Origin of the sequence: Rossellomorea oryzaecorticis (assembly GCF_045897515.1) — a bacterium.
In the GTDB taxonomy this organism is placed as follows: Bacteria; Bacillota; Bacilli; order Bacillales; family Bacillaceae_B; genus Rossellomorea; species Rossellomorea enclensis.
This window is the reverse complement of the sequence record NZ_JBJOSA010000011.1, coordinates 1-115,343: the sequence shown is the minus strand read 5'-3', so window position 1 is coordinate 115,343 and position 115,343 is coordinate 1. Positions and strand designations below refer to the sequence as shown.

Sequence of the window (115,343 nt, the reverse complement as noted above, 5' to 3'; positions counted from 1 at the left end):
CATATACTTTTTCAGCGGGCCGAAGTTTGAATATCGTACTCCGTTTATATATCCGTGTGCACCGGCGCCTAAACCATAATATTCATTGTTGTCCCAATAAACCAGATTGTGTTTGCTTTCATAGCCTGCTTTCGCGAAGTTGCTGATTTCATATTGATTGACCCCGTATTTCTCCATCGTTTCAATCAACACTTCATACATAGCTGCTTCCTGTTCCTGTGATGGGAGCGATAGTTTGCCTTTGCGCATCAGGTTATAAAAGACGGTCTTCGGCTCTACGATGAGCGAGTATGCTGAATAATGAGGGAGCTCAAGTTCAAGGGCCTTTTTAAGTGTGTCCCTGAAATCTTCCTCTGTCTGCTTCGGCAGGCTGTAGATCAAATCAATGCTGATGTTTGTAAAACCGACTTTCTGGGCGGATTCCACAGAGGAATACACGTCCTTACTCTTATGGCTTCTGCCGATTCCCTTCAGCAGTTCATCATTGAATGACTGGACCCCGAAGCTTAACCGGTTAACCCCATGTTCTTTTAAGACCCTGAGTTTGTCTTCCGTTAAATCTCCAGGGTTTGCCTCAAAGGTGAACTCCCCTTGTGAAAACGGAAGATTTTCGTTGATTTCCCTGCACAGCTTTTCCAATTGTTTGGCACTCAGTGCAGTAGGGGTACCGCCGCCAACGAAAATCGTGTCTAGTTCATTATTTTTATTTACCCGCTGCCTCATTTCCTGTCCAAGCATTTCAAGATATTCATCAACCGGCTGTCCCTGCATGAATACTTTATTGAAATCGCAATAGTGGCAAATATGTTCGCAGAACGGTATATGGATGTAAGCTGATTTCGCCAACTTCAATCCCTCCTTTTCCAACACTCATAGAGAAAAGGGGGTAAGCAGAACTTGTAAAACAAGCCTCTTCCCCCCTTTATCCATAAAAAATCTATTTCTTTTCAGAATCGTCCATCTTCAGGACCGCCATGAATGCTTCCTGAGGAACTTCAACGGATCCTACTGATTTCATACGTTTTTTACCTTCTTTTTGTTTCTCAAGAAGTTTACGTTTTCGTGAGATGTCACCGCCGTAACACTTAGCAAGTACGTTCTTGCGCATGGCTTTAATCGTAGATCTCGCTACAATCTTTTGACCGATTGCTGCTTGAATAGGTACTTCGAAATGTTGTCTCGGAATGAGATCCTTCAGTTTTTCAACAATTAGCTTCCCGCGTTCATAAGCAAAATCTCTGTGAACGATAAAGCTCAATGCATCTACATTTTCAGCGTTCAGCAATATGTCCATCTTCACAAGCTTCGATTCCTTATAGCCGATCAGTTCGTAATCAAAAGAGGCATACCCTTTTGTGCTTGATTTAAGTTGATCGAAGAAATCGTACACGATCTCCGCGAGCGGAAGTTCATACACAATATTAACACGGGTATCATCCATGTATTGCATGTCAATGAAGTTGCCCCGCTTGCCTTGGCAAAGCTCCATTACGGCTCCTACGTAGTCGTTCGGAACCATCACCGTTGCTTTAACGTAAGGTTCTTCTACAAAATCGACTTTTTGTGGATCGGGCATCATGGATGGATTATCAACCTTCACTTCTTCACCGTCTGTAAGCTGAACATGATAGATTACGCTCGGTGCAGTCGTGATTAGATCGATTTTGAATTCACGTTCGATACGCTCCTGGATGATCTCCATATGAAGCAGCCCCAGGAATCCGCAGCGGAATCCAAAGCCCAGCGCTTGGGAAGTTTCCGGCTCATATTGAAGAGCAGAGTCGTTCAATTCAAGTTTCTCCAGTGCTTCCCTAAGATCGTTGTAACGGTTTGAATCGATCGGATAGAGACCGCAATAAACCATTGGATTTAAGCGGCGGTAACCCGGCAGCGCTTCCTGTGCAGGATTTTTAGCAAGTGTGATTGTATCCCCCACCCGGGTATCTCCTACATTTTTGATCGCTGCAGTCAAGTACCCTACATCACCGACAGTCAGTTCTTGAAGACCCGTTGCTTTGGGTGTGAATACACCGACTTCCGTCACTTCAAACTCTTTGCCAGTCGCCATCATGCGGACCTTGTCTCCGACTTTGACGCTGCCTTCCATGACACGGATATAAGCAACGACCCCTCTATATGCGTCATACAGGGAATCAAAGATCAACGCTTTTAACGGGGCATCGGGATCTCCCTGTGGTGCTGGCACCTTTTCTACGACCTGTTCAAGAATTTCCTCGATTCCAATCCCTGCTTTGGCTGAAGCAAGGACTGCTTCCGACGCATCCAGTCCGATTACATCTTCCACTTCCTGACGCACCCGCTCAGGATCTGCTGCAGGAAGGTCGATTTTATTGATGACCGGAAGTATTTCCAGATCATTATCAAGTGCCAGATATACATTGGCAAGCGTCTGGGCTTCTATGCCCTGGGCAGCATCCACTACGAGCACCGCACCTTCACATGCGGCAAGGCTCCGGGATACTTCGTATGTAAAATCGACATGCCCCGGTGTATCAATCAGATGAAAGATATACTCTTCGCCATCTTTTGCCTGATATTTTAATTGTACGGAATTCAATTTGATGGTGATTCCGCGCTCTCTTTCCAAATCCATTGAATCCAGTAATTGCTCTTTCATCTCACGCGCCGTCAATGCTTTTGTTTTCTCCAGAATACGGTCGGCAAGCGTTGATTTACCATGATCTATATGGGCAATGATAGAGAAGTTTCTAATTTTCGATTGTCTTTTCAATTTTTCTTCACGGTTCATTATTCGTTCAACTCCTGTAATATCCACACATGTACACTATGTTGAATTATAGCAGTACGGTATATATTATTCAATCTAAACCGGAAGGGCAGGGCTAAAAAGGAATCAACATATAAAAATAGGCACACCACAAAGGGAACACCTCCCTGTGATGCGCCAATAATTGAACCCTGAGTATTCATATCAATGAGGCAATGAATTCTACTATTTTTGTGGTTATGCCTTCTATGAAGCCGGCCAGGGCTTTCCCTATAGATGAAAAGGCGTTGAAGGCTTTCATTTCTTCCAGCTTCTCTTTTTTCTCGGTCAGGGTCTGGCTTTCGACCTCTTTACCGAGAAACGTCGCTTCTACATTGCCTTCTCCATCCTGGGTCATTCCTACAGGTGAGGAAAATGATTCTTTTTCATGGCCCTTCATTTCGACAATCCCTTTATTTGCATACTGCATGCCGATGAGAACTCCTACAAACAAACAACATATCAGAACGATGCACTTCATGATAAATTTACTCATTCCAGTTTCACCCTTTGTTTACTGCTTTACCGGTTCAGGGGAAAGATGGTGATCCACCTTTTCAGCCTGCCAATAATAGTCAGAGAATATTTCAGCAAATGCTCCGGCTGTCCGTTGCAGCTCTTCGAATGTATTATCAACACCGCCAAATTCGAGAAGCAGTGCATTACCCGAAAGGTCCTGATTGAATTTACCGTTCGTGCCGCTTCCTTTTTTTGCAATGACTCCTCTTGAAAGACCCTGGAATTTCGAATCCAGGAGTTCGTGCAGTTCCTTTGCCACCTTTAGGTTCTGCTCGTAATTCGGATGCTCTTCTCCGACCACAAAAGCAAGTTTCGCGTATTTTTTCCCGCCTATCTCGGCAGTGGTCACTTTTTTCCTTTGAGAATCCCGGTGAATATCAATCAAATATAGTAAATTTTCATTTTTCGCCATCGCCGTCTGTACCAAAGGACGTGATTCCTGGTAGGCATTGAAGTAAGCGAGGTCTTTGTCGTTCAGCTTTTGGATGATATCCGTCTTATCTATACTGGTCCCGATACCCGTCTGTTCAAGCTCCGCCTTCAGCATTTCGCCGACTTTTGTTACATTGATTTTCGAATACATCGCAGAGTCCGGATCTGATACTCCGTCCAGATATGGCAGATACGATTCACGTGTATGGGTAAAGTAAAGCAGTACGGTTTTCTTATCCTCCGCCGTCACTGCCGATGTACCCGCATCCCTGCCGTCTTTATGAATATCATCCATATTTTTAAGTTCAGCTTCTTTTTCAAGATCCAGTGCTTCCTCGGGCGGGACTGATTCAATGGGCATATTCGTAAAATCAGTACCTTCCCCGGCCACCAGGATATTCCCATCAAAGATTGAGAAGCCCGGAAGTTCCCTCCCCAGTAAACTCCGCAGGTCATTGAAACGGATATTGGTCGCTGTCTTGAATAGTAGAGATGATAGATTCGGAAGACCTTCTTCCCCGTCCAGGATCGAATTAAATGACCTGTTCTCCAGTGCAAGCAATTTATAGAGTACTTCACCATTCAAACCGGAAGCCGCTTCATTAATTGAGTCGGATGTGATTCTGGACCCCGGCTTCATTGAAGTCAGGAGGCCTGTCAAGGAAAAAATTGAAAGCAGCACGATGAGAAGGATGATGACTCCTTTGAAAATATCCTTCATATTAACCGCTGCTGCATAAGGAGTGGCTTTGTATGATTTCATAACCTCACCCTTCCTAAAAGTTCTTCTCTAGTACAAGCTATGCATTTGATAGATGTAGTAGAACTGCTTTTACTAGTCATTATGAGGATTTTTGTTACTGTATAAACAGTGATATCGAAAGTTTTCATCAGATCGAAAACTTCTTAATATCACGAAATGGAAGAAAGCTGCGGCATATATCCCTCCGCAGCTTTCTTGTGTTCATCTTTATCTTGTCTTAAACCCGGTATTTTCCTGATTAACTGCATCATGCAATGCTGCATTCAAGCCGTTCGCAACCAGGTTTGCCATGTCTTCAATAAAGACATCCACCTCTTTAGGGGTAACCATGAGATTGTGTCCGATCGGTGCCAGCACCTCATGTATAAGCTTCCTCTTTTCCTGATCTTCAAGCGTCCCGACGATCCCCATGAAAGTCTGACGATGTTTTTCTCCAGGCATATCCTCCTCGGTGAGCTTCTTCTTCTCTCCGAACGTAAGGCCTGCAGGTGCAAGTGAGCGGGACGGACGTCCGCCCTCTTTCATTTCTTTTCCGAAATGCTTTAAAAGAAAGTCGACTGTATCACTTACGATCGTCACTGCATCAAGCACCGTTGGGACCCCGATGGCAATGACCGGGACACCAAGTGTTTCCTGGTCGAGTCCTTTCCTCTTATTCCCCACCCCGGAACCGGGATGAATCCCGGTATCGGATATCTGGATGGTAGAGTTGACACGTTCAATGGAGCGGGAAGCAAGGGCATCGATTGCGATGATAAAGTCAGGTTTTGATTTTTCAACTACCCCGAAAATGATGTCACTGGTCTCTATGCCTGTCAGCCCCATTACACCCGGCACAAGGGCACTGACCGGACGGTACCCTTTCTCGACTGATTCCGGCTGAAGTTCGAACAGATGCCTTGTCACAAGGACATTTTCGCAAACCTGCGGACCCAGAGCATCGGGGGTGACATTCCAGTTTCCAAGCCCGACAATTAAACAGCTTGCATTTTTTCCAATCTTGTTGTTTTCAAGGAACTGACTGAATTCCCTCGCAAAAACCGACTCTACGCGCTGCTGCAGTTCAGTATTCTGCTCCCTTATTCCGTGCGCCTCGATCGTGAGGTAGTTTCCCGCTTTTTTCCCGATGTTCTCTTCACCCTCCGGTGTAATGGTGACGAGGGAAATTTTCACCCCCTCTTCCTCTCTTTCTTTTATGACCACTCCTTTTATTTCAGAATTGACATCACTCTTATCAACTGAATCTTTCTGATCTTTTTGGGAGATCACCATCTCCCTTGCTTCAACGGCGAGATCTGTGCGTACTGAATAAACACTCAAATCTATTTCATCTTGTTTCGTTTTCTTTTCTTTACTCATTTACCCGTTACCTCCAATCAAAGAATCTCATGATTATTTTTTATGTTTGCCTTTTATCGATGGCTTCATTCACTTGTTTATTTTCACTCCTTAGTATTGCAATCTCGCCATTCGTTTGATAAAATATCATTTGTTCTAATAGATTAGGAATTAAAATCGAGTCACATAGAATCTCGATCCTTTTTTAGGAGGTGACAGGAATGCCAAACATTAAATCTGCTATCAAGCGTGTTAAAACTAGCAACGAGCGCAACGCTCAAAATGCTACTGTAAAATCTTCTATGCGTACTGCTGTGAAGAAAGCAGAAGCTGCTGCATCTAACGGTGCTGAAAACGCTAAAGAATTAACAAACGACGCTATTCGTCAATTAGACAAAGCAGCTCAAAAAGGTCTTATCCACAAAAACGCTGCAAGTCGTCAAAAATCACGTCTAATGAAAAAAGCAAACTAATTTGAAAAGCGCAAGTGCCTTGATCAGCCCCGAAAAGCGTTGGAGGCCCGAGGGGTGAAGTCGTTCTTTGACTTCATTCGTCGGGCTGAAACGTCTCGAGGGGCTAGGCGCTGGAGCTAGACAATTAAGAAAACCACTGGAGCTCCCTCCAGTGGTTTTTTTAATTAGTTTGCTTTCGGACTGTATCAGTTTCTGAAGATTTTTCGACATCAAAGGCGCAATTGTTGGTTTGAAGGGTACAATGATTCCAAACAACGGTGCAATTATGTAAGTGAAAGGTAGAATTCATTTAAGGTAAGGTACAATTCGTTAAAGTAAAGGCTCAATCCTTCCATTCCACTTCTGAATAGGTTCCAAGCTCCTAAAAATAGCTGCCTTATGACCCGGAAAATCCACGTTTATCCTGTAAATGCCTTATAAATCATTCAATTTCAATAAAAACATCTCGATCATGAGTTCTTTTTTGACTCTACCGGTTTTGATTTCGTAATCCCCTTCCGAGAGCATTTCGATGATCGCAGCCAATTGACTGTCATTGAAATGCTTCGCCTGGCCGGCTGCAAGCTTCACCCTGAAAGGATGCACTTTCAGATAAGAAGCAATCTTTTGCTGTCCGTATCCTTTTCTAGATAACTCTTTAGCCCCGTAGATCAGCCTGAATTGTCCGGCCAGTATCGAGAGTATTTTCAACGGCTCTTCATTCTGCTTAAGGAGATCATAATAGATGCGGAGGGCTTCATCGATCCTCCTCTGTACTACTTTATCTACAAGCGCAAAAATATTCTGTTCCAGTGAGCGGGCGGTCAATTTTTCCACCGCAGCTGAATCGATGTGATTGGTATCACCTGCATAGAGGGCCAGCTTGTCCAGCTCCTGGGTGAGCATCATCAGGTTCGTTCCTGCCAATGTCAAAAGAAGCTCGATTGCATCCTCATCAATCTGGACGGCATTGGCAGCAGCCCTTTCCCGGACCCATACTTTCAGCTCATTTTCGTTGAGTTTTTTGGCCTCGACCACTTCAGCTTCTTTCTTGAGGGCTTTCGTGATTTTTTTCCTTTCATCCAGCTTTTCATACCGTGCCGTCAGAACAAGGATAGTATACGGAGCAGGGGACTGTATGTATTGTTCAAGCTTTTTGATATTGTGCTCTACCTTTTCCTTCGTCTTTTCGGCTGTCAGAAAAACAGGGTTGTCCAGGATGACGACCCGTCTTTCCCCCATGAACGGGAATGTTTCGGCATCTTCTATAGCCACCTCTACAGGCGTCTCTTCCAAATCATACCGTGAAAAGTTGAAATCCATTTCTTCTTCCGTTAAAGCAGCAGATATGATTCGCTGCTTTGTTTCGTTGATTAAAAAGGATTCATTTCCATATACTAAATATATTGACGCAAACTGAGATCTCTCAATTTTCTTCCAAGTATCTATAACCAAGTCAGCACTCTCCAATATCTCTTTTATCTACTCTATGTTAAAAAAGGTTTGGGGATTTGACAAGTGGTAAGGGGACGCCCAGACTGAGAGGGACACCCCCTATATCTATATTAACGTCATGCATGAAAGACCTAGGACACTTTCATGCCGACGGTATTCCTTTGTTGTGATTAGTGTCACCCCTCTGAGGGCAACTTATAGGTGACAACTCTTGTCAGTAAAGGAAAATGTCAAGTGAAGTATAGATTTTTTAAATCCGATGTTCTATACTAGAATAGAAATAGGAGGGGTAGTTGTGAACCAATTCGAAAAAAATGTTCAATCAAAGAGAAATGATGCTGTAGATTCTGGCGTCGGCTTTATCGTTTCTTTTGGATTCTTTGCAACAATGTTTATTATTGGGACTGTCATTAAGCTGATTGGATCTTAATGAAAAGAAAGAAGATAAGGGGAAGACCCAAAAAGAACCGGTTTCTTCAATTTCCATATATGGTACTGAACATAAGTATCATAAATTGGGTTGAAGGCCCGACACTTTCTGAGGTCTGCCCCTTTTTCTTTAGCGCTTAATGTGTGTTGGTACTACATACTATGGGAGCTGGGCAGAAAATGTTCCTCGTTTTCCCAAAAAACGATAAGTCAATGCCCCATGCTCTGCTGTGGAGTGAATCACCACTCCCTGATCCTTCAGCCGGGTTACCACATCCGGATGAGGATGACCGAAACGATTATCCCTCCCTGCGGAGATCACCCCTATCCGCGGTTTCAGCTCTTCCAGAAAGATCCCGCTAGATGAAGTTCCGCTGCCATGATGACCGATTTTCAACACATCTGTCTTAACCTCATATGTATCCACCAACTCTTTTTCTCCCTCCTTCTCTAAATCCCCGGAGAACAGCCATTTCAGGCCTCCCATTTCAGAATATACAACAAGTGAGTCATTGTTTCCTTCATAAATATCATCCATCGGCATGAGAATATGAAAGATGTTATCCTTTGCTTTCCAGGTGTACGGTGCGAGCACTTGTTTGACCGGAACATCCTTTTTTTCTGCAAGTGAGAGGATTTCCCTCATCTCATTTTTATTACCACTCCCAGGGGTGATAAGAATTTCCTTTATTTTTATTTTATCTACCAGACCTGCCGCTCCACCGACATGATCCAAATCACCATGTGTAAGCAGAAGTTTATCAATCGTTGTGATTCCTTTACTTTTCAGGAACGGCAGGATCACATCTTCATCAATGGAAAATGGTTTTGTTTTTCTTTCCCAGTCTTCCTTTGGAAACTGAACCGTGCCTCCGGTATCAATTAGGTACGTCCCCAGATTATATGGCAGATCGATCAGAGTGGCATCACCCTGGCCCACGTCAATGAAAACCACATCACCAAAGGGACTGAATTGAGTCCAGACGATGTGCAAAAGAATAAAGGCGGACAGAAATAATGACGGAAGTCCCCATTCCCCTTTTTCCATGCCTTTAAAAACAGCCAGCACCAAACAAATGTAACAAATCATGATGTAATCCTGTGGTTTCCCGAGAATCAATGTAGTAAATGGAAAAGCTGCCAATAATGATGAAAGCGCCTCTATCCCACTGACAATAAGACCATATATCATATTGAGCCACTCCAAGCCGGAGGGCAAAAAAAGCTCTTTAAGAAACGTGAGCAAAGCCATGGGAAGAACAATCAGCGAAAAAAGAGGGACAAATAGTAAGTTGGATGCAAATCCAATAATGGAAAACTCATAAAAGTTGAAAATCATGATGGGCAGCGAAGATAATTGTGCGACAGCTGTGACTTTGAATAGTTGAAGTAAGTATGGGGATTCAGCGGTTAAAATGGATGAAGAAGATAGTAAGAGGCTGTAACTGACAGTGAAAGAGAGCTGAAAACCGATGTCGAAGATTGAATAAGGATCCATAAAGAGAAGGCTCATGAAAACAATCGATAAACTATCCAATGTGCTTATAGTAAAAGGTGACTTTCTGAAGAGGAGCAGTATGATGAGCATGCTGGAAGCCCTCACCACCGGCGGGGCACCGCCTGTAATCACCATATAAAAAATCAAAAACACTATCGACAGCCAAAGTGTTGATTCCCTCGTGACACCTGCCCTGATAAGGATGAAGTAAAACATACCGAAAACAAGCCCGACGTGCAGCCCCGAAATCGCCAGTAAATGGACGATGCCCAGGGACCGGTAGTCGTCCATCATCTCAGGCGATATCTTGCCCGTCTCCCCAAAAACCAGTGCTTGAGTCATTCCAACGGTCCCGGGAGGAAACTTGTCTTCGATATAATTTAAGCCTGACGCCCTCCAGCGGATCAATGAAAATTCCCATCCATCCTCGGACTCCCTGCATTCTTCAAAAGAATCCACCTTTAAGATCCAATGGATATCACGCTCGTATAAATATCTTCTATAATTGAACATATTTGGGTTTGTGTTTTGAGAAGGCACAGTAAGTTCCCCTTTCACACGGCAGGTGTGGCCCGGTTTGAGTGCTTTTGTACGCTTGAGCTCCTCCTCGGAAGGGATTTTATAACGGAATACAATCCGCTCACCATCAAGCTTGCCAAAACCGCGCAGGGAGCTGCCATCAATCTCAGGGAGGGAGTCGATCGTCAGAAATGGAAGGGGATTTTTTATTGATAAACGGGTGTGCTGAGTACTTTCATGGAAATTAGACATGAATGCTGCAGAAATGAATACGAAGAAGCTGATAAGCCACGCATATAAAGGAGATTTCCTTAGATAAAGCACGGCAAGGAGTGCGAAAAAGAAGAAGGCACCCCAATAATAGGATTGAAGTGCCAGGAGGGTTCCGGATAATGTTGCTGCCGCCGCAAAAAAAAGCAGGAAGGCTGGCAGGGATTTATTCATTGAAAAGATCTATGTACTGCTTTTCATATTTCTCAATGGCTTCAGGGTCTACGCCTTTATGACGAAGTTCTTCAATCAGCTGCAATACAAAGCCGGACTTTTCTTTATTTTTGGGATCAAGGCTTTTTTCGTGAAAAGGTACTTTCTCCACCCGCACCTCTGCCTGTTGAAACAACTCGGCAGCATATGGATGATTTTTATAATCCTCTGCATAATAGACCGTTTTGATACCTGCTTGAACAATGGCTTTGCAGCACTGCAGACAAGGAAAATGGGTTACATAGATTTCCGCTCCGTCGGTACCGACTCCGAATTTCGCACACTGAAGGAGTGCATTCATTTCCGCGTGGATGGTCCTGACGCAATGATTATCAATGACATAGCAGCCTTCATCGATACAGTGGTCACCGCCTGCGATTGAACCGTTATATCCGCCGGCGATGATCCGTTTATCACGTACGATGGTCGCCCCGACAGTCAGCCGGGTGCAGGTGCTTCTAAGGGCAAGCAGATGGCTTTGAGCCATGAAATATTGATGCCAAGCAATTCTTTTCATTCTCTTTCTCCCTTCGTGATGAATGCATCTTTCTTTAAGTGTATAGATTGTCTGGATGATTCGTCAATTCATTGTACAAAAATTAATTCTTTTAATTTTTCAAAGGTTTTATCCCCGATCCCTGAGATGTTTTTGATGTCTTCGATACTGGCGAATGGTCCGTTTTCCTCCCTGTACTGCACGAAAGCGGCGGCTTTCGCCGGACCGATTCCCGGCAATGTCTCGAAATCTACTTGAGAAGCTTCGTTAAGATCGATTTTGCCGTCTCCCCCCGATGAAGCCGAAGTTTCTTGAATGAGCGGAACTTGTGCGGCTGCCTCCCCTTCCCCCGGCACATAAATCAGCATTTCATCCGTTACCCTGATGGCAAGATTGATGAGCTTGCTGTCTGCCTTCGCGGTGAACCCCCCGGCTCTGTCGATGACAAATTTCAACCGTTCCCCCTTCTTGACTTCGTATAGACCCGGTTTATTCACCTCGCCCTTCACATCAACATATACACTTTCCTCTACTGGTGGTGCAGCTATTTCAGAGGGTGCTTCCCCGCCCTCTCCTTCAGGCTCCTTTGCCTCTATAGTCATGGAAGCAAGTTCGTTTTCGTCGGGCTGCCCGTCAGAAGTATTAAGAAAATAAAACAATACTATCGCCGTACCCAGTGCGGCTATCATTAAAAGTGCCTTGTGTTTTTCAATGAGGGGGTGCATGATTCTAAATCACCTCGTTTGGAATATTCGCTTGGAGCAATTCATAAGTTGTAGGAGAACCGTATCCTATAGTAGATTGTGTAAAGCTTCAGGAAAAAGCACCTGAGAGAAAAAATGCGGAAGAAGGAGGGCTGCACATGAAAGTAGGTATCATCGGAACGGGGAATATGGGGAAAGTGATCATTGAAGCCTTTATCGAGTCTAAGGCAATTTCCCCTTCAAGACTATACATGACGAACAGGACATTGAAGAAAGCGAAGCTCATTCAAGAGACTACCGGCGGCCATGTTTTGAATTCCAGTGAAGAAGTCATCAAATCTTCTGATATAGTATTCATTTGTGTCAAACCTCATGATGTTTATCGTGTGATAGAGGAAAATAAAGACTGCTTCACCGAGGACAAATGTGCAGTGTCCATTACCAGTCCCGTCAGTGTAGACCAGCTGCAATCGATCCTCCCATGTTCCTGCGCACGTTTCATACCGAGTATCACGAACAGGGCGCTCAGCGGGGTTTCCCTGCTGACATTCGGAAGTGATTGTACTGAACATTGGAAGGGGACTCTGACCACACTCGCTGAACATATATCGACTCCGGTATTGATAAGGGAAGAAGTGACAAGGGTTGCGTCCGACATTGTCAGCTGCGGGCCAGCATTCTTCAGTTATCTGACACAGCGTTTTATCAATGCGGCAGTCGAAGTCACAGAAATCGATGCTGAAACGGCTACGGTACTGGCATCTGAGATGCTGGTCGGGTTGGGGGATCTGTTGAAAAAAGAAATCTACACATTACCTGCACTGCAGGAGAAGGTCTGTGTGAAAGGCGGCGTCACAGGCAAGGGCATCGATGTAATGGAAAGAGAACTGGGAGAGGTGTTCGAGAAGTTATTTCAAGCGACTCAGGAGAAATTTACAGATGACATTGCGGAGACAAAATCTCAATTCGGAGTCTGAATGGACTCTTTATTTTTATTTCGACACAAATCGTCGAATTCCTGCTTCAACTTCAAAAAACCGGGGAGATCTATAAATCTCACCCGGTTTTATTTTTTTCTGCATGTGAAAAATAACCGCTCACTATCGTCGGAAGGCGGCTGTTCCGTGAAATCCGCAGAAATATCAAGGACCTCAAATCCCTCTTTAGCGAGCCATTCCGTAAGCTGCAAAACAGGATATGTCCGTTGCTTGTGAAGTTCCTCCACCCTTTCATACAGCCCGGTCTTTTCGTCGGCAACAAAGAAAGTAAGTTCATGTTCGACACTGTTTGGAACTTCTCCCGGGAAGCAATCCCATATATAGGATACAGCATCATCTGTATGGGTAAATGTTTGATTCATGAAGATTTGCGACACTTTATAAAGGGAATGGACATCAAACATAAAAAGTCCGTCCTTTTTTAAATGGTTATAAACTCCTCTGAATGTATGGATTACATCTTCCTCTTTTTCAAGGTAGTTGAGTGAATCGCAAAATATTGTGATCAGCCCATATTCCCGTTGCAGTTCCAAACGGGACATATCCTGTTGGAAAAGAGAAAGCATGATATTTCTTTCCTGTGCTTTCTGCTGAGCCATGACCAGCATATCTTCAGACAAGTCGATGCCGGTGACAGAATAACCGTTCCCTGCAAGGCGCAGGGATAATTCCCCCGTGCCGCAGGCAATATCCAGGATGTCTTTCCCTTCTGCAGCATATGTTTCCGACTGTCGGTTTACAAAATCAAGCCATCCGTCATAATCCACATCCTGCATGAGATGATCATAGATATAGGCAAATCGTTCGTAACTCATTAAAGACTTTCGCTGACCTCGACATGCGAGGCATCTCCCCATAGACGTTCCAGGTTGTAGTAACCTCTCTCATCTCTATGGAACACATGCGCCACGACATCCCCGAGGTCCACCAGGATCCATCGTGCCTGGTCGAAACCTTCAAGGCGTTTCACAGAATATCCGTTTTCTTCGGCCTTGTCCTTCAATTCACGGGCGATTGCCTGAACCTGCTTATCTGAGTTTCCGTGGCAGATCAGGAAGTAATCCGCAATCATAGAAATGCCTTTCATATCAAGGACAACGATATCCTCTGCACGCTTGTCATCCGCTGCTTTATATGCTAATTCCACTAAAGGTTGTTCCATCATTTCATCTCCTCTGTTCAAATACCAGTTTATTATAAAATCGGAATGTATCCGGATAGACGGCCTGGTTTTTCTTCATCAAAAACATGATTGTATTCTGCAAGGCTTTCATCAATGCTTTATCCAGGGATTCCTCAGCCAAATCCCGGACTTCTTCCACTCCTGGGAACTGGCGGCCGGGTTCTATATAGTCCGCTAGATAGATCACTTTATCCAAGGTGGACATATGATCGCATCCCGAAGTGTGCCAGCGTATCGCATTCAGCACTTCTTCATCCGTTATGCCAGTCTCTTTCTTTACAAGTATGGCGCCTGCAGGAGCATGCCAAAGTTCGCTGTTATATTCCAATAGATCGGCAGGCAGCCCTTCCGACTCAATCAGCTGCCTCATTTCATTTTTATCGCGGAATTTTGCATAATCATGAAAGATGGCGGCTGTTTCAGCTTTTTTTATATCAGCCCCGTATTGACGGGCAAGTGTGACCGCCGTTTCCATCACACCGCAAGTATGGATATAGCGGTGCTCTGTCAATTGCCCCTTCACTATATCCAGCCCTTTCTGTCTATCCATACAGGTTCTCCTCCTCTATGATTCGATACACCTCATCGGTCACAAGATACCGGATCGATTGTTTTTTTTTCACGGAATCCCGGATGAAGGAGGAAGAAACTGCCATGTCCGGCACTTCCACATAGTGCAGTTTATATGGGGTTTCATGACGATAAGAAGGCCTGTTCACGCCGATGAATTCCACCATCTCAATCAATTCTTCCACCTTGTGCCACTTAGGGAGATATTCAATCATATCCCCGCCGATGATGAAAGAATAATCGTTTTCGGGATCTCTCTCGGTCAGAGCTTTGATTGTATCATATGTGTAGGATGTGCCTTCCCTTTCAAGTTCGATTTGTTCGACCCCGAACTTCGGGTTTCCTTTAATCGCACCCTCGAGCATCCTCAGCCTCTGATCAGCCGATACCGTTTCATCCTTCTCTTTATGCGGAGGAACACGGTTCGGCAGGAAACGGATTTCATCCAGCCCAACTTTTTCAAGGACCTGCTCGGCAATGATAAGATGGCCAATATGGGGAGGATTGAATGTACCTCCCAAGAGCCCTATTTTTTTCTTCATAGTCCTTCCACCTTTATCTTGGAAGAGTGATTTGCTTATTTTCCTTTGATTCTTTGTAAAGAACGATGGTGTTCCCGATGACCTGGACAAGTTCTGCACCTGTGCCTTCGACCAGCGCTTCCGCAACTTCAGTTTTATCCCAATCACAGTTTTGAAGGATGCTGATTTTCATCAACTCTCGTTTTTCCAGTGCTTCCTCAATCTGTTTGATCATATTCTCATTGACGCCGCCTTTTCCGACTTGGAAAATCGGCGATAAATGATGTGCTTCCGAACGTAAATATCTCTTTTGTTTCCCTTTTAACATTGTGTACCTCCCAGTTGTTTTAACACTACTTTTTTCATTAGATCCGTATCCGGGGTGACCCCCGTCCATTTATTGAATGCAAGCGCCCCCTGATGGACAAACATGTCGATGCCGTTTTGTATGATGGCTCCTTTTTCTTCAGCCTGCTTCAAAAAAGTTGTCTTGAGGGGATTATAAATGATATCGCTGAACACCGCTCCGGCCTTGACCCTCTCAATGCTGACGGGTGATTCACCGACTAGGGGATACATCCCGATTGAAGTCGTCTGAATGACAATATCATAGAGATGCAATACCTGTTCGGCTTCATCCAGCCCGTGGTAATGTGATTCCACCCCCGCCGGGCAGGTGCCGATCATGGCAGCGGCTTTTTCTTCCGAGCGGTTGGCCAGGTCGATCTTCTTTACCCCCAAAGCGGCCAGGGTATGATAGATCGCCTTGGAAGCACCGCCGGCTCCGATGATCAATACTGACTTATTTGATAAACCGCCGCTGATTTCCTTCTTCAGACCTTCCACAAACCCCAAACCATCGGTATTGAAGCCGATCAGCTTTCCTTCACGGTTCACGATAGTATTTACGGCCCCGATGGACTGTGCCAGGGGATCCACCTCATCCAATAGTGATATGACGGCTGTCTTATGGGGAACCGTTACGTTGATCCCCCGCAGGCCCAGCGCCCTGATTCCATTAATGGCTTGAGGCAATGCATCCGTTGTCACATGAAATTTGCCGTATGAAGCATCTATTGCAGCCTTCTTGAACGCTGCATTATGCATGACAGGGGACATGGAGTGGACAATCGGATCTCCAATCACACCGTATAGTTCATCCACTTTACCACTCCTATATCAAAGATTTTCTCAGGAACACACTGACACCCTTCGGTACGTGTGCGGCGATCGAAGCTCCCGGCTCATTGACCGTGATCCATCCCAATCCTGAGAAAACGATATCCGTCTTCGCTTCTTTTACTTTGAATTCATGCTTTACGAGCTCAGGGAATGTATCCATGTCATCTTTACGAGGCGGTTGGAGCAGTTCCCCGGCATGATTCTCATACAAATCATCGGCCTTCTCCAATTTCGTACGGTGGATCGTCAACTCATTGGAGAAATATGCAGTGAACGGCTGGCGCTCCCCCCTCAAAAAGTCAAACCTTGACAACCCTCCGAAGAACAAGGTCTGCTCCGGATTCAGCTGGAACGTCCTCGGCTTTATCTCTTTTTTGGGTGTGATGATCTTCAGATCCTGTTTATCAACATAGTGGGCCATTTGATGATGATTGATGATCCCCGGTGTGTCGATGAGGGATTCCCCTTCATCAAGTGGAATCTGGATCATATCCAATGTAGTCCCCGGGAAATGGGAAGTGGTGATGACATCCTGTTCACCTGAAACATGCTTGATGATCCGATTGATGAATGTGGACTTCCCAACATTCGTACAACCTACGACATACACATCTTTCCCGTCCCGGTACTTTTCGATTGCCGTGATTGCTTCTTCGATACCGATGCCTTTAGCCGCACTAACCAACTGAACATCGACCGGTTTCAATCCCAGTTGGCTCGCTTCATGCTTCATCCAGTGGATCATCTTGGAAGGCTTCACTGACTTAGGCAGTAAATCCACTTTGTTACCAATCAGCAGTATCGGATTTGACCCGACAAAACGGTGAAGACCAGGAAGCCAGCTTCCGTTAAAGTCGAAAATGTCGACTATTTTAACGATCAGCCCTTCTGAATTCCCTATTTCATTCAGGATCTTTAAGAAATCGTCATCCGTCAAAGGCACGTCCTGAACTTCATTATAGTGCTTCAATCTGAAACATCTCTGGCAGATGATCTCCTCTTTCTGCAACGCGGAAGGAGGGGCGTACCCGATGCCTTCTTTATCTTCTGTCTGAATCGCCACTCCACAACCTACACAAACTACTTCGCTCACTTCTTTTCCTCCCACTCAAGCAACCCTTTCCGCTTGAAAAACTTCATGATCCTTCTTTCGACTCTTCTGTTGAATTTCGTAAAGAAACCGTCAGACTGTGCCACCGGTACAACAAGAATGGTATGGAATCCGTTCCTGTTCCCGCCAAGAACGTCCGTCAACAGCTGGTCACCGATTACAACCGTTTCTTCCTTTTTTACTTCCATTTGCTTAATGGCGCGTCTGAAAGCACGCCCCATAGGTTTTCTTGCCTGGAAAATGAAAGGTACCCCAAGGGGATCTGAGAATGCGCCAACTCGTTTTTCATTATTATTCGAAACGATCGTCACAAGAATTCCATTTTCCTGCATTTCTTTAAACCACTGGATCAACTTTGGCGTGGCATTGGGCCTGTCCCATTCCACAAGGGTATTATCCAAATCCGTAATAATGGCTTTGATACCTTTTTCCTTTAAATAGCCAGGACGTATGCTGAATATGTCCTGAACCTGTTCATCAGGTAGAAAATGCTTTAACACCGTCTATACACCTCAAATTTCTATGTCATTTAGTACGTACTTTATCCTTAATTAAATTAATGATAACCAATTTTACTTGCAGATTCAAAATAAACCATATTATATGGGCATGGTCAATGAATATGACAACTATTCATAAATATTTTTCGACAAATTTCAAGGCGCCTCGATGCTGTGGATAACCTTATTCACACTATTCACTCAATCCAGGCAGGCGCAGTTTCCAGTTGTATACAGTTTAACCACAACTTATCCACCGGAAACTGTGGATAACGGAACGCTTGTTCTAAAAAAAGTTATTTGGTAAAGTTTAATTACTACTTCAAAACATACAAACAATATGTATCTGATTAAAAATAAATGCCGCTCCCGGAGGTGAAATTAATGAGGAAATTATCGGACGAACTACTGTTGGACTCTTATTACAAAGCACGCCAATTAAAACTGAGCTCTGAATTTATCCGCCTCATCGAAATGGAAATTCACCGTCGATCACTATCACATCGCATAAAAGCAACTTCATAATAAACGGCTTTACTGAGCCGGCTACAAGAAAACGGGACGGATTATCATATCCGTCCTTTTTCTTATTCAATAAAGTTACCAATCTTTTCCCCCATCTTCACTTCACGGGGGACGGATTTGCTGCCCAAAAATTGAAACTTGTCTTTTTCAAATAATAGAATGACTGTGGATCCGAAGGTGAAATAAGCGACCTCTTCCCCCTGTCTCCATATGTCACTTTCGTTTACATACTCGACGCTGTTTACAAACATGGCACCTACCTTGACGACGGCTACTTTGCCCTGCCTGTGCTGCAGCTCGGTGATTTCACGGTAATTTTTAGCGAGAACGGCATTTCCGTATAGAAGCCCCGAATCATTGACCGGATAGGAATGTCTCCCGAGTGACCATCTGTTCAGCACAGTTCCGTCAACCGGACTGTGAATGCGGTGATAATTCGAGGGGCTTAAATAAAAGACGCCGAACCGTCCCCCTATATAGGATGAAGCTTTGTCGTCCGCACCTAACATCTCAAGAACAGAATAGGCCTTGCCTTTTACCATGATCTCAAGCTCATCAGATATCGGACCGGTTTCTGCCAGGAGTCCGTCAACCGGGCTCACAGCATCATTTTCACCAAATTGGATGATCCTTGCATCCTCTTTAAGCTGTCGGATAAAGAAATCATGAAGTGTTGGATACTCCCCGATTTCATCCTGAAGTTCGTCAGTATCGATTTTGTATGTACGTATGAACCCGGGAATAAAAGGCTTGCTCAGACGGGACTGCACGAACTTTCTCAAAACAAAAGACGACCACTTTTTATTAGTCAATTCAATACATAATCGATAGATTGATTGTTTCACGATGGCTCCTTTCAGTTTACAAAACGATACGTATAGCAATTTACTAAGTATATAATAAATTATCATTATATACTATATGGTGAGGAATATTCTTTAATGGATATCATTTTCTTACATGCAAATGCATATGGATTTTTAATAACATAATAAAAAGGGGTGACTGCCTGTTGCTGCTCTCCGATGTCGTTGACCAGACCGTAAGAAAACTGAAATCACAAACTGCAAATCTAGTAACATTAACCAACCTGTCCCTCGGAGGATTCAGTATCATCGCGACTTTTCACCACCAACTGAATTTAAGTCTGATGCTCATTTTCATTGCTGCGTTAACCGACCGTCTTGACGGGATGACCGCAAGAAGACTGAATATCGAATCCGAGCTTGGAAAGCAGCTTGATTCGATGAGTGACATCATTTCATTTGGCGCAGCTCCTGCATTGCTGATTTATACTGCTGTATTGAATGAATTTTCGTTTCCAGGCATGTTTTTCACGATTTTCTATATCGGATGCGGCGCTTTCCGGCTTGCCCGTTTCAATATCACGGAAAATACCGGATATTTCACCGGACTGCCGATCACTGCTGCAGGATGCCTGTTAACACTCAGTTATTTAGCCATACCAGTCATACCTGATGTATTGGTCTTATTCATTACGATTATTCTATCTTTGCTGATGATCAGTTCGTTTACGCTTAAAAAAGTGTAAAAAAAGGCCCCGCGAATCGCGGGGCCTTCTTTATTGGTTTGATTCTACTAACATTGTGTGTAGTACCACCAGCCGCCAAAGAGGAAGAGCAGTACGAGCAGGATGACTGCGAGTGCCAGGAAGAACCCCCCACCGCCGTAATACGGAGGGCAATAATAAGGATAACCGGGATAACCATATGGCATGAGATTACCTCCTTACATACTTACTGTGATTATTATATGAGTCCAAGACCACTCCGGTATGGGCAAATACCCTCATAATTTGGCCGACAGCCTGTATACTTTTCAGGGACGTGCAAGGTGGCGCTTTCTGTTTCATATGCTTCTATATAAGTCCTTCATGGAGGTGTAAATATGTCTGGCGTTCTAACAGCACTGGGGTATTTTTTCAAGGAACTGATATTTCTCGTTTCTTATGTAAAAAACAATGCATTTCCTCAGCCCTTATCTTCAGCGGATGAAAAGAAGTATTTGCGCAAGATGGCTGAAGGAGATGACCACGCACGAAACATGCTGATCGAGCATAATTTACGTTTGGTCGCACATATCGTCAAAAAATTTGAAAATACAGGCGAAGACCCAGAAGATTTAATTTCCATTGGGACCATTGGTTTGATTAAGGCAATCGAAAGTTACTCTGAAGGGAAAGGTACAAAGCTCGCAACCTATGCGGCGAGGTGTATCGAAAATGAAATCCTCATGCATCTTCGGGCGCTTAAGAAAACAAAAAAAGACGTTTCCTTGCATGATCCGATAGGACAGGATAAAGAAGGAAACGAAATAAGCCTGATCGATATTTTAAAATCAGAGACAGATGATGTGATTGATACCATTCAATTAAGCATGGAACTTGAGAAAGTGCGTAAATATATCTGTGTGCTGGATGAACGGGAGAAGGAAGTCATCGTCGGCCGCTTCGGTTTGGACTTGAAAGAAGAAAAGACCCAAAGGGAAATTGCAAAGGAATTGGGCATTTCGAGAAGCTATGTTTCAAGGATTGAGAAGCGTGCACTAATGAAAATGTTCCACGAATTTTACAGGGAAGAGAAAGAAAAGAGGGGAAAATGAAAAATCGCACGGAGGTATCCGTGCGATTTTTCTATTCAGATTTTCCGACTGATCTACTTATGGACCAGCCGGATATCCATTTAATTTTGTTTATGGCTTAATGGTCACTAGCAGCCTGGATTATTTTCTGTGGGACAGCAGCTTTCTTCGTTGTGGTCAGTTTCCACTTCTTTGATTTCTATGCTGCAGCAGTGCTTGGATTCTTTACCTTTTTCCCCTAAAAAGATTTTAACAAAATTCATTTTCACCCAACTCCTTTATTCGATTTAAATCAAATATTTTTGATTTATTGTTTATATCAAATTTATTTGATATATAACAATAGTATATTATCGATTTTTTAAATGCAACTATTAAATCAAAAAAAATTGTTTTAGTCACTTTTGTAATTCGTCCAACATAAAGTAATGTGAATAAATCAAAAAATGTTGATTAATTCCTTGACACATGAAAATATTGGATATAAGATGAGTATATCAAGAAGAATTGATTAGAAATGAGGTTCCGGCAATGAAGAAGGAAATACCATTACAAGACATATCCAAGCTAAAGATGTTTGAAACGTACGAAGCAAAATTTAAAGCGATCGCGGATCAAAAAAGACTTCAGATCATGAACATCTTGACCGAAAAAGGAGAAATGTGTGTTTGTGACCTGGCTCCGCTTATGGACATGGCCCAGTCGAAACTTTCCTATCATCTTAAAATTCTACTCGATGCAAATATCCTCACCAAAGAAACCAGAGGTACATGGAGTTACTACTCTTTGAACCAAAGCGAGATTAATCATCTCTTATCCGCCGAGCTATGTTGTCTGTTCAGGCCGACATGCTAATTTTTCTGATTTATATCAATTTTTTTTGATTAATACATCAACTTATTTTGATTAATTTAATTGGAAGGGGAAAATTAAGATGTGGGGAGAAACACTAAGAAGCTTTTTTGAGATTGCGCTTGAATTAACGGTTTTGTTTGTATTCATTTCATTTGCCATCAGTGCATTGCAAGGATTCATCCCTTATGAAAAAATCGAGAAGCTGATATCTGGCAGGAATAAAGCATGGGGCGCAGCTGCTGCCATCGTTTTTGCTTTCATTACTCCATTTTGCTCCTGTTCCACCATTCCTGTGGTTGTGAATATGCTGAAAAAGAAAATGCCTTTTGGAATTGTCATGATCTTTTTATTCGCTTCCCCCGTATTGGATCCAACCATCCTCACCATCATGGGAGTGGTTCTCGGATGGAAAGTGACACTGATTTATACACTGGTCACTGTCTTCTTCTCTATCACCGTTGGACTTATTTTAGAAGCATTAGGATTTGAGAAATACGTCAAAAATGTCATGATGTCAGGCTACAGTGAGGAGGAAAAGAAATTTTCCTTGAAGGGAGCAATGAAAGAAACCCTTCAATTAATAAGAAGTGTATATCCTTATCTTATCATCGGGGCTGCAGTTGGTGCAGTCATCCATGGCCTGGTCCCTACTGAATGGATATCTGGTTTCTTTGGAAGAGATCATTGGTGGTTGATTCCGATTGCAGCCATTATCGGAGTTCCATTGTATATACGGCTATCCAGCATGATTCCCATATCACAGATTTTGATCTTGAAAGGAATGGCCCTGGGGCCGGTGATGGCAATGATGATCAGTTCAGCAGGAGCAAGCCTTCCTGAAGTGGTCCTGCTCAAATCCATATTTAAGAAGGAGCTGGTTTTCATCTTTGTGCTATCGGTAATCTCGATGTCAACCGTCTCCGGATTCATCTTTTATTTAGTCTAATGAACAGTAAAGGCAGCTGCGCAAAAAAAGCAGCTGCCTTTTAATTTACTTAGATTAGTGTTTCGCAGTTTTGATAACGCAAGGCTTTTATTCGCCCGTTTCAGCAAAACGGCTGATTCTTTCACCGATTTCATCACGTACACGCTGGAAGAATGCCCATTTCTCTTCTTCGGTTCCTTCTGCTTTCGCCGGATCATCAAATCCCCAGTGTTCCCTTTTAACATGCGGCGGTGTCATTGGACACTTGTCTGCTGCGTCCCCGCATAGAGTAACAACTAAATCTGCATTATTTAAAATTTCCGGGTCGATGATATCGGATGTTTGATCTGTGATATCGATATCCGCCTCTTTCATCGCCTTTACTGCATTTGGATTCAATCCGTGCGCCTCGATGCCGGCACTGTATACGTTCCACTCTTCACCTAAGTGCTTTTTTGCCCAGCCTTCAGCCATTTGGCTTCTGCAAGAATTACCTGTGCATAGGAAATAGATGGTTTTCTTTGACATGTTGAATCTCTCCTTTAATGTTTGTTAAATAATTAATAACCATATATAGAGCCCGACCAATGTAATGAACAGGGTTGGGATGGTCAAGATGATTCCGGTTTTAAAATACGTCCCCCAGGAGATCTTCACTCCTTTTAATGAAAGAACGTGGAGCCATAATAATGTAGCGAGTGACCCGATTGGCGTTATCTTCGGTCCGAGATCGGATCCGATGACATTCGCATAGATGAGCGCTTCACGGACAACCCCGGTAGTATCAGTATCCGCAATCGCAAGGGCATCAATCATGACGGTCGGCATATTGTTCATAATGGACGACAGAATCGCCGCGATGAATCCCATTCCGACTGTAGCCGCGAATAAACCTTGGTCAGCAGTCATCTGGATGACATCTGCCAGCACATTGGTAAGCCCTACATTACGAAGGCCATACACGACGACGTACATTCCAATCGAGAAAAACACGATAGCCCACGGAGCGCCTTTGATGACGGTCTTCGTATTGACAGCTGCACTCCTTCTCGCCATTGCCAAGAAGAAAATAGCGACAATCCCTGCAATGATGGACACCGGAAGACCGATAAATTCACTTGCAAAGTAGCCAATCAATAAAACGCCCAGAACAACCCAGGAAAGGCGGAACATTTTCTTGTCACGGATCGCTTCAACCGGTTTTTTCAGCTGGGAAACATCGTAGTTTTTTGGAATGCTTTTTCGGAAAAATAGATAAAGAACCAGGATACTTGCCCCTAAGGAAAAGAAGTTCGGAACAATCATCCGGGAAGCAAACTCTACAAAACCGATGCCGAAAAAGTCAGCGGAAACGATGTTCACCAGATTACTGACGACCAGCGGAAGGGATGTCGTATCAGCAATGAAGCCGCTGGCAATGATGAACGGAAATACGAGTTTCTCACTGAAGTTCAGGTTACGTACCATGGCTAATACGATTGGTGTCAGGATAAGAGCTGCTCCATCGTTTGCAAAGAGAGCTGCCACAACCGCTCCCAACAGTGAAACGTAGACGAACATTCGCACGCCGTTCCCTTTCGCTGCCTTTGCCATATGCAGGGCAGCCCATTCAAAAAATCCAATTTCATCAAGTATGAGTGAAATGATAATGATTGCAATAAATGCCAGTGTCGCATTCCAAACGATTGATGTGACGTCCACCACATCATTGAAATCGACGACCCCTGCAATCAGCGCCAATACAGCTCCGCCGCAAGCGGACCATCCGATGGAAAGCCCTTTTGGCTGCCAGATGACGAGGACGAGGGTGATGAAAAAAATCACTGATGCTAAAATGATCATAATTATATTTTACCTCCTATTATTCACAAGAAATGCGTAAGCCCTGCTCTTCCAATTCCTTCAATTTGAAGTCTTGGTTTGGAAGGTGATTGAGAAGGCTTTGGATCAAGGGGAAGAATTCGCTCTCCCGATTCAGGGAGTAGATAATCCACTGACCCCTGCGTTTTTCTTTTACAATCCCCACGTCCTTTAGTTTCCGTACGTGTTGACTTATGGCAGGTTGACTGGCCTTAAATATCTCCACGAATTCACATACGCAGCAGTCATTGGTATCGAGTATCTTCACCATCGTCAATCGGGTTTTATCTCCTAATAATTTTAGTACTCCTGCGGTTTTATCGATTTCAACAGAGGATTCTTTCATCAGCTTACCTCCAGACTATCTTAAGTATCAGTATATTATTCTATGCTTATATAATATTTCACTTATATATGGATTACAAGTATTTTTTAGTTGAATTTTCATTTTAAATTTTAGTAAAATTTATGAAAACTTCTAATAGAGAGTGTGGATATCTAATGAAAAGATTATTCATTGAGGAAATGATACCTGAAGACTGGGCAGTCGTAAGAGAGATTTATTTAGAAGGTATAGCTACTGGGAATGCAACATTTCAAAAAGAAGCCCCCTCTTGGGAACAATGGCACAAGGGTCACGCCAATGAGGGCAGGATTGTGGCACGTACAGCCGATTGTTTACTGGGCTGGGCTGCATTGAGCCCGGTTTCCGGCAGATGTGTTTATAACGGGGTGGCTGAAGTAAGTGTCTATGTTTCGACTCAACATCAGGGTAAAGGAACAGGCAGCCTCCTACTTGATGCTCTGATAAAAGTCAGTGAATCTAATGGGTATTGGACCCTGCAAGCTGGAATATTCCCTGAAAATGTATCAAGTATCAAATTGCATGAAAAGCATGGATTCCGCGTTGTAGGCCGACGTGAAAAAATTGGTAAGATGGGCGGTATTTGGAGGGATACTCTTTTGTTAGAAAGGAGAAGCAAAACGGTAGGTATCAGTTAGCTATGAGTTTAAAAAAGCGATCCGTGTAAGAATCGCTTTTTTAACTATCTATTCAATGCTGTCATCTAATCTACGCTTACCTCAGCAGCAATGATCATCCCGATCACAGACGTCAAGACAAGACCCATTATCATGGAAAACATTATAATCACTCCTTTTTTTGAGTCAGGAATCAACGTTCCTTCTTACTATTAATGTATCACTTTCAACCACCGTTTCACCGGTCAAACGTGAACAACTTTTAACTAATGCATGACAGAATTGTGACCGGCTCCAGTCGCCTTGAACAATCGGTGTTACCATTCAATAAGAGGTTAGGACAAAACTTAAAATTCAATGTCTAAAGACAAACATTTTAGAGTGAATTATAAACAACGCTATTGATTTCCGTGCAAGACTTCGCTTTCCGCGGGTAGCCCGTGAGCCTCCTCGGCAAGCCTGCGGAAAGAAAAGCGGAGGGGCTTTGAAGAGAGGCGGTTGGCATAAGGCGAATTGTCCACGAAGGGGCTCTTTGCCTTCTTGGACGATTTGACTTATGACATGTGCCTCTAAGCCCCGCAGCTGGACAAGTCTCACATAGGCTACTCTCCCCGCAGGAGTCTTCGTCTTGCACTCTAATCATCCGCTGAATGAGCTAAACCCTAAGTGTACAATGAATAAATTACAAAACCCGAACTAATCTGCCTCATCTAATGCAGATTAATTCGGGTTACTTAGATTATATCACTATTGTCCCAGCCCATTTTGATCATCTGTCGTTTCTTTTTATTTTTTTATGAAAGACAGCTGTCCAGACTAAAATATTCAGAAACAATTCTTCCACCCTCTTTCGTATATCTAGGCAGAATCCTTCTCTACCCATAGCGCATTTCTTCTCTTCTCCTGAATGTTCATCATATTTCATTCTCCTCTCCTTATTTGCTTTCAATCCCGAGCATTAATAGATGTGTGTTGTAAATTGCTGCTTTGTTTTTGTTTGTTCGTAATGCTTCATCACGTTGCAGTTATGTTCTGCTTCCTCGAACGATTCTTGTTTCTTTTTAAACGTAACCGTCATGAATAAAAGATTCAGTGTCATACTTATCACCCCTTTCAAAGCCTTTTTCAGGCAGTAAAAAACCGCACAGAGCTTCCTTTCCCCGCACGGCACAAAAAAGCCGCAGGAAAGTGCATTCTCCCCGCGGCTTCATTTAAATTATAATCCAGAATTAAATGAAATTCATCCCACAAGCGGTCGAATGGTTTAAACGATATTCTGTTGTTTTAAATTTCTTTGCAGCAATGATCATTTCCTTCGACCTCCTTTAGTGTTTTTTTCTTACATTGGTTAGTATATCCAATTCTCCATGAATTGTAAACATTTTCTTTTCAACAAATTTCGATTGATGCAGCATGCTCTATCATACTATTCCCTTGCTTCATATGCGAGGCGGCAGATGCTCTATTTTTAATAAGAATGGGTGATACAAAAAAATGAACCCTTAGAAGGGTCCATTTTTTTGTCCAGCACCATCGCTTAGCCAATCGAGACGTTCAGTCCGCCCAATGAAGTCAAAGAACGACTTCACAGGACGGCCCTCCAACGCTTGTCGGTGCTAAACAAAGCGCTTCCGCTTTTCTTATTCATCCACAGACTGCAGATCTTTTTTATATTTTATCGCTTTGGCAAAGAAGATAAGTGACAGTCCAAGTAATACGATGGTGCCTGACATCAGGATCATCGTTTTGATTTCCGTCACGGTTTCTGAGGGAATCACCACACCGAGATACATGAATACACTCAGTGCGAGCAGTGTGAATCCATACCGCTTGAAGTCATTCATTTTATCTTGCAGTTTCTTCTTATTTAGTGTGTGCTTCATTTCGCAATCACCTACTTTTGAACTAGTAATCTCTCATTCTATGGTAACATATGCAGACAGACAGCCTGCCATGTAATTGATACCAGTTCTTCCAATGGGGATTTAGCGCGATAAAGCTCTTTCAAGATCTTCAATCAGGTCTTCTGCATCCTCTAACCCAACCGAGATCCTTACAAGCCCGTCGGTAATTCCCAGCTCGCTGCGGCGCTCCTTAGGGATGGAGGCATGTGTCATGCGGGCCGGAACGGAAATCAAGCTTTCCACCGCTCCCAGGCTTTCAGCCAAGGTGAAATATTTAGTATTGGTCAATAGACGGTCGGCATTTTCTTCACTTCCCACATCGAAAGATACCATTCCGCCAAAGCCTGAAGCCTGCTTTTTCGCGATATCATGATGCGGATGGGTTTCAAGACCAGGATAATAAACCTTTGAAACCTTCGGATGCTGTGTAAGGTACTCAACGATTTTCTTCGTATTTTCTTCATGTTCTTCCATTCTGAGTCCGAGCGTTTTGATCCCTCTGATGAGGAGCCATGAATCCTGCGGCCCCAATACGCCGCCTGTGGAGTTCTGGACAAAGAACAGGTCTTCTGCGAGTTCTTCAGAATTTACGACGACAAGCCCTGCGACTACATCACTGTGACCCCCGATGTATTTGGTCGCACTGTGGAGTACAATATCAGCTCCGAGGCTTAACGGGTTCTGCCAATATGGTGTACTGAACGTATTATCAACAATCGTCAATAGGTTATGTTCCTTCGCAAGGTTGGCAGCCGCTTCAATGTCGGTTATTTTCAATAGAGGGTTTGTAGGAGTTTCAATATAAACCGCCTTTGTATTGTGCTGGATTGCCTTCTCGATATTTTTGAGATCACTTGAATCGACGAATGTTGACTCGATGCCAAGGCGGTTCAGCACTTTCGTCATGACCCTATATGTTCCGCCGTACACATCATCTGTCAGCACGACATGATCTCCGCTGTCAAACATCATCATCACGGCCGTTATGGCAGCCATACCAGAACCGAATGCAAACCCTCTCTTCCCGCCTTCGAGATCCTTGATGAGTTCTTCGAGGGCATGCCTTGTCGGGTTACCGGAACGGGAGTATTCAAAACCTTTATGTTTACCCACTTCATCCTGCTTGTAGGTGCTTACTTGATAAATCGGTGTGGAAACGGCCCCTGTCTGCGGATCGAGTCCAACTCCACCATGAATCAGCTGTGTTTTCTTTTTCATGATCAGATTCCTCCTTCATATATTTTCTTGCTTAAGTAGCGTTCACTTGAGTCCGGGAAGATCGTTAAGATATGGCTTCCTGGCTTTGCACTTTCTGCTTCAATCAGGGCCGCGTGAAGTGCTGCACCCGAGGAACTTCCTGCCAGAAGGCCTTCCCGTTCTGCCAATTCCTTCACCCTTCTGAATGCGTCCTCATCTGTGACGGTATGGATCCCGTCAAAGTATGAAGCATCCATATAAGCCGGAAGGAATTCCATTCCGATCCCTTCGGTTTTATGCGGTCCGGAGGTTCCACCATTCAGAATCGATCCTTCGGGTTCCACAATGACCGTCCTGATTTCCGGGTTCATTTCCTTTAAGTACCGTGAAGTCCCCATGAATGTCCCGCCCGTGCCGGCACCGGCAACAAAATGATCGATCTTGCCGTCCATCTGTTTCCAGACTTCCGGCCCCAATGTTTTATAATAGGTGGCAGGGTTGGCTTCATTTTCAAATTGACCTGGATAGTAGGAGTTCTCGATTTCTTTCGTAAGTTCCTTCGCTTTATGAATGGCACCTTTCATACCCAGTTCAGTCGGTGTATGGATGATTTTCGCTCCCAGTGCTTTCATCAGCTCCTGCTTTTCGATGCTGAATTTTTCAGGGATGCAAAAAACCGCTTTGTATCCGGAATTCACAGCCGCAAGCGCCAGCCCGATTCCTGTATTCCCTGCTGTCGGCTCAATGAAGGTGCCTCCAGGCTTGATTTTCCCTGATTGCTCCGCTTCCCTTAGTAATTCCAGCCCCAGACGGTCCTTGATACTGCCGCCCGGATTGAAGAATTCCAATTTGGCAAATAGACGGACACCGTCCTTTAAAGAAAAATGTGTAAGCTCCATAATAGGGGTATTTCCTATCAGCTCGTGAACACCATTGTACACATCCATACCTATCCCCCCTTTATTCGAAAATGAAAAAAGCCGACCTGTGCAGCCGCTGCTTCCAATTCTTCCATAGCACACAGCAGTATTACGGCTGCTGTCTGAAGAAGAAAGAGAAAGTGGGGTGCCCGGGTCAGCTTTTTTCTCTATGTTTATATGGATTCCACTATGTTCATTACCATCTTGGCAGAGTGCAGGGCTGCTTTCTCCAGGTACTGCTCGAAGGAGACGTCTGATTCCTTCCCTGCAATGTCTGATAAAGACCTGATGATCACGAACGGGACCCCGAATTGATGGGCTACCTGTGCGATCGCAGCTGCTTCCATTTCAACGGCCTGAAGGCCTGTGAATTTATCACGGATCGCTTCAACGCGTGCAGGATCATTCATGAATGAGTCACCTGTTGCGATCAAGCCCGATACGACCTGGGCATCGCCCAGTTCACGCACACTTTCCACTGCGGCTTTCTTCAGCTTTTCATCAGCAGTGAATGCAGCCGGCAGCTGTGGAACCTGCCCGTATTCGTATCCGAACGCAGTAACATCTACATCGTGATGGCGAACTTCTGTGGAAATGACGACATCACCTACATTCAGTGAAGGATCGAATCCTCCAGCTGACCCGGTATTGATGATGGCGTCCGGTTTAAAGTGTTGCAGCAATACAGCCGTGGACATTGCGGCGTTTACCTTTCCGATTCCTGAACGGAGAAGGATTACTTCTTTCCCTTTCATGGTTCCGCTTGTATATTCACACCCGGCAATCGTTTCGGTTTGCGGATTTGTAATGTTTTCTCTAAGTAAAGCTACTTCTTCTTCCATTGCTCCAATGATGGCGATTCTCACATTAAAACCTCTTTCTATTGTTTAGTCGCCTCCATGATCCAGACAAAGTTGTTAATCTGCCGGAAATGAACGGAAAACCCCTTTGAAGTCAATAAACTTTCCAGGACATCGAGCGTTGTATAATATTCCCGTTTCAAATCTTCTGCAAGATTCAGAAAGCCTTTATCCAAAGCTTGATCTATGGCGGCCTGATAGTGCTGCTTCGTTTCAAACATCGTATCAGCAAATACTATTTTACCACCTTGTGCAAGCAAGTTTCCATAAATGCTAAAGGCTTTTCCTTTTTCTTCGTCGGTCAAATGATGAAAAGCATATGTGCTGACAATCGTGTCCGCCCCTTCATCCAGTTTGAATTCCAGGAAATCCCCGTCTAAAAACGGGACTCTCTCCCCGAGCTTCTGCTGCCCGATCAGTCTCATCTCAGGGGAAGGTTCAAACGGAATCACGTTCAAGCCCGCTTCAGCCAGCTTTTCTGTCAGATTACCTGTACCAGGCCCGAATTCGACTACCGTGCCTTGTGATAGAGATACGACTTCCTCGAGAATTTCCTCATATTTTTCAAAGACTGCCTTGTACTCGGCATCTTTCCCTGCGACCGCATCATCGTATGAATCCGCCCAGTCTCCGAACAGATCCAAGAACTCTCTTCCCATCCTAAGCACCCCAGTTTTAAATAAAGTTTATAATTCCTATCAATATACTATGAATTATTTTTAAAACTGTTATTAAATTATCATATACCTATGACAAATTCAACAATTATAAATTGTAAAAATAGCGATTGCACTCTAAAATGGGAGTGGAACAGTTTGAAAATGACGTGATACAGGAGGAATACCCATGAATATTTCATTCGATTTAATTCAAGATAAAGTGGAGTTCTTCGAAGCCGATCGATTACAGATCCTCGAGAAAAAAATAGAAGAACAAATCGAACACAACAAAGCGATCATGCTCGGCGTACATTCCGTTCAGCATCAAGTCGCGATTGATGAAAATGGAAGAAGATACTACACAGCCGCCGTCCATTTCAAGGTGAATAAATAAGAAAAGCGGAGGGGCTTTGCTCAGAGGCGGGTATCATAAGACAAACCGGACGGGAAGGCGTTCTTTGCCTTCTTGGCCGGTTTGGCTTATGACATGTGCCTCTAAGCCTCGCAACTGGACAATCGAAAAGCGGAGGCGGCTTGATCAGGAGCGACAAGCATAAGATGAACTTACCGGAAAGGCGCACTTTGCCTTTTTGGTAAGGTTAGCTTATGACCTCGAGGCTCTAGCCGCCGCAGCTGGACAATTAGAAAAGCGGAAGCGGCTCGCTCAGGAGCGACAAGCATAAGATGAACTTACCGGAAAGGCGTTCTTTGCCTTTTTGGTAAGTTTAGCTTATGACCTCGAGCTCCTAGCCGCTGCAGCTGGACAATAAAAAGCTCCGGGCATTACTCCCCGGAGCTTTCTTCTGCTTAATCTTTATCGTTTTCTTTCAGTTCTTCAACTTTTGTCGGCTGCCATCCTTGTCCGTCTACCCACTGCAGGTATACGCGATAAGCCGTGGCACCGCCCTTTTCAGTCACGGTACCGATGGATTTTTGCGGTCCGCCGTTACCTTCGATGAACCATACCGTCATGTTGTCCTGAGGAATGCCGGTTGCATAGGATAGAGCTTTCTCTTTTTCCTGCCAATCGACACTGCCCGTCTCGTATGAAGACACATGATCCCCTGACTGCTCAGTTCCGACAGGCTCCCAATCAGGATGCACAATCGTTTTTGACACATTTGGTTCGGTGCCTTCTTCTACCTGAGCATTACTGTCGTCAAGGGCAACAGATTTCTTCTCCCCTGATGCCTGTTCTTTCTCTTCTTCTTCTTTGTTTTTATCTTCTTCTTTATTTTTATCTTTTTCTTTATCATCTTCTGTTTCGGTTGATTCCTCATTCATGGAAACTGAGTCGTCATCATTTTTTTGACCCGTTTTTTTCTCTTTATTATCTTTGTCTGCACTGTTTTCAGTGGTGTTTTCGCCGCTGTTTTCAACACTTGTCGATGCCTTATCTTTATCTGAATCGTTACCTGTCAGAATCGTCGCGCCTACAACGACGATCAAGAGGACAACAACAGCGATTGATATGTTTAAGACTGTATTGGTTTTATTTTTAGAGCGTCGGTCTAACCGAGAATTATATTTCGCCATAAGACTCCCTCCTATTATCCTAAACATTTTAACATGATAGAGTCTGAAGAATAAAGCGAAACATATACCATCTTAAGTACCATTTTCTAAGTTCCGGCGATAAATGACCTCTTAGGAACGGGAAGTTTTACTCATTCACGGAGTTTATGGACAGCATCCACACTATCTTTGAAAATCGGGTAGATGCCGCCTTCATCGATGTGAACATCCATATTGACAGCGACGAGCGCATATTTTGGATTTTCAAATGGAAAGTAACCTGCAAACCATTTATTATACAATTCCCTGCCTTCACTCTCTTTCCCTGTCTGGGCCGTTCCGGTTTTGCCGGCAATCGGGTAAAGGGCGGTGTCCAGGTAAGGGGCGGTGCCTTCCGGCGAATTGACGACCCCACGCAAATACTGCTGAAGCTTCATGGCCGTAAATGGAGTGATCTTCTCTCCTTCCATCTTCTTTCGTGGAAAAGAAAACATGCTTGTCCCGTTTTGATAATCGATGGACGTCGCTGCATTGACCATATACTTTTCTCCTCCCCTTGCGATGGTTGCCATCATATTGGCGAGTCCGAGCGGAGTCACCCTTACTTCCCGCTGCCCGATTCCGGTTTGAGCGATGTAATTCAGATCTTTGCGCTCATCATCTGAGACAAAGACCCTTCCTTTGCTTACCGGCAGCTGTGAGAATTCCTCATAATGGAACACATTCCCTTTCCAAGCGATGTCCCCCAATAGACCGAGCTTTCCTGCGTATTCTTCAAGGGAGTACGGGTCTTTTACCACAAGTTCTTTGGCAAGGTCGGCGAAAGTCCTGTTGCAACTGACAGCGATGCTCGACTTAATATTAATCATGCCGTGCGGCTTTTCAGCAGGGGCTCCATAGATACCTTCATCACAGTTGAACATCCGGGATTCATCGACAATCCCTTCATCCATCGCAGCCGCAGCCACGACAGTCTTAAAAACGGAACCCGGCGCCAGTGCTTTCAGCATGTAATTATCCGCTCCCCCGCTGAAGGGGTCACTGCTTTTCATAGTCGGACGTGAAACATCCGCAAGTATCTGACTATTTTCTATATCCAGCAGGAGCAGGCCGCCTTTTTCAATTTTGTACCGATCTGCCACCTCTTCCAATGCTTGCTGAATGTCCATGTCGATGGTCGTTTTGACATTGAGGGGATAAAACGGATTGGCAGGAGCCAGATACTTCACATCTGCCCCGAATAAAGGTCCCCCGTTTGCATCAACGTGATAGATCAATTTTGACTGTTCTTCTGAAATCAGCCATTCATCAAAGATTTCCTGCATGCCTGTCACACCTATCTTCTGGTGTATCCCTTTCACTCTATCAGGATAACGTTCATGAAACTCCTCAGTGTTTTCACCCGTTATGCCAATCAGCTGAGATGCAGGAATCGTTCCGTTCTTGAATTTCCTCGTAACGGCAAATACACCTTGTATCTTCAGCCCGTTGATTTCATTCATCTGTTCTTCAGAAAGCTGAAACGCCTCTTTCCCACCGAATACAATCGGTCCTTTAGCTTGTTCAATTTTGGTTTCAATGATTTCAGGAGTCACGTGGATGATACGCGCCACTTCCTCAACCGGCCAATCCATCCTTTTCAAAAATGGAAATAAGACCAGCACGTTTTTCTCCTGGAACGTAAGCGGCTTCCCATTGCGGTCAAGAAACTGCCCTCTGCCTTCATCTATGACGAGCTGCTGCGTGCGCTGGGCCACACTCTCTTCAATCAGATTGATTTTGTGCTTGGAGAACGACTCTGTCTGGAATAACTGGAGCTGCATCAATCTGGCAGACAGCAGTATAATCCCCAGAAGCAGCATGATGCTGAGCCATCTGATCCGTTTTCGTATCATCCGTCTTCACCTCGTCTACATTGTTGACGAGATTTTAAAGTTCTAACCGTTGCGGATAAGTATGGGACCTACTAGAATCCGGGAGTCCGATAGGAAGGATTGGGGGTGGTGTGGGGACCTAAGTGTAGGAACCTAAATTAGAATAATTATTATAAGATCATAAATCAGGATTTGGGATCGTATTTTCTGATTTAGGATTGTATTTTTTGATGTAGGACTGTATTTTGTGAATCAGGATCGTATTCTCCGAATTAGGATCATATTTGCTCTTCCTAATAGATTTATCACCTTGCAAAGGATGGATAAAGAGACGAAAAACTTACAAACCCTGAAAATATGCACCAACTTGTATAGATTCCTTTAATATTGCTTCTATTTCCAGCATTTTTCGAATGATGCAGCTGATTTATCCACTAAGAGTTTCATTACAACAAACATTAGATAACTCTGCAAAAAAAAGAAAGAAACCCTGTAAGAGTTTCTTCCTCATTCAAAATCAATCAGCTTACTTCCACAATCTTGACGCTCATTTCCCCGCCAGGAGTCTGAACGGACACTTTTTCGCCTACTTTGTGGCCAAGAAGGCTTTTCGCGATAGGGGAATCATTGGAGATTTTCCCTTCGAATGGATCTGCTTCCGCACTTCCGACGATTGTGTATGTTTCTTCGTCACCGTCAGGCAATTCAACGAACGTGACTTTCTTACCCAACTGGACTGTATCTGAATTCATGTCATCTTCCTGGATGATCTTGGCGTTCCTGATCATGTTTTCGAGCGTTGAGATACGGCCTTCCACGAATGCCTGCTCGTCTTTCGCTGCATCATACTCTGAGTTCTCGGAAAGGTCACCGAAACTTCTGGCGATTTTGATGCGCTCCACTACTTCCTTACGTTTTACCGTTTTAAGATTTTCTAATTCTTTCTCTAATTTTTCTTTACCCTCTAATGTCATCGGGTATACTTTTTCTGTACTCATGACCCTCTTCACTCCTTAACTGTCTTAAAGCTTCCCAGGCTTTAGTATGTAGTGCTTCATGATGTCTTGAAAATGTAAAGGCAGGGAATGAAGGGACTGGTACTTCACCTTCATTCCCCGGCACCTTTACATTTTGGGAATTAAACCTATATATGTTTATCTATGTTATCGTATTACAAAAATGACTTTTGTTCAAGAATTGTTTGAATTTTTGTTACCATTAAATCGATTGCCACGTGATTATGACCGCCCTCAGGGATGATGACATCTGCATAACGTTTAGTCGGTTCGATGAATTGGTTATGCATCGGGCGCACCACCGTGATGTATTGATCGATCACTGAATCGATTGAACGGCCTCTTTCTTTAATGTCTCGCAGCATCCTTCTGATGATGCGGAGATCGGCATCCGTATCGACATAAAGCTTGATATCCATTAAGTTGCGCAATCTTTCATCTTCTAATACTAAAATTCCTTCTAAAATGATGACATCCTTCGATTCAACCGTTATGGTCTCATCTGACCTGGTGTGCATTTTATAGTCATACACCGGCTTCTCGACGGTCTGGTGGTTGAGAAGTTCATTTAAATGCTCAATAAGAAGATCATTATCGAATGCAAGGGGATGATCATAATTGGTCTTCAACCGCTCTTCGAAAGGCAGGTGGGATTGATCTTTATAATAATAATCCTGTTGCAGCATTAAAATCGAGTGTCCCTGGAACTGCTCATAAATGGCTTTTGTCACACTTGTCTTTCCAGACCCCGAACCTCCTGCCACACCAATAACAACGGGTTTATGTTTCATAATAATTATTTGTTCTCCTTTCGCATCATGTTGTCAGCGTAAACTCTCTGATCAACTTTGAACTTCACAATTTGAAGCGGATGGCGTGCAACGTCCATCTCATTTCCTTTTTCATCCCACATCTGTCCGATCACTTGAGTGAAATTGGAAATCTCAGGCCCGAAAAACTCCACTTCCTGTCCGGATTTAAAATGATTCCTCTGCTGCAGAGTGACGATTCCTGTATCCTCATCGTAATCAAGCACCAGTCCGACGAATTCAAAATTCGTATTCTTTTTATCATGAACTCCGAACATCTGCTCTTTGAACCCAGGGACGCCCTCGAAGAAAGCAGGGGCTGCTTCCCGGTTGGCGCATTTTTCGAGTTCTTCAAGCCATTCTTTCCTGATTTTGAAGTTGTCCGGATCTTTACAGTATTCATCGATGACCTTGCGATAGACGCTCACCACTGTTGCAACATAATGGATCGATTTCATGCGCCCCTCGATTTTAAGACTGTCGATTCCGAGTTCTATCATTCTTGGAATGGATTCAACGAGCTTCAGATCTTTTGGACTCATGGCGAAAGGAGCATCGTTTTCACTGAATAAAGCTTGTTCATCACTGCCTTCAAGCTGATAGAGATCATAATCCCACCGGCAGGATTGACAGCACCCACCCCTGTTTGAATCACGCGCTGTCATATGATTGCTCAATGTACAGCGGCCTGAATAGGCAATGCACATGGCTCCATGGATGAAAGTCTCGATTTCGATATCCACTTTTTCCTTCATCTCACGGATTTCTTCACCACTTGTTTCACGCGCCAATACAACGCGGTCAAGTCCTTCTTCTTTCCAGAACTGCACTGCTTTCCAGTTCGACAAACTTTGCTGGGTGCTTAAATGGACTTCGACTTTCGGGGCCACACGCCTGCAGGTCTCGATGATAAGTGGATCTGCGACGATAATACCGGCAACCCCTGCTTCCTGGAGGCCCATCAAATATTCTTCAAGGCCATCCATATTTTCATTATGAGCGAAGATATTTGTCGTTACATAGATCTTTGCATCATACTTTTTGGCAAACTCCACGCCCTCTTTCATTTCTTCCAATGTGAAATTTCCTGCATTCGAGCGGAGACCGAACTCCTGACCGCCGATATAAACTGCATCCGCGCCATAATGCACGGCAATTTTCAATTTTTCAAGATTACCTGCAGGAGCCAATAACTCCGGTTTCTTCACGATAACACGTTTACCGTCAACAACGTTAGAGATTGGTTCTTTTACAACCATGGTCAACGTAACTCCTCCGTTCTTTCCATCTTTCAAATGTCTGATTAATAGACCGTTTCTTTAAAGAAAAATCCTGTATCCAAGGGACGGTTTTCTGGCTGAAGCTGTTTTGCTTCCTCTAACAGCCCGTCCTTCTGCTCCTCGTAGAGATCTTCATCCTGTACAAACAGATCAATCGCTTTTCTGTACAGTTTTGTGATTTGCACAAGATATTGAGAGGATTTCAATACACCGTCAATCTTGAAAGAATCGACACCCGCTTCTATCATCTCCCCGAGCTCATCTATGATGCACATGTCATTTGGGCTCATGATATGAGTGCCGTTCTCATCTTCGAATATAGGATATTTATTGTGACGTTCCTGATCATGAAGAAACATATTCTTCTGCTGCCTGCGGTTCTCCACTTCCATCACTTTACCTTGATATTCAAAATAGTTGCCGAGGAGGGACCGTTTAGACTGAAACATGCATGTCATGCCATGGACCTGGACCTCGATTTCCACTTCCGCATTTTCCTTGATTTCCACAATGGAATCCATGCTGAGTTCACGGGCAAGCACCGCACGCGCAGCACCTTTTCTCCCCCAGTAATTGCATGTATACCAGTTTGTTGCTGTTGTTTCCGTGTTCCAGTGAAGCTTCATATCGGGTGCCGCAGTTCGTGCTGCCATCAAAACGGCAGGGTCTCCGAAAAGGACTGCATCTGCCCCCGCATCCTTCAAGAATGAAATGTACTCTTCAAGGTCAGCGACCTTATCATTATGGAAAATCGCATTCATCGCGACGTATACCTTCTTGCCCAGGCCGTGGGCGGTATCTAAGGCCGCCTTTACTTCTTCTTGTGTAAATTCCCCTGCAAGTCGCAGCCCGTATTTTTGTTCTCCGATAACGAATGCATCAGCCCCTGCATGAGCTAAAGGTTCGATATCTGAAAGGGATGTCGGTGTAACCAACAACTCCGGCTTCTTCACTTCCGTTCACCTCTTTTTTTACTGATGGCAATCCCATCCCCCACCGGCAGGATGGATGTTTCATACTCGTCGTGGCTCATCAGCCACGCATTATATTTCTGAAGTTTCTTCACCATATTCCTGATTCTTTTCTGTTCGACTTCATCTTCCGCTACAAGTCCCTTGAATAAGACATTATCGGAATAAACGATCCCGTTTTCTGAAAGCATCGCTGCATAAAGGTCGAAGAATTTCTGATACTGGCCTTTTGCCGCATCAATGAAAATGGCGTCAAAAGGACCGTTTTTCCCTACTTCAGCCTGCAGTTCAAGAGCATCGCCCAAAAGGGTATGAATGCGGCCTTTATGGCTCGAACGTGCCAGGAAGTCCTGTGCGGTATTGTACCTTTCTTCGTCCCGTTCAATTGTCGTTATTTCCGTTTCCGGAAGGGCTTCGGCCATCCTTAATGCCGAGTATCCGATGGCCGTACCGATTTCCAGGATCCGGGCCGGTTTCTGAATGGACAGTATACCAAGGAGCGCTTCAATACCAACGAGTTCCATGATAGGTACATGGTGTTCTTCAGCATATTGTTCCATTTCCTCCAGGAGGGGAGAACGTTTCGGGGTAATAGATTCTATATAGTTAATAACCTTTTCGTCCATCATATGATTTCACGATCCTCGCCTATTAAACTGCTGTACCTCTCCTGCACAACATGAAAAGAAGAAAGCTTCTCTGAGCTTTCTACTTCAATCATTATCCACAGGAGATAACGCATCTTTATGAAAAATAACTTGTACTATTTTAACACAGGAAGAAGAGGAAAGCGAATGTTTCTTTCCTCTTCTCCCTAAGCCGAACGTTATTCACACCATGCATTGCAGGGAGTGTCATTCGGATTTATTCGTGATATATTTTGCTTTCTTTTCATTGTGTTCTTCAAGTGTTTCTGAATAGTATACAGATCCGTTTGCAGAAGCGAGGAAATAATAATAATTGGTATCCTCAGGCTGCAGGGCAGCTTCAATTGAGGAAAGACCGGCATTCGCAATCGGTCCTGGCGGAAGTCCTTTCACTTTATAGGTGTTATAAGGAGAATCCACTTTCAAATCATCGTAATTTGTACGTGGTTTATGCTCACCAAGTGCATAAAGGACGGTTGGATCGGTTTGCAGCGGCATTTCTTCCTCTATACGGTTATAGAAGACACTTGAAATTTTTCCTCTGTCTGCTTTCTCGGTCGCCTCTTCTTCAATCAGGGAGGCCATTGTTAATAATTGATGCGCCGTATACTCCCTTTCGGTAATGGAGTCACGATACTGCGCCAGCACTTCATCCGTTTGATCGAGCATTTCCTTTAGTATGTCTTCCAGAGGAGGCTTCTTTTCATAGAAGGAATACGTAGCGGGATAAAGATACCCTTCGAGCGGCCTCTTGATTTCTTTATTATCTATTTCGTCTGTAACCAGGTTCGGATATTCCTTTTTTAGTTGCTCGAGCCATTTCTTATCATTCAATTTCTTCTCGACTTCTTCTTTTTTATACGGAGAATGATCTGCTATGATTTCTGCGATCTGATCCAGTTGAAGTCCTTCAGGTATGGTTATTTTAAATTCAGCTTTCCTCATGACCTTTCCGGTCTTTAAGCTGTTGACGATTTCATTAAGTGTCATCGATGGTGTCAAATCATAGGAACCTGCCTGAAATCCAGACTCATTGTTGAATTTCACATAGTATTTAAAGACTGTCGAATTCTTAACAATGCCCTTTTCTTCAAGGATCTTTCCTATCGAAGTGACTCCCGATCCGATCGGGATCTCCACATTCACTGGTTTTGTATCATCCGGATCTACCGGTTTCAGGGCAGAATTCACGTAAAGGTATCCGCCGACAGCCGTGCCCCCGATTATGATGATCAGCGAAATAAAGATAAGTCCGACGATTTTCCGGATGACTTTAGCCTCTTCCTGTCTTTCCAATAGTTTTTTAGTAAGCGTTTCTTTTATTTTATTTTTATCTTTCATTTTTCCATTCCCCCTTTCGAGCAAAAAAGCGGGATATCCGTGATAGTGTTTTCGACATCATCTCCCCTATTATACAATATTTTGCACAAAGTGAAACAGGGACCGGCAAAAAGGATAAAAATTATCCTTTCACCGGTCCCTGTCCACTATAACCTGGCAACAAAGCAGGGGCTATTCGCCTTCTTCTTCATCCAGGAAGGTATTCAGCATTTCTTCGATCATGTCCCACTCTTCTTCAGTTTCGATCGGCTTCAATTCGCCTTCTTCACCTTCATCGCCTGGTACGAAAGCTGAAGCATGAATTTCGATTTCTTCTTCGTCATTTTCGTCTGCTCCAAGCGGGTAATACAGAACATATGACTTGTTGAATTTGTCTGACTCAAATGTGAATAGGACCTCACAAAGCTGTTCATTTCCTTGTTCGTCCACTACTGTAATTTGTTTTTCTCCGTGTTCCATCGAGCATTCACCTCATTATTTTTGACTGTCCAGATATCCTTGCAGGATCATCACTGCAGCCATTTTATCGATTACTTTTTTACGCTTCTTCCTGCTGACGTCAGCTTCAAGGAGGACTCTCTCAGCAGCCATCGTACTTAAGCGTTCATCCCAGTACTTAACCGGGATGGAAAGTTCGCTTTGTACAAGTTCACCGTAAGCCTGTGATGCCTCACCGCGCGGTCCGATCGTATTGTTCATGTTTTTAGGCATGCCGACAATGATCGTATCCACTTCGTACTCATCGGCTAATTCCTTGATCCGGTCAATTCGAAAGTTGCCTTCTTCTTCGTTGATCTTCACTGTTTCGATTCCCTGCGCCGTCCAGCCGAGGGCGTCGCTGATCGCAACGCCGACAGTTCTCGAACCAACGTCCAGTCCCATTACACGCATGTATTATCCCTCTTTATGCTGTCTCAAATACGATTTGACTAATTCTTCGATGATTTCATCACGTTCCAGGCGGCGGATGATATTTCTGGCGTCTTGATGTCTAGGGATATACGCAGGATCCCCGGATAATAAGTACCCAACAATTTGATTGATCGGGTTATACCCTTTTTCCTGAAGCGCATCATGAACTTGAAGCAGGACTTCCTTGACATCATGTTCAAATGGCTCGTCGGAAAAATCAAATCGCATCGTTTTGTCAAAAGAACTCATTCTTTGCACCTCTCTTCAGGCTTGTCTTTCAAACAAACGAATTGTTCATCGTTACCTTCATTGTACACCACTTTAATGCAGAGTTAAACGGATTTCACCCATTCTTCTGCAAATTGCAGTGCTTCCTCAAGTTTTTCAGGGTTTTTACCGCCGGCCTGTGCCATATCAGGACGGCCGCCTCCGCCGCCTCCGCATCGGGATGCCACTTCTTTGACCAGCTTGCCGGCGTGGTAACCTTTGTCGACGAGATCTTTCGTCACGCCTGCAATGACATTAACTTTTCCATCCCCTGAAGTACCAAGGACAATGACAGCAGATCCAAGCTTCTGCTTGAGATCATCCATCATCGTACGCAATGTATTACTGTCCGCGGCGCCGACTTTAGCCGAAAGCACGTTGATGCCATCGATTACTTTCACTTTATCAGTTAAACTTCCTGCTTCTATGTTAGACAACTTCGCAGCCAATGATTCATTTTCTCTTTGAAGATCTTTCATTTCAACCATCATGCTGTCCACTCGGCTCACGATATCTTTAGGGTTCGCCTTCAGTTTATTTGCTGCTTCTTTGAGGAGAGCTACTTGATCGTTCAACAGCCTGTAAGCATTTTCGCCCGTGACGGCTTCAATCCGGCGTGTTCCTGCCCCAATGCCGCTTTCAGACACGATTTTGAACAATCCGATTTCAGATGTGTTAGAAACGTGGCATCCTCCGCATAGTTCAAGGCTGAACTCCCCGATGGATACAACGCGTACAACTTCACCGTATTTTTCACCGAATAAAGCCATCGCACCCATTTCTTTTGCCTCTGCCAGAGATTTAAGATCTGTATTCACGGTCAAGGCTTTCCATACCTGCTCATTCACGATACTCTCGATTTTTTCCATTTCTTCAACAGTTACTGATCCGAAATGAGAGAAATCAAAGCGAAGGCGGTCAGGTTCCACAAGTGAACCGGCCTGGTTTACGTGCTCACCAAGAACTTCCTTCAATGCCTGGTGCAGAAGATGTGTAGCAGTATGATTCTTCTCCACGTTCTTCCTGGAATTCCGTGAAACTTTTGCTTTTACTTTTTGATCCTTTTTCAAGGTTCCTTCTTCGACGACTGCAGAGTGAAGGTTTTGCCCATTTGGTGCTTTCTTAACGTCGGTTACATATACACGCACACCATCGCCTTCAAGATATCCTTTATCCCCGATCTGTCCGCCGCTTTCAGCGTAGAAAGGAGTCTGATCGAGGATGAACTGGAACTCCTGGCCTTTATCGACTTTCGGCTGGCGTTCTTTATCGACCAGTACCTCAAGGACGACAGCAGTTGCTTCCAGGCTGTCATAACCGACAAATTTGCTTTCTGCCGTGATATCACTGAGGATGCCTCCCTGCACCTGCATGCTCCCGACATCCTGGCGAGCTGCACGCGCTCTTTCACGCTGGCCTTCCATTTCCCGCTCAAAGCCTGCATGATCGACTGAAAGTCCTTCCTCTTCAGCATATTCCTCCGTTAACTCGACAGGGAACCCGTATGTATCATAAAGTCTGAATACATCTTCCCCCGGGATCGTATCGCTTCCAGCTTTCTTCTCTCTTTCCACAATGGAAGAAAGAATCGCAAGACCTTCATTCAATGTTTCGTGGAAGCGTTCTTCCTCGTTTTTCACCACTTTTTGGATGAATTCCGCTTTTTCTTTTACCTCTGGATAGAAATCGACCATGATTTCTGATACGACAGGTACCAATTCATACATGAACGGACGATTGATTTCAATCTGTTTTGCAAAGCGGACGGCACGGCGGAGTAAACGTCTTAACACATAGCCGCGGCCTTCATTTGAAGGAAGAGCCCCGTCACCGATTGCAAACGAAACAGTACGGATATGATCGGCAATCACTTTGAAAGCTACATCGATTTCTTCTTTTTGACCGTATGTGCTTCCTGAAATTTTTTCGACCGCCTTCATGATCGGCATGAATAAGTCTGTATCGAAGTTAGTCGGAACTTCCTGAACGACGCATGCCATCCGTTCGAGCCCCATTCCGGTATCGATGTTTTTCTTCGGAAGCGGTGTATATGTTCCATCAGGATTATGATTGAACTGGGAGAACACAAGATTCCATACTTCAAGATAACGATCGTTTTCCCCGCCGGGATACAGCTCGGGATCTTTAGGGTCATCGCCGTATTCCGGACCGCGGTCGTAGAATATCTCTGTATTCGGTCCGCTCGGGCCTTCCCCGATGTCCCAGTAGTTCCCTTCGATGCGAATGATGCGTTCGGCAGAAACACCGACTTTCTTGTTCCAGATTTCAAATGCTTCTTCATCCTCCGGGTGGATGGTGACCGATAATTTTTCAGGATCAAACCCGATCCATTTTTTATCCGTCAGGAACTCCCATGCCCATTCAATCGATTCTACTTTGAAATAGTCGCCGATCGAGAAGTTTCCGAGCATTTCAAAGAATGTATGGTGGCGTGCAGTTTTACCGACATTTTCAATATCATTTGTACGTATTGACTTCTGGGCATTGACAATTCTTGGATTCTGGGGAATGACACGCCCGTCAAAGTATTTCTTTAATGTCGCCACACCGCTGTTGATCCAAAGAAGCGAAGGATCCTCATGCGGCACGAGTGAAGCACTTGGTTTTACACCATGGCCTTTTTCTTTAAAGAAATCTAAAAACATTTGGCGGATTTGTGCGCCGGTTAACTTGTTCATTTTAACTCCTCCTTTAGTTATGCAGGTAAAAAAGAATACAAAAAAGCCCTCATCCCCAAAAACAGGGACGAGAGCTGACTCGCGGTACCACCCTGGTTGTGAATATCATAAAAACGATATTCACCCCTCAAACACCTTAACGCGGTTCAACGGCAGGTTTTTCCTGCACTCCGGATTAGCTTTCAGTCATCCTTCATCTGGAACTTCTTTCAGCCTGGGAAGTTCCTCTCTTATGTGCCTTTGCACTCAGATGGGCTATGACTTACTGGATCCATCGACATTTTCGTCATGTAAACTTTATTGTATATGTTGGATTATAGAAATATTGAAACCTTTTGTCAATGATATCCCTCTAGTTTTTTGCATGGAGGAAATGAGTCCTTCCATGTATGAAGGCCACCTTCAGTACAGCAAGGACCGGGACGGCCACGATCATCCCAAGGATTCCACCCACTTCGCCGCCGATGATCAGGGCACCCATGATGAACAAAGGATGCATATGGAGGCTTTTCCCGACAATCAAAGGTGACAGTATATTCCCCTCAAGGAATTGCAGGACGAGGACCAATATGACCACATAAAGGATCATTTTCAGTGAAATCGTGCTCGCAACGAGTATCGCCGGAACCGCTCCGATGATGGGCCCGAAATAAGGGATGACATTGGTGATACCCATGATTACCCCCAGTATCAAAGGATACTTCATCCCCATGAACCAAAGAACGGCTGCAGACAGGCCTCCGATGACCAGACAGACAAACAGCTGGCCCCGTATATACCCACCCAGTGACTCATCAACATCCCTTGAAAACCTGAGCGCACTCTCCCTCCATCTGACAGGCGTAAGTTCCCAAAAGAATTTCTTTACTTTTGTTATATCCTTTAAGAGATAAAATGATACAAACGGTACGATCGCAACGATGAGCAGGCTGTTCATCAGTTTCAGAAGAATCGCGATCAGAGCGGCCACAAGCCCGGTAAGCCACGCTTCCATCCCTTCGATCCTGTCATCCAGTTGAGACTGGATGCCGTCCGGCCATGTCGAAGTTTTACTTTGGATATAGTGAAGCCACTTTTGGTATTGAGAAGTAAACATCGGTGCATTTTCCGAAAGATCCTTTAATTGATGGATGATGATGGGGGTTCCTTTATAAAGCGCGTACCCAAGCCCACCGAAAAAAAAGATATAAATGAGCATGATGGCAATGCCTCTGTGGATACCCGCTTTATGAAGTTTTTCCACAAGGGGGTGAAGCAGATAGGCGATGAAGCCCCCGATCGCAAATGGAAGAAGGGAAAGGATCACTACTTCAAGGACCGGATGCCACACGGGTTTGAGTAAAAAAAGAATGTAAAGGAACACGGCACAGACGAGTGCAATGGACAACCTGTAAAGCCATTTCGCATATGTTCTTGTTTCCACTGCCACCCCTCCTTCTTTCCCTTATTGTTAGAATCACGGGGAGGTTTTTATACCACAAAATAAAAAACTGACCCACCTGTAAAGGAGAGTCAGTCAATAAATTTACTTTAAAACATCTTTTTCATTTGTTTGCGAAGCCTTTTCACTTGCTTTCTGTTCATCATATTTGATCGCTGGGAATAAATTGATGCAGCGATTCCAGCTCCAAAACCAACAATTGATGCGAATGTACGGTTCAAGAAAGACACCTCTTCCTAGATGAATTGGCGGTCTTCCTCATCGAACAAGTCGTCTAAAGAGCTTAATGATCCATCTTCTTCCACCTGATGAGTGTGGATGACTCCTTTTGACAAGGAAAGTTCTATGAAGCATCCCCAACAGTAATATTGGTTGATCCCGATCTTCCCTATATCTTTGCTCTGACAGTTTGGACATTTCATCGTAAGGTCACCTCTATTGCACCAGCAAAACTGGAGATTATTCCCTACCATCGTGTCCAGGAAAAGCGAAAGATATACATGTTCCCGGGAAAACGCGCCCAAACGGCACACTTTTCGTACACCGTTCTTATATAGTGTGAGGCATTTCCGCCAATTCATGAGGACAACCTTTTTCCATTGCAGCCAACTAATTTTCACGATTTGATATAATGAATACTTAGTACGTTACATTGCGCTGCAGGCACTTGCTTTCCGCGGGGAGGAAGTTGAGCCTCCTCGGCGTTCCGCCTGCGGGGTCTCAACTTTTCCTCTATCTCCCGTCGGAGTCAAGTGCCTTCCGCTCCATTCCACTCTCGGTTTTAAAAGGAGAATATTGTATGGGAGTAAAATTAAGGCTGCACTAAATGCCGGGACAAGTGTTTTAATAAAAAAAAAACCGAACTGTGTTGCCTTTAGCAGGCAATACAAGTTCGGGTACTATGTTTGATGGCACAGCTAGATGATAGCTCTGTTTAGCGGTTGATTGGAGTGCAAGACGAAGACTTCTGCGGGAAAAGTAGCTTATAAGAAAAGCGGAGGGGCTTTGCTCAGAGGCGTGTGGCATAAGACGAAGCGACCACGAAGGCGTTCTTTGCCTTCTTGGTCGGTTTGACTTATGACATGTGCCTCTAAGCCCTGCAGCTGGACAGGTGAGACCCCGCAGGCTTGCCGAGGAGGCTCACGGGCTACCCGCGGAAAGCGTAGTCTTGCACGGAAATCATGAGCGGTAATCAAAGCCTGTACTATATGTTAGTCTTTTTTCAATTATGCCCAACCTTCATTTAGGCATATGCTAAACAAGTTCTTCTGCGGTGATTTCGTTGGTGTAGTCGATTTCGAAGCCGAGATCTTTCAGCATTTGGTGATCGGCCGTTTCCTGCTGGCCAGCCGTTGTCAGATAGTCGCCTACAAAGATGGAGTTTGCTGCATACAGTCCCAGAGGCTGAAGACTGCGGAGATTCACTTCTCGTCCGCCGGAGATCCTGATTTCCTTTGTCGGATTGATGAATCTCATCAGGCATAATACCTTCAAGCAATATCTTGGATCCAATTCATCTGTACCCTCAAGCGGCGTTCCATCGATGGCATGCAGGAAATTGACCGGAATCGAATCTGCATCCAGTACTTTGAGACTGCGTGCCATGTCCACTACATCCTGAAGACTTTCCTTCATCCCGACAATGACTCCGGAGCACGGGGAAATCCCCTGCTTTTTTGCTATCTCAACCGTATTGACGCGGTCTTCATATGTATGGGAGGTCGTGATTTGCTCATGATGGTTTTCAGATGTATTGATATTGTGATTATATCGATCCACCCCGGCTTCCTTCAGTCTCTCTGCCTGGTCTTCTTTCAACAGGCCAAGGCAGGCACATACCTTCATGTCATAGTTTTCTTTGATTTCTTTTACTGCCGAAACCACTTTATCTACGTCCCGATTGGTCGGACCGCGTCCGCTTGCCACGATGCAGTAGGTGCCTACATTCAATTTGTGTGCTTTCTCCGCACCTTTAATGATCGTATCTTTGTCCACCATTGCGTATTTCTCAATCGGAGCCTTTGAAACAATCGATTGAGAACAATATCCGCAGTTTTCCGGGCAAAGGCCGGACTTGGTGTTGATGATCATATTCAATTTAACTTTATTGCCATAATAATGTTTCCTGATTTGATAAGCACCGTTCAGGAGCTCAAGCAGCTCCCCGTCCGGGCATTGCAGAATCGATAACGCTTCGCCGTCGCTGAGCTCTTTTCCCTGAATTACTTCAAGAGCAAGGTCCTTCCATGAATGATCCATAACATATTCCCCCCAAATATTATTATGCTGCGCGATTCACATTTCTGAATGTACTTTTTGACAACACTGTTTTTTCCAGGCGGTGTGCCATGATCCCTGCACAGACAGCAAGGATGATATCCTTTGGAAGCGGGACAAGCATCCACGACCAAACGAGTCCGTAAGACAAGCCATCTGGAGCTTGCGCCCACAGCTTGTATGCTGCATACATCCAGTTGGTCCCTGCCACATAGTTGAACACCATTCCTGCCAGGGCTGCGACCACATAGGCCTTGATTCCTTTATGCTTTTGAATGATTTTCCCTGTTATATAGGCCGTTAAGATATAGGCCAGGATAAAACCGAATGTCGGGCTGAAAATCGATGAAAATCCTGCACCAAATCGCGCGAATACCGGTACCCCCACCAAACCGACCAACGCATAAACAGTCATGGAAATCGCCCCGATCCGGCTTCCTAATATGGCACCGGCCAAAATGGCAAAGAACGTCTGGAGCGTGATGGGGACTCCTCCGATGACGAGGAATGGTACGAAGGATGTAATATTGGCACCAACAGCCATAAGTGCCACAAACATACCTGCCAATGTTAAGTCAATGGTTCTAAGTTTTCTGTTCATTTCTCTCTTCCCCCAACGTTAAAGTTAATTACTATTTAAGAATATCGTTCTCCCCGAGTTAATGTCAACCTAAATTAAATGAAGGTTTACTTAAAAGCTAAAAAAAGGATAACAAACAAGGATGGCCGGCACCCTCGATTGTTAACCTTTGTAAAACCAGTATTTATTCAGCTTCCATGAAATCATAAGGGGTAATCCCTTCCATCCCGACCATCGGATCTTCATTCATTATGATCTCTGCCGCAGACAGACCTTCTTTATCTTCATCAACTTTCCCATCTCCGTCATTGATGAGGGAAAGTTTTTCAGTCAGTGTCGTCTTACGCATAAAATCGTCTTCTCTCTCCACACCGAGTTTAAAGGCATCGAGTTCACCGCACAGGATCAAAAATTGCTTGCTCCTTGTTATCGCAGTGTACAGAAGATTTCTGCGAAGCATGCGGAAATAACTTTTTACGACCGGTAAAATGACGATGGGGAATTCGCTTCCCTGTGATTTATGGATCGAACAGCAGTAGGCATGGGTAATCTGGGTCAGGTCCTGCCTTGTATACGTGACTTCAGTACCCTCATAGGAAACGATGATCATGTCCTGTTTTTCGGTGTTTTCTTTTGCATAGAAAATCGAGACGATCTCCCCGATATCCCCGTTGAATACATTGTTCTCAGGCTGATTCACCAGCTGCAGGACTTTATCACCGATCCGGTAGTGGACATCCCCGAAGGTTATTTCCTTCCGGGTCCCATCATTGGGGTTGAAAATTTCCTGAAGCAGCTTGTTCAGGCTGTCAATACCCGCAGCCCCTCTGTACATGGGAGCAAGCACCTGTATATCCTTTGGTGTGTAGCCCTTTTTCTTGGCGTTTTCGACTACCTTACGGACAACTTCCGGAATCTTATTCGTCCGGCACGGGAAGAAAGACCGGTCCTTCTGCTGCTTTGTCAGGTCGGCAGGAACCTGCCCTTTTTTCATACTATGGGCAAGCTCAATGATCGATGAACCCTCCTCCTGACGGTAAATATCCGTCAATCTGACAGTGGGGATCACCCCCGACCCCAGCATGTCCTTAAGGACCTGCCCGGGCCCAACCGAAGGGAGCTGATCTTCATCACCGACAAAAATGACCTGAATATCATCGGGAAGTGCTTTCAGGAGCTGGTGGGCGAGCCAGGTGTCCACCATCGACACTTCATCGACAATCAACAGTTTTCCTTCTATGGCACGTTCCTCGTCACTCTGAAAGCCTTCCTGCCCATTCCAGCCGAGCAGCCTGTGGATGGTCATTGCCGGCAGACCGGTCGATTCAGTCATGCGTTTGGCCGCCCTCCCTGTTGGGGCCGTCAACAATACAGGAAAAGGTTCATCTTTATAGTCCTTTGGATCCAGGGAACATCCGTGAAGATCGGCGAAAAGTTCCACGATCCCGTTGATGACCGTGGTCTTCCCCGTACCCGGGCCCCCTGTCAAGAGGAGCATCGGTGACATCAATGCCGTTTCGATCGCTTCCCTTTGGGATGGGGCATACTGGACTCCAAGCCTGTCCTCAAGTGCCCCCAGAGCCAGCAGGAACTCCGATTGCGGGAATTGATCTTCATATTGCTTTTGGGATAGAATTTTCTCGATGCTCGTGACGATCCCTTTCTCGGAGAAGTACAGAGAAGGGACATATACCTTTGAACCTTCTCCGGCCACCTTGCTTTCTTCTTCGAGCGATACGAGTTGAGTGGATATCTCGGTATATTCTATTTTTCCCGGCTGGCTCTTCTCAAGAAGTTCCTTTACCGTCATGATAAGCTCTTCTGCTTCAAGGAATACATGCCCCTGCTTCACGCAGACTTGTTCGAGGGTATAAAGGCATCCGGCCTTTATCCTGTCCGGATGACTTCCGGAAATCCCGATTTTCGAACCCAGTTCGTCAGCCCTCGTGAAACCGATCCCTTCAATGTCTTCCACCAATTTATATGGATTTTTCTGGATGATTTCCAGTGTCTGTTCTTTGTAAGCCTGATAGATCTTCATGGAAATCTGCGGACCGAATCCAAGATCATTCAAGGCGATCATCACACGTTCGAGTCCCTGATGCTCCGTCAGCGTGTCATAAATGTTTTTTGCTTTCTCAGGGGGAAGTTTAGGTACTTCATCGAGCACCCCGGGGTTTTCAAGAATTTTTGAAATGGCATTTTCTCCGATATGCTCTACAATCTTCTCCGCTGTTTTTTTACCGATACCTTTAAACAGATCGCTCGATAGATAATGGACGACCCCCTGGATTGTCTGCGGGATCTCTTTTTTGAAATGATTCGCATGAAATTGCATACCGAATTTCGGGTGTTCCTGGAAGCGTCCGTAAAACACATATGTCTCTTCCTCATGTATGCGCGGGAAGTGGCCTGTGATGACTGCTTCCTTCTCTTCATAAGAATGGTTCGTCTCATCCACCCGGATCCTTACAACGGTATACAGATTTTCCTCATTATGAAATATCGTCACAAGATGCCTGCCCTTGATATACGTTTCTTCATCTCCAAACAGCTTCATTGAATCCTGCTGGCTCAAGGTTTAGAAACCCCCTAACTATTCGCTCTTCAATTTCTCGATCATCTTGATGCCGTATCCTGCCAGCATATGATCGGGCTGAATCTCGACCGCTTTATTAAAATACTCAAGCGCCTTGTCTGCATCATCCTTATACCCTGCATATGCCACTCCCAGATTATAGTAAGCATCTGCATGTCCCGGGTCCTGTTCAATGACCTTTGAAAGCTGACCGATTGACTCCTCATACGCTTCAGCCTGCGCAAGGCATAATCCAAGCTGGAAGTGTGCTTCGATGTCTTCTTCATTGAGCTCCACACTTCTTTGCAGGTAGGGGATGGCAAATTTAGGCTGCTCCAGATTAACAAGGCTTAAACCAAGCATGAAGTAGACGTCTGCATTTTCCATCCCTTTATGGACAGCTTTCTCGAATTGATCCTTTGCAGAATCATAATCCTCTTCATTAAAGTATAGATTACCAAGTGAATAGTACGCAGCAGCTGCATCTTCGTCGACCGAAACCGCCCTTTCGAAGAAAGACTTTGCTTTTTCATTGTCACCGACGGTCAACAGGACATTTCCGAAGTTGATATATCCCACTGGATCTTTCGGGTTTTCTTCTATTGCTTCAGTAAAGAGTTTCACCGCTTCCTCGAGTTTTCCTTCCTGCAATAACTCGACTCCTTTTAAGTTCTTATCCATTTTCAGCACCTCTATCATATTATTATGTATTTTAACCAGTTGATTTTCAGGTTCGAATTGCTCTCAGTATACCATATTTGCACATGTGAAAGAGCGTAAAGAAAGGACTGGGACGAAGGATAATAACTCCCTTCTTCACAGTCCTTATCATTCTTAACCCGCAGGCATCATCAGCCTACATAGGTCAGTTGCTTTTCGTCTTTATAGATGGTATCGATCGTTCCGCCGCCGAGACATTCGTCTCCATCGTAAAATACAACGGCCTGTCCCGGTGTTACGGCACGGATCGGTTCATCGAAGATCACTTTTGCCTGCCCATTATCGAGCGGGACCACCGTTACAGAATTGTCAGCCTGACGGTAGCGGAATTTAGCCGTACATTTGAATTCAGACGGTTTATCTTTGTCGGACGTCCAGTGCACATCCGCAGCAAGGATGGAGTCGGAATACAATGCAGGATGTTCAAATCCCTGTCCAACATACAGTACATTACGTTCCAGGTCTTTTCCGATGGCGAACCATGGATCTCCGGCACCGCCGATCCCAAGGCCGTGACGCTGTCCGATAGTATAATACATCAATCCGTCATGATTGCCCATCACTTTGCCGTCCATCGTTTCCATATTGCCCGGCTGCGCAGGAAGGTAATTGCTTAAGAAATCCTTGAAATTCCTTTCACCGATAAAGCAGATTCCCGTACTGTCTTTTTTGGCAGCGGTCGCCAGTCCTGCTTCTTTCGCAATTTCCCGTACCTTTTTCTTATCGATCCCGCCAAGCGGGAACATGACTTTCTCAAGCTGATCCTGCCCAAGTTGATTGAGGAAGTAGGTTTGATCTTTATTGTTATCGACTCCGCGGAACATCTTATATTCCCCATCGCGGTATTCGACCTGGGCATAGTGCCCGGTTGCAAGATAATCTGCGCCTAGTTTCATCGCGTGCTCAAGAAATGCCTTGAATTTGATTTCTTTGTTGCACATCACATCCGGGTTCGGCGTCCTGCCGGCTTTGTATTCATCAAGGAAATAGGTGAATACCTTATCCCAATATTGTTTTTCAAAATTGACAGCGTAGTAAGGGATTCCAATTTGATTGCATACGCGAATGACATCATTATAATCCTCGGTCGCTGTGCATACTCCATTTTCGTCCGTGTCATCCCAGTTCTTCATAAAAATCCCGATGACTTCGTATCCTTGCTCTTTCAAAAGAAGAGCAGCAACTGAAGAGTCCACACCGCCGGACATCCCGACGACCACTCTTGTATCCTTAGGGTCCTTATTCATTATACGCCACCTCCTTATTCCTTTTGCTTTCTATATCTTCAAGGGAATCAGGACACCAATCGTCCAACCACCTTGGCAACTTCAATTGCAGCCTGCTCAATCTGTGCTTCTGTATTCCCGAGGCCAAAACTGAAACGGATTGAATCCCTCGTCCTTCCGGATTCATTTCCGAACATGGCAACCAATACGTGGGAAGGTTCAATCGACCCTGCCGTACACGCTGAACCGCTCGATACGGCAATGCCGGCCATATCCAGATTCATCAGCATCGATTCAACATCCGTTCCGGGAAAGCTTAAGTTTAGCACATGCGGTAATCCATGCTCAAGAGAACTGTTCTCATCGAATTCAACATTTTTTTCCATCAATGTCTTACGGAACAATTCCTTGAAACCTTCATACATAGCACTCTTCTCGTCCAAGCTCTGCTGGGCGAGTTCCACGGCTTTTCCCAGTCCTGCTATCGCCGGTACGTTTTCCGTACCTGCACGCCTCTTACGTTCCTGCTCGCCACCGAATGTACCGGGCTGGAGATTCACGTTTTGACCGCAGTAAAGGAAACCGACTCCTTTAGGTCCGTTGATTTTGTGTCCTGAAACCGACAGCATATCGACGCCAAGTTCGTTTACATCGATATCCATCAAGCCGAATGCCTGCACTGCATCGGTATGGAAGTAGGCATCATGATCTTTCAGGAGCTGCCCGATTTCCCTGATGGGCTGAATGGTTCCAACCTCGTTATTTCCATACATGACCGTCACCAGGATCGTATCCTGCCGGAGGGCATGTTCCAGATCTCCCAATGAAATCCTGCCTGATTCATCAACCGGGAGATACGTAACCTCGAATCCTTGTTCTTCTAAATGCCTGCATGTATGAAGGACCGCATGATGTTCAATTTGAGTGGTGATAATATGCTTCCCTCTGGATGCGTTGGCATGTACCGTACCTGTGATGGCTAAATTATCAGCCTCGGTTCCGCCGCTTGTAAAAATGATTTCATTATAATCCGCCTTCAAGCTCCTTGCGATTTTCGTCCGTGCCTGATCCACAAGATGACGGGCCGAACGGCCAAAAGAATGGATGCTTGACGGGTTACCGAATGTCTCTTTCATGACAGCCGTCATTTCTTCTATGACTTCTGCATGCATCGGGGACGTAGCGGCATGGTCCATGTATATTCTTTCCATCTTCAGGCACCTCCTAGATATAAAACATGTATGCGTCGGATTCGCCGTCATCCGAGTGACTGGCTAAATCTTCGATTGTCGTATTATCCAATACATCTTTAACTGCATCACGGATACGGATCCATAATTCACGTTTAGCAGGCTCTTCGTCTTCTATTCCTTCAACAGGGCTGATCGGCCCTTCGAGGATACGGATGATATCCCCTGCCGTGATTTCGGATGGTTCATGTCCGAGGACATACCCTCCATAAGCCCCGCGGATGCTTCGCACAAGTCCGCTGTTCCTGAGCGGTGCCACCAGCTGCTCAAGATAATGTTCCGAAAGCTCATGCTGCTGTGCAATTGTTTTCAGGGAAGTCGGCCCCTCCCCATGACGCTTAGCCAACTCAATCATAATCGTCAAGCCATACCGGCCCTTAGTAGATATCTTCATTATTCCTGCACCTCTTAAATTCTTATAATCACTAGTCTAAATTCTATTAGATATATCTTATTATTTTTATCAGTAACCTTTGTTATTATAGCATATCCGTTCATTCACTGTGAAAAGTATCAATTATATGTGCGTCCGGGCGGTATCATTTCCTAATGGGGGTGCGCTGTGATAAAGTGATGGAAAGAACACTAGTTTGGAGAGATTTGTTATGGCTATTAAACCCCTCGCCTTCAGGATGAGGCCGCGGACAATCGAAGAGATCATCGGGCAGCAGCACCTGGTGGGAGAAGGAAAGATCATCGACCGGATGGTAAAAGCAAAGCAGCTTTCCTCCATGATATTATACGGCCCCCCCGGAATCGGTAAGACTTCGATTGCAAGCGCCATTGCCGGAAGCACTAAATATAGATTCAAAACATTGAACGCAGTCACAAACAATAAAAAAGATATACAGATCGTCGCGGAAGAAGCCAAGATGTCAGGGAAAGTCATTTTGCTTCTTGATGAGGTACACCGTCTGGATAAAGGAAAACAGGATTTCCTGCTTCCATACCTGGAAAATGGGATGATTACATTGATCGGTGCCACAACGAGCAATCCATACCACGCGATCAACCCTGCCATCAGAAGCAGATGCCAGATTTTTGAATTGAAGCCGCTCTCGGTAGACGAAATGAAAACAGCTATATACAGGGCGGTTGAGGATAAGGAGCGGGGCCTTGGGGATTACTCCCTGGAAATATCAGACGAAGCCGTCCATCATTTCGCAAGCAGCAGCAACGGAGATGTAAGAAGTTCGCTGAACGCACTTGAACTTTCGGTCTTATCCACTTCTCCCGACACGGACGGTGTGATTCACATCGACGTCGGCATCGCAGAGGAATGCCTTCAGAAGAAAAGCTTTTCCCATGATAAAGACGGCGATGCGCATTATGACGTATTAAGCGCTTTTCAGAAATCGATACGGGGAAGCGATGTGAATGCCGCACTCCATTATTTAGGAAGACTCGTCGAAGCCGGCGATCTGCCGAGCATCGCCCGCCGGCTGCTCGTCATTGCCTATGAGGATATCGGCCTTGCCAATCCATCAGCAGGGACCAGGACGCTTGCGGCTGTCGAAACGGCTGAAAAAATCGGATTTCCGGAAGCACGGATCCCGCTGGCCAATGCCATCATCGAACTCTGCCTGTCGCCGAAATCGAATTCCGCCATTCTTGCAATCGACGGGGCTCTTTCTGATATCCGTAAAGGGAAAAGCGGGGAAGTCCCGGATCATCTGAAAGACGCCCACTATAAAGGGGCCAGTGAACTGGGAAGAGGAATCGAATATAAATATCCTCATGACTATGATTCAGGATGGGTCCCGCAGACCTACCTGCCGGACCGGTTGAAAAACGCACGCTACTATACCCCTAAATCGACCGGAAAATTCGAGCAGGCCATCGCAGGCGTTTACGAGAAAATCAATAAACAGATGAAATAGTGAATGTGAGCCAGACCTTTTTATGGGGTCTGGCTCTTTTGACACCATCGGGCTGATGTCACATACACTGATAAAAAGTCCGCGGAGGTCATGCCGATGATCATTCTGAAAGACGGCTCTTCCACAACCAATCTGAAAGGGCTGCCCGCTTCAGCACCACTGATTCTGAATGCCCTTGAAAAAAGCAAAATACGCTATGAATACAATGACCTTAAAGAACTTTCTTTCGAAGTGAAGATGAGGGACCGAATCATAGAAAACAGCAGATGGCTGAACAACAGTGCTGCGACGTTTTCTGCCTTTGCGTCATCATCCTTCAATCCTTACTACTGGATCAAAACCATGAGCGGGTACCGCCTGCGGCCGGGCAAGCGGCCATCAGCTGCAATCAGGGACGTATTCGAAAATCCGTATTTGTACAGTTTCGAATGTGTGACTACAGTTGTCCTGCTTTACTATAAATCCATCCTTGATACGATACGGCCTGAATATTTCGACCGTCTTTATTCTCCCATGCTCATTTGGGGACATAATTACAATGATGCCATGCACATGGAGACATATGAAGGAGTAGACAACATACCTGGAGATGTACATTACTTTTATAATCCGGATTACGGAGATCCCATCTGGATGGGTGAAAACGCCGTTTACCTGGGGCCTGACCAATATTTCGGGCATGGCATCGGGATCGTCACACATGATAAGATGATTGAAGCACTCAATACCCTGAGAAAGGTAAACGCGACTAAATCTGCATATCTGCTTAATCAGACAACAAGACTGAATTTCTCTGAACTTTATAAGTACTCATAATAAAAGACGGTCCTCATGGAGACCGTCTTTTTACAGTAAAATTGTTGAAAAACTGTCGGGCTGCCTTCAGAGATATTCCTTACTAGGCTGCCACATCCCGCTTCCTGAACACAAGGAATGCAAGGAGCTGGAAAATGGCAAAATAGATCAGCAGCATAGTGATCGAGAAGCCCATCGTCATCCCCTTTACCATCGGCTGACTGAAACCGGTGTATTGGGTCAAATCGGTGTTGGCGAACAGGCTGTATTTCGCCCAGTCGAATTTCATTGCCAATAACCCTGTCGCATTAGATCCCATGAATAACAGGAATAGTGATAGACCGATGGCAAGGGAAGAACTTCTGAATACTGTCGAAATCATGAAAGCCATCGTTGCCATCATTGTTACATCAATCGATTTCAGAAGATATGTCTTAATTAAGTAACCAACCATATTCTGCTCGACTACTTCCCCGTCGATATACGCCAGATGAACCGATTGGCCCGTGCCTCCGAACAGGATCAAACCGATCAGGAAGGAGACGGCGAAAAGAATAGCCAGCATCGTCACTCCGTACAGGATGACCGTAATATATTTTGAGAGTAATATCTTTGTCCGTGAGATAGGGCGGATCAACAACAGCTTGATTGTTCCCCAGGAGAATTCACTTGCCACAATGCCCGCGGCAACGATGATTGCAAACAGTCCGACGAGCGTCACTGCGAATCCATTTGTTTCAACAAATGTCCAAACCGTTTCTTTTGTATTGGGTTCAATATCGTTTTTGATTCTATACTCGTTGATGGCAATATTTTTTTCGAACATACCTTTGCTGTAATTATCCATGCCGTTTTCGGATAGAACCTGCTTATCACCTTCCACCTGGGCGGTGAGCTCCTGCTTCCAGTTATCCGTTTCTTTCACTTTTGAATCTTCATATTTCGTGAATGCTCCGACCACCCCGATTATCAAAATCAATATACCGAGCATGACCCAGGTGCCGACCCGCTTGAAGATTTTCATCCATTCGTTCTTGATCAAATTAAGCATGCAAGACTTCTCCCTTCTCATTCGTGATTTCAAGGAATCTGTCCTCTAGTGACTTCGCTACCTGCATGACGCTGTATATTTCTACGCCGTGTTCAACGAATGCCTTGACCAGCTGAGGCACCTGTTCCTTTGTGATCCCCGTTTGCAGTTTCTTGTTTTTCATTTCGAACACAAGTGAAGGATTAAAGGTCTTCATGACCGATCGTGCCTTTTCTTCATCATTCACTTCAAACTGATAGACAAGTTCCTTCCCGTCCACAAAATCCCGCACTGTCTGCACGTCCACAAGCTTTCCTTTTTGAATGATCCCGATGCGGTCACACATCATCTCCATTTCGGAGAGGAGATGACTGGATACGATGACAGCCATGCCTTCTTCCTGTGCCAGCTTCCGGATATAGGCCCGGATTTCACGGATACCGGCAGGATCCAATCCATTCGTCGGTTCATCCAGTATCAGGATTTTTGGTCTGTGAAGCAGGCACTGCGCGAGGCCGAGCCGCTGTCTCATCCCAAGGGAATATGTCTTGACTTTATCTTGGATCCGATCGGTCAAGCCGACCAGTTCAACCACTTCCTTGATTCTTTCTTCCGTTATCCCTTTCTGCATCCGCGCGAAATGCTGCAGATTTTTGTATCCTGACATGAACTTATAAAGTTCCGGATTCTCTACGATGGCCCCTACAGATGAAATTGCCCCTTCGAAGTCCTTCTTGATGCTTTTACCGGAGATCAGAACATCCCCCTGCGATATGCTCATGAGTCCTACAATCATTCTGATTGTGGTTGTTTTCCCGGCTCCATTCGGTCCCAGGAATCCAAAAACTTCTCCCTCATACACATCAAAAGAAAGGTCATCTATGATCTTTTTTCCCTTAATAACTTTTGAAACGTTTTGTAACTTCACAATCGTATTCATTCTTCTCTACTCCCTTCAGCAGTCGTTTTTTTCAACCATTGCAGCACTGATAATCCTTCTTCTTCCCTCAGCTTCTCCACGTCGCAATGACCTTCGATCCTGCCATTGTGGATGATATAGGCTTCATCGAGGATCGCTTCGATTTCATCGATCTCATGCGTGGCGATGATGACCGTCTGATTGCCAAAGTCGATGTATGAGATGAGACTCTTCACGATCGAATCCCTGACCATCGGATCAAGGCCCGAAAACGGTTCATCCAGTAGAAGCACATCTGTATTACGGGACAGGGTCAGGATAAGTTTCAATCTTCCACGATTTCCCTTTGATAAATGTTTAATTTTTTTATTTTTATCTAGATCCATGAAATCTGACAGCTCATATGCTTTCTTCCTATCAAAATCTTTGAACTGAGAAGCATAGAAGGAGATCATTCCATCAACGGTGAACGCTTCGTAGAACATATCAAGCTCTGTCAAATAAGCGACTTTATCCGCAATCTTCCTGGTTACTGCCCCTCCGCTCACGGTTACGATTCCGCTGGTCGGAATCACAAGACCCGCTATCATCTTCAGAGTGGTTGATTTACCACTGCCGTTAGGACCCAGCAATCCGTATATTTTCCCTTTCTCAAACTGAAGGGTGGTGTTTTCAAGTGCCGTCCCATGACCATATTTTTTTGTCACCTCTTGAAACCGAATCACGTCTATTCCCCCTCCCCATACTTTTCAAGGCTTTCGATCATTTGCTTCTGTGATAGACCGAGTTCTTTCATATTGCGGATGAATTGCTCCACCACTTCTTTTTGAACTTTCTCGTTCAGCACCGATAGAATCTCCTCGTTTTCCGTCACAAACGTCCCCTGTCCTCTCCTTGTCTCCACAATGTCCATCCTTTCTAATTCACTGTACGTTCTTTGAATGGTATTCGGATTTACCCCTGACTGAATCGCCATCTCCCTGACGGAGGGAAGCTTATCTCCCGGATGCAACTCTTTTCTGACGATTTCCCGGATGATGCGGTCTGCTATTTGCACGTATATCGGCTTTGATGCTGTATATTCTTCTGTCATACCTTACACCTCGACTTTACGGTCTAATAACCAGCAGGAAATGATGAACAAAGTGACCATGACAAGCCCTTCAAACGCGAAGGGAAGGATTGGAAACGGGATGATTTCACTGTAAAACCCGGCATCGGCATTTTTCTGCCCTACTGAAAAAGCAAAGCCTGCAGGTACATCGATTGTCCACGCTTCAAAAAGCTTTTGCACCCACCCGAAGCTCATCAACATCGCTGTTATGCTTTGATAGATAATGATAAACCCCAATATGAACAGCCATCTTATGTTTTTGATGGCCGGGAATTTACCGAGTGCGTAATAAAATGTCCAAAAGAAGAATATCCAGATGGAAAAATTAATAGCTGCAGCTGTGATCCCAAGATTGAATAAGATCCCTTCTTTAAATGGCCAATAGGAAAAGAAGTTCACTGTATCCGGCAGGCCTGCAAGGCTGATGACCCCCAGAATATCAACCAGTAAAAAAGAAGCGATTGAATAAATGAAAGCAATGATCAATTTGGGAAGGATCAGTTTAAAACCGCTTTGCGGACTGTGCAGCCAAAGCTGAGTCTTTCCTTCCACTCTAAGCATCGAGAATAAAATGACCGGCATGACGGCAAGATGGAAAATCCCGAGCATAATGACAAACACAACCACAACAGTCGGTTCGCCTGTCACCCTGCCAAGTATCAGCCCCAATGCATAAATGAATAAGATAATGGCGATCCAGCCGTAAAACCATATTTTCGATGTTTTAAAATCCTTCCAAAGAAGTCCTTTAAATGCGCTCATATCCGACTCTCCCTAAAGTGTTTTTAGTGTTCTAGTTAGATAGTACACTATGACACATTTGAAAGTCAATCCCTTTTACATAAAATGGGTTCATTAATTTTATGGGTTGTGTAAAGCTATAAAAAAGCATATACAGGGAGGAATATCATGAATTCTTCAAGGAGAGGCTGGACAGATTCCGAGGAAAAACTGTTAATTGAAACAGTGGATTCTTTTTTGGGAAAGGGACTTGCAAAGAAAGCGGCGTTCCAGGAAGTCGCTGCAAAAATAAACCGCACCACGGCGACTTGTTCGCATCACTATTATTCAATCAGGAAAAAGAAAGCACCGGTAACAGACGATTCTCCCCTTACCCTGCAGGATTGTATCCAATGCCTGAAAAACATACAGCAGCCTGATTCCCTAGCCGGGGAAAATGATAGGCTGCAGAAAGAAAAGAAGGAGCTCCTTTATGCTCAGAAAGAGTTGAAGGTCAGATATGAGAGTCTCCTGAAAAAACAAAAGAAGCTGCAGCAGCTGCTCTCAATCCTTAAAGAAGCGGAGCATTACAATGAGGCTTCATCCAAACCCGTCATCCATTGAAGCTCCTACATGGACAAAAGTGATTTAGACAAATTAAAAACCCGAACTAATTTGAATGCGATGAGGCAAATTAGTTCGGGTTTTTAATTTGTTCATTGTACTTTTATGGCATAGCTCATTCAGCGGTTGATTGGAGTGCAAGACGAAGACTCCTATCAGGAAAGCGGAAGGGCTTTGAAGAGAAACGTGTGGCATAAGACGAATCGGCCACGAAGGCGGGTTTTTGCCTTCTTGGACGGTTTGGCTTATGACATGTGTCTCTAAGCCCTGTAGCTGGACAGTTAATCCCTCGGGAATCTGTCTGGAGACTCACGGGTCACCCGCGGAAAGCGTAGTCTTGCACGGAAATCATTAGCGTTGTTTATAGTTCACTCTAAAATGTTCGTCTTAATACATTGGATTTTAATTTTGTCCAAACTTCTTTTCTCTTATTTATCTTTCACTCGTTTGATTTCGATATCTTTCAATAGCTGATTCACAACGTAACTTGCCTGGATCAATCCTGCCACAGATGGAACAAAAGCATTTGAAGAAGGCGGCATCTGTGCCTTCCTGATCTTGGCATCGTCTTTCCCGACTTCCTTCCGTATGTCTTCACGGATGACAATCGGACTTTCATCAGAGAATACGACAGGCACACCCTTTTTGATTCCTTCTTTCTTCAAACGTGTACGAACGACTTTCGCAATCGGGTCCGTATGCGTTTTACTGATATCGGCAATCTGGAAGCGGGTCGGATCTGTTTTATTTGCCGCACCCATACTTGAAATTAACGGAATATCCCTTTTCAAGCATTCTTTCATAAGATGGATTTTGTATACGATCGTATCGGAAGAATCAATCACAAAGTCCAAGCCATGGCTGAAGAACTCTTCATATGTTTCTTCTGTATAGAACATCTTCAATGAGATGACTTCACATTCCGGGTTAATATCTTTGATGCGATCGCGCATGAGATCGGCTTTTGGCTTTCCTACAGTTGAAAGGAGTGCATGAATCTGGCGGTTTACATTTGTGATATCAACATCGTCTTTATCCACGAGCACGAGGCGGCCGACACCGGAACGCGCCAATGCTTCTGCTGCAAAAGAGCCCACTCCGCCGATTCCAAGAACGGCAACGGTGCTGTTCTTGAGGATATCGAGTCCTTCCTTTCCGATCGCTAGTTCATTTCTGGAAAACTGGTGTAGCATTCGATCAACTCCGTTATAAGTATTCGACTAGGTTTATACTGAATTAGAATAAAGGATAGCAGGGGGAAAATCAACTTGAAAACTTTTCTGAGCTTTGTCTTCTATTTCCGCTTTTGATTTCCGTGCAAGACTTCGCTTTCCGCGGGCAGCCCGTGAGCCTCTAAACTAATTCCAAGGTAACTGTCCAGCTACAGGGCTTAGAGGCACATGTCATAAGCCAAACCGACCAAGAGCCTTCACGGCCGATTCGTCTTATGCCACACGCCTCTCTTCAAAGCCCTTCCGCTTTTCTGATAGGAGTCTTCGTCTTGCACTCCAATCAACCGCTGGAGTCAACTTAAAAAGTCGAATGTACTATAAATCCCCATCTATCCTAACTATACCGCCATCATTCTCATTATTACCTTTCTCTTTCAATTGGGCACATAAAAAAACCAGGCAATGCTTCAGCCTGGTTTTATATCAAATAATGTTTCATTTCAATTGAAGTAAACGAGTCCCAATTGTGCCGTCGCTGCGATTCCTTCGTTTTGAACCCGCTCTCGGCAGGTGGGTGCTTTGCTCTGTTAGTTGTAAGTCCACTGAAAGAGGCATGAACGCGTAACAGAAACGACAAGCTCCCAAAGTTTTAATTGTTCGGTCAAAACTATCAGGGTTAACGTCGTACACATCAGGACTCGTTTGATTGTTTAAATCATATCATAAGAAGTTTGAATTTTCAATGAATGGCCCTTAGGAACTTTTACTCATTCTTCAAATCAAGTGATAATGATAGTTCCTTCAATTGAGCTTCACTGACTCCGCCCGGCGCTTCCGTCAGCATGCAGCTTGCGCTTGCCGTCTTAGGGAAGGCGATGGTATCGCGCAAGTTGGTGCGTCCTGCAAGTAGCATGACCAGACGATCGAGGCCGAGTGCGATCCCGCCGTGAGGAGGCGTCCCGTATTCAAATGCTTCCAACAAGAATCCGAACTGCTCCTGGGCTTCTTCTTTTGAGAATCCAAGTACTTTGAACATCTTCTCCTGGATGTCGCGTTCGTAGATACGCAGGGATCCTCCCCCGAGTTCATATCCATTCAACACAAGGTCATATGCTTCTGCACGGACATCGGCAGGATTTGAATCGAATTTTTCAAGGTCTTCGCGCACAGGCATCGTAAACGGGTGATGCGCTGCATAGTAACGATTTTCTTCCTCATCGAATTCAAGAAGCGGCCAGTCTGTCACCCAAAGGAAATTGAATTTACTCTCATCAATCAATTCAAGTTCTTTTCCTAATTTCAAGCGAAGGGCTCCCAATGCATCTGCTACAACAGATTTTTTATCTGCCACGAATAGAAGCAGGTCACCCGTTTCAGCCTCCGAAGCAGCAGAGATTTGGGATGCATCTTCTTCTGAAACGAATTTTGAAATTGGCCCTTTCAAACCTTCCTCCTCAACCTTCAGCCAGGCAAGTCCCTTCGCTCCATAACGTGCAACGAATTCAGTCAATCCGTCAATATCTTTACGGGAATACTTTGAAGCAGCCCCTTTGACATTAATCAGTTTCACCTGACCGCCTGAACCGACTGCTCCAGAGAAGACTTTGAATCCTGAATCCTTCACGATTTCAGACACGTCGACAAGCTCCATCGCAAAGCGGGTATCAGGTTTATCCGAACCATAACGATTCATGGCATCATCGTAAGTCATGCGCGGGAACGGTGTTTCGACCGTCAAGCCCTTAGCATCATTCATGAGCTTTTTCATCATATCTTCGACAAGCGCCATGATTTCCTCTTTGTCCATGAAGCTCATTTCCATATCGATCTGGGTGAATTCCGGCTGGCGGTCTGCGCGGAGATCCTCATCACGGAAACAGCGTGCAATCTGATAATAACGGTCAAAGCCTGAAACCATCAGCAGCTGCTTGAAAATCTGAGGGGATTGCGGCAGCGCGTAGAATTCACCGGGATGCACGCGGCTCGGCACCAAATAATCACGTGCCCCTTCTGGAGTGCTCTTTGTCAAGATCGGCGTTTCGACATCCAGGAATCCATTGTCGTTCAAGAATGAGCGGAAAGAAGACGTCACATTGTGTCGCATTTTAAATGTATCAGCCATGACAGAACGGCGAAGGTCGATATAACGGTATTTCAGACGGACATCTTCGGACACTTCCATTTGGTCGTCAATCATGAATGGAGGCGTCTTTGCTTCATTGATGATGTCCACTTTATCAACCTGGATTTCTACTTTCCCTGTCTTCAGGTTGGGGTTGACCGTACCTTCCCCTCTTTCGACAACCGTACCGGTAATGCTCAGCACATATTCATTCCGGATCTTCTCGGCAAGATTCAGCGCTTCTGCCGAGTGATCTGGATTGAATACAGCCTGTACGATTCCTTCCCTGTCCCTGAGGTCAATGAAAATCAATCCGCCGAGGTCCCTTCTTTTCTGGACCCATCCCTTGATTGTCACTTTTTTGCCAATGAATTCTTCTGTTATTTCACCGCAGTATGCTGTTCTTTTTGACATTTTGTTCTCCTCCTTGATGAATTCCTGCATTTATTTAGGATAATTTTCCTTTAACCGTTTCAACAAACTGTTCAAGGGCGATTTCTTCCTGCTCCCCGGTTGTCATGTCTTTCAGATTGATTTTATTTTCTTTCAGCTCATCGTCGCCGATCACTGCCACATATTTGGCCTGGCTTCTGTCCGCCGCTTTGAACTGGGCTTTCAGCTTCCGGTCAAGATAATCCTTCTCGGAAGAAATACCTTCTTTTCTTACAGTGTGAAGAAGCTTTACAGCATAATCCTTGGCTTCTTCGCCAAGCGCAACGATGAACAGATCGATTCCCTCATTGATTGGCAGGCCGACTCCTTCAGCCTCCAGTGCTGCAAGCAGTCTTTCAATACTGAATGCAAAACCGATTCCAGGCGTTTCAGGGCCGCCGATTTCTTCGACAAGACCGTTATAGCGTCCGCCTCCGCAAAGCGTCGTGATCGCCCCGAAGCCCTCCGCATTGCTCATGATTTCGAATGCTGTGTGATTATAGTAGTCGAGTCCCCTTACGAGCGTTGGATCCACTTCGAATTCTACGTCCATATCTTTAAGATAACGCTGGACTTTTTCAAAATAGTCCCTTGACTCATCATTTAAGTATTCGAGGATGGACGGAGCCGTTGCCATCAATTCATGGTCACGGTCTTTTTTGCAATCCAATATCCTCAATGGATTTTTCTCCAAACGGTTTTGACAATCGCCGCAGAATTCATCGATCCTTGGCTTAAAGTGGTTGATGAGAGCTTCCCTGTGTGCATTCCTGCTTCCGGAATCCCCTAGACTGTTGATGACCAGCTTCAACTGTTTCAATCCCAATTCCTTATAGATGCTCATTGCAAGCGAGAGCACTTCCGCATCGATTGCCGGATCTTCACTCCCGAGTGCTTCGACACCGAATTGAACGAACTGGCGGTAGCGGCCTGCCTGCGGACGCTCATACCTGAACATCGGGCCGGAATAGTACAGTTTCACAGGCTGACCCGGATTCCCGTACATCTTATTGCCCACAAACGACCTCACTACTGATGCCGTACCTTCAGGACGGAGTGCAAGGCTTCTTCCTCCCCTGTCTTCAAACATATACATTTCCTTCTGAACGATATCCGTTGTATCACCGACACCCCTTGTAAATAATTCGCTTGATTCAAAGATCGGTGTGCGGATTTCTTTATATTGATAGGCATGGCATAGTTTTTTTGCCGTTTCCTCTACATACTGCCACTTCTCCACATCCCCGGGCAATATATCCTGGGTACCTCTAGGTATTTGAATGGACACGTTGAATTCCTCCTTAGAACAAACTAATTTATGTAAATAAAAAAAGCCCTCGATCCCTTGTCATAAATAACAAGGGACGAGAGCTGTTATCCCGTGGTGCCACCCTAATTGAGGCCTGAAAAGACCTCCACTTGAGCCAGTTAACGCCTGGTACGTTCATCTCCTACTAGTAGACGTTCAGAGCGAAACCTTCCCGAGTGTTCATTCACTAAGGCACTTTGCAGAATGCTTTCAGCCGCGGCATTTCCTCTCTTATCCAAGTGGTTCTCTCAGTTACTATTCTCGATCATCGGTTTTATAAAATGTTATTTTATTTCTATAATGATACGTATGGCATAAGTTCATGTCAAGAGGATGAACAAAAATATTTATCAGGACCTTTCCATTTTCTTTTTCAATAACTTAACTTCCCTCAATGAAAGCCCGAATTCAGATGCAAGTTCGACATTGACCGCATCTTTCTCCCGTTCTACAAAATGATGAAAATCCAAACCGAATAACTGGTTCTCACTGTTTGAACTCATAAAATGTTTATCACTCGACCTCATGCAGACCATCCTTTCACCTATTCATATCTACTATCATTTCCAAATACCCAATTTTCTTTCGCTTTGAAGGAATTTTAATTTTTTTATCGTATTAAAACGGTAATGGCATTTTTTTATCGGGGTGCAATAAAAGTTCCTTTGCAGACTCCGATAAAAAGTGAGTAAGGAAAATCAACAGAAGGCGGTGAAAAAAATTAAAAGAATTACAGCAATCATCCTTGTTTTATTATTGACAATCCCCATCCAGCTGCCAGCAGAAGTTCAAGCAGTTGGAGGAGAGGTATCAATCGGGACTGCGACGCTTAATGTCCGTACAGGGCCCGGCCTCAGTTATCCAGTCTTGACTCAAGTACATAGGAATCAAGAGTTCAGCATTGTCGAGACGAAAGGCGACTGGTACAAGATTACGACCGGAAGCGGGGATGGATGGGTCGCCAACTGGCTTGTCATCCGTGAAACTGGAGAGTCGTTGGATGAACCCGGACAGCAGGGGACCGTTAATACGAATGGTCTTCGGTTACGCAAAGGGCCGAGCACTTCCGATTCTGTCGTCACAGTCCTGAATAAAGGCGACGAAGTGACAGTATCGAAAGCAGACGGCAGATGGCTGTCTGTGCAGTCCGGCAATGCAGAGGGGTGGGTCCATGAGGATTATGTCACCCTTACAGGAGAATCAGATGAAACAGAGGAGTCCGTTTCCCCTTCTTCTGCCAACTCCTTTGCCACAATCAGCGCAAACTCCCTGAACGTAAGAAGTGAACCTTCCTTGAACGGGGAAATCGCAGGCAAGGTAAATGAAGGTGAGCAATATGCCATCCTGAATGAAAAAAATAATTGGTATGAGATCCAGTTTGCTGACGGCAGTTCAGGCTGGATAGCCAGCTGGTTTGCAGAAGCAACCGGTGAAAGTGTAAAGAAGGAATCCACTTCCCCTGCTCAGGGAAACTTTGAAGAATTGACCATCCTTCATGACGGAACAAATATCAGGAGCAGTGCCGATGTTCAGTCCCGGGTAGTCAAACGGGCGGACAGTGGAGAAACGTTCACTGTAACAGGCAAGTCAGGTGACTGGTATGAAATCCGATTAGATGATGGCAGCGCTGCTTTTGTGGCAGGATGGATCGTTTCATTACGAACAGCCAGCGGAGAAGAGACCTCCCCACCCAGAAAATCAAGCGGAGGGATCAGCGGGAAGCTCATCGTGATCGACCCTGGTCACGGCGGGCGTGACAGCGGGACGATCGGTACCAGGGGGACACTTGAAAAACTGATAACGATGAAGACAGGCAAGCTTCTTGCCGATAAGCTGGATCAAGCGGGTGCAGAAGTCGTCATTACAAGGAAAAGTGATGAATATGTGTCACTTCCTTCCCGAGTCTCTCTGTCCCATTATTATGATGCTGATGCGTTCATCTCTATCCATTTTGACAGTATCAATGATGGCAGCATTGCCGGTCATACGACTTATTATAATAAGGGCTATCAGGAAGAACTTGCTTATGATGTGCATGAAAGCCTGGCAAGCCGTCTGCCTTCCAGGGACCGCGGCGTCCGAATCGGCGATTACCATGTCATACGCGAAAACAAACAGGCCGCTGTATTATTGGAATTAGGGTTCCTAAGCAATCCAGCCGAAGAAGCCAATATGACTTCCGGATCTTTTCAGGACCTGGCTGCGACAGCGATTTACCATGGTTTGAATGACTATTTTTCTGATTGAATTTACAGCAAAAAAGCTGCCTCCCAATTGCATGGGAAGCAGCTTTTTTTGTTTATTTACTTTCCAGAATAAGCGTGACGGGGCCGTCGTTCGTCAGCTTTACATCCATCATTTCACCGAAAACCCCGGTTTCGACCTTTACATCGTTTTCTTTCAGCACTTTGTTGAAATATTCATAAAGCGGGAGGGCATGATCGGGTTTTGCCGCTTCCATGAAGTTCGGCCTTCTGCCTTTACGGCAGTCCCCGTATAATGTGAATTGTGAAATGGAAAGGATCTCCCCCTCAACATCCAGCAAGGAGTGATTCATCTTTCCGGATTCATCCTCGAACACCCTCAGATTCACTATTTTATCTGCTAAATAGCGGGCGTCTTCTTCCGTATCACCGTGGGTGATTCCTACCAGGAGGACAAATCCCTTTTCGATCTGCCCGGCCACTTCTCCGCCGACAGTCACAGAGGCTTCTTTGCTTCTCTGCAGGACGACTTTCATGCTCGAAACCTCCTAGTTCATGATTCTGCGTACAGCATACACATCTGAAATTTGTTTGATCCTCTCCACTACCCTGTGAAGATGGGAAATATTCTGTATTGAAATGGACATATTGATAGTTGCCATTTTATTTCTGTCAGACCTGCCGCTGACGGCAGTGATATTCGTCTTCGTTTCATTGACCACCTGAAGTACTTCGTTCAGGAGACCCCTTCTGTCATAACCTGAAATCTCGATATCGACATTGTACTCCTTACGGTCCTGGCCGTCGCCTTCCCATGATACCGGAATGAGGCGCTGTTCAACTTCCTCGGTCTGGACATTTGTACAATCCGCCCTGTGTACGGAAACACCGCGGCCTTTTGTAATGAAGCCGACGATCTCATCCCCCGGTACCGGGCTGCAGCATCTGGATAATCTGATGAGCAGGTTATCGATTCCTTTGACCTGGACCCCTGCATCCTTTTTCTTTTTAGGGGGCTGGGCGCTCAATTCCTTCATTGTTTCTTCGAGTTTATCTTCCTGTTCGCGTTTCCTGCGGTCCTTCTCTGTCAGACGATTGGCAATCTGAGCGGCAGTGATACCGTTGTAGCCGACTGCTGCATACATATCATCTTCATTCGAGAAATTAAACTTCTCGAAAACTCGCTTGATATTCTCAGAGGTCAATATTTCTTTTACATCGAAATCCTGATTCTTGATTTCTTTTTCTACAAGGTCCCGGCCTTTTTCAATGTTTTCTTCTCTCCGCTGCTTCTTGAAGAATTGCTTGATCTTATTTTTGGCCTGGGATGTCTGTGCAAGCTTCAGCCAGTCCTGACTCGGGCCATAGGAGTGTTTGGAGGTAAGGATTTCAACGATGTCACCCGTCTTCAGCTTGTAGTCGAGGGTGACCATCTTCCCGTTCACCTTGGCACCGATCGTCTTGTTGCCGATTTCTGAATGAATGCGGTAGGAAAAATCGATTGGAACTGATCCGGACGGTAATTCAAGTACATCTCCTTTAGGAGTGAAGACGAACACCATATCAGAAAAAAGGTCGATTTTAAGAGACTCCATGAATTCTTCAGCATTGGCTGATTCATTCTGGAATTCAAGGATTTCCCTGAACCACGAAAGTTTCTTTTCAAAGGAAACTTTATCGTCCACATTTTTACCTTCTTTATAAGCCCAGTGGGCAGCTACACCGTATTCAGCGATCTGATGCATTTCAAGCGTTCTGATCTGCACTTCGAGAGGGTCGCCCTTTGGCCCTATTACAGTCGTATGAAGGGATTGGTACATATTCGGTTTCGGCATGGCGATATAATCCTTGAATCTGCCGGGCATCGGCTTCCAGCATGTATGGATGATGCCGAGCACAGCGTAACAATCCTTTATGCTGTCAACTACGATCCTGACGGCAAGCAGATCGTAAATTTCATTGAACTGTTTATTCTGAAGGGCCATCTTCCGATAAATGCTGTATATATGCTTGGGACGTCCGGAAATTTCCGCTTCGATCTGCACATCCCCCATCCGGTCTTTGACTTCATTAACAACGTCATCCAAGTATTCTTCACGCTCGGCACGCTTTTTCTTCATCAGATTGACGATCCGGTAGTATTGCTGCGGGTTAAGATATCTCAGCGACGTATCCTCGAGCTCCCATTTTATTTTCGAGATCCCGAGCCGGTGGGCAAGGGGTGCGAAGATTTCCAGGGTCTCATTTGCGATCCTTCTCTGCTTTTCCTGAGGCAGATGCTTCAGCGTTCTCATATTATGCAGGCGGTCTGCAAGCTTGATCAGGATGACTCTGATATCCTGGGCCATCGCCACAAACATTTTCCGGTGATTTTCAGCCTGCTGTTCTTCTTTTGACTTGTATTTGATCTTACCCAGCTTGGTAACCCCGTCCACGAGCATGGCGACTTCTCCATTGAATGCTTCTTCGATTTCTTCCAGGGAGATGTCGGTATCCTCAACCACATCATGAAGAAACCCGGCTGCGACAGTCGATGGATCCATCTCAAGGTCTGCAAGGATGCCTGCGACTTGAATGGGATGGATGATATAGGGTTCGCCGGATTTGCGGTATTGTTCCTTATGAGCTTCTTTGGCAAATTCGTATGCTTTCTGTACCATTAGCACGTGCTCATCATTCAGATATTCTTTTGTTCTATCGATAACCTGTTCAGGGGTTAGTACTTGATCTTTGGACATGATCAAAATCACCTTTGTATTTAAAGATTTTCAGTGCTGTTTCAAATTTAATGATTGTTACTATTATCAAAAAAAAACATGGTTCTGTAAAGGGTTTAAGGTTAAATTCTCAGATCCCCTCTATTTTTGTCGGATTATGTCGAATATTAATCAACAATATAATTATATAAAGTTCTTCTAATACCGCTTTTGATTTCCGTGGAAGACTACGCTTTCCGCGGGTAGCTCTTGAGCCTCCTGATATGAACGAAACTTTCAAGAAACAGATTTTGATTATGTTTTTAGGCAACCTTAATTAGAAAAGCTCTTTTTGGTTTCTCGACTTATTAGATTACATTCATCACCGCTATTGATTTCCGTGCAAAACTCCGCTTTCCGCGGGCGGTTGGTGAGCCTCCTCGTCGCGATGCTCCTGCGGGGTCTCACCTAACACGCTTTTCCCGCAGGAGTCTACGTTTTGCACTCCAATCAACCGCTGGAATCGGTTTTGAATATGGATAAGTTTACACACTTCCATCCTGAAAAAATAGATTGTAACTTATATTCTTTTGTCTTTATCCTCCTTTTTTATTTGATGGAACAGAAGGTAAGAACACGGCACGAAGGCAAAAATCCTACTGCGGTTAGCACTCTGATATTCGTGGGTTTTCACATTTTATCTTTCCGTATAAAGGCCTGATCCACTAACTCGGAATGTGAGTTAATCTATTTAGATATATCACACAGGAGGCACGTGGATTATCCTTTCCGGTTTAAAATTTTGAAACTATCTTTTACTTATATAAAAAAGAACTGACATTTGTGATGCCAGTCCCTTTGATTATGTGTATAGTATTGACGGTGACGATAGTTTTTAGATGATTAGTATTGCATTAATGTAAGGACTTCGTATCCTTCTAGTTTGTCACGGCCATCCAGGTATGTGAGTTCGATGAGGAATGCACAGCCTGCGACGATTCCGCCCAGTTCTTCCACAAGCTTGATGGTGGCTTCGATTGTGCCGCCGGTTGCAAGCAGGTCATCTGTGATGAGAACGCGCTGACCGGGTTTGATTGCATCTTTATGGATTGTGAGTGCATCTTTTCCGTATTCCAACCCGTACTCTTTCTTGATCGTTTCACGAGGCAGTTTCCCCGGTTTACGCACCGGTGCAAAACCTACGCCGAGTGCGTAAGCTACAGGGCAGCCGATGATGAAGCCCCTTGCTTCCGGTCCGACGATCAGGTCGATTCCTTTTTCTTTTGCATATTCTACAATTTGATCTGTAGCATATCTATAAGCATTACCATTGTCCATCAGGGTGGTGATGTCTTTGAATTTGATTCCTTCTTTCGGCCAGTTTTCAACAATTGTAACGTATTGTTTTAAGTCCATGCTTCTACTTCCTCCTCAAATGTAACGGACTCTTTTATCCTTTCATTAAACCAAGCCTTCAGCTCACTGTAAGAAGAATATAACAACTCATTTTCAAGTTCATATTGCTGCTGTTTCTTCTGATATGCCGGGGACTCTGATAAGTCTTTCTTGGTTTTTACAGGATTAAGAGAAATAAATCCATTGTCTATTGTAACAAACTTCAATTCAAAAAACACCTGCGACATGAAATCTATTGTTTCTTTGGACCATCCTTTATACTTGGCAAGATCATCTCCATGCTTCTTCAGATCGAAAGAGCCGCGCTTGGATAGAAATGCATAATACCATTTGAAATGCTCACGTGTCGGCATCGTACTGAAGAAATGGTCTTCATCCTGAAAGAAATGGGCGTAAATGCGGTGTGGACGGCCTTTTCCGACTATTGTCTTCACGAAGTCCTGAGATGATGGCATATCGAGAAACACGATACTGGCACCCGCTGTCGAGATATCGCTGAGTGCGTCCTCATCTTCGATCAGAAGGACATCCTCTCGCTCTTTCATATTCAGCTTCTCAAGTGTGGAGGAATGGAAACAGAATATTTTTTTATTTTCAGCCGGCACCTGTTTCTCCCATTTTTCAACCTGCCTGATTCCGCGTACGTCAAAAAGCTGCCACTCTTCTATCTTAATATCATGAAGGAAAATCTGCGGTTTTTTTCGATTATTCCACTCATTGATCGACAGCTCGCCGACGATGGAAGCTTCAGAAAATGGAGTGATATGGTCAGCCAGTTCGCCAAGCCCGAAGCCGACACCATCCAATTTAGCAGAATCATTTCCGAGCAATACTTTTAGATGATTTTGATTAGAACCGATTTTCTTATAGTGTTCAATGGAAACATTTTCGATGACCCATTTAGGTTTTGGGTTCTGCATCCCAAACGGAGCCAGAAGACCGAGTTTTTCAATCGATTCAATCGAAATTTCCTCCATTTTCACAGCAGCATCCATGACAGTGACAGGAATGAAGTCTTCTTCAGTCAGTTCATTTCGTGCAATTTCATTCAGTCTGCTGCGAAGGTCGTGTACATCATCAAGTTTAAGCGTCATACCCGCGGCCATCGGATGTCCCCCGAAATGAGGGAGGATGTCACGGCACTTCGATAAACTGTTAAATAAATCAAATCCTGCGATGCTGCGGGCCGAGCCCTTTGCCTGCCCTTTCTCTGAATCATAGCTCAATACGATGACAGGGCGATAAAATTTATCCACCAACCTTGACGCCACGATCCCGACAACCCCGGGATTCCACCCTTCCTTACCGATTACGAGTACAGAGTTGTCTTCGAGGGGGGAATCGTATTCCACCATTTCGATTGCTTCCTGAGTCATTGTATTGACAATGGATTGTCTTTCCTTGTTCAACGCATCGACCTCTTCTGCGAGCGCCTTTGCTTCTTCCTCATCTTCTGTGAGCATAAGATCCACTGCAGGATCTGCGTCACCCAAACGGCCGACTGCATTGATCCGGGGGGCAATGGTGAAACCGATCGATTCTTCGGTCATTTCATGCTGATGTGCATTCGCGGCTTTGCACAAAGCCTTGATCCCTTTACGTTCCGTTATGCGGAGTTTTGAAATCCCCCGCTTTGCAAGCACCCTGTTTTCCCCTCTCAGCGGCACTAAGTCAGCGATCGTGCCGATCGCAGCAAGGTCCAGCAGATGGTGGGGCAGTTCCCCATAGAGTGCATGCGCCAGTTTAAAGGCGACGCCCACCCCTGCCAGTTCTTGGAAAGGATATTCCGAACCCTCGATTTTAGGATGGATGATGGAATAGGCCTCCGGCAGGGCAGGTCCTGGTTCATGGTGATCCGTAATGATCAGATCAATGCCGATTTCTTTGGCTATTTGCGCTTCATGTACAGCTGAAATCCCTGTATCGACCGTGATGATCAATGTGAATCCTTCATCACCGGCCCAGCGGAAAGCTGCTTCATTCGGTCCGTATCCTTCACTGAAGCGGTTCGGGATATAGAATTCCACCTCGGCCCCGATATCACGCAGAACCGTCATCATGACAGATGTACTGCTTACTCCATCGGCATCATAATCCCCGTAAACAAGGATTCTTTCGCCATCATTTACTGCCCGTTGAATCCGGTCGACCGTTTTTTTCATATCATTGAATAAAAACGGGTCATGGAACCCGTCACCTGAATCAAATAAAAAATCCCGAGCTTCTTCCACTGTCGTCAAGTCCCGGTTAAGTAATAATTTCGCAACAAGCGATGGTATTTTTAATTCTCTTTGAAATTCCTCTATCTTGTCCTGGTCAGATTCTGCAATCTTCCAGCGTGTTTTAGAATTTAACATACGTTCACTCCTCAGCCTTACTAATTATACAAAATTGAAGGAGGTTGTTCAATCACCCGCCCTTTGGAAAGCAAAACAAAAACCAGCGGCGGCTGCCGCTGGCTTTTGTCATTCCCCTGTTTCCCCGATTGAATCAGGAGCCTGTTTCTTCAAGGAAGTTTCTTCCTTCTTTTTTGCATTTCCATTTTCTGCTTGTTCTTTTAAGATAAGGTTCTCTTTTTCCAATGTTTTGACTTTACGCTGCACGACATACAACCGAAATAGACCGACGGAACCTATGATGATGCCTCCCATCAGCACAGAGCCCAGTATGACCAGGATAAGCGGCCATTCAGCCTGGCCGAATAAATAATTGACCGTCACCGGATCGACATTGATGACTGCAAATACCGCCACGATCAGCGCAAATATGATGCCCAAGAGTAATGTCCATTGAAACTTCATCCTGATTCCTCCCCTACATTAAATCCACCGAATCCACTGAATCCCCTTCTGTTGGATTATATGGATTGATGTGAACAAATACGTCATTTACATTCGATTCTTCCAGAAGCTTTTTCTTTACGGCTTTTCCTACACGATGTCCCTCTTCCACTGTCATGAAAGGATCGACGCTGATTTTCAGATCGATGATGACATAGTGGCCGTGTTCCCTTGCATGGAGCTCGTTAATTTCCTTGACTTCCGGCACAGTTTCCACAATCTTTCTGAACGGAACGATATCTTCTTCATGAAGGACATGATCCAGTGTATTATGTATGGATTCCTTTCCAAGATGCCAAGCCATTTTCAGCACAAGAAGTGCTACAAACAACCCTGCCACCGGATCGGCGTAAACCAGCCACGGGATACCGAGTTTTCCTCCAAGAATGGAAGCTGCGATCCCTATAAGTGCAGCAATGGACGAGAATACATCTGAACGGTGCTCGTGTGCATTCACGATCAAAGCATCACTCTTTAACCTTTTACCCAATCGATATTTATATTGAAACATTGCTTCTTTCACAATGATGGAAAAGATGACGGCATATATCGCAATCATCCCCGGTGGTGATAAGGGGTGAAAAAAAGATTCAATCGACGACTTTCCGATTTCGATGCCGACCAGAAATAATAAAACAGCCACAATGATTGCTGCAATCGATTCCGCTTTCCCGTGCCCATAAGGATGGTCCCTGTCCGGAGGCTGCTTGGCAGCGCGCAGACCGATATAAACCGCCAGTGATCCCGCTACATCTGAAGCAGAATGAACGGCATCCGCGATCAGGGCCCGGCTGTTGCCTGCCACTCCCGCCCACCATTTGATGATGGCAAGAAGTATATTCCCCACAATACCGATCATGGCTGCAAATTCGGCTTTTTTAAAACGATCTTCAGGATTCATGAAGTTCCCTCCTCCTTCCTCTTTCGTTTCTATTGTAACCCAACACCAATGAAAAAACGCGACAGTTCACCATAGCCCCCAAAAGTAAAAGATCCGGGATACTGTTATCCCCGGATCTTTTTAGGTGATATTAAACTTGCGGTTCATCCGACCACTTTTTCTTTTCTTTCACCGTTTTGATCGTGCCTTTTTTCTTAAGTTCCTTTTTCTTCATGACCAGCCACAACTGAGCAGCGATGAATACAGAAGAATAAGTACCTGCGATCAATCCGACGAGCAATGCGATCGAGAAGTTCAGGATCGATTCGCTTCCAAAGATAAGAAGGGCTATGACTGCGATGACCACTGTCAGGACGGTGTTCACAGAACGGCCCATTGTTTGACGGAGACTCTGATTCACGACGTCTTCAATGTCTTCAGCCGTTTTAAGGCGGCGTTTTTTATGAAGATTTTCCCTTATACGGTCGAAGGTGACGATCGTATCATTGATTGAGTACCCGACAATCGTCAGTACTGCCGCAATGAATGTGATATCCACTTCAAGTCTTGTCAGACTGAAGAAAGCGATGATAAAGAATGCATCATGCACCAATGCAAGTACGGATGCCACACCCATTTTCCACTCAAATCGGAACGTGACGTAGATGATGATTCCTATTGAGGCGATAGCTACGGCTTTCATTGCATTCTTTGCAAGCTCTTTACCGATTACCGGTGATACGGTGCTGATACTTGGCTCTGCACCATACAGTTTATTGAAGTGATCTTTCAACTTCGCAATCTGATTTTTATTCAAGTCGTCTGTATACCGGACGACTGCCACGTTTTGTTCGTCCCCGGAAATGACGATATTATCAGAAGGGAGATTCACTTCTTCCAGCTCTTTTTTCACTTGTTCTGTTTTCAGGCTTTTATCGGCAAGGATCTGCATCCTCGATCCACTTTCAAAATCAATTCCCAGATTCAAGCGGAAAATAGCCAGTACGATGATACCTGCTGCCAGTAATATCCCGGATAAAGCAAAGAATTTCTTTCGGTTCTTCGCAAAATCAAACTTATCAAATTTCGTCGGCAGATCAAGCGTATCATAATTTTCGGCAAGATCCTTGATTTCACTTTGTTTGACCCCGAACCAGCCCGGCTTCTTGTTGAATACCCTGCTGTTGACCCACAGGCTGAGCAGCAGGCGTGAGCCCCAAACCGCCGTGATGAAGCTTGTCAGGATACTGACGATCAGCATGGTGGCAAAGCCTTTTACAGAGCTTGTGCCGTACACAAACAGTACAGTTGCTGCAAGGATCGTCGTCACATTGGCATCCAGGATCGTCAGGAATGATGATTTGTTACCAGCCTGGAATGCAGAGCGGATCGGTTTCCCGACTCTCATTTCTTCCTTGATCCGTTCGTAGGTGATGATATTGGCATCCACCGCCATACCGACCCCAAGGATTATCGCTGCGATTCCCGGAAGCGTCAATACCCCGTTCATCAGATCAAAGATCAACAATACGAGATAAAGATAAACGGACAATGTGATTGTGGCGATCAATCCAGGGAAGCGGTAGTACGCAATCATGAATAAGAAAATGATCGCGATGCCCACGATTCCTGCAAGGACCGTCTTATCAAGTGCCTGCTGTCCGAATTGCGCACCTACGGAAGTTGAATACACTTCATCCAGTTTCACCGGAAGGGCACCTGCGTTCAATAATGAAGCGAGGTTTTGCGCTTCTTCCACCGTGAAGCTTCCCTCGATGATGACTTCATCCGAGTTGATCGGTTTGCTTACTGCTGGGGCGGAAAGGAATTTAGGGTCCTGTTTGCCCGCCTCTTCTTTATAAGAATCTTTTCCCTCTTCATAGTCCAGCCAGATGACCAGCTGATTTTGAGGGGCCATTCCCAAAATGTCCTTCGTCAATTGATAGAATTTTTCACGATCTTTCAATTTCAATGAAACGATCGGGTTATTCTGCTCATCGAATGTTTGTTTAGCTGCACCTGATACAAGGTCCGACCCATCCAGACGAAGCTTATCATTTACGTCCCGGAATGAAAGATTCGCCTCAGTCGAAAGGATTTCCCTCGCCTGATTCTGATCCTCGACACCGGCTAGTTGAACACGGATCCGGTTTCCGTCCTCGATTTGTATATTCGGTTCACTGACACCCAGGACATTGATACGCTTGTCCAAAGCATCTGCTGTATTGGAAACTGTCTCCTTCGTGATTTCCTGTCCATCTTTCAGAGGCTTTACTTCGTAGAGTACTTCGAACCCGCCTTGAAGGTCCAACCCCAATTTAATATTGTCCAGGATGTTCTTTGCTGTTCCCCCCATTGTACCTGCAAGTAAAAATACAAGTAAAAAGAAGGCGATTATTCGGCCGCGCTTTACCATTATGTATGAATCCTCCTTGCCGTTTTACACCCAAAATTATTTCTGCTTAAATACTCGATAAATCCAACCTTATTATCTATTACAATGATTAGCGTGTCAATTAAATTTCAGACAATTCACCTGTTCTTTCCCGGACGAAGCAGTTCATTTAATTCTTCCTCATTGACCTCCTCGAACCAGTTCGGGGAGCGGTATGCCTCCACCGTTTCAAAGCTCATGTATTCCCCCGGCTTGACGGTCAGGACATCGCTGACCAGCTGGTACGTTTTCACATTCACTTCAGGCTTCTTCCACTTCTTTTTAGTCAAGTAAGCCCATAGCCTTTCAACGTCGGCCCTGCCGTACCCCAAAAGCTCAAACTCTTCCACTTTACTTGAAAGTGCTGGTTCCAATGAATCATAAAAACGATCGTAAGGATGCTGATTCGCCTTCATTCTTTGTCACCGCCTAGGGCTGAATGTTCACAATCAGCCAGAATTATGTACAACTTGTCATGCTTTGTCCACATGTCTGCATATACATTATTGTATACGATTATACCATTTTTGAGAAGGCAGGGAATATTATGTCAAAGTTTCTTAAAGGCACAATCATCTTGATGGCTGCCGCCTTTATTACGAGGATATTGGGTTTTGTCAATCGGATCGTCGTCGCCAGATTCATCGGCGAAGAAGGCGTGGGACTGTTCATGATGGCATTTCCAACCCTGATCCTTGTCATCACCATGACCCAGATCGGGCTCCCGGTAGCCATTTCAAAAAACGTCGCAGAAGCAGAAGCAAAAGGGGATATCCGGAAGGTCAAAAGAATATTGGTCGTTTCCCTGTCCACTACTTTACTCCTATCCGTCATCTTCACCCCTGCCCTTATATTGCTCGCCCCATTTTTAACCGAAACACTGTTTACGGATGAACGTATTTATTATCCGCTGGTGGCAATAGCACCGATCATTCCGATCGTGGCCATTTCCTCAGTGATCAGGGGTTATTTCCAGGGGCGTCAGAACATGAAACCGTCCGCTATTTCACAAGTCATCGAGCAGGTCGTCCGCATCACATTCATTGCCGTATTGACCAAGACATTCCTCCCGTACGGCATCGAGTATGCAGCCGCTGCCGCGATGGCAGCTTCGGTACTTGGTGAACTGGCATCCCTTCTCTATTTGTTTGCAAGCTTCAAGATCAGGAAAAAATTCAAAATAAGAAAGAACTTTTTCAAATCCATCAAGGATGGCCGACATACGTTCAGCGAATTAATGAGCGTTGCCCTGCCTGCCACGGGAAGCAGGATGATCGGATCGATCGCCTGGTTTTTCGAACCGATCGTTGTCGCTCACAGCCTTGCAATAGCCGGGGTTGCAGCATCTGTTGCCACCAAACAGTACGGTTCGCTTACCGGTTACGCCCTGCCGCTCTTGTTTCTGCCGTCGTTCGTTACATTGTCCCTGTCTCAATCACTGGTCCCGGCAATCAGTGAAGCGAATTCTAATAAAAACTATTCGCTGATTGAACACCGCCTTCAGCAGGCATTGCGATTTTGCCTGATTACCGGCGGCATCTCAGTCGTCATTCTTTATATTTACGCAAAACCTCTTATGCAAATCATGTACGGCAGTGAAAGCGGGGCTGCATTCCTTATGATCATGGCCCCGTTCTTCCTGTTTTATTATTATCAGGGGCCGCTGCAGGCGGTGCTCCAGGCTTTGAATCTTGCCAGAGCCGCTATGATCAACAGCCTTATCGGGGCTGTTGTGAAAACAGCGGTCATTTTCATTCTTGCCTCACAGCCGGCTTTCGGCATCCACGGTGCAGCCCTTGGGATCGTAACAGGTTTCATGCTTGTCACCCTGCTTCATTTCATGACGATCCTAAAATATATCCCGATGACGATCTATCTCAGGGATTATGCAAAAATCATCCTGGTGCTGGCAGCTTCAGGGCTTTGGGGGCATTATTCATTCCTGGCTCTCTTTACAGACGAAGGTCTCATTTGGAGGCTCTTGTTCGGGGTCATTTCCACAACGGTCATTTACACCGGATTGTCCATCGGCTTGAAGCTCATCATCAAGGAAGATTTGGCAAGGATCCCTTTTATCCGCAAATTAATTGTTTAACAAATAAATCCCCATTCTGACTCTGATGTTCAGAAAGGGGATTTCTCAATTATCGATCATATCAATGTGAAACTGCCCGTTATGGAAGCTGCAAAAGGATATTTTTGTGAGGTCCCTGTATCCTCTTTCCCGCAGCTCCTTCCGCAGCCAGAATGCTGTTTTACCCATCATGTCGAGATGGGGCGTCTGTACCTGGCCATCGAGGATGAGCGGGAGTGTCAGCGAGCCTGAAGACTTTTTTTCTTTTTTTAATACCGACAGGCTGCCGGACGGTTCAAGAACCGCAAACTCTACGTCTGCCAGATTGAATACATCCTTCTCCCGCAATTGGAGCAATAAATCGTCAAAATTATACCGTTGTTTTTTCATTGCTTTTTCATCTATCTTCCCATTATGGATCAGTACGGTCGGTTTTCCATCGACCATTTCCCTGAATGATTTCGAGCGCAGTGAAAACCACGCAGAAATAAATTGGACCAATACCATCACGCCCATGGGAAGTATGGTATGTATGATTGGATCCGCGGGTTCTTCAATGGCGAGAACTGCCATCTCCGCAATCATGATAAATACTACGAGGTCCAGGATGCTCAATTCCCCGATTTCCCGTTTGCCCATCATCCGAAAAATGAATGTTATCAATAAATAAAGAAAAAGCGTGCGTATGATGATGACTCCATATTCCTCCACAACTTTTCCCCCCTAAAAAACATTTCACCTGTTAGTATGGGCATTTGGAAAAAAATAATAGGAGGAATTTTTATCCTCCCATGAATGGCCGCAAATATTTAAAATAAACGTAAACGGAAGAAACAGCGAGTGATATCAACGTTATGGGCACCCCGATCAGAAGATATTGATAAAATTTGATATGTACATTTTCTTTGGCTGCAAGTCCTGCGATGACCAGGTTTGAAGAAGAGCCCAGCAGGGTTCCGTTCCCGCCGAGACACGCCCCTAATGCAAGCGACCACCAGACGGGATCCATATTCACCATTCCGAATTCACCGAATTCCTGTATGACCGGGATCATGGCTGCGACAAAGGGAATATTATCGACCACTGCAGAAAGGATGCCGGTCCCCCACAGGATCGCAAATGACGTTTTCTGCATGTCCCCGTCAGTCGCCCTGATGATCTCCCGTGCAGCTTCATCGATGAAGCCCGCTTCCTCAATTCCACCAACGAGCAGAAACAATCCAATAAAAAAGAATAACGTCCCCCACTCCACTTCTTTCAGAATACTTTCAGGAGGATAGATCTTTTCAAGCAGCAGCATCAACAGTACTGCACCTGCAATCGCCACAGTTGTCACATCGAGATGGAACATCGGGTACAGTGAAAAACCGGCAAGGACCATCAGAAGAACGGAAATCGATTGAAATAAACCATTATTCTTTTTCAAGAAATCTTTTGCTTGGACCCCTTTCAGAAGAAGCTTGCGATCTTCTTTGACGTGAATATGTTCCCTGTATACCGCGCCCATGATCAATAACGTGACGACGTAGACGATCGACACCACGGGTAGCAGGTTTTCCAAAAAGGCATTAAACGTAAAATGCTTCACCGCCTGGCCGATCATCATATTAGGTGGATCCCCGATAAGCGTGGCCGTCCCCCCAATGTTGCAGGCGAGAATGGTCATGATCAAATAAGGGATCGGCGGCAGATCCAGTAATTTGGTCAGTTTAAATAAAATCGGGACGAGCAGCATCGCAATCGTTACGTTTGCCAGAAAGGCAGAACCTGCTGCAGCAAGCAGTGAGAAGAAAACGAGCAGAGCGAGGCCGTTCCCGTTCACAAGCTGTGCCATCCGAACCGCCAGATACTCAAAAATGCCTGTTTTACTTGTCATCGTAACGATAAACATCATGGCAAACAACAGGGCGATCGTTTTCCAGTCTATATACGTGAAGAGTGCTTTTTCGATAGGGAAAGCACCGATTAAAAGCATGACGGCGCCGCCTGCCATCGCAGCGAGGACACGGTTCCATTTTTCGGTTATCAATAAAAAGTAGACAAGTATGAAGACGATAAGAACGAGAGTTGGTGACATAATCAAGCTCCTTCTGCCGAAGTGGGAGTTATTCATAAGTCTATGAGGCTTGACCATAAAAAATTTCTAGTCTTTTTTCGTTTTCCTGAGAATATGCTTGTACTAGTAGAAAAATTAACTAAGAGAGAAGAAAGGGGAGGAAAGATCATCGAAGCGAAAAAAATCGGAGGTGCCGTACTTTACGGGACTTTGACCATTTTTCTAATAGCGGTTGTGGCAAGTGTAGTATTTTCGTTGATGCTTCGTTTTACCGAGCTGACCGAAGGTTCCATATCGTTGTTTGTCACGATCATCTCATTTTTAGCATTATTCATCGGCGGATTCATGTCCGGGGGAAAAGGGAAGATGAAAGGGTGGATGCTCGGCGGTTCCACCGGGCTGATTTACACTCTGGTCGTATTCTTGTTCCAGTATTTGGGGTACGACAGCCTTTTTTCTATGGAACAGTTGGTTTATCATGGCTGTTATATCGTGACGGCGATGATGGGCGGCATCCTCGGGGTCAATTTGAGCGGGGGGCCATCAAGTAAATCTTCATGACTTAACGAAAAAAAGGCAGGTCCACTGTGCACACAGATGCGGACCTGCCTTTTCATTTACCATTATACATTGACCACTTCTCTGATCGCATTGCGATCATATGTAAGTCTGCTTCCGTCACCGCACAGGATGACAACCTTGCCTTCCTCGATGGCATCGATTGTTCCATGCAATCCTCCAATCGTGACGATTCTGTCACCTTTGGCAAGTTCACTCTGCATTTTCGTCACTGCTTTTTGACGCTTTTGCTGCGGACGAATAAGCAGGAAGTAGAAAAGCACGAACATCAGGATCAACGGTAATATCGTTCCTAAACTTTCCATTCCATTTCCCTCCTTTCAATATAAGGGTTTGACGTTACTATTAGCTTAGAAGTTTTTCGCATCCGGGCGGTTAAACCCGTATTGTTCGAAAAATTCTTCTCTGAAGTCCCCCAGTCGATCTTCACGAATCGCTTGTCTGACCTGCTCCATTAAGTTTAACAGAAAATGAAGATTATGATAAGTCGTAAGGCGTATCCCGAAGGTTTCATCACATTTGATAAGATGGCGGATATAAGCCCTGCTGTAATTTTTACATGTATAGCAATCACAGTTCTCATCAATCGGCCTGAAGTCCCTTGCGTATTTGGCATTCTTTACGACCAGGCGCCCTTCACTTGTCATCAATGTTCCGTTACGGGCGATCCGGGTAGGCAGTACGCAGTCAAACATGTCGATTCCCCTGATTGCACCGTCGATCAAAGAATCAGGCGACCCTACGCCCATTAAATAACGCGGTTTATCATCAGGAAGGTGAGGAGTCGTAAACTCGAGCACACGGTTCATGACATCTTTAGGTTCACCGACGGAAAGGCCCCCGACAGCGTATCCAGGGAAGTCCAGAGAAACCAGGTCACGGGCACTCTGCTTTCGGAGCTCTTCATACTCTCCGCCCTGAACAATTCCAAACAGTCCCTGATCCTGCGGTCTTTGATGAGCCTGCAGGCATCTCTCTGCCCATCTTGAAGTCCGTTCCACCGAACTTTTCATATACTCATATTCCGCAGGATAAGGAGGGCATTCATCGAACGCCATCATAATGTCTGAACCAAGTGCATTTTGGATTTCCATCGCTTTTTCCGGGCTGAGGAATAATTTATCCCCATTCAAATGATGACGGAAGTGGACTCCTTCTTCTTCGATCTTACGGAGCTTGCTCAGACTGAATACCTGGAAGCCCCCTGAGTCAGTGAGGATGGCACGGTCCCAGTTCATGAATTTATGAAGGCCGCCAGCCTCCCTGATAATTTCATGTCCGGGGCGCAGCCATAAATGATATGTGTTGCTGAGTATGATTCCTGCATCCATTGACTTAAGATCTTCCGGTGACATCGTTTTTACTGTGGCAAGCGTCCCGACCGGCATGAAGACAGGTGTTTCAAATGACCCATGCGGTGTATGGACGCGGCCGAGCCTGGCCCCGGTTTGTTTACAGGTTTTGATATGTTCATATTTTATTGCAGTCAAAGTGGTGATTCTCCTTCCAAATTGGGTAAAGCTTACGATTACTTTATAAACATGGCATCGCCGAAACTAAAGAACCTGTACTTCTCCCTCACGGCTGTTTCATATGCGTTGAGAACATTCTCCCTGCCGGCTAACGCGCTCACGAGCATGATCAGGGTGGATTTCGGAAGATGGAAATTGGTGATCAGCGCGTCTATCCCTTTGAATTCATAACCGGGGTAGATGAAGATATTGGTCCATCCATTTTCCTCCACGAACTTGCCGTGCTTCGAAGCTATGGTTTCCAGCGTCCTTGTTGACGTCGTTCCGACGGTGATGACCCTTCCGCCCCGCTCTTTCACTTCGTTCAATAAGCGAGCAGTGCCTTCGGAAACCTGATAAAACTCGGCATGCATGTCATGCTCTTCAATATTATCCACTGAAACGGGCCTGAATGTACCAAGCCCGACATGAAGCGTGATAAAGGCGATATGTATTCCTTTTGCTTTCAGGTCCTCCAGTAGTTCTTCCGTAAAATGCAGGCCCGCAGTCGGTGCGGCTGCAGATCCCCGTTCCCTGGCAAACACGGTCTGATAGCGGTCCTGTTCATCCAGGCGTTCACGGATGTAAGGCGGCAGCGGCATTTCCCCGAGCTCGTCGAGGACTTCATAGAAAATCCCTTCATAGTGGAACTCCAGTATTCTTCCCCCATGGTCTTTCAAACCGACACACACCGCTTTCAGCTTTCCATCGCCGAACACGATTTCAGTGCCGACCCTTACCCGCTTTGCGGGCTTAACGAGGGTTTCCCATTGATCGCCGTCTTCCTGTTTCAACAGAAGGACTTCGATATTGGCGCCGGTGTCTCCCTTTTGACCGAAAAGCCGTGCCGGAAGCACTTTTGTATCATTCAATACCAGGCAGTCTCCTTCCTCGAGGAAATCGACGATGTTTTTAAAACGATAATGTTCAATCGATCCATTTTCTTTATCCAAAACCATCAATCTGCTTTCGGAACGATGCTCGAGCGGTGTCTGAGCAATCAATTCCTCAGGCAGATGAAAATCAAAATCTTCTACATTCACTTTATGTCACCCAGCTTCTTAATCTCACCTATGAGGTCTATTTGAATCGTCCTATGATATAAAAGACAAGAGAAAGTATAACACTTAACAAAATAGATGTCATAAGTGGAAAATAAAATGTTGTATTTTCTTTTTTGATCACGATGTCACCAGGGAGTTTCCCTATTTTGATAAACTGCATCAGGAAGCCGATGATCAAGATGATTACGCCTATGATCATCAAAAGCTTCGGAAGACCTGTCACTTGGCCGGCACCTCCAGTTGAAAATGTTCATACACAAGATGCGTTACGATCCTTCCCCTCGGCGTTCTCTGAAGGAAACCGATCTGCAAAAGATAAGGTTCATATACATCCTCGATTGTATGTGATTCTTCCCCTATGCTTGCGGCGATGGTGTCAAGTCCGACCGGACCTCCCCTGAAGCGTTCGATGATGCCGCGGAGCAGCTTATGATCAATATGATCAAGACCCAGTCTGTCGACTTGGAGCAGCTCAAGTGCTTCTCTCGAAAGCTCTGTGGTTATGTCTCCGTTTCCTTTGACCTGTGCAAAGTCCCTTACCCGCCGAAGCAGCCTGTTCGCGATCCGCGGGGTCCCCCTTGAGCGTCTTGCCAGTTCTTCAGAGGCCGGCGCTTCGATCTTTGTATTCAGGATCGCCGCCGTTCTCTGGACAATTTCATTTAACTGCTCTTCATTATAGTATTCCAAACGGCACAAAACTCCAAACCTGTCCCTGAGCGGTGCTGAAAGAGCCCCTGCCCTCGTCGTGGCTCCCACAAGCGTGAAAGGCGGAAGATCCAGGCGGACTGACCGTGCACTCGGGCCGTTTCCGATGACGATATCGAGGCAGAAATCCTCCATGGCAGGATATAATACTTCTTCGATTGCCCGGGGGAGCCGGTGAATCTCATCGATGAACAATACATCGCCAGGCTCAAGGGCCGTCAGTACTGCTGCCAGGTCACCGGGCCTTTCGATGGCCGGGCCCGAAGTCGTACGGAGATTCACGCCCATCTCGTTGGCTATGACGGCAGCGAGGGTCGTTTTCCCAAGTCCCGGCGGACCATAGAGAAGAACATGATCTAATGTTTCCTGACGCATTTTTGCCGCTTCAATGAACACTTCCAGATTATGTTTCACTTTGTCCTGGCCGATGTATTGTTTAATCGTCTGCGGCCGAAGTGAATATTCAAATGAGTCCTCATTCAATTCAGATTCACCTGATACAATTCTCTCTTCCATTCAGTCTTCCTCCTTTCGCGTTTTAACTTACTTCAGCAGTAGCTGCAGGGCTTTCCGGATGATTTCATCGGCTGACAGACCCTGATCCTTCAATTTTGGCGTCACTTTCTTTATTTCCCTGTCAGAGTAGCCAAGGGCTTTCAGGGCAAGAAGTCCCTCTTCAAAGGCTTCATCTTTCTCACCTGAAGAAGATGCTGCCCCTTCATGATCATTAAAGAGATTCGGGAAGTAATCCGGTACGACATCCTGCAGCTTCCCTTTCAAGTCGAGGATCATCTGGCGGGCTGTTTTCTTTCCCACCCCCGGAAACTTCGTAAGAAAACTTTCATTTTCCTCCTCGATCGCGGTGATTACCTGCTGAGGTGCACCCGATGCCAAAATGGCCAAAGCCCCTTTGGGTCCAATTCCAGAAACATTCAACAATTTCATGAACAATAATTTTTCTTCTAAGGCAAGAAATCCATAAAGAGCGATGAGATCTTCCCGCACATGCTGATATGTAAAAATCTGCAGTTCCTGATTCTGATACTTTGAATAAACGAACGGATTCGCCGTATACAATTGATAACCGATTCCGTTATTCTCCACCACTACATACTCGGGCCCCACCTGTGCGACGGTCCCTTTTATATATTCATACATAACGTTCTCTCCCTATCTTAAAAGCGGAGGGGCTTTGCTAAGAGGCGTGTGGCATAAGACGAACCGGCCTGGAAGGCGCTCTTTGCCTTCTTGGATGGTTTGACTTATGACATGTGCCTCTAAGCCCCGCAGCTGGATACATACTTAAATACTCATTCTATCATATCTTTCCGATTAAAGACGGAAAATCCCCAGTACAAAGAAACATCTGTTCTTATTTTATCAAAAAATGATGGATTGTGAACTCAAATAGGGAGAGAAGTTTCTTTTCTTATTTCATCAAAGCCTGCACAAGAAAAAATCCTAATAGAATCCAAAAAACAGCCAGAATCTCTTTCATTCTGGCTGCTGTATTCAATGTATGAAGTTTATTTGGGGTCATTCCGGAACCGAATATTGCTTAAAGCTTTCCAGTACTTCTTCAAATTTCTGTTTGGATTTCACGGGTATCCCTTTTATTAATGTCTCATGACTGTTGCTCTCAAGCTTTTCGACATCGATTTGAAAGAAAGACTGTATAATCTCAGCCTGGCCCGGTTTTCCATTAAAGATGGACAGTACACCATTTTCCGAAATCCCGAAGTATCCGTTCGTTTTCAACAATGGGGAGATATCATCCACCTGCTTTTGGAAAATCACTTCCTCCTCGGTCATATCGATGAGCTGCCAGTCAGCGTATGCAGCCCAGAAGTCTTCCATACTCCAAATGGTCTCCTGGACGATTTCTTCACTGATTTCCCCGTCAAGATACACTCTTTCAAGCTTCACCGTCACCGTATGGGCGGAAGCAACATCAGCCTGGTCTTTTATCTGCTGTATTTCTCCCCGGTCGGCAGCCTGCTTTTCTTCTGTATAAAAGAAAGTAAAATAGAATGCGCCCAGCAAAAGCATTACCATAAACACGATTCGAATCTTCATCGTCATCGTGATCACCTCGTACTCGTTTTATGTCTTTCCTTCAATGACTAGTGTGGCCCAATCCTGTTAAGAATATCCAACATCCTCACAACTTTTATCTTAATCGCAAAAAAAGATCACCAAAAGAGACCTGCTCTTTTAGTGACCTTTATGTTCATTGATTGTTCTTCAATGATTTTATCATATTGTGGATATCCAGGTTTATTGCTTCGAACGGCCCGCCGTCACGGAGGTCATTATCAATGTTCCTCACCCGGCTGAATGTCCCTTCATCAACCACCACAGAAACAGATCTGCCGTTCAGATACGGCTTAACAGCTTTCTTAATGTTCGATTTAGTCGCTTCTTCTGCCTTTTTACTATGATCTTGAAGCTCTACAGCAATCAGCACATCAGAACCGTATGCCACTGCACGCACATCACTTACATTATCAACCTTCCCGGTAACGTCGCCGATTTTTTCGGCAAGGTCGCCTTCATAAGCTGTGTAGTACGATCTGTTGGCTTTTCGGGTATTGTCATCCAAGTGGCCGTGATAATTTGCGTCCCCGTGGCTGGCGCGTGCATCCTGTTCAAGGAAGCTCTTATCATAATCAGCCAATGGTGCAGAAGGATTCCTCGGATTGCCGTTCTCATCCTTGACTTGAAGATATTCACGTTTTTTCTGGCGAATATCCTTTCCTTCCCTGCCGACCGCTGAATGATCATACATTTCCGTCAAAGGACCATCCCGGTCGTCCTTTTCATCCCCGCCATGGCCTTCATTGGAATAGAATCCCATTGGTTCATAGGAATCCGTATATTTATTCTGAGCTTCTTCTTCGCCTGTATTACAAGCTGTCAGCCCCAACGTCATTACGGCTGTCAATGGTACCATGAATAATCTTTTATTCAATGGTGCTTCCCCCTTCAACCCGCTGATTGAGCATATTACATGCTCATCTTTAGGTTGTGAAAGAGCGGCTTTGTTCATTCCTTCTAACAGTTGGTGAGTTCTCCTACATTATGGGTGCATAATGCGGTTGATCTCTTGATTCACTTCTTGGGAAAACTGCATCCTTTGTGGGAATTGCCCGATTGTCAGCTGGACGAGATAATCCCATGCCCGCTGTTTATAAGCATAATCTTCCCTGAGGAAACGATTCCACTCCCTGAAGATATCTGTCGGGTATAATAATCCAAGGTAAAAAAGGGGTTGTTCCAAATAAAGATGATAGGCGCCCATTTGTTTTATTTCATTCAGAGACCAGTCTATATAGGGAAGGATCCGATTACAAAATTGCAGATCATCCATCAAAGGTGAGGATAGGGCCATCAAATCAAAATCGATCAAATAGATCCTTCCGTCTGTCCCCCTTAAAAAATTATGATGTGCCACATCTCCGTGTGTAATGCAGGACGGCTTCTCTTTTATTTTCAGTGCTTCAATATGTGTGATGGCATGTTTTCCCCAGTCCAGATAAGTATAAAGATAATATGGCTGGATGAAGGTTTGAAGGAAGGGGATATTACGTTCAAACTGATTCAGGCGCTTTTTCCACTTTTTCAGCCATTTGTATCTCGGGAGATTTTCCAGCCACTTCCCTTGGAAGTTCCCGGTGTAAGCGTGAAATTTTTTAAGAACGTACAGGACATCCATCCTGTCCCGTGCATTTCCGTAGCTAATCACGTCACTTGTTTCAAGCCACATCGCCAATCCGATGGGTTCACCTTCGAAAATGAGTATTTCCGTTTGATGAATGGGGTGAAAAGGCAGTACATGGGGAAAATTCTGCTGCACCAGCCTTCTGACCAGTGTTTCCTGCATGATGAACCTGCTCTGATTCGGGTATTTTTTTACAAACCATTTTCCGCTGTTACCGTGCAGCACCCACTTACCTTCTTTTAATTTTTTCAGGGATGCGGAATGATCGTTTAATTTATGTCTTAAAAAAGAAAGGAGACGATAAGTATAATCGTCTCCTCTCGGATGGATATCAGCTGTCAAGATCATCATCTTGGAAGTTCGGCATGGAGAAGGCTCTTGGTCCAAACATCCCTTGACCCATCGGCATACCCTGCCCCGGCATTCCAGGACCATACCCGTACGGGGCCTGCATCCCTTGAGGCTGCATTCCATATGCTCCTTTAGGTCCTCCGCATCCGCAGTCACCTTTATCCGAGGCTCCCATCACGCCGGATGGCTGACCCATCGGAGATTGTGCTCCCATTACGACGGACGGCTGACCCATCGGCCATTGTGCCCCCATCACTCCGGACGGCTGACCCATTGGGGATTGCGCTCCCATGACTCCCAACGGCTGACCCATCGGGGATTGCGCTCCCATCACGCCGGATGGCTGACCCATCGGCCATTGAGCTCCCATGACTCCTGATGGCTGACCCATCGGGGATTGCGCTCCCATGACTCCCGACGGCTGACCCATTGGGGATTGTGCTCCCATCACTCCGGACGGCTGACCCATCGGCCATTGTCCCGAAGAAGGTGATTCCTCCATCGCTCCCTGTACCTGTCCCGGCCACATCGGCTGGCCATGCATACCTCCAGGGAATCCCGATCCAGGCATTACAGGAGATACCGGGTAGCAATTGTCGTAAGGCATCCCTTGCCATGGCCCCTGTGAAGGCATTTGAACAGATGGATAGCCATCGCCCTCATCTGAAGCCCCCATGACTCCGGATGGCTGACCCATCGGGCTTTGCGCTCCCATTACTCCGGACGGCTGACCCATCGGGCTTTGTGCACCCATAACGCCGGACGGCTGACCCATCGGCCATTGTGCACCCATCACTCCGGACGGCTGACCCATCGGGGATTGTGCTCCCATTACTCCGGACGGCTGACCCATCGGGGATTGTGCTCCCATCACACCGTATGGCTGACCCATCGGGCTTTGTGCTCCCATTACACCGGACGGCTGACCCATCGGGCTTTGGTGCTGAGGCATGTAAGGCATCATTGAAGATTCATCATCATCGTAGCCCATTCCTTGCACCATTGGCATTTGCTGCATTCCCGGCATCATAGCACCCTGGACCTGACCACCTGGTCCCATCGGCATCCCGTATCCTGGCTGCATTCCATATCCTGGCTGCATTCCCCCATGAGGTCCTCCGAAACCGGATCCAGGCATGACGGGTGAAACTGGTACGCAATTACTTGGGTTGAAATACATAGGCTGATTGTACCCTCCTTGTGGTTGTGCAGATTGTGCCGGTTGAGCCGGCATTTGCAGACTTTCTTCTTCATCATGGATTCCTTTAACTTGATTTTGCTTTGGCATTTCTTTTTTTGGAGATTCTTCTTTGGCTTGTGGAAGAATATTGGAAGGTTTAGGCGGCATTTTCGGCTGGGCTTTTGGCTGTGGTTTTGGTTTTGCCTGCTGTATCGGTTTCTGCATTGGTTTTTGCATCGGCTTCTGCATCGGCTGCTGCATCGGCTGCTGAACCTGCATATTCGCCATATTCATCATGTAATAGTTATTGATATCGATTTCCGGGATGACTGGCTTAGGCATTTTCGGCGTAAACGGCTTCTGTGCCTCCTTCGGCATTTCTTTCTTCGGCTCTTCGGCAGCTGGCTGGGTGATCGGCTTCTGTTCTTTAAAAGGATGCTCGGCTTTAGGCATCTCTTTCATCGGCATTTCCTTCTTAGGCGCTTCCTTGGATCCGAACTTTATCTGTGCTTCTTTTTTCACGGATCCGCCTGATGCCGGAACTTTGATTTTCATGCCCGGCATAATCATATCAGGGTTCGAAAGCTGGGCATTCATTTGCTTTAACTCTTCGAAATTCACACCGTACTTCTTGGCGATTTTCCAAAGAGTGTCCCCTTTTTGTACAATATGGATTTTCACTCTTATTTCCCTCCTCAGGCATAAGTCTATATATCCTATGACAAGATAGGCAAATTGCTAATCATCTACATAAAAACTTATGAGCGGGCGAAAAAAAATATACCTGCAGGCAGCCGTAAACGTTTAAATCAATAGGAATCCGCATAAAAAAAGCAGAACAAATTTTTTGCTCTGCTTTTTTAAATCTTGATTAAACGATTATTGTAAATATCCCTTCTACACGCGTGCAAGCATTCGATCCAAAGCCAATATGGCACCGTCCGAGACATCTTTGCCTACCTTGATTATATTCTGAGGTGTTTTCTCCATGATATTCTCCAATGACCAGAGTAAGTGGGGCAGATCGATTCTATTCATCGTCAGGCAGGGGCACATATACGGATTGAGAGAAATGATTTTCTTGTCGGGATGCTCCTTTATCAATCTCTTAACAAGGTTCATTTCTGTACCGATTGCCCACTGAGAGCCCCCCGGTGCATTCTTGATCGTTTCGATGATGAACTTCGTGCTTCCGTTCATATCCGATTTTTCAACAACTTCCCGCCGGCATTCCGGATGAACGATGATTTTCATGTCGGGGTGCGTATTCCGCACCTGTTCAATGTTTTTTTCGGTAAAATTCTCATGAACGGAGCAGTGCCCTTTCCAGAGGATCACTTTAATTCCGGCCATCTCACCTTCATGGATCAGACTATTTAGAGCCGGGTCCCAGACTGCCATCTCACTTTCTTGCACTCCGAGATCCGCCGCAGTGTTCCTTCCCAGGTGCTGATCGGGCAGGAACAAGATGCGTTCTTTCTTGCCAAGAGCCCATTTCACCATTTTATGCGCGTTTGACGATGTGACTGTAGCTCCGCCGTTCTTTCCGACGAAACTTTTGATGGCTGCAGTTGAATTGACATAAGTAAGCGGGATGATCGTATCCCCGAAATAATCCTGAAGCTTTGCCCATGCTCTTTCTGTCTGATGGATGTCGGCCATATCCGCCATTGAACACCCCGCCCTCATATCGGGGAGGATGACCTCCTGATGATCCCCGGTTAAAATATCGGCTGTTTCCGCCATAAAATGAACGCCGCAGAATACGATGAATTCCGCTTCAGAGTTTTGTGAAGAGATTTGAGCCAGCTGCAGGGAATCCCCCACTGCATCGGCAAATTGAATGACTTCATCCTTCTGATAATGGTGACCGGGAATGAACAGTCGTTCACCAAGCACCCTTTTGATTTCGCGCACTCTCATTTCCATTTCCTGCTCTGTAAGGCTTGTAATGGATTCAGGAAGTGTACCTGCTTCTGCCGTCAGTTCTTCAAGCAATCCCATCAACATTCAACCTCCTGCCTTAAAACTCTCGCGCTTATATCCAAAGACTTTACTGAATGAGTCAAATATCCGAGAGATATGTATCCGACCCCGGTGGAAGCATAATCGCTCAGATTTTCTTCCGTGATCCCGCCTGAAGCCTCCGTGATTACAGCGGCAGGTACACGCGGCAGCCACTCCCTGATCTGATGCGGGCTGCAGTTATCAAACATGATGATGTCAGCGCCGCTATCGACAGCCTCGATCAATCCCTCTTCACTTTCGATTTCCACTTCAATTTTCACTGTATGACCGCAGTGCTGTTTTGCTTTTTCCACTGCGGCAGCGATCGAGCCTGCGAATGAAATGTGGTTATCCTTCAACATGACGGCATCATACAGACCCATCCTGTGATTGAAGCCCCCTCCGGCCCGGACGGCATACTTCTCCAGCATCCTGAGTCCCGGTGTCGTTTTCCTTGTATCACAGATCCTGACTCCGCTTCCTTCCACTTTCCGGACCGCTTTTCTGACAGATGTCGCTATACCGCTCATTCGCTGGATGAGATTCAACACGACTCTCTCTCCCTGCAGAAGCGTCCTCATGCTGCCGCTTACCTTGGCGATCAGCTGTCCTTCTTTCACCTCATCGCCATCTTCGACATGAACCTCTGCAGATGCTGCGGGACTCAATAACCTAAAGACCGTTTCAATGACCGATCTGCCGCAAAAGACACCGTCTTCTTTGACCATTAAGTAAAAACTGCCCTGATCGCTCTCCGCAAAAACACTCTCGGATGACAGATCACCGTCACCCAGATCTTCTTTCAAAAATTCTTCAAGCATAGATTTTAGTTTGATGTTGTTCATCCTGTACCACCTTCAACTGATGATTTTCCTTGCATAAAAAAAGGGACCGCTTAAACCAATCTTCATTATTTTCAATGGGATAATCAGAACGGATATGTCCTCCCCTGCTTTCCGTCCTTAACAAGGCGGATTGGGTAATCAGCATGCTGACCACCCACATGAGATAAAGCTGGATTCCTTCTCTGGACATGTTGTCGAGTTCTTCCCCGAACGTGAATGCCTGAGCTTTCAGCCATTCTAAATGACGGGAAAGACCTTTCTGATCCCTTATAATCCCGGCATCCCTTGTCATCCGCTCTTTAAGTTCCTGCCGGGTAAAAGTGATGCCGGGACGATGATCTCCCTGCTCTGGAGCTTTAAAAATCGTCGACCATGTTTCTGGGTGTCGTGGAGAAGAGACCAGGTGCCATGCCAGCCTTTCTCCGAAGACAAGACCTTCGAGGAGCGAGTTCGACGCCAGCCGGTTTGCCCCATGCAGACCGGTGCAGGCAGCCTCCCCGATTGCATAAAGACCCTCTATCGTTGTTTTTCCGTGTTCATCCGTCACAATCCCGCCCATTGTAAAATGGCATCCGGGGGAGACGGGGATTTTACCTTGTGACAAGGAGATTCCATGGTGTTTACACATCTTGGTAATCGATGGGAACTTCGATTCGAAATCTTTTATGGAAGTGATATTAAGAAACACCTTTCTCCCTTCCAATAATTCCTGGTTCAACCTTTCAGCCACGATATGCCGCGGGGCAAGCTCCATCTGCGGGTGGACCCCTTCCATGATCCGCTCGCCGGCATCATTGATAAGAAAGGCCCCTTCACCCCTCACGGCTTCTGAAATGAGTCCGCCTGTTTTTCCGCCAAGCGACAGCAGTGTCGGATGAAACTGAATGAATTCCATGTCAGTCAGTTCCGCCCCGGCCAGAAAAGCCAGCGCCATCCCGTCCCCCGTTACTTCCGGTGCATTGCTGCTTACCGAATAAAGTGAGCCTGCTCCTCCGGTGGCCAGTACGACATGATGGGCGGCATAACTTGCTGTGGATCCGTCCTCTCTCTTTGTTTTGACCCCGCAGCAGCGGCCCCTGTCATTCATGATCAGTTCGTAAACCATTTCACCCTGTACAAGCCTGACTTTTTCCGTCAGTGCAGCCAATAAATATTCAATGATATACTTACCCGTCTGATCGCCGCCGCTATGAAGGATCCTGGGATGACTGTGGGCCCCTTCCATTCCAAGGGCAAGCTCTCCTCCATTCCTCCTGTCAAACGGAGCGCCCTCATCAATCAAGTATTCTATTATTCTCTTCCCATCCCTGATGACGTTTTCCACTGTCTCCGGAGACTGTTGAAAGCAGCCTGCAGTCAATGTGTCCTTTACATGAAGATCAACCGTGTCCATTTTCCCCACCGGTGCCGCTACCCCGCCCTGTGCAAGATAGGAATTGCTGTCGGTCACGTGATTCTTTGTGATAATCATCACATTTAAATGGTCCTGAAGCCGGCGGGCAAGCTGCAGCGCCGCAATTCCGCTTCCCGCTATGATTACATCGTATTTGATCATATGAAAATCCTCCTGTTTATTTACAGGTGTCTTGACACATATATTTACACATTATTAAACTATTTACAAGAGTTTTTTATTCATGATGAAAAGATCGCTGACTTTGGTTCTTTAAAGGAGAATGAGAAATGCTGTATTTCGATTATGCTTCAACGACTCCGGTCGATCCGGAAAGTTTACAGGTATATGTTAAGGTCAGCGAAGACTATTGGGGGAACCCGAGCAGCCTCCATGATGCAGGCGGAAAAGCCCAGCTGCTCCTTGAAAATTGCCGGAAGAGGCTGGGTGACCTTCTCGGTGTCCCGGCGGAAGGAATTTCATTCACATCAGGCGGTACAGAGGGAAATCACCTAGCCCTCCTCTCACTCGCTTTCAGTTATCAAAAAAAAGGGAAACATATCATTGTCAGCGGTGCCGAACACTCTTCCATCCATAGTGCTGCTTCCTTCTTGGCCAAAGAGGGATTCAGAGTGACAAAGATTCCTTTTACCTCGGAGGGAATAATTGACCTCAAAGCACTGGAGGAAGCAATCACAGATGAAACAACCGTCCTTTCCGTTTGTCATGTAAATGGAGAAATAGGAACTATCCAGCCGCTCCTGGAAATAAAGAAAATGCTGAATGGCAAAGACATCTTATTCCACAGCGATATGGTGCAATCCTTCGGCAAGCTCGACCTGAAGGAAGCCGCTTCGATTGTGGACAGCTTGTCGATCTCTTCCCATAAAATCTATGGGCCAAAAGGTGCCGGAGCTGTCTATTTTCATCCTGCATCCGATATCCGCCCCTTTTTGCCGCATCAGACCCACGAACACGGATTCAGAGGGGGCACTGCCAATCTTCCTGCAATTGCCGGGTTTGTATCTGCCGCAGTAAAGGCGGCTCCCTTTGAGGATTACCGCCGCATTACAGAGATGCGCAGTTTTTTCCTCAATAAGCTGGACAGGTCGATGGACGGGGATTACACCATTTACGGCGGACAGTCCGGCCATCAGCTCCCGCATGTAATCGGATTGGGCATCAAAGGCGTGGAAGGTCAATGGCTCATGCTTGAGTGCAACCGGAAAGGCATCCATATTTCAACGGGAAGCGCCTGTCAGACAGGCAAACAGGGGATTCCCAAGACTCTTGCCGCCATGGGGATCGGGGCAAGGGCAGGTAAAGAGTTCATCCGTATTTCCTTTGGCCGCGGAACCACTCATGGCCAGATAGAAGAACTCGCTGCTGTCCTTTCAGAGATTCGACGCGAAGCTTACATTTCATAAAGCAGGTATGGTATGATTTCCTATATAAAAATAGTACGGAGGAGATAGCAGTGGCAGGTAAAAAGATTCTTGGAGATGAGAGACGTCAAGTCATCCTCGACCACCTCATAACTAAACAGGCCCCGATCACAGGAGGTGAACTGGCCAAGACCGCCAATGTAAGCCGGCAGGTCATCGTCAGTGACATCACCCTTCTTAAAGCAAAAGGGGAGCCGATCATCGCAACGAGTCAAGGGTACCTCTACATGCCGAGCTCCAATCGCGACTCGATGATTGAGCGGATCGTTGCTTGTCAGCATCCCCCTGAAAGGGCCGAAGAGGAGTTATTCCTGCTGGTCGACCACGGTGTCACCGTGAAGGACGTAAAAATCGAGCACGGCGTATACGGTGACCTGACAGCCTCCATCATGGTGTCGAACCGGAAGGAAGTGGAGCAGTTTTTAACGAAGATCCAAGAGACACAGGCCGCTTACCTTTCTGAATTGACGGACGGCGTGCATCTGCACACCCTTATGGCTCAAGACGAGGCAACATTGAAGAAAGCCGAACATGCACTTGAGGAAGCAGGCTTTTTGATGAAGTCTTATAGTTGATATGAGCCCCCGGCTGAAATTCGGCCGGGGGCTTTTTTGGAGTCTTGCAAATGGTATAGGGTATAACGATAGTCTGGAGTCTGTATCCGAGCATTTATCTGGGATTTCGAGCATAATCGGATCGCTTCCGAGCATATATTCAATTTTTCGAGCGTAAATACAGAAATTTCGAGCATGAAACTTTGCAGGCCACCCTGCGCACGTTCAAAATACCCTGCATACTCCAGATAATAGAATACAATCCTTGAATGAAAGGCATTCATGGAAAAGTCAGCCCCTTTTTATAAAAAGAAGCTGCCTTTCCGTTTATTGATCAAGCATATAGGATGAATACGTCCCGATCATCTTGACCTCACATCCAAGGGCCTCCATCTCGCTGATCGCACCCGGAAGCAATACCTCGTCCATCCCATGGGCTACGTCGATGAGGAAGAAATAATCCCCTAGCCCGGTTTTCAGCGGCCTCGACTCGATCTTGCTCAAATTGAGCTGTCTCCATGCAAAGGTGGACAGGACCTGATGAAGCGCACCCGACCGGTCTTTCGGAAGTGTCACCATCAGAGTCGTCTTGTCTTCCGATTTGTTTTGCTCAATCGCAAGCGGATGACTTTTTTTATGCAGCACAATGAAACGGGTGTGGTTATACGCAAAGTCATGGATATTCTCATGGCTGATCGAGAGTCCATACTCTTTTGCTGCCAGTTCATTCCCGATGGCCGCATTCTTTTCCCCCGGGTGCTCACTGACATATTTGGCTGCCGCCGCAGTGGAGGTTGTCTGTTCGAGGGGAGTCCCCCGGTACGCTTTGTGCAGGAATTTATGGCACTGGGCGAGTGCATGGGAATGAGACATGATCTTCTCTATTCTCCGTTCACCCCCGCTGTTCTCCGGGTGTACCATCAGATGCTGCTGGATCGGTGAAGTCAGCTCGGCCACGATGGATAAATCCGCTTCATGAAATAAATAATCGACCGTAATATGTACTGATCCCTCCAGGGCGTTCTCCAGCGGGACCACCGCATAATCAACTTCATCTTCAATGACTGCCTCGATGCAGTCCGGTATCGTCACGCATGGAACTTGATGTTCATCAGGAAATGCCTTCCTCACGGCCAGGTCCGTGAATGAAGCCTGAGGTCCTAGGTAAGCAATTTTCAATGGGTCTCTTCCTCTCGAGAAATTTATTGAACATTCTAACACGCGGATGATGGTTTTGTATATACATCTTTTTAAAAAGATAGTTGTATTAAACGCCGCTGTTGATTTCCGTGCAAGAGTTCGCTTTCCGCGGATGACCCGTGAGCCTCCGGGAAGAAAAGTGGAAGGGCTTTGTTCAGAGGAGATTAATCGGACACGAAGGCGTTCTTTGCCTTCTTGGGCAAGTTGGCTTATGAAGATCAACCTCAAAAAAAGAAGTGTCAGGCCCCTGAGCCCAACACTTCTACTTTTTCGACAAATTCCAGTCGTCTTAACCCTGCCAATAGTTCTTCCAACCCGACGGTTAGGTCCGTTACGTTCAGGGAGAGCGTCACATTCGCTCTTCCCTGCAGCGGGATCGTCTGGTGTATGGTCAATATATTGCATCCGTGCTTCGCCGTTTCACTGAGAAGATGCGATAGTGTACCCGACCTGTCTTCAAGATGGAAAAAGAGGGTGATGATCCTCTCTTTTACCACCGTATGGAAAGGGAAGACGGTGTCGCGGTATTTATAAAATGCACTCCTGCTCAGATCGACACGGTTGACGGCTTCCCAAACTGATTCAGCCTTCCCTCGTTCGATCAGTTCTTTGGCATCGAGCGTTTTTTTCATCGCTTCCGGCAGGACATCTTCACGGACCAGATAAAATTTACCGTCCTGAAATTTTTTTCCCAATGATTACTCCCCCAATATGACCAGGCTTAATCAACGAATTCAAATTCATATTTCAATAATCGGATCGTGTCGCCGTTTTCGGCACCGCGCTCGCGGAGTGCATCATCCACACCGTAAGAACGGAGCTGTCTTGCGAAACGTCTGACAGAATCCTCGCGGGAGAAGTCCGTCATCTTGAATAGACGTTCGATCTTCGCTCCGCTGACAACAAATGTACCATCAGGATCACGCGTGATTTCGAAATCCCTCTGGTCTTCTTCATGCCTGTAAACGACACGATGAACCCCTGTTTCCACTTCTTCCTGGATAGGGAATTCTTCTGCAGTCTCAAGCTTGTCTGCAACAGCAAACAACAGCTCCTTCAATCCTTGCTGGGTAAATGCTGAAATCGGGAAGACCGGATAATCATCCTGGAGTTTTTCCTTGAAGATTTTCAGGTTTTCTTCCGCTTCCGGCATATCCATCTTGTTCGCCACGATGATCTGCGGGCGTTCTGTAAGGCGGAGATTATACTGCTTCAACTCTTCGTTGATCGTCAGATAATCTTCGTAAGGGTCGCGCCCCTCCATTCCGCTCATATCGATCACATGTACGATGACGCGGGTCCTTTCGATGTGGCGGAGGAATTGGTGGCCGAGCCCCACTCCTTCATGCGCCCCTTCGATCAGCCCAGGCAGGTCCGCCATGACAAAGCTTCTTCCGTCTGCTGTTTCGACCATTCCAAGGTTCGGGACGATCGTCGTGAAGTGATAGGAAGCAATCTTAGGTTTCGCTGCAGATACGACGGATAACAATGTGGATTTCCCGACACTCGGAAAACCGACAAGACCGACATCGGCAAGCAGTTTCAATTCCATGATGATATAGCGTTCCTGACCCGGTTCACCTTTTTCGGAAAGCTCAGGTGCAGGGTTTGCTGGAGTAGCAAAACGCGAGTTGCCGCGTCCTCCGCGTCCGCCTCTTGTAATGACCGCACGCTGTCCGTGCTGTGTTAAGTCAGCAATCGTTTCGCCGGTATCATCGTCTTTCACAACCGTACCAGGCGGCACCTTGACGACCATATCCTCGGCATTCCTTCCATGCTGGTTCTTGCTCATGCCGTGTTCCCCGCGCGGCGCCTTGAAATGACGCTGATAACGAAAATCCATCAGCGTTCTGAGACCTTCGTCCACTTCAAACACGACATCTGCCCCATGACCGCCGTCCCCGCCTGCAGGACCGCCTTTCGGTACATATTTTTCGCGGCGGAAGGCAACCATTCCGTTACCGCCGTCTCCGCCTTTTGTATAGATCTTGACCTGATCGACAAACATACTTTCACTCCTAACTTATCCATCCTTCAGCTGATATCATGGTGAACATGCTATTCAACAGGAAAATGAATCACAAACGCTTCTTTTTGAAGCAGTTCTATTTCTATATTTTTTCCGCTTAGCTTGAATTTCTCAATCCATTCTTCCAAAACATCCGTTTCTTCTAGTATACCTGTGAAATCAAATATAAAACGGGGATGTTCCTCAGAAAGATTGATGATCAAAGAAAGCTGGTTTTCAGCACTGGGCTTCACACCGGATTCAAGAAGTTCCATCAATTCTTTGCAAATGAGAACGAGCTTTTGGTCATCCAGCGTGCCTGCATACCCTGCTGCCCCCACTTCGAACTCCAGTTTCACCAGATGTGTGGACCAGTTATATGTTAAAATCCATTCTGCCAATAATGGAAGTTTCAGATTCGATAGTTTCGATTCGTTCTGCGCTGTAATCACCATGGTGTCTATGACTTGCTTCGCACGCTCGATCCTGTTCAATTCAAGATTGCCTTTGATCAATTGCAAATCGTTCATCCAATCATGACGAGCATGTCTAAGTGCGTCCAGAATACCCCTATTTTCGCTCATATAATAACTCCTATACTTTAAGTGCTACTAGTTAGTATATCAAACATGAGCCTTGTGCGTATATTGTTTATGAAAAAAGTGTCGAAAGGACGGGATCATCATGTTGATTGGGTGAATGACAGGATAGATGATGCGTGGCTGGCAGTGATGATTTGAGCTGGATGGCGGTTGGAAATATGCGGGTTGTGGTTGAAGATAAATCGTCTGAGTTGAAAATAAACCTTCTGGACTTGAAAACAAACCCTCAGGCCTTAAAAATAAACCGATGAAAGTTGAAAATAAATGGTTCGATTAAGGACAAAACCGATGATGTTAGCAGTAAAACTGACAATATGGGAGAAAAAACAGCTCGAGCCGCTATCCGTGAACCCCAGTTCTGAATGAATCATCAGTGCCGGGACCGTTATATTATCAAAAACAGGACATTTATTATCAAAAAATCGATTATATTATCAAAAACCAAGGTTTTATTATCAAAAATCCAATTATATTATCAAATCCGTTATTCGACCGCCTGATCGGATATGGACCGTTCAACCACCAGCCGGCTCAACCGATACCATCCACTATGCCTATCCTATCCGACAAACCCATCTTCAAAAAATAAAACTCTAACCGAAAGTCGGTTAGAGTTTTCGTTAAAGATATGCGATTAAGCTTCATTCGCAACAGGGTATACGCTCACTTTTTTCTTGTCACGTCCCATGCGTTCGAAACGAACAACACCGTCTGTTTTAGCAAAAAGTGTATCGTCACCACCACGGCCAACGTTCAATCCTGGATAGATCTTTGTACCGCGTTGACGGTAAAGGATAGATCCGCCTGTAACCATTTGACCGTCTGCACGCTTAGCGCCAAGACGCTTAGCAATAGAGTCACGTCCGTTTTTAGTCGAACCTACTCCTTTTTTAGACGCGAAAAACTGAAGGTCTAATCTTAACATCTGTTCCACCTCCTACTTTTTGAAGGTTATTTTAATGAAATCACGATAGTCTCTTTCAATTGTCTGCAGGCTGATCACCATACCATTCAGCAGGAGCTGGACCTTCGAATCCGTTTCTTCAGGCAAGCCGTCTGGAAAGACGCAGCTGAAATATCCCCCATCGGCAGATTGCTCGATATCGGGTTCTATTCCGGTCAATGACATGATGGCATTGACGCTTCCGAATGAAACAGCAGAGGCACCGGCACATACGATATCCTGCCCATGTTCGGCAAAATCTGCATGACCGTCCATTGAGAAAGAACGAATCCTTCCGCCGGACTTCTCAACGTAAACGTTAATCATTCAATCACGCCTTACGCGTTGATTTCGTCAATTACAACTTTTGTGTAAGGTTGACGGTGACCTTGCTTACGACGGTAGTTCTTCTTAGCTTTGTATTTGAATACTACAAGCTTTTTCGCGCGGCCTTGTTTTTCAACTTTCGCTGTTACAGTAGCTCCATCCACTAATGGACTTCCTACTTTCACATCGTCGCCTCCAACGAAAAGAACCTTGTCGAATGTAACCGTATCACCTTCACCTGCGTTTAGCTTTTCGATGTAGATTGCTTGACCAGATTCTACACGGATTTGCTTACCACCTGTTTCGATAATTGCGTACATAATCGCACCTCCTTAATAAACTCAGACTCGCCAATCACAGGTGCTGGATCACTCCACACTTTAAGACCTGTTCTGAGCGGTTGTAGCACGGGTGCTACAATCAATAACATTAGAATCCTATCACATTTCGTCAGGGGGTGTCAATATAATTCCCGAAATTCATATGATCTTCGCAATATGATAATGCGGATGTGAATGGGTGATCGTGTGAAGATCCAGTTTCAGCTTCAATACTTTTTCCAGCCTTTTCCGATGGCGCTGATCACTGCCGGCAAAAACACGCAGCACATCTTCCGTCCCTTCAATGGAAATTTCCGATGCATCCGCCCCCTGATATTCCCACAGATCCCTCTCGAGCTGAAAGGCTTTGCTTTCAGGGCTTACGATCCGGCCGGTCCCGCTGCAGACAGGACATGGAACCGTCAAATAGTCGTTCAGGGACGGACGGGTCCTCTTTCTTGTCAATTCCAGGACACCGAGTTCGGTGAATCCCAATACGGTGGTGCGCTGGGAATCCCCTTCAAGGGCTTCCTTGAATGCGGATATGACTTCCTCCTGGTGACCCTTCTTTTTCATATCGATGAAATCGATCAGGATGATGCCGCTGATATTGCGGAGGACAAGCTGCTTCGCCATCTCGGCAGCAGCGAGTGTATTTGTTTTCAGCACGGTTTGTTCAAGGTCATCCTTGCCCGTGAATTTGCCTGAATTGACATCGACAACGGTAAGGGCTTCAGTCGATTCAATCAGCAGGAATGCCCCGTTATCAAGCCACACCACTTTTTTAAGGGCGTTCTTCCAAACAGAGGCTACACCGTAATGCTGGAAGATATTTTCCCTCTGCTGATAGTGTCCGACCGACCATTTCCCTTTAAAATTGGCCTCCGTCCAGTTTCTGATCTGTTCAAAGCATTCAAAATCATCCACATACACGTGCCCGCCTTCTCCTTTATCCAATTGGTTGAAGAGATCCTTATAGAAGGCATCCTCTTTTAGGAGCAGGGAAGGGGCCTTCCCTCTCCGGCTCAACCGCTCAAAAGCTTCAAACTGGAGGCGCAGTACATCTAGTTCTTCCACCAGCAATTCCCTATCCGCGCCACGTGCCTTTGTACGGAATACGACTCCTTCTTCTTCCTTCTTCCACTCATTGCCGAGCCGTTTCAATTCCCGTCTGTCCTTGTCTTCCAACTTTTTTGATACGGCGATATAATGACCCTCCGGCATATAGACAAGATGCTCTCCCTTGAGCTCGATGACGGCGGTCAGTTTCGGTCCCTTGGTGCCGGCGGCATCCTTCGTTACCTGTACGATGATTTTCTGGCCTTCATGCACACATTTCGAGATCGGCACAGCCGCCGTCCCGCTGTTATATGCCGCAACGTTTTGCGGGAAGTCCTTCTCATGGAGATATCCGTTCTTATTCTGCCCGATATCCACGAATGCAGCTCCGAGTCCCTTTTGCACCTTCACCACTTTTCCGTAATAAATATTCCCGGCCAGCGTTTCTTCCTGAGGCTGATACGTATACAGTCCGCCGACCTTTTGATCCCTACGCAGAACCCATCGTTTTTCCCTGCCTTTTCCATGCACAATGATTTCTTCCAACAGAGGCTCCCTCTTTTCTATGTAAAACAAGTCATTTTTAAAAAAAGAAAAGGATTGACTTGACGTCAAACCTTTGTGTAATATCCACTATTCACTTTAAACAGTCTGTGTGCATTCGTCAATAAAGGTAGAGAAGATCCTTCGTTTTGGCATGGGTCATCTTTTCGGCAAAGAATGCATGAAGCAGTTCATATTCATCAAGCTTTCCGACTTCCGTTCCCTTGTCCAGAACGACAAGCGGATGCTTCACACCCCGTTGAAACCGTTCCACTACCGTTAAAAGAGTATCTTCCCCTTCAATCGGCAGGGGGCGCAGATCAGCGTACTGATGGCTGTTCCCGTAATATCGCTCGAGCAGGAACTTCATGAAGTTATACCTCCTCTGCTTCCAGTCCATCCACAAGGAAAAATACAGGAATGACAGCACGATCCACAGATTTAAATGAAGCGGCGCAATCACCAGTATGGATAAATGAAACAAGATCAGGAGCGCAAAGGAACTGATCAGCGTCATTTCGTATGCTTTCAAATAATTAAATTTCAGGGAAAGCAATAAGGAAATCAGCTTTCCGCCGTCCAGTGGCCAGATCGGCAGTAAATTAAAAAGAAGCACCATAAGATTCAATCGAAAGAACAGGATGAAAAGATCCCAGCTGATGAAGCTTCCTTTCATCAATAACCATCCAGCACCCACAAGCCAGACATGCTGAAGAGGGCCTGCCGCAATCACCCAGAACTCCTCGCGAAGGGAACGGTTTCCGTGCTCATCCATCTCAGCCACTCCGCCGAAAGGGAGGAGCGCGATCCGCTTCACCCTCCAGGAAAAATAGTGAGCTGTCACCCCGTGACCCAGCTCATGAATGGTGATGATCAAAAGAAGCATGATCAGCTCAAGGAAATGAGCCGTCGCGATGCCGATCGCCATCACAAGCCAGAGCAGCGGGTGAATATAAAGTTTCTTTACTGCCGAAGTTATATTAGTCAAATGATATCACCTGTATCGGGTCGATGAATTCATCACCCATTTTGATGGCAAAATAAAATTCCCCGGAGACATCGCTTTCGCCGCTCGTTGAGACTTTCCCGACTGCGGCGCCTTTATCCACATATTCATATTGATTGACATCAATCGATTCAAGATGGCCGTACCATGATTCGGACTTATCTTTATGCTGGATGACGACGGTATTCCCCAGCTCATCCTTTTTTCCTGCAAAAATGATCAAGCCCCCCTTCATCGCGGCTACATCCTCGCCAAATTCTGTTTCCAGCATGATCCCCTGGCCATTCGTCTTAAAATTTTCAACGACTTTCCCTGCCACGGGACGTGCATATTCCTCTGTGCTCACTTCTTCAGAAGATGCGTTCTTTTCCTCCGTGCCGCCGGGCAGCAATGCCAGCGGTTTACCGAACTGCTCTTCATACCATGAGGAAATGGCGGCGAACTGGAACTCGGTTTCCAGCGTGCGATTGACTACAGTCTTCGCTTCATCGAAAACAGGAGAAGGGCTCTTGAACATGATTGCCGTGATCAGCACCATGATGCCTGCGCCGAGGATTTTCATCATGAATGTCTCTTTTTTGAATAATGGATGAAACCCTTCCGGCGGCGGCCCCCCTTCAAAGCTCGAATATCGCTCTGCCCCATATCGTTCCTCATCACTCGGCAGAAAATAAGAGCTGTTTGAATATCCCCGCTGAGTCGTTGTTTTATTCGTCGTCCTCTTTCGTTTCGCTATCCGCTTTCTGATTTCATCCGCTCGATTCCCCATGAACACCATTCCTTTTTATAAGGTATTAACCGGCCCCGCGCAAAACGAGCCTGTACTAATCTCATGCTACAATGTATGACTTGTCCGAAGGGAATATTCGTGAAATAAGACAAAACAGCGGGGAATTTGGATCGGGACTGAAGAGTGGTGCCTGGCTCAGATTGTCCGGTTTAAGCCAGCTCGGAACCGGGGTATTGAGCCTGGCTCAAATCAGGGCGTTTGTGCCTGGCTCAAATCATGCCGTTTGTGCCTGGCTCAAATCATGCCGTTTGTGCCTGGCTCAAATCATGCCGTTTGTGCCTGGCTCAAATCAAGTCGTTTGTGCCTGGCACAACAGCATCCCGCTGCAGGAAAAATAAAAAAAACCGTCAGTGTCCATTTGGACACTGACGGATTTGGAAAGTCTATTTATCTATTAAGCTTTAACACCGAATAGTCTCTTGATTTTAGAGAACATTCCCGGTTTGCTGTCTTCAAGCGATTGAAGAGGGACGGATTCCCCGAGGATGCGCCTCGCGATATTCCGGTAGGCAATCGACGCTTTGCTTGTGGAATCGAGCGCAATCGGTTCACCCTTATTGGATGATTTGATGACATTATCGTCATCCGCCACAATCCCCAGAAGATCGATGGATAAGTGCGCAGTGATTTCGTCTACATCGAGTGCTTCACCGTTTTTCATCATATGGCTGCGGATGCGGTTGATGATCAATTTAGGTGGTTCGATTTCCTCTTTTTCAAGAAGCCCGATGATCCGGTCGGCATCACGGACTGCTGAAATCTCAGGGGTTGTGACCACGATGGCACGATCTGCGCCCGCCACTGCATTTTTGTAGCCCTGTTCGATCCCCGCGGGGCAGTCGATGATGATATAGTCATAATCCTGTTTCAGGTCCGTCACCAGTTTTTTCATCTGATCGGGATTCACCGCCGATTTATCGCTGGTCTGTGCGGCAGGGAGAAGGAATAATTTATCCTCGAACCGTTTATCCTTCACAAGCGCCTGGTGGATTTTGCAGCGGCCTTCCACGACATCTACAAGATCGTAGATGATCCTGTTCTCAAGCCCCATGACAACATCCAGGTTCCTGAGACCGATATCCGTATCGATCAGGCAGACTTTCTTGCCTTGTAGAGCTAATGCTGTACCAACATTGGCAGAAGTGGTGGTCTTGCCCACTCCACCTTTACCTGAAGTAACAACTATGGCTTCACCCACATTAGCTTCCTCCTTTAAAACTCGTAATATTTGGTCTGAGATGCTTCAGTACCTGCAGGCGGTCGACGATGATCTGACCCTGCTCATCGATATAGGCACATTCCATATCATGCTGGTCTTCGTCTAGCGGCCGGTCAGGTGCTCGATTCAGGCATTCAGCGATGCGCAGCTGGGAGGGAAGCATTTTGGAAGCGACGATGACCGCTTCCGTGTTCCCGTTGCAGCCTGCATGGGCAATGCCTTTCAAAGCACCCATTATGTAGATGTTCCCTCCTGCAAGGATCCTTCCGCCCGGGTTGACATCGCCGACGATCAGCATATCCCCCGGTGTTTCGATCACCTGCCCGGAGCGGATGACACCCGTTATGGTTTCTATGTTTCGTTCGTTCATTAATTTTTCTGCTTCATTTTTTGTGACGACATTACTCCATACTTCATTCACTACCAGATTGCGTTTCTGTCTGACGATCTCCTTCAGCTCTTCCACTTGATCTTCTGTCAGATAGCGGTTGCCCGTTTGTATATTAACCGTGAGCAGCGGGGTTCCTTCCGTTTCACGATAATGTGCCGACAGCTTTTCGTCCAACTCTTTCTTCAGTTCATCGAACGAGCATTGATCATTGAGATGAAGGGTCAGTCCTTCCTTGGTACCCTTGATCATTACATTTGGTTTCTTTTTCATGGCGCGATTTTTCACCTCAGTCGTCTATGAATTCGACATTAGCTTATTTATTTCCTTTTTTCATAGGACAATTTCCGCGATTTTTATACGAAAATATAACATTACTTTCCATCATCAATCTTCAAGCAGCTGCTTCTGCTTCCGCTGCATGAACACTTTGAGTGGATAGGCAAAGATGATATAAAAGACGGCATTCAGTGCCAATGTAGGCCACAGGCGCAAGTCGGCAAATTGAATGAGCGTCATATCCGTGTGCTTGATGATGACATTGATCTGATAGACCAGGAATTCAAGGACAGAAAGGTTCACCAGCACAATCACCGCGAATACAAACAGATTATTGTGCAGCACCTTCATCATCGCATGCGTCAGGAAAACAACAAATGGAAAGAACACAAGGTAAATCCCATTGATTTCAGTATAGAAGATATCAAACAGGAACCCAAAGATGAATCCGTATAAGAGGGCCGTTTTATATTGAAAGAAACCGCATATAAAAAGAATGAAGATGATCAGGAAATGAGGGACCAGGATACGCTGATCGAATAATTCCGCGCTTGGAAAAAGGAGGACAAACAGACTCTCACTGTAGAAAATCAGCAGAGTCACCAAAGGAAGGATGAGCCTGTTGATCATTGCTCTTCCTCCCCGGTTTCCTCTTCAGCCTGTGAATCAGAAACGCCCTTCATCTCGCGGTCGATCACCATCACGTGTTCCAAGTGGTAAAAGTCGGCTGCCGGTTTGACATAAGCAGTCTGAGTCAGGCCGTATTGATCCGGCTTGACCTCTTTTACTTCACCTACAACCAGACCTTTTGGAAATACTCCTCCGAGCCCCGAGGTGATGACTTTCGAACCTTTCTCCACTTTCAGGTCGTTCGGTATTCTCTTGACCAATATCTCTTTTTTATCGCTGTCGTAGCCTTCAATCCAGCCGTTGATATCCTGTTTACCCTGAATGACGGTCGAAATGCGGTTCTTCGTATTGTTCGTGGAGATGAGCTCCACGGTCGAAGAAAATTCATTCACGCTTTTGACTTTACCGATCAAGCCAGCTGCAGAAATGACAGCCATATCGGATTTGATCCCATTGACTTCACCCTTGTCGATCGTGATCAATTCCTGCCAATGGTCAGGGTTTCTCGCAATGACCGTGGCCTGGACCGTGTCATAACTTCGAAGGTCTTCTTTTTTCTTAAGGACATCTCTCAGTTCTTCATTATCCTGTTTAAGGTCCCTTACCTGCGTTTCGAGCTTCACAAGTTCATCAAGGCGGGATTTCAGTTTTTCATTTTCCGTGTATGTATTTTGGAGATCTTTCACGTTATCAATGATATCGCCTGTGTAATTTACTGGCTTTGAAACTATTGATTGTCCGAATCCTACCATATCTTTCACAAACTGCTCCGGCCAGCTGATGCTGTCTCTTTCCCGCAGTGAAAATCCGATCAAGGCTACGAGAACGATAATACTGACGAGCAGAATGATCAATCGTTTATTCAGGAAGAATTGTGGCATGCTGTACACCTCAACCTTTATTCATTCTTGGCCTGTTAAAAACCGCTGTTGATTTCCGTGCAAGACTCCGCTTTCCGCGGGCGGCCGGTGAGCCTCCTAGTCGCTAAAGCTCCTGCGGGTTAGAAAAGCGGAGGGGCTTTGTTCAGAGGCTTGTGGCATAAGGTAAATCGGCCACGAAGGCGCTTTCTGCCTTCTTGGTCGGTTTACCTTATGCCGTGTGCCTCTAAGCCCCGCAGCTGGACAAGTCTCACCTGTCTCGCTTTTCCCGCTGGAGTCTGCGCCTTGCACTCCAATCAACAGCTAGATACAGTTTAAAAACTGTATGCTTTAACATAGCCTAATTCTATTAAATACTATATCAAAATCTTTTCGATATTGATATCATTCCAAATTATTTACTATTTCGACATTCAGGAAGCGAAAAAAGATGGGGACGCCCTAATGTACTTTAAGGAACAGTCCCCACTTCATTAAAATGAATTATTTACCGCGGTTTTTGAATAAGTGAATGTGATCGAGTGCTTTTCCGGTACCGATGGCCACACAGTCGAGCGGTTCTTCGGCGATAAGGACTGGCATCTTTGTTTCCTCACTGATGACCTTGTCCATATTGCGGAGCAGCGCCCCTCCCCCGGTAAGGACGATTCCGCGGTCCATGATATCGGCTGCCAGTTCAGGAGGTGTCTTCTCCAGGGTGGTCTTGACGGCATCGACAATCGCATAAACTGTATCGTGAAGTGCAGATGCAATTTCAGCAGCTGTCACTTCAATCGTTTTCGGAAGCCCTGTCAAAAGGTCGCGTCCTCGGATTTCCATTGATTCAATGCCCTCGGAAACCCCGGCTGAACCTACTTCCATCTTGATCGTTTCCGCCGTGCGGTCACCAATCATCAAGTTATACGTTTTACGGATATAGTTGATGATGCTGTCATCCATTTCATCACCGGCCACACGGATGGACTGGCTTGTCACGATCCCGCCGAGCGAGATGATCGCCACCTCCGTCGTTCCTCCCCCGATATCGACGACCATGCTCCCAGTAGGTTCCCAGACTGGAAGATTGGCTCCAATGGCAGCGGCAAACGGCTCTTCGATGGTATAGGCATCCCTTGCACCGGCCTGTCTGGTCGCATCCATGACGGCACGCTCTTCCACACTTGTGATTCCTGAAGGGACACATACCATTACATAAGGCTTTCTGGAAAAAACGCTTTTACTCATTGTCGCCTGCTTTATGTAATATTTCATCATGGTGGCAGTCGTTTCGTAATCAGCAATGACCCCGTCTTTCATCGGGCGCAGCGCCACGACATTCCCCGGTGTCCTTCCGATCATATTTTTAGCGTCGTTCCCGACCGCGACGATCTGTTTATTATCCGTTTGGAGTGCAACAACGGAAGGCTCGCGTACGACGATTCCTTTTCCTTTTACGTACACTAGAGTATTGGCAGTGCCTAAATCGATTCCTAAATCTTTCGTTCCAAACATTACTGGTATCTCCCTTTCTGATACAAATTGACTGGTCTCTATTTAACTAAGGAGAGTTGTCCAAACTCTTCTTCCCCGAATTTTTTTACAATAGTTGATACTTCATGACATAACGAAAAGACTCGTCCTTCAGGGGACGACTCTTTTTTAATGAGCTACGCTTGGAATCAGCATATTGTCAGTAAAAATCATAAAGATAATTATATCGTAACCATTAAAAAAATCCTAGTGTCATAAATACCCTTTTTCTTTTAAACTGATAAATTTTTTCTCGCCGATGATCAGGTGATCGAGTATGTCGATTCCGATGATGCGCCCGCATTCTACCAATCTCTTCGTCACCTCGATATCTTCCCTGCTCGGGGTGGGGTCGCCTGATGGATGATTATGCACACAGATGATCGACGCAGCCGAGCGGCGGAACGCTTCCTTGAACACCTCCCGCGGGTGGACGATCGAAGCATTCAGGCTGCCGATGAATATGGTCTGTTTGTGGAGAACTTGATTTTTAGTGTTGAGGTAAAGGCAAACGAAGTGTTCCTGGGCTAAGAACCGCATATCATTCATTACATAGTTGGCTCCATCTTCCGGGGACCTTATGCTGTACCGGTCATCGAAAGCAAGGTTGCCGATCCTTCTGCCGAGCTCGACTGCCGCCATGATCTGAACCGCTTTGGCAAGTCCGATGCCTTTTGTTTTGGTTATTTCTTCAAGGGACGCATCTTTTAATAGATTCAAACCGTCGAAGCTTGTCAGCAGCCTGTTTGAAAGCTGCAGGACAGATTCTGATTTCGTACCCGTACGGAGAAGGATCGCAAGTAATTCCTGATTTGACAGGCTGGCTGCCCCGCTTTGGATAAGGCGTTCCCTCGGCCGTTCATCCTGGGGGAAATCGCGGATCATCAAATTGTTCGGTTTTTCCAATGTTTTTTCCATAGGTCCTCCTTTGCCGGTCAGAGGAGCCTTTCTTATTGAAGATATCCCATTTCGCGGAGAGCTCTGTAGACTTTGGAAATCGGCAGGCCGACCACCGCGTAATAGTCCCCTTTTATTTCCTTGACGAGCTTTGCACCAAGACCTTGGATTCCGTAGGCTCCCGCTTTGTCAAATGGTTCTTCGGATGCGATATATTCTTCGATCTCTGCAGGTGTAAGCTCCCAAAACGCAACATCTGTTTTTTCATAAAATAGAGATTGTTCTTCACCTTTCAAGATCGCTACACCCGTATAGACCGAGTGTATTTTGCCGGACAGCATGTTCAGCATGCTTCTGGCTTCTTCGTCCGTTTGCGGTTTGCCAAGGATGGCGTCACCTAATGCAACTACTGTGTCCGATCCCAATACATAGGAATCACTGTGGTTCATTGCTATGACCTTTGCCTTTCTAAGCGCAAGTTCCGTAACTACTTCATGGGGTTTCAAATGTGGTTCAACGGTTTCATCAACGTCGCTGCTGATGGTGGTGAAGGAAAGTTGAAGCTGCTTAAGAAGATCTTTTCGGCGGGGAGATTGTGAAGCAAGTATGAGGTTGGACATTTCCTGTCAGTCCTTTCGGCGTATAGAATGAGAGATACAAAGTAATAGTACCAAATTCTGCCTCCTTAAACAAGCAGAAGGCGACAAGCATCGGTAAGCTTGTCGCCTAAGTGGTTATTTCCCGGAAAATAGTCGTAATACAGAAGTTATTGTAAACTGCTGTAAGATTCAAGGTAGCCCAGCAGGTCTCCCTGGACCTTTTCGGCATCCTCTTTCGTTTTCATGGTGACGGTCTGTTTGGCAGCATTTTGAATTGATTCTTTCATTTTGACAATCGGCTCCTGTGTTACTTCGATTGCTTCTATCTCTTTCAGCACGGGCTCAATGGATCCTGCCGCCGACTCATTCCCCTTCCCGCTCACTACTCCATTACTGCTTTCTTCAGCAAGGATGGCATAGAGGCCGTTCGCTTTCTCCAGAAATGCTTTTTCGTTATTGCTTGCCTTGATTTCCTTTGCACCAAGCTGAAAGTCCTTGGCGTATACGTCTACTCCGTCACCTTTCAGGTCTTCGCCTAGAAGCTTCGCTGTCTCGACATCGGCGGAAACGCCCAAAAGGAGGAACCACTGTCCGTCTTTTTCAACGGACGCACTGGAAATCCCTTTGGATGTCAAGGTGTCCTGCATCGCAGCGAGTGATTCTTTCGTCGAAAAGACCCCTCCCTGCAGGATAGCCGTAGACAGTTCCTTCAGCTTAACGGAACCGGCCGATTCGTTTCCTTCCGTCATACCTGCCGAGGTTTCGTCCTGCAAGGTGGCAGCGGGAGCCGCTTCCCCGTCAGTATTCGTGATGACCTTCAACGTACCGAAGCCCAGTACGGCACCGACAACAACCGCACCGATAATGGACATGATCAGATTGATAGAATCTTGGAATGGATTTTTGAATGATTTCTTATTCTTCTTTTTCTTGCCGCTCACATAATTAATTTTTTTGTATTCCTTTGGCGGTGGAGGAGTTTCATCCGCCAGGTTCCAGTCAAAGCCCGTATCCTCAAGTTTTTCTTCACCTGCCGCCGCTTCAGCATTCCCCAGCTTCCAGTCGTGGACGCGGATGTCCTCTTCATACTCCGTTTTTTCGCCATTTATTTTGATGGAGATTTGTTTCTTGCCGTCAGGTTTGTCCACCATCGCCACCCTCCCCTTATCTATTTTTTTCCATGCTATCACATCGCATAAAAAAAAGAACAAGACTTTTGTCGTCTTGCCCTAAGAGGTTTTCGTCAAATTTTTTAATAGTTTGGTATTTTCACCGCCGCTTTTGATTTCCGTGCAAGACTACGCTTTCCGCGGGTGTCTCGTGAGCCTCCTCGGCTTCGCCTCCGGGGTCTCACGTTAGCCACTTCTCCCGCAGTCATCCATGTATCGCAAAAAATCAGCTATACACCACAGAGAATGAAAATGGTTATTAGGTGGCCATACT

Annotated in this window: 120 protein-coding genes, 1 other RNA gene and 2 other annotated features (1 of these 123 running past the window's edge); of the genes, 18 read left to right on the top strand and 103 right to left on the bottom strand. The window is 45.6% G+C overall.

Annotation, left to right across the window (positions count from 1 at the left end):
* From hemW to gpr, 5 genes are all read right to left on the bottom strand, one after another.
* On the bottom strand, positions 1-846 hold the 5' portion of the coding sequence (gene hemW, locus ACKA06_RS13945) for a radical SAM family heme chaperone HemW (protein WP_411159922.1). The gene continues 285 nt to the left of window position 1, outside the view; the window shows 846 of its 1,131 coding nt (coding positions 1-846); it begins with the start codon at positions 844-846; its stop codon lies beyond the left edge, outside the window.
* Between the two features lie 91 nt (positions 847-937).
* Entirely contained in the window at positions 938-2,770 is a 1,833-nt protein-coding gene (lepA, locus tag ACKA06_RS13940) for a translation elongation factor 4 (RefSeq protein ID WP_032087589.1), read from the bottom strand.
* A gap of 178 nt (positions 2,771-2,948) precedes the next feature.
* A complete protein-coding gene (locus tag ACKA06_RS13935; RefSeq protein WP_032087588.1) occupies positions 2,949-3,284 on the bottom strand; it encodes a DUF3679 domain-containing protein in 336 nt (111 codons plus the stop codon).
* 18 nt (positions 3,285-3,302) lie between these two features.
* A complete protein-coding gene (spoIIP, locus tag ACKA06_RS13930; protein ID WP_411159921.1) occupies positions 3,303-4,502 on the bottom strand; it encodes a stage II sporulation protein P in 1,200 nt (399 codons plus the stop codon).
* A gap of 207 nt (positions 4,503-4,709) precedes the next feature.
* On the bottom strand, positions 4,710-5,861 hold the full coding sequence (gene gpr, locus ACKA06_RS13925) for a GPR endopeptidase (RefSeq protein ID WP_032087586.1): 1,152 nt from the start codon (positions 5,859-5,861) through the stop codon (positions 4,710-4,712).
* Between the two features lie 200 nt (positions 5,862-6,061).
* Here gpr and rpsT point away from each other — a divergent pair, with 200 nt between their 5' ends.
* A complete protein-coding gene (gene rpsT / locus ACKA06_RS13920; RefSeq protein WP_032087585.1) occupies positions 6,062-6,313 on the top strand; it encodes a 30S ribosomal protein S20 in 252 nt (83 codons plus the stop codon).
* Positions 6,314-6,727: 414 nt separating this feature from the next.
* Here rpsT and holA read toward each other — a convergent pair whose 3' ends face one another.
* The gene (gene holA / locus ACKA06_RS13915) at positions 6,728-7,747 is read right to left on the bottom strand and encodes a DNA polymerase III subunit delta (protein WP_058297822.1); all 1,020 of its coding nucleotides are present in this window, start codon (positions 7,745-7,747) and stop codon (positions 6,728-6,730) included.
* Positions 7,748-8,042: 295 nt separating this feature from the next.
* Here holA and ACKA06_RS13910 point away from each other — a divergent pair, with 295 nt between their 5' ends.
* Positions 8,043-8,177: a YqzM family protein gene (locus ACKA06_RS13910; protein WP_032087583.1), complete on the top strand. Its 135-nt coding sequence runs from the start codon at positions 8,043-8,045 to the stop codon at positions 8,175-8,177.
* Between the two features lie 159 nt (positions 8,178-8,336).
* On the opposite strand, the gene ACKA06_RS13905 is transcribed toward ACKA06_RS13910, so the two are convergent.
* The 3 genes from ACKA06_RS13905 to ACKA06_RS13895 all read right to left on the bottom strand — a co-directional run bounded on the left by ACKA06_RS13905 (position 8,337) and on the right by ACKA06_RS13895 (position 11,897).
* Complete coding sequence (locus ACKA06_RS13905) at positions 8,337-10,637, bottom strand: DNA internalization-related competence protein ComEC/Rec2 (RefSeq protein ID WP_411159920.1); 2,301 nt, start codon at positions 10,635-10,637, stop codon at positions 8,337-8,339.
* Complete coding sequence (locus ACKA06_RS13900; RefSeq protein WP_064564289.1) at positions 10,630-11,193, bottom strand: ComE operon protein 2; 564 nt, start codon at positions 11,191-11,193, stop codon at positions 10,630-10,632. The genes ACKA06_RS13905 and ACKA06_RS13900 overlap by 8 nt, the downstream gene beginning before the upstream one ends.
* Positions 11,194-11,261: 68 nt before the next feature.
* A complete protein-coding gene (locus ACKA06_RS13895; RefSeq protein ID WP_411159919.1) occupies positions 11,262-11,897 on the bottom strand; it encodes a helix-hairpin-helix domain-containing protein in 636 nt (211 codons plus the stop codon).
* 137 nt (positions 11,898-12,034) lie between these two features.
* On the opposite strand from ACKA06_RS13895, the gene comER reads away from it, so the two are divergent.
* Positions 12,035-12,853: a late competence protein ComER gene (gene comER / locus ACKA06_RS13890; protein ID WP_064564294.1), complete on the top strand. Its 819-nt coding sequence runs from the start codon at positions 12,035-12,037 to the stop codon at positions 12,851-12,853.
* Positions 12,854-12,942: 89 nt separating this feature from the next.
* On the opposite strand, the gene ACKA06_RS13885 is transcribed toward comER, so the two are convergent.
* The 8 genes from ACKA06_RS13885 to ACKA06_RS13850 are packed head-to-tail and all read right to left on the bottom strand — an operon-like array spanning position 12,943 to position 17,941.
* Positions 12,943-13,689 carry a class I SAM-dependent DNA methyltransferase gene (locus tag ACKA06_RS13885; protein ID WP_214871867.1) on the bottom strand — a complete coding sequence of 249 codons (747 nt, stop codon included), beginning with the start codon at positions 13,687-13,689 and terminating at the stop codon, positions 12,943-12,945.
* Complete coding sequence (gene rsfS, locus ACKA06_RS13880; protein ID WP_058297828.1) at positions 13,689-14,039, bottom strand: ribosome silencing factor; 351 nt, start codon at positions 14,037-14,039, stop codon at positions 13,689-13,691. The genes ACKA06_RS13885 and rsfS overlap by 1 nt, the downstream gene beginning before the upstream one ends.
* Before the next feature lies 1 nt (position 14,040).
* Positions 14,041-14,607 (bottom strand): bis(5'-nucleosyl)-tetraphosphatase (symmetrical) YqeK, encoded by a 567-nt coding sequence (gene yqeK / locus ACKA06_RS13875; RefSeq protein WP_411159918.1) that lies wholly within the window; start codon positions 14,605-14,607, stop codon positions 14,041-14,043.
* Positions 14,600-15,169: a nicotinate-nucleotide adenylyltransferase gene (locus tag ACKA06_RS13870; RefSeq protein ID WP_411159917.1), complete on the bottom strand. Its 570-nt coding sequence runs from the start codon at positions 15,167-15,169 to the stop codon at positions 14,600-14,602. The genes yqeK and ACKA06_RS13870 overlap by 8 nt, the downstream gene beginning before the upstream one ends.
* Positions 15,170-15,182: 13 nt before the next feature.
* Positions 15,183-15,476 carry a ribosome assembly RNA-binding protein YhbY gene (yhbY, locus tag ACKA06_RS13865; RefSeq protein ID WP_032087574.1) on the bottom strand — a complete coding sequence of 98 codons (294 nt, stop codon included), beginning with the start codon at positions 15,474-15,476 and terminating at the stop codon, positions 15,183-15,185.
* A complete protein-coding gene (gene aroE / locus ACKA06_RS13860; RefSeq protein WP_411159916.1) occupies positions 15,470-16,312 on the bottom strand; it encodes a shikimate dehydrogenase in 843 nt (280 codons plus the stop codon). The genes yhbY and aroE overlap by 7 nt, the downstream gene beginning before the upstream one ends.
* 10 nt (positions 16,313-16,322) lie before the next feature.
* A complete protein-coding gene (gene yqeH / locus ACKA06_RS13855; RefSeq protein ID WP_032087572.1) occupies positions 16,323-17,423 on the bottom strand; it encodes a ribosome biogenesis GTPase YqeH in 1,101 nt (366 codons plus the stop codon).
* Positions 17,420-17,941 carry a YqeG family HAD IIIA-type phosphatase gene (locus ACKA06_RS13850; RefSeq protein ID WP_032087571.1) on the bottom strand — a complete coding sequence of 174 codons (522 nt, stop codon included), beginning with the start codon at positions 17,939-17,941 and terminating at the stop codon, positions 17,420-17,422. The genes yqeH and ACKA06_RS13850 overlap by 4 nt, the downstream gene beginning before the upstream one ends.
* A 384-nt stretch (positions 17,942-18,325) precedes the next feature.
* On the opposite strand from ACKA06_RS13850, the gene ACKA06_RS13845 reads away from it, so the two are divergent.
* Positions 18,326-18,466: a sporulation histidine kinase inhibitor Sda gene (locus ACKA06_RS13845; protein WP_071618992.1), complete on the top strand. Its 141-nt coding sequence runs from the start codon at positions 18,326-18,328 to the stop codon at positions 18,464-18,466.
* Positions 18,467-18,528: 62 nt separating this feature from the next.
* Here the strand turns inward: ACKA06_RS13845 and ACKA06_RS13840 are convergent, their stop codons facing one another.
* Positions 18,529-19,311, bottom strand: a complete 783-nt coding sequence (locus tag ACKA06_RS13840) for a phosphatidylserine decarboxylase (RefSeq protein WP_411159915.1) — start codon at positions 19,309-19,311, stop codon at positions 18,529-18,531.
* Between the two features lie 167 nt (positions 19,312-19,478).
* Here ACKA06_RS13840 and pssA point away from each other — a divergent pair, with 167 nt between their 5' ends.
* The gene (gene pssA, locus ACKA06_RS13835; RefSeq protein ID WP_032087569.1) at positions 19,479-20,018 is read left to right on the top strand and encodes a CDP-diacylglycerol--serine O-phosphatidyltransferase; all 540 of its coding nucleotides are present in this window, start codon (positions 19,479-19,481) and stop codon (positions 20,016-20,018) included.
* 47 nt (positions 20,019-20,065) lie between these two features.
* On the opposite strand, the gene ACKA06_RS13830 is transcribed toward pssA, so the two are convergent.
* Positions 20,066-20,203: a hypothetical protein gene (locus ACKA06_RS13830; protein ID WP_169792802.1), complete on the bottom strand. Its 138-nt coding sequence runs from the start codon at positions 20,201-20,203 to the stop codon at positions 20,066-20,068.
* 171 nt (positions 20,204-20,374) lie between these two features.
* Here ACKA06_RS13830 and sigK point away from each other — a divergent pair, with 171 nt between their 5' ends.
* Complete coding sequence (gene sigK, locus ACKA06_RS13825; RefSeq protein ID WP_032087568.1) at positions 20,375-21,088, top strand: RNA polymerase sporulation sigma factor SigK; 714 nt, start codon at positions 20,375-20,377, stop codon at positions 21,086-21,088.
* A gap of 107 nt (positions 21,089-21,195) precedes the next feature.
* On the opposite strand, the gene ACKA06_RS13820 is transcribed toward sigK, so the two are convergent.
* The gene (locus tag ACKA06_RS13820) at positions 21,196-21,330 is read right to left on the bottom strand and encodes a hypothetical protein (protein ID WP_318293555.1); all 135 of its coding nucleotides are present in this window, start codon (positions 21,328-21,330) and stop codon (positions 21,196-21,198) included.
* 268 nt (positions 21,331-21,598) lie between these two features.
* On the opposite strand from ACKA06_RS13820, the gene ACKA06_RS13815 reads away from it, so the two are divergent.
* The gene (locus tag ACKA06_RS13815; protein WP_032087567.1) at positions 21,599-21,922 is read left to right on the top strand and encodes an ArsR/SmtB family transcription factor; all 324 of its coding nucleotides are present in this window, start codon (positions 21,599-21,601) and stop codon (positions 21,920-21,922) included.
* A gap of 79 nt (positions 21,923-22,001) precedes the next feature.
* Positions 22,002-22,868 (top strand): permease, encoded by an 867-nt coding sequence (locus ACKA06_RS13810; protein WP_411159914.1) that lies wholly within the window; start codon positions 22,002-22,004, stop codon positions 22,866-22,868.
* 87 nt (positions 22,869-22,955) lie between these two features.
* Here ACKA06_RS13810 and arsC read toward each other — a convergent pair whose 3' ends face one another.
* From arsC to ACKA06_RS13795, 3 genes are read right to left on the bottom strand one after another with little or no spacing between them, the layout of a single operon-like run.
* On the bottom strand, positions 22,956-23,375 hold the full coding sequence (arsC, locus tag ACKA06_RS13805) for an arsenate reductase (thioredoxin) (protein ID WP_198258696.1): 420 nt from the start codon (positions 23,373-23,375) through the stop codon (positions 22,956-22,958).
* Positions 23,376-23,399: 24 nt separating this feature from the next.
* Positions 23,400-24,695, bottom strand: coding sequence for an arsenic transporter (locus ACKA06_RS13800; RefSeq protein ID WP_411159925.1), 1,296 nt, complete (start codon positions 24,693-24,695; stop codon positions 23,400-23,402).
* Positions 24,696-24,708: 13 nt separating this feature from the next.
* On the bottom strand, positions 24,709-25,053 hold the full coding sequence (locus ACKA06_RS13795; RefSeq protein ID WP_032087563.1) for an ArsR/SmtB family transcription factor: 345 nt from the start codon (positions 25,051-25,053) through the stop codon (positions 24,709-24,711).
* Between the two features lie 155 nt (positions 25,054-25,208).
* Between ACKA06_RS13795 and ACKA06_RS13790 the strand changes: the two genes are divergently transcribed.
* Positions 25,209-25,709, top strand: coding sequence for a GNAT family N-acetyltransferase (locus ACKA06_RS13790; RefSeq protein ID WP_411159913.1), 501 nt, complete (start codon positions 25,209-25,211; stop codon positions 25,707-25,709).
* A 748-nt stretch (positions 25,710-26,457) separates the two neighbouring features.
* On the opposite strand, the gene ACKA06_RS13785 is transcribed toward ACKA06_RS13790, so the two are convergent.
* The 7 genes from ACKA06_RS13785 to ACKA06_RS13755 form a co-directional block, all read right to left on the bottom strand.
* Positions 26,458-26,613, bottom strand: coding sequence for a hypothetical protein (locus ACKA06_RS13785; protein ID WP_411159912.1), 156 nt, complete (start codon positions 26,611-26,613; stop codon positions 26,458-26,460).
* Between the two features lie 33 nt (positions 26,614-26,646).
* Positions 26,647-26,787, bottom strand: coding sequence for a YrzI family small protein (locus ACKA06_RS13780; protein ID WP_081941084.1), 141 nt, complete (start codon positions 26,785-26,787; stop codon positions 26,647-26,649).
* A gap of 541 nt (positions 26,788-27,328) precedes the next feature.
* Positions 27,329-27,571 carry a YrhC family protein gene (locus ACKA06_RS13775; RefSeq protein WP_411159911.1) on the bottom strand — a complete coding sequence of 81 codons (243 nt, stop codon included), beginning with the start codon at positions 27,569-27,571 and terminating at the stop codon, positions 27,329-27,331.
* A 102-nt stretch (positions 27,572-27,673) separates the two neighbouring features.
* Positions 27,674-28,810: a bifunctional cystathionine gamma-lyase/homocysteine desulfhydrase gene (locus tag ACKA06_RS13770; protein ID WP_411159910.1), complete on the bottom strand. Its 1,137-nt coding sequence runs from the start codon at positions 28,808-28,810 to the stop codon at positions 27,674-27,676.
* Positions 28,811-28,812: 2 nt separating this feature from the next.
* Complete coding sequence (locus tag ACKA06_RS13765; RefSeq protein WP_032087560.1) at positions 28,813-29,736, bottom strand: PLP-dependent cysteine synthase family protein; 924 nt, start codon at positions 29,734-29,736, stop codon at positions 28,813-28,815.
* Positions 29,737-29,882: 146 nt separating this feature from the next.
* The gene (gene mtnN, locus ACKA06_RS13760; RefSeq protein WP_032087559.1) at positions 29,883-30,575 is read right to left on the bottom strand and encodes a 5'-methylthioadenosine/S-adenosylhomocysteine nucleosidase; all 693 of its coding nucleotides are present in this window, start codon (positions 30,573-30,575) and stop codon (positions 29,883-29,885) included.
* Between the two features lie 14 nt (positions 30,576-30,589).
* Positions 30,590-31,228, bottom strand: a complete 639-nt coding sequence (locus ACKA06_RS13755) for a class I SAM-dependent DNA methyltransferase (protein ID WP_411159909.1) — start codon at positions 31,226-31,228, stop codon at positions 30,590-30,592.
* Positions 31,229-31,415: 187 nt separating this feature from the next.
* On the opposite strand from ACKA06_RS13755, the gene ACKA06_RS13750 reads away from it, so the two are divergent.
* Positions 31,416-31,622: a DUF2536 family protein gene (locus ACKA06_RS13750; protein ID WP_032087557.1), complete on the top strand. Its 207-nt coding sequence runs from the start codon at positions 31,416-31,418 to the stop codon at positions 31,620-31,622.
* 413 nt (positions 31,623-32,035) lie between these two features.
* Here ACKA06_RS13750 and ACKA06_RS13745 read toward each other — a convergent pair whose 3' ends face one another.
* From ACKA06_RS13745 to cymR, 22 genes are all read right to left on the bottom strand, one after another.
* Positions 32,036-32,764, bottom strand: a complete 729-nt coding sequence (locus tag ACKA06_RS13745; protein WP_411159908.1) for a YrrS family protein — start codon at positions 32,762-32,764, stop codon at positions 32,036-32,038.
* Positions 32,765-32,895: 131 nt separating this feature from the next.
* On the bottom strand, positions 32,896-34,638 hold the full coding sequence (locus ACKA06_RS13740) for a peptidoglycan D,D-transpeptidase FtsI family protein (RefSeq protein ID WP_411159907.1): 1,743 nt from the start codon (positions 34,636-34,638) through the stop codon (positions 32,896-32,898).
* Between the two features lie 500 nt (positions 34,639-35,138).
* Positions 35,139-35,615, bottom strand: coding sequence for a transcription elongation factor GreA (gene greA, locus ACKA06_RS13735; protein WP_032087554.1), 477 nt, complete (start codon positions 35,613-35,615; stop codon positions 35,139-35,141).
* A 173-nt stretch (positions 35,616-35,788) separates the two neighbouring features.
* Positions 35,789-36,424 carry a uridine kinase gene (udk, locus tag ACKA06_RS13730; RefSeq protein ID WP_032087553.1) on the bottom strand — a complete coding sequence of 212 codons (636 nt, stop codon included), beginning with the start codon at positions 36,422-36,424 and terminating at the stop codon, positions 35,789-35,791.
* A 5-nt stretch (positions 36,425-36,429) separates the two neighbouring features.
* The gene (locus ACKA06_RS13725; RefSeq protein ID WP_058297842.1) at positions 36,430-37,701 is read right to left on the bottom strand and encodes a peptidase U32 family protein; all 1,272 of its coding nucleotides are present in this window, start codon (positions 37,699-37,701) and stop codon (positions 36,430-36,432) included.
* Positions 37,702-37,745: 44 nt separating this feature from the next.
* Positions 37,746-38,675 (bottom strand): peptidase U32 family protein, encoded by a 930-nt coding sequence (locus ACKA06_RS13720; protein ID WP_058297843.1) that lies wholly within the window; start codon positions 38,673-38,675, stop codon positions 37,746-37,748.
* Positions 38,672-39,322 (bottom strand): O-methyltransferase, encoded by a 651-nt coding sequence (locus ACKA06_RS13715; RefSeq protein WP_214871876.1) that lies wholly within the window; start codon positions 39,320-39,322, stop codon positions 38,672-38,674. The genes ACKA06_RS13720 and ACKA06_RS13715 overlap by 4 nt, the downstream gene beginning before the upstream one ends.
* Positions 39,323-39,547: 225 nt before the next feature.
* A complete protein-coding gene (mltG, locus tag ACKA06_RS13710; RefSeq protein ID WP_032087549.1) occupies positions 39,548-40,681 on the bottom strand; it encodes an endolytic transglycosylase MltG in 1,134 nt (377 codons plus the stop codon).
* 171 nt (positions 40,682-40,852) lie between these two features.
* Positions 40,853-41,140, bottom strand: coding sequence for a DUF1292 domain-containing protein (locus ACKA06_RS13705; RefSeq protein WP_032087548.1), 288 nt, complete (start codon positions 41,138-41,140; stop codon positions 40,853-40,855).
* Between the two features lie 15 nt (positions 41,141-41,155).
* Entirely contained in the window at positions 41,156-41,572 is a 417-nt protein-coding gene (gene ruvX, locus ACKA06_RS13700) for a Holliday junction resolvase RuvX (protein ID WP_058297846.1), read from the bottom strand.
* A 3-nt stretch (positions 41,573-41,575) separates the two neighbouring features.
* Complete coding sequence (locus ACKA06_RS13695) at positions 41,576-41,842, bottom strand: IreB family regulatory phosphoprotein (RefSeq protein WP_032087546.1); 267 nt, start codon at positions 41,840-41,842, stop codon at positions 41,576-41,578.
* An 83-nt stretch (positions 41,843-41,925) separates the two neighbouring features.
* Entirely contained in the window at positions 41,926-44,559 is a 2,634-nt protein-coding gene (gene alaS, locus ACKA06_RS13690; RefSeq protein ID WP_411159906.1) for an alanine--tRNA ligase, read from the bottom strand.
* Between the two features lie 352 nt (positions 44,560-44,911).
* Positions 44,912-45,982 (bottom strand): AI-2E family transporter, encoded by a 1,071-nt coding sequence (locus ACKA06_RS13685; protein WP_032087544.1) that lies wholly within the window; start codon positions 45,980-45,982, stop codon positions 44,912-44,914.
* 107 nt (positions 45,983-46,089) lie between these two features.
* Positions 46,090-46,230, bottom strand: coding sequence for a YrzQ family protein (locus ACKA06_RS13680; protein WP_098151195.1), 141 nt, complete (start codon positions 46,228-46,230; stop codon positions 46,090-46,092).
* A gap of 6 nt (positions 46,231-46,236) precedes the next feature.
* Complete coding sequence (locus ACKA06_RS13675) at positions 46,237-46,422, bottom strand: hypothetical protein (protein WP_032087543.1); 186 nt, start codon at positions 46,420-46,422, stop codon at positions 46,237-46,239.
* A gap of 832 nt (positions 46,423-47,254) precedes the next feature.
* On the bottom strand, positions 47,255-48,259 hold the full coding sequence (bioB, locus tag ACKA06_RS13670) for a biotin synthase BioB (RefSeq protein WP_032087542.1): 1,005 nt from the start codon (positions 48,257-48,259) through the stop codon (positions 47,255-47,257).
* Between the two features lie 22 nt (positions 48,260-48,281).
* Positions 48,282-48,878 carry a biotin transporter BioY gene (locus ACKA06_RS13665; RefSeq protein WP_411159905.1) on the bottom strand — a complete coding sequence of 199 codons (597 nt, stop codon included), beginning with the start codon at positions 48,876-48,878 and terminating at the stop codon, positions 48,282-48,284.
* 163 nt (positions 48,879-49,041) lie between these two features.
* Positions 49,042-51,435 (bottom strand): SF1B family DNA helicase RecD2, encoded by a 2,394-nt coding sequence (recD2, locus tag ACKA06_RS13660; RefSeq protein WP_411159904.1) that lies wholly within the window; start codon positions 51,433-51,435, stop codon positions 49,042-49,044.
* Between the two features lie 18 nt (positions 51,436-51,453).
* On the bottom strand, positions 51,454-52,116 hold the full coding sequence (locus ACKA06_RS13655; protein WP_411159903.1) for a tetratricopeptide repeat protein: 663 nt from the start codon (positions 52,114-52,116) through the stop codon (positions 51,454-51,456).
* 170 nt (positions 52,117-52,286) lie between these two features.
* Positions 52,287-53,402, bottom strand: coding sequence for a tRNA 2-thiouridine(34) synthase MnmA (mnmA, locus tag ACKA06_RS13650; protein WP_411159902.1), 1,116 nt, complete (start codon positions 53,400-53,402; stop codon positions 52,287-52,289).
* Positions 53,403-53,449: 47 nt separating this feature from the next.
* The gene (locus ACKA06_RS13645; protein ID WP_411159901.1) at positions 53,450-54,592 is read right to left on the bottom strand and encodes a cysteine desulfurase family protein; all 1,143 of its coding nucleotides are present in this window, start codon (positions 54,590-54,592) and stop codon (positions 53,450-53,452) included.
* Positions 54,593-54,605: 13 nt separating this feature from the next.
* A complete protein-coding gene (gene cymR, locus ACKA06_RS13640; RefSeq protein ID WP_032087536.1) occupies positions 54,606-55,025 on the bottom strand; it encodes a cysteine metabolism transcriptional regulator CymR in 420 nt (139 codons plus the stop codon).
* 211 nt (positions 55,026-55,236) lie between these two features.
* Between cymR and ACKA06_RS13635 the strand changes: the two genes are divergently transcribed.
* Both ACKA06_RS13635 and ACKA06_RS13630 read left to right on the top strand, forming a co-directional pair.
* Entirely contained in the window at positions 55,237-56,511 is a 1,275-nt protein-coding gene (locus tag ACKA06_RS13635; RefSeq protein ID WP_032087535.1) for a replication-associated recombination protein A, read from the top strand.
* Positions 56,512-56,607: 96 nt separating this feature from the next.
* The gene (locus tag ACKA06_RS13630) at positions 56,608-57,327 is read left to right on the top strand and encodes a hypothetical protein (RefSeq protein WP_058297854.1); all 720 of its coding nucleotides are present in this window, start codon (positions 56,608-56,610) and stop codon (positions 57,325-57,327) included.
* Positions 57,328-57,409: 82 nt separating this feature from the next.
* Here ACKA06_RS13630 and ACKA06_RS13625 read toward each other — a convergent pair whose 3' ends face one another.
* From ACKA06_RS13625 to ACKA06_RS13605, 5 genes are read right to left on the bottom strand one after another with little or no spacing between them, the layout of a single operon-like run.
* Complete coding sequence (locus ACKA06_RS13625; RefSeq protein WP_032087534.1) at positions 57,410-58,357, bottom strand: ABC transporter permease; 948 nt, start codon at positions 58,355-58,357, stop codon at positions 57,410-57,412.
* Positions 58,350-59,276 carry an ABC transporter ATP-binding protein gene (locus ACKA06_RS13620; RefSeq protein WP_032087533.1) on the bottom strand — a complete coding sequence of 309 codons (927 nt, stop codon included), beginning with the start codon at positions 59,274-59,276 and terminating at the stop codon, positions 58,350-58,352. Before ACKA06_RS13620 ends, ACKA06_RS13625 begins: the two co-directional genes overlap by 8 nt.
* Positions 59,273-59,980: an ABC transporter ATP-binding protein gene (locus ACKA06_RS13615; RefSeq protein ID WP_411159900.1), complete on the bottom strand. Its 708-nt coding sequence runs from the start codon at positions 59,978-59,980 to the stop codon at positions 59,273-59,275. The genes ACKA06_RS13620 and ACKA06_RS13615 overlap by 4 nt, the downstream gene beginning before the upstream one ends.
* A 2-nt stretch (positions 59,981-59,982) precedes the next feature.
* Positions 59,983-60,348: a GntR family transcriptional regulator gene (locus ACKA06_RS13610; RefSeq protein ID WP_032087531.1), complete on the bottom strand. Its 366-nt coding sequence runs from the start codon at positions 60,346-60,348 to the stop codon at positions 59,983-59,985.
* A 3-nt stretch (positions 60,349-60,351) separates the two neighbouring features.
* Positions 60,352-61,131 carry a hypothetical protein gene (locus ACKA06_RS13605; RefSeq protein WP_058297857.1) on the bottom strand — a complete coding sequence of 260 codons (780 nt, stop codon included), beginning with the start codon at positions 61,129-61,131 and terminating at the stop codon, positions 60,352-60,354.
* Between the two features lie 147 nt (positions 61,132-61,278).
* Between ACKA06_RS13605 and ACKA06_RS13600 the strand changes: the two genes are divergently transcribed.
* Positions 61,279-61,713, top strand: coding sequence for a hypothetical protein (locus ACKA06_RS13600; RefSeq protein ID WP_214871883.1), 435 nt, complete (start codon positions 61,279-61,281; stop codon positions 61,711-61,713).
* Between the two features lie 428 nt (positions 61,714-62,141).
* Here the strand turns inward: ACKA06_RS13600 and ACKA06_RS13595 are convergent, their stop codons facing one another.
* The 5 genes from ACKA06_RS13595 to ACKA06_RS13575 all read right to left on the bottom strand — a co-directional run bounded on the left by ACKA06_RS13595 (position 62,142) and on the right by ACKA06_RS13575 (position 67,275).
* A complete protein-coding gene (locus tag ACKA06_RS13595; RefSeq protein ID WP_032087528.1) occupies positions 62,142-62,906 on the bottom strand; it encodes a tRNA threonylcarbamoyladenosine dehydratase in 765 nt (254 codons plus the stop codon).
* Positions 62,907-63,398: 492 nt separating this feature from the next.
* A non-coding RNA gene (ssrS, locus tag ACKA06_RS13590) (6S RNA) lies at positions 63,399-63,586 on the bottom strand.
* 62 nt (positions 63,587-63,648) lie between these two features.
* Positions 63,649-65,421, bottom strand: a complete 1,773-nt coding sequence (gene aspS, locus ACKA06_RS13585; RefSeq protein ID WP_064564360.1) for an aspartate--tRNA ligase — start codon at positions 65,419-65,421, stop codon at positions 63,649-63,651.
* 34 nt (positions 65,422-65,455) lie between these two features.
* Complete coding sequence (hisS, locus tag ACKA06_RS13580; protein WP_032087526.1) at positions 65,456-66,727, bottom strand: histidine--tRNA ligase; 1,272 nt, start codon at positions 66,725-66,727, stop codon at positions 65,456-65,458.
* A 69-nt stretch (positions 66,728-66,796) separates the two neighbouring features.
* Positions 66,797-67,026 (bottom strand) — a binding site (T-box leader).
* Between the two features lie 72 nt (positions 67,027-67,098).
* Entirely contained in the window at positions 67,099-67,275 is a 177-nt protein-coding gene (locus tag ACKA06_RS13575) for an RNA polymerase subunit sigma-70 (RefSeq protein ID WP_411159899.1), read from the bottom strand.
* Between the two features lie 184 nt (positions 67,276-67,459).
* Here ACKA06_RS13575 and ACKA06_RS13570 point away from each other — a divergent pair, with 184 nt between their 5' ends.
* Positions 67,460-68,995: an SH3 domain-containing protein gene (locus ACKA06_RS13570; protein ID WP_411159898.1), complete on the top strand. Its 1,536-nt coding sequence runs from the start codon at positions 67,460-67,462 to the stop codon at positions 68,993-68,995.
* A gap of 52 nt (positions 68,996-69,047) precedes the next feature.
* Here ACKA06_RS13570 and dtd read toward each other — a convergent pair whose 3' ends face one another.
* The 8 genes from dtd to ACKA06_RS13530 all read right to left on the bottom strand — a co-directional run bounded on the left by dtd (position 69,048) and on the right by ACKA06_RS13530 (position 79,634).
* On the bottom strand, positions 69,048-69,488 hold the full coding sequence (dtd, locus tag ACKA06_RS13565) for a D-aminoacyl-tRNA deacylase (RefSeq protein ID WP_032087524.1): 441 nt from the start codon (positions 69,486-69,488) through the stop codon (positions 69,048-69,050).
* Between the two features lie 12 nt (positions 69,489-69,500).
* Positions 69,501-71,690 (bottom strand): RelA/SpoT family protein, encoded by a 2,190-nt coding sequence (locus ACKA06_RS13560; protein ID WP_032087523.1) that lies wholly within the window; start codon positions 71,688-71,690, stop codon positions 69,501-69,503.
* An 861-nt stretch (positions 71,691-72,551) separates the two neighbouring features.
* Positions 72,552-73,064 (bottom strand): adenine phosphoribosyltransferase, encoded by a 513-nt coding sequence (locus tag ACKA06_RS13555; protein WP_214871888.1) that lies wholly within the window; start codon positions 73,062-73,064, stop codon positions 72,552-72,554.
* Positions 73,055-75,421: a single-stranded-DNA-specific exonuclease RecJ gene (gene recJ, locus ACKA06_RS13550; protein WP_411159897.1), complete on the bottom strand. Its 2,367-nt coding sequence runs from the start codon at positions 75,419-75,421 to the stop codon at positions 73,055-73,057. Before recJ ends, ACKA06_RS13555 begins: the two co-directional genes overlap by 10 nt.
* Before the next feature lie 108 nt (positions 75,422-75,529).
* Positions 75,530-75,865, bottom strand: coding sequence for a LapA family protein (locus tag ACKA06_RS13545; protein ID WP_214871890.1), 336 nt, complete (start codon positions 75,863-75,865; stop codon positions 75,530-75,532).
* Positions 75,866-75,878: 13 nt separating this feature from the next.
* Complete coding sequence (locus ACKA06_RS13540; protein ID WP_032087518.1) at positions 75,879-76,805, bottom strand: cation diffusion facilitator family transporter; 927 nt, start codon at positions 76,803-76,805, stop codon at positions 75,879-75,881.
* Between the two features lie 130 nt (positions 76,806-76,935).
* Complete coding sequence (gene secDF, locus ACKA06_RS13535; RefSeq protein WP_197671362.1) at positions 76,936-79,200, bottom strand: protein translocase subunit SecDF; 2,265 nt, start codon at positions 79,198-79,200, stop codon at positions 76,936-76,938.
* Between the two features lie 116 nt (positions 79,201-79,316).
* Positions 79,317-79,634 carry a post-transcriptional regulator gene (locus ACKA06_RS13530; RefSeq protein ID WP_058297868.1) on the bottom strand — a complete coding sequence of 106 codons (318 nt, stop codon included), beginning with the start codon at positions 79,632-79,634 and terminating at the stop codon, positions 79,317-79,319.
* A 131-nt stretch (positions 79,635-79,765) separates the two neighbouring features.
* Between ACKA06_RS13530 and spoVB the strand changes: the two genes are divergently transcribed.
* Positions 79,766-81,313 (top strand): stage V sporulation protein B, encoded by a 1,548-nt coding sequence (spoVB, locus tag ACKA06_RS13525; RefSeq protein WP_064564372.1) that lies wholly within the window; start codon positions 79,766-79,768, stop codon positions 81,311-81,313.
* A 45-nt stretch (positions 81,314-81,358) separates the two neighbouring features.
* On the opposite strand, the gene ACKA06_RS13520 is transcribed toward spoVB, so the two are convergent.
* Complete coding sequence (locus tag ACKA06_RS13520; RefSeq protein WP_411159896.1) at positions 81,359-82,003, bottom strand: DUF421 domain-containing protein; 645 nt, start codon at positions 82,001-82,003, stop codon at positions 81,359-81,361.
* Positions 82,004-82,073: 70 nt separating this feature from the next.
* Positions 82,074-83,369, bottom strand: coding sequence for an ArsB/NhaD family transporter (locus tag ACKA06_RS13515; RefSeq protein WP_411159895.1), 1,296 nt, complete (start codon positions 83,367-83,369; stop codon positions 82,074-82,076).
* A gap of 93 nt (positions 83,370-83,462) precedes the next feature.
* Here ACKA06_RS13515 and ACKA06_RS13510 point away from each other — a divergent pair, with 93 nt between their 5' ends.
* The gene (locus ACKA06_RS13510) at positions 83,463-83,909 is read left to right on the top strand and encodes a TIGR04086 family membrane protein (RefSeq protein WP_081941087.1); all 447 of its coding nucleotides are present in this window, start codon (positions 83,463-83,465) and stop codon (positions 83,907-83,909) included.
* A 62-nt stretch (positions 83,910-83,971) separates the two neighbouring features.
* Here the strand turns inward: ACKA06_RS13510 and yajC are convergent, their stop codons facing one another.
* The 13 genes from yajC to nadB all read right to left on the bottom strand — a co-directional run bounded on the left by yajC (position 83,972) and on the right by nadB (position 96,866).
* Positions 83,972-84,232, bottom strand: a complete 261-nt coding sequence (yajC, locus tag ACKA06_RS13505; RefSeq protein WP_032087512.1) for a preprotein translocase subunit YajC — start codon at positions 84,230-84,232, stop codon at positions 83,972-83,974.
* 45 nt (positions 84,233-84,277) lie between these two features.
* Entirely contained in the window at positions 84,278-85,417 is a 1,140-nt protein-coding gene (gene tgt, locus ACKA06_RS13500; protein WP_032087511.1) for a tRNA guanosine(34) transglycosylase Tgt, read from the bottom strand.
* Positions 85,418-85,455: 38 nt separating this feature from the next.
* Positions 85,456-86,481, bottom strand: a complete 1,026-nt coding sequence (gene queA / locus ACKA06_RS13495; RefSeq protein WP_411159894.1) for a tRNA preQ1(34) S-adenosylmethionine ribosyltransferase-isomerase QueA — start codon at positions 86,479-86,481, stop codon at positions 85,456-85,458.
* Between the two features lie 37 nt (positions 86,482-86,518).
* Positions 86,519-86,725 carry a DUF2905 domain-containing protein gene (locus tag ACKA06_RS13490; RefSeq protein ID WP_411159893.1) on the bottom strand — a complete coding sequence of 69 codons (207 nt, stop codon included), beginning with the start codon at positions 86,723-86,725 and terminating at the stop codon, positions 86,519-86,521.
* Positions 86,722-87,723 carry a Holliday junction branch migration DNA helicase RuvB gene (gene ruvB, locus ACKA06_RS13485; RefSeq protein WP_032087508.1) on the bottom strand — a complete coding sequence of 334 codons (1,002 nt, stop codon included), beginning with the start codon at positions 87,721-87,723 and terminating at the stop codon, positions 86,722-86,724. The genes ACKA06_RS13490 and ruvB overlap by 4 nt, the downstream gene beginning before the upstream one ends.
* A gap of 27 nt (positions 87,724-87,750) precedes the next feature.
* Entirely contained in the window at positions 87,751-88,365 is a 615-nt protein-coding gene (gene ruvA / locus ACKA06_RS13480; RefSeq protein WP_064564378.1) for a Holliday junction branch migration protein RuvA, read from the bottom strand.
* 378 nt (positions 88,366-88,743) lie between these two features.
* Entirely contained in the window at positions 88,744-89,289 is a 546-nt protein-coding gene (locus ACKA06_RS13475) for an intercompartmental signaling factor BofC (RefSeq protein ID WP_098151194.1), read from the bottom strand.
* A 148-nt stretch (positions 89,290-89,437) separates the two neighbouring features.
* The gene (locus ACKA06_RS13470) at positions 89,438-90,178 is read right to left on the bottom strand and encodes a YhcN/YlaJ family sporulation lipoprotein (RefSeq protein WP_058297875.1); all 741 of its coding nucleotides are present in this window, start codon (positions 90,176-90,178) and stop codon (positions 89,438-89,440) included.
* A gap of 108 nt (positions 90,179-90,286) precedes the next feature.
* On the bottom strand, positions 90,287-91,270 hold the full coding sequence (locus tag ACKA06_RS13465) for a phosphotransferase (RefSeq protein ID WP_064564380.1): 984 nt from the start codon (positions 91,268-91,270) through the stop codon (positions 90,287-90,289).
* Entirely contained in the window at positions 91,260-93,140 is a 1,881-nt protein-coding gene (safA, locus tag ACKA06_RS13460) for a SafA/ExsA family spore coat assembly protein (protein ID WP_411159892.1), read from the bottom strand. The genes ACKA06_RS13465 and safA overlap by 11 nt, the downstream gene beginning before the upstream one ends.
* A 216-nt stretch (positions 93,141-93,356) precedes the next feature.
* On the bottom strand, positions 93,357-94,463 hold the full coding sequence (nadA, locus tag ACKA06_RS13455) for a quinolinate synthase NadA (RefSeq protein ID WP_411159924.1): 1,107 nt from the start codon (positions 94,461-94,463) through the stop codon (positions 93,357-93,359).
* The gene (gene nadC, locus ACKA06_RS13450) at positions 94,463-95,311 is read right to left on the bottom strand and encodes a carboxylating nicotinate-nucleotide diphosphorylase (RefSeq protein ID WP_411159891.1); all 849 of its coding nucleotides are present in this window, start codon (positions 95,309-95,311) and stop codon (positions 94,463-94,465) included. Before nadC ends, nadA begins: the two co-directional genes overlap by 1 nt.
* A complete protein-coding gene (gene nadB / locus ACKA06_RS13445; RefSeq protein ID WP_411159890.1) occupies positions 95,280-96,866 on the bottom strand; it encodes an L-aspartate oxidase in 1,587 nt (528 codons plus the stop codon). The genes nadC and nadB overlap by 32 nt, the downstream gene beginning before the upstream one ends.
* Before the next feature lie 128 nt (positions 96,867-96,994).
* Between nadB and ACKA06_RS13440 the strand changes: the two genes are divergently transcribed.
* Complete coding sequence (locus tag ACKA06_RS13440; RefSeq protein ID WP_411159889.1) at positions 96,995-98,131, top strand: IscS subfamily cysteine desulfurase; 1,137 nt, start codon at positions 96,995-96,997, stop codon at positions 98,129-98,131.
* A gap of 50 nt (positions 98,132-98,181) precedes the next feature.
* The gene (locus ACKA06_RS13435) at positions 98,182-98,724 is read left to right on the top strand and encodes a transcription repressor NadR (RefSeq protein ID WP_032087501.1); all 543 of its coding nucleotides are present in this window, start codon (positions 98,182-98,184) and stop codon (positions 98,722-98,724) included.
* A gap of 306 nt (positions 98,725-99,030) precedes the next feature.
* Here ACKA06_RS13435 and pheA read toward each other — a convergent pair whose 3' ends face one another.
* From pheA to ACKA06_RS13345, 18 genes are all read right to left on the bottom strand, one after another.
* Positions 99,031-99,882, bottom strand: coding sequence for a prephenate dehydratase (pheA, locus tag ACKA06_RS13430; protein WP_058297883.1), 852 nt, complete (start codon positions 99,880-99,882; stop codon positions 99,031-99,033).
* A gap of 260 nt (positions 99,883-100,142) precedes the next feature.
* Positions 100,143-100,598, bottom strand: a complete 456-nt coding sequence (locus ACKA06_RS13425) for an ACT domain-containing protein (protein ID WP_058297884.1) — start codon at positions 100,596-100,598, stop codon at positions 100,143-100,145.
* A gap of 26 nt (positions 100,599-100,624) precedes the next feature.
* Positions 100,625-101,911, bottom strand: a complete 1,287-nt coding sequence (gene obgE, locus ACKA06_RS13420) for a GTPase ObgE (protein ID WP_032087497.1) — start codon at positions 101,909-101,911, stop codon at positions 100,625-100,627.
* 50 nt (positions 101,912-101,961) lie between these two features.
* On the bottom strand, positions 101,962-102,495 hold the full coding sequence (locus tag ACKA06_RS13415; RefSeq protein WP_032087496.1) for a Spo0B C-terminal domain-containing protein: 534 nt from the start codon (positions 102,493-102,495) through the stop codon (positions 101,962-101,964).
* Between the two features lie 652 nt (positions 102,496-103,147).
* The gene (rpmA, locus tag ACKA06_RS13410; protein ID WP_032087495.1) at positions 103,148-103,438 is read right to left on the bottom strand and encodes a 50S ribosomal protein L27; all 291 of its coding nucleotides are present in this window, start codon (positions 103,436-103,438) and stop codon (positions 103,148-103,150) included.
* A gap of 12 nt (positions 103,439-103,450) precedes the next feature.
* Positions 103,451-103,783 carry a ribosomal-processing cysteine protease Prp gene (locus tag ACKA06_RS13405; protein WP_032087494.1) on the bottom strand — a complete coding sequence of 111 codons (333 nt, stop codon included), beginning with the start codon at positions 103,781-103,783 and terminating at the stop codon, positions 103,451-103,453.
* A gap of 11 nt (positions 103,784-103,794) precedes the next feature.
* Positions 103,795-104,103 (bottom strand): 50S ribosomal protein L21, encoded by a 309-nt coding sequence (gene rplU / locus ACKA06_RS13400; protein ID WP_411159888.1) that lies wholly within the window; start codon positions 104,101-104,103, stop codon positions 103,795-103,797.
* Positions 104,104-104,116: 13 nt separating this feature from the next.
* Positions 104,117-104,195: a sequence feature (ribosomal protein L21 leader region), on the bottom strand.
* A 67-nt stretch (positions 104,196-104,262) separates the two neighbouring features.
* Positions 104,263-105,708 carry an Rne/Rng family ribonuclease gene (locus tag ACKA06_RS13395; RefSeq protein WP_411159887.1) on the bottom strand — a complete coding sequence of 482 codons (1,446 nt, stop codon included), beginning with the start codon at positions 105,706-105,708 and terminating at the stop codon, positions 104,263-104,265.
* Between the two features lie 118 nt (positions 105,709-105,826).
* Positions 105,827-106,693: a M50 family metallopeptidase gene (locus ACKA06_RS13390; protein WP_411159886.1), complete on the bottom strand. Its 867-nt coding sequence runs from the start codon at positions 106,691-106,693 to the stop codon at positions 105,827-105,829.
* Positions 106,686-107,480 (bottom strand): M23 family metallopeptidase, encoded by a 795-nt coding sequence (locus ACKA06_RS13385; protein ID WP_032087491.1) that lies wholly within the window; start codon positions 107,478-107,480, stop codon positions 106,686-106,688. Before ACKA06_RS13385 ends, ACKA06_RS13390 begins: the two co-directional genes overlap by 8 nt.
* A 415-nt stretch (positions 107,481-107,895) precedes the next feature.
* A complete protein-coding gene (gene minD, locus ACKA06_RS13380) occupies positions 107,896-108,699 on the bottom strand; it encodes a septum site-determining protein MinD (protein ID WP_058297887.1) in 804 nt (267 codons plus the stop codon).
* Position 108,700: 1 nt separating this feature from the next.
* Positions 108,701-109,381 (bottom strand): septum site-determining protein MinC, encoded by a 681-nt coding sequence (gene minC / locus ACKA06_RS13375; protein ID WP_032087489.1) that lies wholly within the window; start codon positions 109,379-109,381, stop codon positions 108,701-108,703.
* A gap of 114 nt (positions 109,382-109,495) precedes the next feature.
* A complete protein-coding gene (gene mreD, locus ACKA06_RS13370) occupies positions 109,496-110,017 on the bottom strand; it encodes a rod shape-determining protein MreD (RefSeq protein ID WP_058297888.1) in 522 nt (173 codons plus the stop codon).
* Entirely contained in the window at positions 110,014-110,898 is an 885-nt protein-coding gene (mreC, locus tag ACKA06_RS13365; RefSeq protein WP_064564393.1) for a rod shape-determining protein MreC, read from the bottom strand. The genes mreD and mreC overlap by 4 nt, the downstream gene beginning before the upstream one ends.
* Before the next feature lie 480 nt (positions 110,899-111,378).
* A complete protein-coding gene (locus ACKA06_RS13360; RefSeq protein WP_411159885.1) occupies positions 111,379-112,386 on the bottom strand; it encodes a rod shape-determining protein in 1,008 nt (335 codons plus the stop codon).
* A 231-nt stretch (positions 112,387-112,617) separates the two neighbouring features.
* The gene (gene radC / locus ACKA06_RS13355) at positions 112,618-113,322 is read right to left on the bottom strand and encodes a RadC family protein (RefSeq protein WP_032087486.1); all 705 of its coding nucleotides are present in this window, start codon (positions 113,320-113,322) and stop codon (positions 112,618-112,620) included.
* A 32-nt stretch (positions 113,323-113,354) separates the two neighbouring features.
* The gene (locus ACKA06_RS13350; RefSeq protein WP_411159884.1) at positions 113,355-113,921 is read right to left on the bottom strand and encodes a Maf family protein; all 567 of its coding nucleotides are present in this window, start codon (positions 113,919-113,921) and stop codon (positions 113,355-113,357) included.
* 146 nt (positions 113,922-114,067) lie between these two features.
* The gene (locus tag ACKA06_RS13345; RefSeq protein ID WP_411159883.1) at positions 114,068-115,051 is read right to left on the bottom strand and encodes a hypothetical protein; all 984 of its coding nucleotides are present in this window, start codon (positions 115,049-115,051) and stop codon (positions 114,068-114,070) included.
* Positions 115,052-115,343 lie beyond the last annotated feature (292 nt).

Excerpts from the sequence above, each read along its gene's own strand:
- spoVB (WP_064564372.1), top strand. The coding sequence starts at position 79,766 with ATGTCAAAGTTTCTTAAAGGCACAATCATCTTGATGGCTGCCGCCTTT.
- sigK (WP_032087568.1), top strand. The coding sequence starts at position 20,375 with ATGTCTGGCGTTCTAACAGCACTGGGGTATTTTTTCAAGGAACTGATA.
- ACKA06_RS13515 (WP_411159895.1), bottom strand. The coding sequence starts at position 83,369 with ATGTCACCAACTCTCGTTCTTATCGTCTTCATACTTGTCTACTTTTTA.
- rpmA (WP_032087495.1), bottom strand. The coding sequence starts at position 103,438 with ATGTTAAGATTAGACCTTCAGTTTTTCGCGTCTAAAAAAGGAGTAGGT.
- nadC (WP_411159891.1), bottom strand. The coding sequence starts at position 95,311 with ATGAACAACATCAAACTAAAATCTATGCTTGAAGAATTTTTGAAAGAA.
- yqeK (WP_411159918.1), bottom strand. The coding sequence starts at position 14,607 with ATGGATAGACAGAAAGGGCTGGATATAGTGAAGGGGCAATTGACAGAG.
- ACKA06_RS13345 (WP_411159883.1), bottom strand. The coding sequence starts at position 115,051 with ATGGTGGACAAACCTGACGGCAAGAAACAAATCTCCATCAAAATAAAT.
- ACKA06_RS13610 (WP_032087531.1), bottom strand. The coding sequence starts at position 60,348 with ATGACAGAAGAATATACAGCATCAAAGCCGATATACGTGCAAATAGCA.
- yhbY (WP_032087574.1), bottom strand. The coding sequence starts at position 15,476 with ATGTTAAAAGGGAAACAAAAGAGATATTTACGTTCGGAAGCACATCAT.
- ACKA06_RS13785 (WP_411159912.1), bottom strand. The coding sequence starts at position 26,613 with ATGAAATATGATGAACATTCAGGAGAAGAGAAGAAATGCGCTATGGGT.
- ACKA06_RS13895 (WP_411159919.1), bottom strand. The coding sequence starts at position 11,897 with ATGCACCCCCTCATTGAAAAACACAAGGCACTTTTAATGATAGCCGCA.
- ACKA06_RS13885 (WP_214871867.1), bottom strand. The coding sequence starts at position 13,689 with ATGAGTTACGAACGATTTGCCTATATCTATGATCATCTCATGCAGGAT.
- ACKA06_RS13620 (WP_032087533.1), bottom strand. The coding sequence starts at position 59,276 with ATGAATACGATTGTGAAGTTACAAAACGTTTCAAAAGTTATTAAGGGA.
- ACKA06_RS13385 (WP_032087491.1), bottom strand. The coding sequence starts at position 107,480 with ATGGGGAATCGAGCGGATGAAATCAGAAAGCGGATAGCGAAACGAAAG.
- ACKA06_RS13405 (WP_032087494.1), bottom strand. The coding sequence starts at position 103,783 with ATGATTAACGTTTACGTTGAGAAGTCCGGCGGAAGGATTCGTTCTTTC.
- ACKA06_RS13905 (WP_411159920.1), bottom strand. The coding sequence starts at position 10,637 with ATGAATAAATCCCTGCCAGCCTTCCTGCTTTTTTTTGCGGCGGCAGCA.
- cymR (WP_032087536.1), bottom strand. The coding sequence starts at position 55,025 with ATGAAGATATCTACTAAGGGCCGGTATGGCTTGACGATTATGATTGAG.
- ACKA06_RS13725 (WP_058297842.1), bottom strand. The coding sequence starts at position 37,701 with ATGGTTGTAAAAGAACCAATCTCTAACGTTGTTGACGGTAAACGTGTT.
- alaS (WP_411159906.1), bottom strand. The coding sequence starts at position 44,559 with ATGAACAAGTTAACCGGCGCACAAATCCGCCAAATGTTTTTAGATTTC.
- ACKA06_RS13655 (WP_411159903.1), bottom strand. The coding sequence starts at position 52,116 with ATGGATAAGAACTTAAAAGGAGTCGAGTTATTGCAGGAAGGAAAACTC.
- ACKA06_RS13750 (WP_032087557.1), top strand. The coding sequence starts at position 31,416 with ATGAATATTTCATTCGATTTAATTCAAGATAAAGTGGAGTTCTTCGAA.
- ACKA06_RS13555 (WP_214871888.1), bottom strand. The coding sequence starts at position 73,064 with ATGGACTTAAAACAATACGTTACAATTGTTGAAAACTGGCCGAAAGAA.
- rpsT (WP_032087585.1), top strand. The coding sequence starts at position 6,062 with ATGCCAAACATTAAATCTGCTATCAAGCGTGTTAAAACTAGCAACGAG.
- nadB (WP_411159890.1), bottom strand. The coding sequence starts at position 96,866 with ATGATCAAATACGATGTAATCATAGCGGGAAGCGGAATTGCGGCGCTG.
- ruvA (WP_064564378.1), bottom strand. The coding sequence starts at position 88,365 with ATGTATGAATATATAAAAGGGACCGTCGCACAGGTGGGGCCCGAGTAT.
- ACKA06_RS13820 (WP_318293555.1), bottom strand. The coding sequence starts at position 21,330 with ATGAATTTTGTTAAAATCTTTTTAGGGGAAAAAGGTAAAGAATCCAAG.
- ACKA06_RS13705 (WP_032087548.1), bottom strand. The coding sequence starts at position 41,140 with ATGGAACACGGAGAAAAACAAATTACAGTAGTGGACGAACAAGGAAAT.
- yajC (WP_032087512.1), bottom strand. The coding sequence starts at position 84,232 with ATGGAAAGTTTAGGAACGATATTACCGTTGATCCTGATGTTCGTGCTT.
- mltG (WP_032087549.1), bottom strand. The coding sequence starts at position 40,681 with ATGAAAGATAAAAATAAAATAAAAGAAACGCTTACTAAAAAACTATTG.
- ACKA06_RS13560 (WP_032087523.1), bottom strand. The coding sequence starts at position 71,690 with ATGTCCAAAGATCAAGTACTAACCCCTGAACAGGTTATCGATAGAACA.
- ruvB (WP_032087508.1), bottom strand. The coding sequence starts at position 87,723 with ATGGAAGAGAGAATTGTATCAGGTGAATCTGAATTGAATGAGGACTCA.
- gpr (WP_032087586.1), bottom strand. The coding sequence starts at position 5,861 with ATGAGTAAAGAAAAGAAAACGAAACAAGATGAAATAGATTTGAGTGTT.
- ACKA06_RS13440 (WP_411159889.1), top strand. The coding sequence starts at position 96,995 with ATGCTGTATTTCGATTATGCTTCAACGACTCCGGTCGATCCGGAAAGT.
- ACKA06_RS13755 (WP_411159909.1), bottom strand. The coding sequence starts at position 31,228 with ATGGGAAGAGAGTTCTTGGATCTGTTCGGAGACTGGGCGGATTCATAC.
- ACKA06_RS13530 (WP_058297868.1), bottom strand. The coding sequence starts at position 79,634 with ATGAAGGCGAATCAGCATCCTTACGATCGTTTTTATGATTCATTGGAA.
- ACKA06_RS13790 (WP_411159913.1), top strand. The coding sequence starts at position 25,209 with ATGAAAAGATTATTCATTGAGGAAATGATACCTGAAGACTGGGCAGTC.
- obgE (WP_032087497.1), bottom strand. The coding sequence starts at position 101,911 with ATGTTTGTCGATCAGGTCAAGATCTATACAAAAGGCGGAGACGGCGGT.
- udk (WP_032087553.1), bottom strand. The coding sequence starts at position 36,424 with ATGAAACATAAACCCGTTGTTATTGGTGTGGCAGGAGGTTCGGGGTCT.
- ACKA06_RS13545 (WP_214871890.1), bottom strand. The coding sequence starts at position 75,865 with ATGAAGTTTCAATGGACATTACTCTTGGGCATCATATTTGCGCTGATC.
- rsfS (WP_058297828.1), bottom strand. The coding sequence starts at position 14,039 with ATGATGGAACAACCTTTAGTGGAATTAGCATATAAAGCAGCGGATGAC.
- ACKA06_RS13665 (WP_411159905.1), bottom strand. The coding sequence starts at position 48,878 with ATGAACAGAAAACTTAGAACCATTGACTTAACATTGGCAGGTATGTTT.
- ACKA06_RS13675 (WP_032087543.1), bottom strand. The coding sequence starts at position 46,422 with ATGAAATGTCCAAACTGTCAGAGCAAAGATATAGGGAAGATCGGGATC.
- comER (WP_064564294.1), top strand. The coding sequence starts at position 12,035 with ATGAAAGTAGGTATCATCGGAACGGGGAATATGGGGAAAGTGATCATT.
- ACKA06_RS13360 (WP_411159885.1), bottom strand. The coding sequence starts at position 112,386 with ATGTTTGGAACGAAAGATTTAGGAATCGATTTAGGCACTGCCAATACT.
- ACKA06_RS13715 (WP_214871876.1), bottom strand. The coding sequence starts at position 39,322 with ATGATGGACGAAAAGGTTATTAACTATATAGAATCTATTACCCCGAAA.
- nadA (WP_411159924.1), bottom strand. The coding sequence starts at position 94,463 with ATGGGATTGCTTGAAGAACTGACGGCAGAAGCAGGTACACTTCCTGAA.
- ACKA06_RS13695 (WP_032087546.1), bottom strand. The coding sequence starts at position 41,842 with ATGAGTTCTTTTGACAAAACGATGCGATTTGATTTTTCCGACGAGCCA.
- greA (WP_032087554.1), bottom strand. The coding sequence starts at position 35,615 with ATGAGTACAGAAAAAGTATACCCGATGACATTAGAGGGTAAAGAAAAA.
- radC (WP_032087486.1), bottom strand. The coding sequence starts at position 113,322 with ATGGAAAAAACATTGGAAAAACCGAACAATTTGATGATCCGCGATTTC.
- ACKA06_RS13770 (WP_411159910.1), bottom strand. The coding sequence starts at position 28,810 with ATGAAAAAGAAAACACAGCTGATTCATGGTGGAGTTGGACTCGATCCG.
- ACKA06_RS13645 (WP_411159901.1), bottom strand. The coding sequence starts at position 54,592 with ATGGAAAGAATATACATGGACCATGCCGCTACGTCCCCGATGCATGCA.
- lepA (WP_032087589.1), bottom strand. The coding sequence starts at position 2,770 with ATGAACCGTGAAGAAAAATTGAAAAGACAATCGAAAATTAGAAACTTC.
- ACKA06_RS13765 (WP_032087560.1), bottom strand. The coding sequence starts at position 29,736 with ATGGATGTGTACAATGGTGTTCACGAGCTGATAGGAAATACCCCTATT.
- aspS (WP_064564360.1), bottom strand. The coding sequence starts at position 65,421 with ATGTCAAAAAGAACAGCATACTGCGGTGAAATAACAGAAGAATTCATT.
- minC (WP_032087489.1), bottom strand. The coding sequence starts at position 109,381 with ATGAAAAAGAAACCAAATGTAATGATCAAGGGTACCAAGGAAGGACTG.
- secDF (WP_197671362.1), bottom strand. The coding sequence starts at position 79,200 with ATGGTAAAGCGCGGCCGAATAATCGCCTTCTTTTTACTTGTATTTTTA.
- ACKA06_RS13540 (WP_032087518.1), bottom strand. The coding sequence starts at position 76,805 with ATGAATCCTGAAGATCGTTTTAAAAAAGCCGAATTTGCAGCCATGATC.
- ACKA06_RS13775 (WP_411159911.1), bottom strand. The coding sequence starts at position 27,571 with ATGAAGCACACACTAAATAAGAAGAAACTGCAAGATAAAATGAATGAC.
- dtd (WP_032087524.1), bottom strand. The coding sequence starts at position 69,488 with ATGAAAGTCGTCCTGCAGAGAAGCAAAGAAGCCTCTGTGACTGTCGGC.
- ACKA06_RS13795 (WP_032087563.1), bottom strand. The coding sequence starts at position 25,053 with ATGAAAGAATCCTCTGTTGAAATCGATAAAACCGCAGGAGTACTAAAA.
- ACKA06_RS13630 (WP_058297854.1), top strand. The coding sequence starts at position 56,608 with ATGATCATTCTGAAAGACGGCTCTTCCACAACCAATCTGAAAGGGCTG.
- ACKA06_RS13740 (WP_411159907.1), bottom strand. The coding sequence starts at position 34,638 with ATGATACGAAAACGGATCAGATGGCTCAGCATCATGCTGCTTCTGGGG.
- ACKA06_RS13415 (WP_032087496.1), bottom strand. The coding sequence starts at position 102,495 with ATGAGCGAAAATAGGGGTATTCTGGACGCACTTAGACATGCTCGTCAT.
- ACKA06_RS13745 (WP_411159908.1), bottom strand. The coding sequence starts at position 32,764 with ATGGCGAAATATAATTCTCGGTTAGACCGACGCTCTAAAAATAAAACC.
- ACKA06_RS13810 (WP_411159914.1), top strand. The coding sequence starts at position 22,002 with ATGTGGGGAGAAACACTAAGAAGCTTTTTTGAGATTGCGCTTGAATTA.
- mreC (WP_064564393.1), bottom strand. The coding sequence starts at position 110,898 with ATGCCACAATTCTTCCTGAATAAACGATTGATCATTCTGCTCGTCAGT.
- ACKA06_RS13900 (WP_064564289.1), bottom strand. The coding sequence starts at position 11,193 with ATGAAAAGAATTGCTTGGCATCAATATTTCATGGCTCAAAGCCATCTG.
- ACKA06_RS13475 (WP_098151194.1), bottom strand. The coding sequence starts at position 89,289 with ATGACGATGAAGATTCGAATCGTGTTTATGGTAATGCTTTTGCTGGGC.
- ACKA06_RS13625 (WP_032087534.1), bottom strand. The coding sequence starts at position 58,357 with ATGCTTAATTTGATCAAGAACGAATGGATGAAAATCTTCAAGCGGGTC.
- ACKA06_RS13830 (WP_169792802.1), bottom strand. The coding sequence starts at position 20,203 with ATGCCATATGGTTATCCCGGTTATCCTTATTATTGCCCTCCGTATTAC.
- mnmA (WP_411159902.1), bottom strand. The coding sequence starts at position 53,402 with ATGAATAAGGACCCTAAGGATACAAGAGTGGTCGTCGGGATGTCCGGC.
- ACKA06_RS13575 (WP_411159899.1), bottom strand. The coding sequence starts at position 67,275 with ATGAGGTCGAGTGATAAACATTTTATGAGTTCAAACAGTGAGAACCAG.
- spoIIP (WP_411159921.1), bottom strand. The coding sequence starts at position 4,502 with ATGAAATCATACAAAGCCACTCCTTATGCAGCAGCGGTTAATATGAAG.
- ACKA06_RS13780 (WP_081941084.1), bottom strand. The coding sequence starts at position 26,787 with ATGACACTGAATCTTTTATTCATGACGGTTACGTTTAAAAAGAAACAA.
- ACKA06_RS13595 (WP_032087528.1), bottom strand. The coding sequence starts at position 62,906 with ATGCTACACCAGTTTTCCAGAAATGAACTAGCGATCGGAAAGGAAGGA.
- ACKA06_RS13510 (WP_081941087.1), top strand. The coding sequence starts at position 83,463 with ATGCTTGTACTAGTAGAAAAATTAACTAAGAGAGAAGAAAGGGGAGGA.
- ACKA06_RS13870 (WP_411159917.1), bottom strand. The coding sequence starts at position 15,169 with ATGAAGAAAAAAATAGGGCTCTTGGGAGGTACATTCAATCCTCCCCAT.
- rplU (WP_411159888.1), bottom strand. The coding sequence starts at position 104,103 with ATGTACGCAATTATCGAAACAGGTGGTAAGCAAATCCGTGTAGAATCT.
- ACKA06_RS13605 (WP_058297857.1), bottom strand. The coding sequence starts at position 61,131 with ATGAGCGCATTTAAAGGACTTCTTTGGAAGGATTTTAAAACATCGAAA.
- recJ (WP_411159897.1), bottom strand. The coding sequence starts at position 75,421 with ATGTTAAATTCTAAAACACGCTGGAAGATTGCAGAATCTGACCAGGAC.
- ACKA06_RS13600 (WP_214871883.1), top strand. The coding sequence starts at position 61,279 with ATGAATTCTTCAAGGAGAGGCTGGACAGATTCCGAGGAAAAACTGTTA.
- bioB (WP_032087542.1), bottom strand. The coding sequence starts at position 48,259 with ATGGATCATTCATGGAAGGACCTTGCTCTTGAAGTAATTCAGGGAAAA.
- ACKA06_RS13935 (WP_032087588.1), bottom strand. The coding sequence starts at position 3,284 with ATGAGTAAATTTATCATGAAGTGCATCGTTCTGATATGTTGTTTGTTT.
- arsC (WP_198258696.1), bottom strand. The coding sequence starts at position 23,375 with ATGTCAAAGAAAACCATCTATTTCCTATGCACAGGTAATTCTTGCAGA.
- ACKA06_RS13350 (WP_411159884.1), bottom strand. The coding sequence starts at position 113,921 with ATGTCCAACCTCATACTTGCTTCACAATCTCCCCGCCGAAAAGATCTT.
- ACKA06_RS13635 (WP_032087535.1), top strand. The coding sequence starts at position 55,237 with ATGGCTATTAAACCCCTCGCCTTCAGGATGAGGCCGCGGACAATCGAA.
- ACKA06_RS13815 (WP_032087567.1), top strand. The coding sequence starts at position 21,599 with ATGAAGAAGGAAATACCATTACAAGACATATCCAAGCTAAAGATGTTT.
- mreD (WP_058297888.1), bottom strand. The coding sequence starts at position 110,017 with ATGATCAACAGGCTCATCCTTCCTTTGGTGACTCTGCTGATTTTCTAC.
- ruvX (WP_058297846.1), bottom strand. The coding sequence starts at position 41,572 with ATGCGTGTAATGGGACTGGACGTTGGTTCGAGAACTGTCGGCGTTGCG.
- ACKA06_RS13845 (WP_071618992.1), top strand. The coding sequence starts at position 18,326 with ATGAGGAAATTATCGGACGAACTACTGTTGGACTCTTATTACAAAGCA.